The sequence below is a fragment of the Bradyrhizobium semiaridum genome (assembly GCF_020329505.1).
Classification (GTDB): Bacteria; Pseudomonadota; Alphaproteobacteria; order Rhizobiales; family Xanthobacteraceae; genus Bradyrhizobium; species Bradyrhizobium semiaridum.
In genome coordinates this window covers 114,750-228,984 of sequence record NZ_JAGKJJ010000006.1, presented here as the reverse complement: position 1 = coordinate 228,984, position 114,235 = coordinate 114,750, and the positions used below count along the sequence as shown (strand labels likewise).

At 63.5% G+C, this 114,235-nt stretch carries 107 protein-coding genes, 1 tRNA gene, 1 other RNA gene and 2 pseudogenes (2 of these 111 only partly in view); 79 read left to right on the top strand and 32 right to left on the bottom strand.

The annotated features are described in order from the left end of the window. Positions 1-910, top strand: partial view of a cytochrome P450 gene (locus J6500_RS09920; RefSeq protein WP_225712505.1) — the 3' portion only. It extends 323 nt beyond the left edge of the window; 910 of the gene's 1,233 nt are visible here — the last part of the coding sequence; its start codon lies off the left edge, out of view; the stop codon is at positions 908-910. A gap of 164 nt (positions 911-1,074) precedes the next feature. Beyond that, the gene (locus J6500_RS09915; protein WP_225712504.1) at positions 1,075-4,740 is read left to right on the top strand and encodes an AsmA family protein; all 3,666 of its coding nucleotides are present in this window, start codon (positions 1,075-1,077) and stop codon (positions 4,738-4,740) included. Positions 4,741-4,927: 187 nt separating this feature from the next. On the opposite strand, the gene J6500_RS09910 is transcribed toward J6500_RS09915, so the two are convergent. From J6500_RS09910 to ssrA, 5 genes are all read right to left on the bottom strand, one after another. Beyond that, the gene (locus J6500_RS09910; protein WP_225712503.1) at positions 4,928-5,203 is read right to left on the bottom strand and encodes a ribbon-helix-helix domain-containing protein; all 276 of its coding nucleotides are present in this window, start codon (positions 5,201-5,203) and stop codon (positions 4,928-4,930) included. Then, positions 5,200-5,388, bottom strand: a complete 189-nt coding sequence (locus J6500_RS09905; RefSeq protein WP_225712502.1) for a DUF4169 family protein — start codon at positions 5,386-5,388, stop codon at positions 5,200-5,202. The genes J6500_RS09910 and J6500_RS09905 overlap by 4 nt, the downstream gene beginning before the upstream one ends. 279 nt (positions 5,389-5,667) lie before the next feature. Continuing rightward, positions 5,668-7,083, bottom strand: coding sequence for a class II fumarate hydratase (gene fumC, locus J6500_RS09900; protein WP_225712501.1), 1,416 nt, complete (start codon positions 7,081-7,083; stop codon positions 5,668-5,670). 156 nt (positions 7,084-7,239) lie between these two features. Further along, positions 7,240-7,785, bottom strand: coding sequence for an SspB family protein (locus J6500_RS09895; RefSeq protein ID WP_225712633.1), 546 nt, complete (start codon positions 7,783-7,785; stop codon positions 7,240-7,242). 147 nt (positions 7,786-7,932) lie between these two features. Beyond that, positions 7,933-8,293, bottom strand: a transfer-messenger RNA (tmRNA) gene (ssrA, locus tag J6500_RS09890). Positions 8,294-8,380: 87 nt separating this feature from the next. On the opposite strand from ssrA, the gene J6500_RS09885 reads away from it, so the two are divergent. The 12 genes from J6500_RS09885 to J6500_RS09830 all read left to right on the top strand — a co-directional run bounded on the left by J6500_RS09885 (position 8,381) and on the right by J6500_RS09830 (position 18,838). Continuing rightward, entirely contained in the window at positions 8,381-8,992 is a 612-nt protein-coding gene (locus tag J6500_RS09885; RefSeq protein WP_225712500.1) for a chromate transporter, read from the top strand. Then, on the top strand, positions 8,989-9,522 hold the full coding sequence (locus J6500_RS09880; protein WP_225712499.1) for a chromate transporter: 534 nt from the start codon (positions 8,989-8,991) through the stop codon (positions 9,520-9,522). Before J6500_RS09885 ends, J6500_RS09880 begins: the two co-directional genes overlap by 4 nt. Before the next feature lie 91 nt (positions 9,523-9,613). Then, the gene (locus J6500_RS09875) at positions 9,614-10,114 is read left to right on the top strand and encodes a tripartite tricarboxylate transporter TctB family protein (protein ID WP_225712498.1); all 501 of its coding nucleotides are present in this window, start codon (positions 9,614-9,616) and stop codon (positions 10,112-10,114) included. A 7-nt stretch (positions 10,115-10,121) separates the two neighbouring features. After that, on the top strand, positions 10,122-11,636 hold the full coding sequence (locus tag J6500_RS09870; RefSeq protein ID WP_225712497.1) for a tripartite tricarboxylate transporter permease: 1,515 nt from the start codon (positions 10,122-10,124) through the stop codon (positions 11,634-11,636). Positions 11,637-11,735: 99 nt separating this feature from the next. Continuing rightward, positions 11,736-12,716, top strand: coding sequence for a tripartite tricarboxylate transporter substrate binding protein BugD (locus J6500_RS09865; RefSeq protein WP_225712496.1), 981 nt, complete (start codon positions 11,736-11,738; stop codon positions 12,714-12,716). Between the two features lie 174 nt (positions 12,717-12,890). Next, positions 12,891-13,685: a thymidylate synthase gene (locus J6500_RS09860; protein ID WP_225712495.1), complete on the top strand. Its 795-nt coding sequence runs from the start codon at positions 12,891-12,893 to the stop codon at positions 13,683-13,685. Positions 13,686-13,692: 7 nt separating this feature from the next. Continuing rightward, positions 13,693-14,178 carry a GNAT family N-acetyltransferase gene (locus J6500_RS09855; RefSeq protein WP_225712494.1) on the top strand — a complete coding sequence of 162 codons (486 nt, stop codon included), beginning with the start codon at positions 13,693-13,695 and terminating at the stop codon, positions 14,176-14,178. Next, positions 14,178-14,690 carry a dihydrofolate reductase gene (locus J6500_RS09850; protein ID WP_225712493.1) on the top strand — a complete coding sequence of 171 codons (513 nt, stop codon included), beginning with the start codon at positions 14,178-14,180 and terminating at the stop codon, positions 14,688-14,690. The genes J6500_RS09855 and J6500_RS09850 overlap by 1 nt, the downstream gene beginning before the upstream one ends. A gap of 148 nt (positions 14,691-14,838) precedes the next feature. Further along, complete coding sequence (gene hflK, locus J6500_RS09845; protein ID WP_225712492.1) at positions 14,839-15,984, top strand: FtsH protease activity modulator HflK; 1,146 nt, start codon at positions 14,839-14,841, stop codon at positions 15,982-15,984. Further along, positions 15,981-16,883, top strand: a complete 903-nt coding sequence (hflC, locus tag J6500_RS09840) for a protease modulator HflC (RefSeq protein WP_225712491.1) — start codon at positions 15,981-15,983, stop codon at positions 16,881-16,883. The genes hflK and hflC overlap by 4 nt, the downstream gene beginning before the upstream one ends. Positions 16,884-16,967: 84 nt before the next feature. After that, positions 16,968-17,168, top strand: a complete 201-nt coding sequence (locus J6500_RS09835; protein ID WP_225712490.1) for a DUF2065 domain-containing protein — start codon at positions 16,968-16,970, stop codon at positions 17,166-17,168. 161 nt (positions 17,169-17,329) lie between these two features. Next, positions 17,330-18,838 carry a Do family serine endopeptidase gene (locus J6500_RS09830; RefSeq protein ID WP_225712489.1) on the top strand — a complete coding sequence of 503 codons (1,509 nt, stop codon included), beginning with the start codon at positions 17,330-17,332 and terminating at the stop codon, positions 18,836-18,838. Between the two features lie 127 nt (positions 18,839-18,965). Here J6500_RS09830 and serB read toward each other — a convergent pair whose 3' ends face one another. Then, positions 18,966-19,871, bottom strand: a complete 906-nt coding sequence (gene serB, locus J6500_RS09825) for a phosphoserine phosphatase SerB (protein WP_225712488.1) — start codon at positions 19,869-19,871, stop codon at positions 18,966-18,968. Between serB and miaA the strand changes: the two genes are divergently transcribed. The 8 genes from miaA to ilvC all read left to right on the top strand — a co-directional run bounded on the left by miaA (position 19,849) and on the right by ilvC (position 27,974). After that, positions 19,849-20,799, top strand: a complete 951-nt coding sequence (gene miaA / locus J6500_RS09820) for a tRNA (adenosine(37)-N6)-dimethylallyltransferase MiaA (protein WP_225712487.1) — start codon at positions 19,849-19,851, stop codon at positions 20,797-20,799. The two genes, serB and miaA, sit on opposite strands and share 23 nt — an antisense overlap. Before the next feature lie 438 nt (positions 20,800-21,237). Next, positions 21,238-23,013, top strand: coding sequence for an acetolactate synthase 3 large subunit (locus J6500_RS09815; protein ID WP_225712486.1), 1,776 nt, complete (start codon positions 21,238-21,240; stop codon positions 23,011-23,013). A gap of 11 nt (positions 23,014-23,024) precedes the next feature. Further along, on the top strand, positions 23,025-24,011 hold the full coding sequence (locus J6500_RS09810) for a threonine dehydratase (protein ID WP_225712485.1): 987 nt from the start codon (positions 23,025-23,027) through the stop codon (positions 24,009-24,011). A gap of 21 nt (positions 24,012-24,032) precedes the next feature. Continuing rightward, positions 24,033-24,575 (top strand): acetolactate synthase small subunit, encoded by a 543-nt coding sequence (ilvN, locus tag J6500_RS09805; protein WP_225712484.1) that lies wholly within the window; start codon positions 24,033-24,035, stop codon positions 24,573-24,575. A 3-nt stretch (positions 24,576-24,578) separates the two neighbouring features. Then, positions 24,579-25,274, top strand: coding sequence for a class I SAM-dependent methyltransferase (locus J6500_RS09800; RefSeq protein WP_225712483.1), 696 nt, complete (start codon positions 24,579-24,581; stop codon positions 25,272-25,274). 34 nt (positions 25,275-25,308) lie between these two features. Then, positions 25,309-26,187, top strand: a complete 879-nt coding sequence (locus J6500_RS09795) for an EamA family transporter (protein ID WP_225712482.1) — start codon at positions 25,309-25,311, stop codon at positions 26,185-26,187. 7 nt (positions 26,188-26,194) lie between these two features. Next, positions 26,195-26,803 (top strand): LysE family translocator, encoded by a 609-nt coding sequence (locus tag J6500_RS09790; protein WP_225712481.1) that lies wholly within the window; start codon positions 26,195-26,197, stop codon positions 26,801-26,803. 151 nt (positions 26,804-26,954) lie between these two features. After that, positions 26,955-27,974 carry a ketol-acid reductoisomerase gene (gene ilvC / locus J6500_RS09785; protein ID WP_225712480.1) on the top strand — a complete coding sequence of 340 codons (1,020 nt, stop codon included), beginning with the start codon at positions 26,955-26,957 and terminating at the stop codon, positions 27,972-27,974. Positions 27,975-28,172: 198 nt separating this feature from the next. Here ilvC and J6500_RS09780 read toward each other — a convergent pair whose 3' ends face one another. After that, positions 28,173-29,279: a DUF2336 domain-containing protein gene (locus tag J6500_RS09780; RefSeq protein ID WP_225712479.1), complete on the bottom strand. Its 1,107-nt coding sequence runs from the start codon at positions 29,277-29,279 to the stop codon at positions 28,173-28,175. A 221-nt stretch (positions 29,280-29,500) separates the two neighbouring features. Here J6500_RS09780 and J6500_RS09775 point away from each other — a divergent pair, with 221 nt between their 5' ends. Continuing rightward, positions 29,501-29,734, top strand: coding sequence for a hypothetical protein (locus tag J6500_RS09775; protein ID WP_225712478.1), 234 nt, complete (start codon positions 29,501-29,503; stop codon positions 29,732-29,734). Positions 29,735-29,756: 22 nt separating this feature from the next. On the opposite strand, the gene J6500_RS09770 is transcribed toward J6500_RS09775, so the two are convergent. Beyond that, the gene (locus J6500_RS09770) at positions 29,757-30,377 is read right to left on the bottom strand and encodes a hypothetical protein (RefSeq protein WP_225712477.1); all 621 of its coding nucleotides are present in this window, start codon (positions 30,375-30,377) and stop codon (positions 29,757-29,759) included. Positions 30,378-30,485: 108 nt separating this feature from the next. Between J6500_RS09770 and J6500_RS09765 the strand changes: the two genes are divergently transcribed. Next, entirely contained in the window at positions 30,486-31,202 is a 717-nt protein-coding gene (locus J6500_RS09765) for a TetR/AcrR family transcriptional regulator (protein WP_225712476.1), read from the top strand. A 157-nt stretch (positions 31,203-31,359) separates the two neighbouring features. Then, on the top strand, positions 31,360-33,072 hold the full coding sequence (locus J6500_RS09760; protein WP_225712475.1) for a sulfatase-like hydrolase/transferase: 1,713 nt from the start codon (positions 31,360-31,362) through the stop codon (positions 33,070-33,072). Between the two features lie 141 nt (positions 33,073-33,213). Here J6500_RS09760 and J6500_RS09755 read toward each other — a convergent pair whose 3' ends face one another. From J6500_RS09755 to J6500_RS09745, 3 genes are all read right to left on the bottom strand, one after another. Further along, on the bottom strand, positions 33,214-34,773 hold the full coding sequence (locus J6500_RS09755) for an ABC transporter permease/substrate-binding protein (RefSeq protein ID WP_225712474.1): 1,560 nt from the start codon (positions 34,771-34,773) through the stop codon (positions 33,214-33,216). After that, positions 34,770-35,558, bottom strand: a complete 789-nt coding sequence (locus tag J6500_RS09750; RefSeq protein ID WP_225712473.1) for an ATP-binding cassette domain-containing protein — start codon at positions 35,556-35,558, stop codon at positions 34,770-34,772. The genes J6500_RS09755 and J6500_RS09750 overlap by 4 nt, the downstream gene beginning before the upstream one ends. Positions 35,559-35,722: 164 nt before the next feature. Next, on the bottom strand, positions 35,723-35,938 hold the full coding sequence (locus tag J6500_RS09745) for a hypothetical protein (protein WP_225712472.1): 216 nt from the start codon (positions 35,936-35,938) through the stop codon (positions 35,723-35,725). A gap of 255 nt (positions 35,939-36,193) precedes the next feature. On the opposite strand from J6500_RS09745, the gene J6500_RS09740 reads away from it, so the two are divergent. From J6500_RS09740 to J6500_RS09725, 4 genes are all read left to right on the top strand, one after another. Next, complete coding sequence (locus J6500_RS09740) at positions 36,194-37,030, top strand: metal-dependent phosphohydrolase (RefSeq protein WP_225712471.1); 837 nt, start codon at positions 36,194-36,196, stop codon at positions 37,028-37,030. 148 nt (positions 37,031-37,178) lie between these two features. Beyond that, positions 37,179-37,841, top strand: coding sequence for a hypothetical protein (locus J6500_RS09735; protein ID WP_225712470.1), 663 nt, complete (start codon positions 37,179-37,181; stop codon positions 37,839-37,841). A 29-nt stretch (positions 37,842-37,870) separates the two neighbouring features. Next, positions 37,871-38,140 (top strand): DUF3551 domain-containing protein, encoded by a 270-nt coding sequence (locus J6500_RS09730; RefSeq protein ID WP_225712469.1) that lies wholly within the window; start codon positions 37,871-37,873, stop codon positions 38,138-38,140. Positions 38,141-38,304: 164 nt separating this feature from the next. Continuing rightward, positions 38,305-41,070, top strand: coding sequence for a beta strand repeat-containing protein (locus tag J6500_RS09725; RefSeq protein WP_225712468.1), 2,766 nt, complete (start codon positions 38,305-38,307; stop codon positions 41,068-41,070). Positions 41,071-41,115: 45 nt separating this feature from the next. On the opposite strand, the gene J6500_RS09720 is transcribed toward J6500_RS09725, so the two are convergent. The 8 genes from J6500_RS09720 to J6500_RS09685 are packed head-to-tail and all read right to left on the bottom strand — an operon-like array spanning position 41,116 to position 46,998. After that, a complete protein-coding gene (locus tag J6500_RS09720; protein WP_225712632.1) occupies positions 41,116-41,409 on the bottom strand; it encodes an FAD-dependent oxidoreductase in 294 nt (97 codons plus the stop codon). After that, positions 41,292-42,314, bottom strand: a complete 1,023-nt coding sequence (locus J6500_RS09715) for an FAD-dependent monooxygenase (RefSeq protein ID WP_225712467.1) — start codon at positions 42,312-42,314, stop codon at positions 41,292-41,294. Before J6500_RS09715 ends, J6500_RS09720 begins: the two co-directional genes overlap by 118 nt. Positions 42,315-42,321: 7 nt before the next feature. Continuing rightward, positions 42,322-42,717: a hypothetical protein gene (locus J6500_RS09710; protein ID WP_225712466.1), complete on the bottom strand. Its 396-nt coding sequence runs from the start codon at positions 42,715-42,717 to the stop codon at positions 42,322-42,324. Positions 42,718-42,740: 23 nt separating this feature from the next. Further along, positions 42,741-42,935 carry a hypothetical protein gene (locus J6500_RS09705; RefSeq protein WP_225712465.1) on the bottom strand — a complete coding sequence of 65 codons (195 nt, stop codon included), beginning with the start codon at positions 42,933-42,935 and terminating at the stop codon, positions 42,741-42,743. 14 nt (positions 42,936-42,949) lie between these two features. After that, positions 42,950-43,543: a 3-phenylpropionate/cinnamic acid dioxygenase subunit beta gene (locus tag J6500_RS09700; protein ID WP_225712464.1), complete on the bottom strand. Its 594-nt coding sequence runs from the start codon at positions 43,541-43,543 to the stop codon at positions 42,950-42,952. A gap of 20 nt (positions 43,544-43,563) precedes the next feature. Further along, positions 43,564-44,370: an SDR family NAD(P)-dependent oxidoreductase gene (locus tag J6500_RS09695; RefSeq protein ID WP_225712463.1), complete on the bottom strand. Its 807-nt coding sequence runs from the start codon at positions 44,368-44,370 to the stop codon at positions 43,564-43,566. After that, positions 44,367-45,716, bottom strand: a complete 1,350-nt coding sequence (locus J6500_RS09690; RefSeq protein WP_225712462.1) for an aromatic ring-hydroxylating oxygenase subunit alpha — start codon at positions 45,714-45,716, stop codon at positions 44,367-44,369. The genes J6500_RS09695 and J6500_RS09690 overlap by 4 nt, the downstream gene beginning before the upstream one ends. Positions 45,717-45,762: 46 nt before the next feature. After that, complete coding sequence (locus tag J6500_RS09685; RefSeq protein ID WP_225712461.1) at positions 45,763-46,998, bottom strand: ABC transporter substrate-binding protein; 1,236 nt, start codon at positions 46,996-46,998, stop codon at positions 45,763-45,765. 136 nt (positions 46,999-47,134) lie between these two features. Between J6500_RS09685 and J6500_RS09680 the strand changes: the two genes are divergently transcribed. Further along, positions 47,135-47,962, top strand: a complete 828-nt coding sequence (locus J6500_RS09680) for an IclR family transcriptional regulator (RefSeq protein WP_225712460.1) — start codon at positions 47,135-47,137, stop codon at positions 47,960-47,962. Here the strand turns inward: J6500_RS09680 and J6500_RS09675 are convergent. Further along, on the bottom strand, positions 47,938-48,861 hold the full coding sequence (locus tag J6500_RS09675; protein ID WP_225712459.1) for a 2-dehydropantoate 2-reductase: 924 nt from the start codon (positions 48,859-48,861) through the stop codon (positions 47,938-47,940). The genes J6500_RS09680 and J6500_RS09675 overlap by 25 nt on opposite strands. Before the next feature lie 179 nt (positions 48,862-49,040). Here J6500_RS09675 and J6500_RS09670 point away from each other — a divergent pair, with 179 nt between their 5' ends. From J6500_RS09670 to J6500_RS09655, 4 genes are all read left to right on the top strand, one after another. Beyond that, positions 49,041-49,862 (top strand): ABC transporter ATP-binding protein, encoded by an 822-nt coding sequence (locus tag J6500_RS09670; protein WP_225712458.1) that lies wholly within the window; start codon positions 49,041-49,043, stop codon positions 49,860-49,862. Continuing rightward, on the top strand, positions 49,862-50,647 hold the full coding sequence (locus J6500_RS09665; RefSeq protein ID WP_225712457.1) for an ABC transporter permease: 786 nt from the start codon (positions 49,862-49,864) through the stop codon (positions 50,645-50,647). The genes J6500_RS09670 and J6500_RS09665 overlap by 1 nt, the downstream gene beginning before the upstream one ends. Positions 50,648-50,877: 230 nt before the next feature. Continuing rightward, positions 50,878-51,312 carry a hypothetical protein gene (locus tag J6500_RS09660; RefSeq protein ID WP_225712631.1) on the top strand — a complete coding sequence of 145 codons (435 nt, stop codon included), beginning with the start codon at positions 50,878-50,880 and terminating at the stop codon, positions 51,310-51,312. 35 nt (positions 51,313-51,347) lie between these two features. After that, complete coding sequence (locus J6500_RS09655; RefSeq protein ID WP_225712456.1) at positions 51,348-52,166, top strand: Crp/Fnr family transcriptional regulator; 819 nt, start codon at positions 51,348-51,350, stop codon at positions 52,164-52,166. A 47-nt stretch (positions 52,167-52,213) separates the two neighbouring features. On the opposite strand, the gene J6500_RS09650 is transcribed toward J6500_RS09655, so the two are convergent. Then, positions 52,214-53,047, bottom strand: coding sequence for a helix-turn-helix transcriptional regulator (locus J6500_RS09650; RefSeq protein WP_225712455.1), 834 nt, complete (start codon positions 53,045-53,047; stop codon positions 52,214-52,216). 90 nt (positions 53,048-53,137) lie between these two features. Here J6500_RS09650 and J6500_RS09645 point away from each other — a divergent pair, with 90 nt between their 5' ends. The 11 genes from J6500_RS09645 (at position 53,138) to J6500_RS09595 (ending at position 66,506) form a co-directional block, all read left to right on the top strand. Further along, positions 53,138-54,043, top strand: coding sequence for an SDR family oxidoreductase (locus J6500_RS09645; protein ID WP_225712454.1), 906 nt, complete (start codon positions 53,138-53,140; stop codon positions 54,041-54,043). 330 nt (positions 54,044-54,373) lie between these two features. Continuing rightward, entirely contained in the window at positions 54,374-55,402 is a 1,029-nt protein-coding gene (locus tag J6500_RS09640) for an ABC transporter substrate-binding protein (RefSeq protein ID WP_225712453.1), read from the top strand. Between the two features lie 67 nt (positions 55,403-55,469). Continuing rightward, positions 55,470-56,171, top strand: coding sequence for an NUDIX hydrolase (locus J6500_RS09635; RefSeq protein ID WP_225712452.1), 702 nt, complete (start codon positions 55,470-55,472; stop codon positions 56,169-56,171). 255 nt (positions 56,172-56,426) lie between these two features. Continuing rightward, on the top strand, positions 56,427-57,737 hold the full coding sequence (locus tag J6500_RS09630) for an ABC transporter substrate-binding protein (RefSeq protein WP_225712451.1): 1,311 nt from the start codon (positions 56,427-56,429) through the stop codon (positions 57,735-57,737). 235 nt (positions 57,738-57,972) lie between these two features. Further along, positions 57,973-58,746, top strand: coding sequence for an ABC transporter ATP-binding protein (locus J6500_RS09625; protein ID WP_225712450.1), 774 nt, complete (start codon positions 57,973-57,975; stop codon positions 58,744-58,746). 3 nt (positions 58,747-58,749) lie between these two features. Then, positions 58,750-59,454 (top strand): ABC transporter ATP-binding protein, encoded by a 705-nt coding sequence (locus J6500_RS09620; RefSeq protein ID WP_225712449.1) that lies wholly within the window; start codon positions 58,750-58,752, stop codon positions 59,452-59,454. 239 nt (positions 59,455-59,693) lie between these two features. After that, positions 59,694-60,575, top strand: coding sequence for a branched-chain amino acid ABC transporter permease (locus J6500_RS09615; protein WP_225712448.1), 882 nt, complete (start codon positions 59,694-59,696; stop codon positions 60,573-60,575). Next, the gene (locus tag J6500_RS09610) at positions 60,572-61,582 is read left to right on the top strand and encodes a branched-chain amino acid ABC transporter permease (RefSeq protein ID WP_225712447.1); all 1,011 of its coding nucleotides are present in this window, start codon (positions 60,572-60,574) and stop codon (positions 61,580-61,582) included. Before J6500_RS09615 ends, J6500_RS09610 begins: the two co-directional genes overlap by 4 nt. Further along, a complete protein-coding gene (locus J6500_RS09605) occupies positions 61,548-62,495 on the top strand; it encodes a polyphosphate kinase 2 family protein (RefSeq protein ID WP_225712446.1) in 948 nt (315 codons plus the stop codon). Before J6500_RS09610 ends, J6500_RS09605 begins: the two co-directional genes overlap by 35 nt. Positions 62,496-63,227: 732 nt before the next feature. Continuing rightward, the gene (locus J6500_RS09600; protein ID WP_225712445.1) at positions 63,228-64,790 is read left to right on the top strand and encodes a 2-isopropylmalate synthase; all 1,563 of its coding nucleotides are present in this window, start codon (positions 63,228-63,230) and stop codon (positions 64,788-64,790) included. A 735-nt stretch (positions 64,791-65,525) separates the two neighbouring features. Beyond that, entirely contained in the window at positions 65,526-66,506 is a 981-nt protein-coding gene (locus tag J6500_RS09595) for a LysR family transcriptional regulator (RefSeq protein ID WP_225712444.1), read from the top strand. Between the two features lie 55 nt (positions 66,507-66,561). Here the strand turns inward: J6500_RS09595 and J6500_RS09590 are convergent, their stop codons facing one another. Continuing rightward, complete coding sequence (locus J6500_RS09590) at positions 66,562-66,933, bottom strand: hypothetical protein (protein WP_225712443.1); 372 nt, start codon at positions 66,931-66,933, stop codon at positions 66,562-66,564. A 438-nt stretch (positions 66,934-67,371) separates the two neighbouring features. On the opposite strand from J6500_RS09590, the gene J6500_RS09585 reads away from it, so the two are divergent. The 5 genes from J6500_RS09585 (at position 67,372) to J6500_RS09565 (ending at position 71,333) form a co-directional block, all read left to right on the top strand. Further along, positions 67,372-68,376, top strand: coding sequence for a TRAP transporter substrate-binding protein (locus J6500_RS09585; protein ID WP_225712442.1), 1,005 nt, complete (start codon positions 67,372-67,374; stop codon positions 68,374-68,376). Positions 68,377-68,474: 98 nt separating this feature from the next. Beyond that, a complete protein-coding gene (locus tag J6500_RS09580) occupies positions 68,475-69,050 on the top strand; it encodes a TRAP transporter small permease (protein ID WP_225712441.1) in 576 nt (191 codons plus the stop codon). After that, entirely contained in the window at positions 69,047-70,372 is a 1,326-nt protein-coding gene (locus J6500_RS09575) for a TRAP transporter large permease (protein WP_225712440.1), read from the top strand. Before J6500_RS09580 ends, J6500_RS09575 begins: the two co-directional genes overlap by 4 nt. A gap of 122 nt (positions 70,373-70,494) precedes the next feature. Continuing rightward, positions 70,495-71,085 carry a Spy/CpxP family protein refolding chaperone gene (locus J6500_RS09570; RefSeq protein ID WP_225712439.1) on the top strand — a complete coding sequence of 197 codons (591 nt, stop codon included), beginning with the start codon at positions 70,495-70,497 and terminating at the stop codon, positions 71,083-71,085. A 172-nt stretch (positions 71,086-71,257) separates the two neighbouring features. Next, positions 71,258-71,333: transfer RNA gene (locus J6500_RS09565), tRNA-Lys, on the top strand. A 57-nt stretch (positions 71,334-71,390) separates the two neighbouring features. Here J6500_RS09565 and J6500_RS09560 read toward each other — a convergent pair. Beyond that, positions 71,391-72,662, bottom strand: a complete 1,272-nt coding sequence (locus J6500_RS09560) for a site-specific integrase (protein WP_225712438.1) — start codon at positions 72,660-72,662, stop codon at positions 71,391-71,393. A 1,171-nt stretch (positions 72,663-73,833) separates the two neighbouring features. Between J6500_RS09560 and J6500_RS09555 the strand changes: the two are divergent. The 4 genes and pseudogenes from J6500_RS09555 (at position 73,834) to J6500_RS09540 (ending at position 77,848) form a co-directional block, all read left to right on the top strand. After that, positions 73,834-75,833 (top strand): annotated as a pseudogene (locus J6500_RS09555) (ParB/RepB/Spo0J family partition protein). A gap of 721 nt (positions 75,834-76,554) precedes the next feature. Next, positions 76,555-76,866: a DUF736 domain-containing protein gene (locus J6500_RS09550; RefSeq protein ID WP_225712630.1), complete on the top strand. Its 312-nt coding sequence runs from the start codon at positions 76,555-76,557 to the stop codon at positions 76,864-76,866. A 78-nt stretch (positions 76,867-76,944) separates the two neighbouring features. Next, entirely contained in the window at positions 76,945-77,100 is a 156-nt protein-coding gene (locus J6500_RS09545; protein WP_225712437.1) for a hypothetical protein, read from the top strand. Between the two features lie 424 nt (positions 77,101-77,524). Continuing rightward, positions 77,525-77,848 carry a DUF736 domain-containing protein gene (locus J6500_RS09540; protein ID WP_225712436.1) on the top strand — a complete coding sequence of 108 codons (324 nt, stop codon included), beginning with the start codon at positions 77,525-77,527 and terminating at the stop codon, positions 77,846-77,848. A 1,168-nt stretch (positions 77,849-79,016) separates the two neighbouring features. On the opposite strand, the gene J6500_RS09535 is transcribed toward J6500_RS09540, so the two are convergent. Both J6500_RS09535 and J6500_RS09525 read right to left on the bottom strand, forming a co-directional pair. Beyond that, positions 79,017-80,027: a hypothetical protein gene (locus tag J6500_RS09535; RefSeq protein ID WP_225712435.1), complete on the bottom strand. Its 1,011-nt coding sequence runs from the start codon at positions 80,025-80,027 to the stop codon at positions 79,017-79,019. Positions 80,028-80,703: 676 nt separating this feature from the next. Further along, positions 80,704-81,132 (bottom strand): hypothetical protein, encoded by a 429-nt coding sequence (locus J6500_RS09525; protein WP_225712433.1) that lies wholly within the window; start codon positions 81,130-81,132, stop codon positions 80,704-80,706. Between the two features lie 124 nt (positions 81,133-81,256). Here J6500_RS09525 and J6500_RS09520 point away from each other — a divergent pair, with 124 nt between their 5' ends. After that, a complete protein-coding gene (locus J6500_RS09520; protein WP_225712432.1) occupies positions 81,257-81,508 on the top strand; it encodes a helix-turn-helix domain-containing protein in 252 nt (83 codons plus the stop codon). A 288-nt stretch (positions 81,509-81,796) separates the two neighbouring features. Here J6500_RS09520 and J6500_RS09515 read toward each other — a convergent pair whose 3' ends face one another. Next, positions 81,797-81,991 carry a nucleotide-binding protein gene (locus J6500_RS09515; RefSeq protein ID WP_376707785.1) on the bottom strand — a complete coding sequence of 65 codons (195 nt, stop codon included), beginning with the start codon at positions 81,989-81,991 and terminating at the stop codon, positions 81,797-81,799. A gap of 568 nt (positions 81,992-82,559) precedes the next feature. On the opposite strand from J6500_RS09515, the gene J6500_RS09505 reads away from it, so the two are divergent. The 3 genes from J6500_RS09505 to J6500_RS09495 all read left to right on the top strand — a co-directional run bounded on the left by J6500_RS09505 (position 82,560) and on the right by J6500_RS09495 (position 83,920). After that, positions 82,560-83,138, top strand: coding sequence for a hypothetical protein (locus J6500_RS09505; RefSeq protein WP_225712640.1), 579 nt, complete (start codon positions 82,560-82,562; stop codon positions 83,136-83,138). A gap of 69 nt (positions 83,139-83,207) precedes the next feature. Next, positions 83,208-83,612: a helix-turn-helix domain-containing protein gene (locus tag J6500_RS09500; protein WP_225712431.1), complete on the top strand. Its 405-nt coding sequence runs from the start codon at positions 83,208-83,210 to the stop codon at positions 83,610-83,612. Further along, the gene (locus J6500_RS09495) at positions 83,579-83,920 is read left to right on the top strand and encodes a WGR domain-containing protein (protein WP_225712430.1); all 342 of its coding nucleotides are present in this window, start codon (positions 83,579-83,581) and stop codon (positions 83,918-83,920) included. Before J6500_RS09500 ends, J6500_RS09495 begins: the two co-directional genes overlap by 34 nt. Here J6500_RS09495 and J6500_RS09490 read toward each other — a convergent pair. The 3 genes from J6500_RS09490 to J6500_RS09480 form a co-directional block, all read right to left on the bottom strand. Continuing rightward, positions 83,868-84,836, bottom strand: coding sequence for a caspase family protein (locus tag J6500_RS09490; protein WP_225712429.1), 969 nt, complete (start codon positions 84,834-84,836; stop codon positions 83,868-83,870). The genes J6500_RS09495 and J6500_RS09490 overlap by 53 nt on opposite strands. Then, positions 84,833-85,219, bottom strand: coding sequence for a TIR domain-containing protein (locus tag J6500_RS09485; RefSeq protein ID WP_225712428.1), 387 nt, complete (start codon positions 85,217-85,219; stop codon positions 84,833-84,835). Before J6500_RS09485 ends, J6500_RS09490 begins: the two co-directional genes overlap by 4 nt. A gap of 115 nt (positions 85,220-85,334) precedes the next feature. After that, positions 85,335-86,504 carry a Fic family protein gene (locus J6500_RS09480; protein ID WP_225712427.1) on the bottom strand — a complete coding sequence of 390 codons (1,170 nt, stop codon included), beginning with the start codon at positions 86,502-86,504 and terminating at the stop codon, positions 85,335-85,337. A 234-nt stretch (positions 86,505-86,738) separates the two neighbouring features. On the opposite strand from J6500_RS09480, the gene J6500_RS09475 reads away from it, so the two are divergent. The 8 genes from J6500_RS09475 (at position 86,739) to J6500_RS09440 (ending at position 95,945) form a co-directional block, all read left to right on the top strand. Further along, complete coding sequence (locus J6500_RS09475; RefSeq protein WP_225712426.1) at positions 86,739-87,221, top strand: toll/interleukin-1 receptor domain-containing protein; 483 nt, start codon at positions 86,739-86,741, stop codon at positions 87,219-87,221. 37 nt (positions 87,222-87,258) lie between these two features. After that, on the top strand, positions 87,259-87,630 hold the full coding sequence (locus J6500_RS09470) for a TIR domain-containing protein (protein ID WP_225712425.1): 372 nt from the start codon (positions 87,259-87,261) through the stop codon (positions 87,628-87,630). 6 nt (positions 87,631-87,636) lie between these two features. Next, positions 87,637-88,632 (top strand): caspase family protein, encoded by a 996-nt coding sequence (locus tag J6500_RS09465; protein ID WP_225712424.1) that lies wholly within the window; start codon positions 87,637-87,639, stop codon positions 88,630-88,632. A 12-nt stretch (positions 88,633-88,644) separates the two neighbouring features. Beyond that, positions 88,645-88,944, top strand: a complete 300-nt coding sequence (locus tag J6500_RS09460; protein WP_225712423.1) for a hypothetical protein — start codon at positions 88,645-88,647, stop codon at positions 88,942-88,944. Beyond that, on the top strand, positions 88,934-90,316 hold the full coding sequence (locus J6500_RS09455; RefSeq protein WP_225712422.1) for a metallophosphoesterase family protein: 1,383 nt from the start codon (positions 88,934-88,936) through the stop codon (positions 90,314-90,316). The genes J6500_RS09460 and J6500_RS09455 overlap by 11 nt, the downstream gene beginning before the upstream one ends. 184 nt (positions 90,317-90,500) lie before the next feature. After that, positions 90,501-91,754, top strand: coding sequence for a toll/interleukin-1 receptor domain-containing protein (locus J6500_RS09450; RefSeq protein WP_225712421.1), 1,254 nt, complete (start codon positions 90,501-90,503; stop codon positions 91,752-91,754). A 1,174-nt stretch (positions 91,755-92,928) separates the two neighbouring features. Next, positions 92,929-94,140 carry a toll/interleukin-1 receptor domain-containing protein gene (locus J6500_RS09445; RefSeq protein ID WP_225712420.1) on the top strand — a complete coding sequence of 404 codons (1,212 nt, stop codon included), beginning with the start codon at positions 92,929-92,931 and terminating at the stop codon, positions 94,138-94,140. 2 nt (positions 94,141-94,142) lie between these two features. Further along, positions 94,143-95,945 carry a hypothetical protein gene (locus tag J6500_RS09440; protein WP_225712419.1) on the top strand — a complete coding sequence of 601 codons (1,803 nt, stop codon included), beginning with the start codon at positions 94,143-94,145 and terminating at the stop codon, positions 95,943-95,945. Positions 95,946-96,004: 59 nt separating this feature from the next. Here the strand turns inward: J6500_RS09440 and J6500_RS31965 are convergent, their stop codons facing one another. Next, positions 96,005-96,139 carry a hypothetical protein gene (locus J6500_RS31965; RefSeq protein WP_283842902.1) on the bottom strand — a complete coding sequence of 45 codons (135 nt, stop codon included), beginning with the start codon at positions 96,137-96,139 and terminating at the stop codon, positions 96,005-96,007. 11 nt (positions 96,140-96,150) lie between these two features. Here J6500_RS31965 and J6500_RS09435 point away from each other — a divergent pair, with 11 nt between their 5' ends. The 13 genes and pseudogenes from J6500_RS09435 to J6500_RS09370 all read left to right on the top strand — a co-directional run bounded on the left by J6500_RS09435 (position 96,151) and on the right by J6500_RS09370 (position 112,675). Next, a complete protein-coding gene (locus tag J6500_RS09435) occupies positions 96,151-96,393 on the top strand; it encodes a hypothetical protein (protein ID WP_225712418.1) in 243 nt (80 codons plus the stop codon). 1,035 nt (positions 96,394-97,428) lie between these two features. After that, complete coding sequence (locus J6500_RS09430) at positions 97,429-98,469, top strand: 2-keto-3-deoxygluconate permease (protein ID WP_225712417.1); 1,041 nt, start codon at positions 97,429-97,431, stop codon at positions 98,467-98,469. Between the two features lie 29 nt (positions 98,470-98,498). Next, entirely contained in the window at positions 98,499-99,806 is a 1,308-nt protein-coding gene (locus tag J6500_RS09425; RefSeq protein WP_225712416.1) for a four-carbon acid sugar kinase family protein, read from the top strand. Next, positions 99,803-100,801: a 4-hydroxythreonine-4-phosphate dehydrogenase PdxA gene (gene pdxA / locus J6500_RS09420; protein ID WP_225712415.1), complete on the top strand. Its 999-nt coding sequence runs from the start codon at positions 99,803-99,805 to the stop codon at positions 100,799-100,801. The genes J6500_RS09425 and pdxA overlap by 4 nt, the downstream gene beginning before the upstream one ends. A 156-nt stretch (positions 100,802-100,957) precedes the next feature. Next, positions 100,958-101,719 carry a DeoR/GlpR family DNA-binding transcription regulator gene (locus J6500_RS09415; RefSeq protein ID WP_225712414.1) on the top strand — a complete coding sequence of 254 codons (762 nt, stop codon included), beginning with the start codon at positions 100,958-100,960 and terminating at the stop codon, positions 101,717-101,719. Between the two features lie 264 nt (positions 101,720-101,983). After that, positions 101,984-102,791, top strand: a pseudogene (locus J6500_RS32295) (ABC transporter permease). Positions 102,792-102,850: 59 nt separating this feature from the next. Continuing rightward, complete coding sequence (locus tag J6500_RS09400) at positions 102,851-103,873, top strand: sugar ABC transporter substrate-binding protein (protein ID WP_225712629.1); 1,023 nt, start codon at positions 102,851-102,853, stop codon at positions 103,871-103,873. Between the two features lie 115 nt (positions 103,874-103,988). Then, a complete protein-coding gene (locus J6500_RS09395; protein ID WP_225712413.1) occupies positions 103,989-106,100 on the top strand; it encodes an ABC transporter permease in 2,112 nt (703 codons plus the stop codon). 3 nt (positions 106,101-106,103) lie between these two features. Continuing rightward, positions 106,104-107,222 (top strand): SMP-30/gluconolactonase/LRE family protein, encoded by a 1,119-nt coding sequence (locus tag J6500_RS09390; RefSeq protein WP_225712412.1) that lies wholly within the window; start codon positions 106,104-106,106, stop codon positions 107,220-107,222. Continuing rightward, the gene (locus J6500_RS09385) at positions 107,219-108,760 is read left to right on the top strand and encodes a sugar ABC transporter ATP-binding protein (RefSeq protein ID WP_225712411.1); all 1,542 of its coding nucleotides are present in this window, start codon (positions 107,219-107,221) and stop codon (positions 108,758-108,760) included. The genes J6500_RS09390 and J6500_RS09385 overlap by 4 nt, the downstream gene beginning before the upstream one ends. Positions 108,761-108,775: 15 nt before the next feature. Further along, entirely contained in the window at positions 108,776-109,567 is a 792-nt protein-coding gene (locus J6500_RS09380; RefSeq protein ID WP_225712410.1) for a GntR family transcriptional regulator, read from the top strand. 117 nt (positions 109,568-109,684) lie between these two features. After that, positions 109,685-111,364 (top strand): AMP-binding protein, encoded by a 1,680-nt coding sequence (locus J6500_RS09375; protein WP_225712409.1) that lies wholly within the window; start codon positions 109,685-109,687, stop codon positions 111,362-111,364. A gap of 12 nt (positions 111,365-111,376) precedes the next feature. After that, positions 111,377-112,675 carry an acyl-CoA dehydrogenase family protein gene (locus tag J6500_RS09370; protein WP_225712408.1) on the top strand — a complete coding sequence of 433 codons (1,299 nt, stop codon included), beginning with the start codon at positions 111,377-111,379 and terminating at the stop codon, positions 112,673-112,675. Between the two features lie 169 nt (positions 112,676-112,844). Here the strand turns inward: J6500_RS09370 and J6500_RS09365 are convergent, their stop codons facing one another. Continuing rightward, positions 112,845-113,309 carry an AMP-binding enzyme gene (locus J6500_RS09365; RefSeq protein ID WP_376707784.1) on the bottom strand — a complete coding sequence of 155 codons (465 nt, stop codon included), beginning with the start codon at positions 113,307-113,309 and terminating at the stop codon, positions 112,845-112,847. Positions 113,310-113,326: 17 nt separating this feature from the next. Next, on the bottom strand, positions 113,327-114,235 hold the 3' portion of the coding sequence (locus tag J6500_RS09360; RefSeq protein WP_376707783.1) for a class I adenylate-forming enzyme family protein. The gene runs 63 nt beyond the window's last position; 909 of the gene's 972 nt are visible here — the last part of the coding sequence; its start codon lies beyond the right edge, outside the window; its stop codon occupies positions 113,327-113,329.

Sequence of the window (114,235 nt, the reverse complement as noted above, 5' to 3'; positions counted from 1 at the left end):
CAAGGCGTTCACCGCGCGCCGTGTCGAGGACATGCGCCCGCGCATCCAGCAGATCGTCGACGAGACGCTCGATCGCGTCACCCCGCAGGGGAAGATGGACCTGATCGAGGATTTCGCCTTCCGCCTGCCGGTGACCATTATCTGCGACATGCTCGGGATTCCCGAGGAGCATCGCGAGGCCTTCTACAACGGCTCGCGCGACGGCGGCCGTCTGCTCGATCCGGTGCCGCTGACGGCGGAGGAGATCAAGCAGGGCAACGCCGGCAACACGATGGCCGCGATGTATTTCCACCAGCTGTTCGAGCTGCGGCGCAAGCAGCCCGGCGACGACCTCACCACGCAGCTGGTGCAGGCCGAGGAGGACGGCCAGAAGCTCACCAACGAGGAACTGACCGCCAACATCATTCTTCTGTTCGGCGCCGGCCACGAGACAACCGTGAACTTGATCGGCAACGGCCTGCTGGCGCTGCACCGCAATCCGGACCAGCTCGCGCTGCTCAAGGCCAATCCCGGCCTGATCACCAATGCGATCGAGGAATTCCTGCGCTACGACTCGTCGGTGCAGCTCACCGGTCGCGTCGCGCTCGAGGATATCGAGGATCTCGGCGGCAAGCGAATCCCGAAGGGCGAGACCGTGCTGTGCCTGCTCGGCTCCGCCAATCACGACCCGGCGGTTTATCCCGACCACCCCGAAAGGCTCGACATCGAGCGGCCGAATGTGAAGCCGCTGTCGTTCGGCGGTGGCATCCATTTCTGCCTCGGAGCCCAGCTGGCGCGCATCGAGGCCGAGATCGCGATCTCGACCCTGCTGCGCCGGATCCCGGACCTGCGGCTCGATGACGCTGCCAATCCGGAGTGGCGGCCGACCTTCGTGCTGCGCGGCCTGAAGCGGCTCCCCGCGAGCTGGTGATCGCGGCCCGGCAGTGATTCCGGCGTGCGCCCGGGGAAACCACCCTTTGACCTGAAGTCACAGCGGCAAAGCGCTGTGACTTCGCCATACTTGTCTCTATATATGGGCTGCTCCGGCTTTCGGCGTGCGCAGGTCGCCGCGGAGCGGGCTCAAAGGGAGACACCGTGCAGACGACACTGCTCGGCCTGGCAATCGCCCTCATCCTTGCACTGGTCGCCGCGCTGGTCGGTCCGTTTTTCGTCGATTGGAACCAGTTCAGGCCGCAGTTCGAGGCAGAGGCGACGAGAATCATCGGTGCGCCGGTGCGTGTCGCCGGTAACCTCGACGCGCGCCTGCTGCCTGCGCCCTGGTTGCGGCTGAAGACCGTTACGATCGGCAGTGCCAATGACCTCGGCAAGGTCCGCGCCGCCAACCTCGACGTCGAGTTCAGCCTGGGCTCACTGATGCGCGGCGAGTGGCGCGCAACCGAACTGACGGTCAATGGCGTCTCGCTCGATCTCGGCTTCGATTCGAAGGGACGGGTCGACTGGCCGGTGTCGAGCGGGGCCCTCCGCCTGGCCTCGCTGGCGATCGACCGTCTCAACCTCACCGGCCGCATCGCGCTGCACGATGCGGCGAGCCGCAGCACGCTCGAGCTGAACGATATCGCGTTCAGCGGCGATGTCCGCTCCCTCGCCGGCGCGATCCGCGGCGACGGCAATTTCATGATGGGCGGCAATCGCTATCCGTTCCGGATTTCGTCGGGGCAGGGGCCCGACGGCAACGGCACCCGCGTGCATCTCAATATCGATCCCGGGCAGCGGCCGGTGTCGGCCGATCTCGACGGTGTGCTGACCTTCGAGGCCCGCGCGCCGCGCTTCGAGGGCGCCGTGACGCTGGCCGGCGCCCCCGGTCAGCGCGGCGGCGACGATCCGCCATGGAGGATCGCGGCCAAGGTGAAGGCCGACAATGCGGCGGCGCGCCTCGACCAGATCGAGGTCAGCTATGGCGCCGAGGATCGCGCGCTGAAGCTCGCGGGCAGCGGCGATGTCCGGTTCGGCGCAGCCCCGCTGCTGCGCGCTTCGCTGTCGGCGCGGCAGCTCGATGCCGACAAATTCGCTGCCAAGGATACTTCCAAGGATACTTCCAACGATCCTGGCAAGGGCGCCACCGACGGCAGTGCCGAGCCTGCGCGCGCGCTGCCGGCGTTGCGCGCAGTGCTGTCTGGGGTGCCACAAAGCCCGCTGCCGGCGCAGATCGAACTGGCCTCGGAGCAGATCATGCTCGGTGGCCGTCCGCTGCAGGACATCTCGGTGGAACTGCAGTCGGATGCGAAATCGTGGACGGTGCGCCGGCTGGAGTTTCGCGCGCCGGGATCGACGCGGGTATCGATGAGCGGCGCGAGCGCGCAGGGCGGAGCCGCGAACAGTTTCAAGACCGCGCTCAATATCGAGTCGACCGATCCCGATGCACTGATGAGCTGGCTGCAGGGACGCAGTGACGCCGCCTATCGCAGCCAGAAGCCGCTGCGGCTACGCGGTGACGTTACGGTCTCGCCGGCCGGCTTTGCGATCGACGGCATGCGAGCGGAGATCGAGAGCGGCACGGTGGATGGCCGCGTTGCGGTTGCGTACGGTGAAGCGGGCAAGGGATCGAAGGTCGACGCGCAGCTCAAGGCGGAGCGGCTCGATCTCGATGCCACCTCGGCGCTGATCCGTTCGCTGGCCGGCCCGCAGGCCGAATATCCCGACGAGGTGAAGTTGTCGCTCGATATCGCCCGCGCCGTTTCCGCGGGCCAAGAGCTGCGGCCGCTGCAGGCGAAGCTCGCCTACGGCCCAAAGGAGATCGTGCTCGAGCGCGTGAGGATCGGCCAGCCGGACAACGTCACGCTGGACGGCAGCGGCAATTTCGATCGCATCAATGCCACTGGCAGGCTGGCGATCGATGCGACGGCCACCTCGCTCGGACGGATCGTCGCGATCGTGCAGCCACTCGCGCCATCGCTTGCCGCGCGGCTCGGCGTTCTCAAGGCCGATGCCGGTCCGGTGCGCGCCAAGCTGGCGCTCGATCTCGGCAAGGGCAAGGCCGCCGACCGCGCTGCGGCGCAGGTAGTGTTCGATCTCGACGCGCCGCAGCTCAAGGGACGCACGATGCTGTCGGCCACGCCGCAGGTCGCGGCGATCCGCGCGCTCGATCTCGATGCGCTCAGCCGCAGCGATGTTGCCGCCGAGGCGAAATTCTCGTCCGGCGAGGGGACGGCCCTGCTGGCGCTGCTCGGGCTTGATCGCGTCATTGCGTCGGGTGCCGGACCGATCCAATTCGAGGCCAACCTGAATGGCGCATGGCGCGCTCCGTTGCGGGTGAAGGCCAGGCTCTGGGGCGCTGGCGTCGATGCCGACGCCGAAGGTATCGCGGAGCCTTGGGCGAAAGATGCCAAATCGAGCCTCAGTCTCCGCGTCCGCAGCGCCGACATCAGCCCGCTGGTGAACCTGAAACCATCCGATCCGGCGGCGAACATCCGCCTGTCGTCGCGCCTGACACTCGCAGGTGACAGGCTGAACTTCGACGATCTCGACAGCATCGTCGCCGGCTCGCGGCTGCGCGGACGGCTGGCGTTGACGCTTGCCGATCAGAAGAGCGTGGAGGGCGAGATCGGCATCGACCAAATCACGCTGGCGCCGGTCGTTGCAGCGGCGATCGGCGCGGCGGGTCCCGATCCGACGGCCCCGCTTGGCGCGGGGGTGACGTCGGGCTGGCGCGGCAAGGTGACGTTCGAGGCGCTGCACGGCCTGTTGCCGGGAGGCGCTGAGTTGCAGCCGGTCAGTGGGGCCGTCAAATCTGATGGGCAGTCGCTCACCCTGGATGGCATCAAGGGCAAGATCGGGGGCGGCGATGCGACTGCCACCATCGATGCGCGGCAGGGGCCCAACGGACTTGCAGTGAATGCGAATGTGCAGCTTGCGGGCGTCGATAGCTCGGCGCTGCGCTATCGCAGCCTCGCGCTGCCGAAGGGCCGCGTCTCGGTGCAGATGACGCTGCTGACGCAGGGCCGCAGCGCCTCGGCGCTGACCGCCGCGCTGTCCGGCAGCGGCACGGTGACGCTGGAAGGAATCAGTCTCTCGGGCCTCGACCCGCGCGCGTTCGACGTTGCGATCCGCGCCAGCGATTCCGGACAAGCCACCGACGACACGCGGCTGCGGCAGATCGTCGAGCCGGTGCTGGCTGGCGGCGCGCTGTCGATCCCGACGGCGCAGATCCCGTTCAACATCCGCGACGGCCGCCTCCGCGTCGGCGCCACCACGTTGACGGCTAACGGCGCCAACGTCGTCGTTTCTGGCGGCTACGACATTCCCGCCGACCAGGCCGACATCCGCGCCGCGCTGTCATCGACTTCCGTCGGCACTGCCAACAGCCGCCCGGAAATCCAGTTGCTTGCGGTGGGTACGCCGGACGGCATGAGCCGCAGCATCGACATCGCCTCGCTATCGTCGTGGCTTGCGGTGCGTGCGATCGATCGCGAGACCAGGCGGCTCGATGCGATCGAGCGCGGCGAGCGGCCGCCGGAGCCGACCCCTGCGGCCATTCCGCGACCCGCCGAGCCGGCCCCCGAAACGCCGGCGCCGGCGAAGCCGAAGGTGGTTGCGCCGCGTCCGCCGATCGTGCCGCCGGTCGCCACGGCACCGGTCGCACCGCCGCCGTCGGTCACGAGCCAGCCGCAGGTTGCGCCGTTGCCACCGCCGATCGAGGTCAAGCCGGCTCCCGGCGCGGCGGCCAAGCCGAAATTGCGACCGCCGCTGTCGCTGACGCCGCAGGTCGCCAATCCGCCGCCGCGGCCGGCCATTCAGAATTAAGAGTGTGCGCTGGTTTGTCGCGATCCGCGCAAAGCGGGCGCGCAGGTTCATGTCGCGAAACGCGTCAGGACCGGGATCCGCTGTTTCGGATCATATCTGGAGCAATCGTCCTTACACGGACATCCGCATGACAACGCGATCGCCCGCGCGATGTGCGGGCGATCGATTGCGACCATCGGAGCGCGGCTCAGGCCTGCTGACGTGTGTCGATCTGCTGCGGCCTGACGTCCGCCGGGACCGCAGGTGTGGCGCGTGAGCGGAAATAGTCCAGCACGAAGAGGCGGATCGCGGAGGACAGGTTGCCTTGCTGGCGATTGTTGTCGATCTCGCCCACCAGCTCCGACAGCGTCATGTTTCGCAGCCCGGAGATTTCCTTCATGCCATTCCAGAACGCTTCTTCGAGGCTGACGCTGGTCTTGTGACCGGCGACGACGATCGAACGTTTGACGACGGGAGATTTCATGATGCGTCTCCGCCGTCGATGCGATGTGCTTCGAGCAAGCGCGCACTCCGCTCGGCGACAAACCCGTCGCGTGCACGTTCGGATTTCGTGCGACCAAATAGCGCACGGTTGTTATCAGCTTGCTTGGCTGCTTGTTCGCGCTCAGTGCGCTTCTTGAATCGTTTCAAGTTGACTATATCGCCCATGCTAGTCCTCATCGCCCCCCAACCGGACTTGGTGATGCGGCGTGACGAAAGCAAGAGTGGCCGCGCGGCGCGCCTGGCTCGGTGTCCATCCGGAATCCCCGTTTGATGCTTCCGTGATAGCATCAAAGAACTGGTTTCGCTCTGCGAAAACGAGACCTCTGCCTGCTCTACCATGCGGCAGCGCAGAGCTGGTAGGTGACTTGCCTTAGCCTTTAGGCGTTATGATCGATAATTATATCACGCGCGTTGACCGTAATTGTCCGGACTTTCTTCGCGCGCTCAGCCGGGATGTGTCATTTTGTCCGGCTGCACCAGGCGATCGAATTCATCCGCAGATACAAAGCCAAGCCGCAGGGCTTCCTGCCTGAGCGTCGTTCCGTTCGCATGCGCGGCCTTTGCGACCTTGGCCGCGTTGTCATAACCGATCTTCGGCGCGAGCGCCGTCACCAGCATCAGCGAGCGCTGCATCAATTCGCCGATGCGCTTTTCATCTGCGCGTATGCCGACAACGCAATGCTCGGTAAATGAGCGGACGACGTCGGACATCAGCTCAATGGAATTAATCATACAATATGCCAAAGCCGGCTTGTACACGTTGAGCTCGAAATGGCCCTGGCTGCCCGCGACCGTGATCGCGGTCTGATTGCCGAACACTCGGCAGCAGACCATGGTCACGGCCTCGCACTGCGTCGGATTGACCTTGCCCGGCATGATCGAGGAGCCCGGCTCGTTTTCGGGCAGGATCAGTTCGCCGAGACCGGAGCGCGGGCCCGATCCGAGGAAGCGGATGTCGTTGGCGATCTTGAACAGCCCGGTCGCCACCGCGTTGATCGCGCCGTGCACCAGCACATAGGCATCGTTCGAGGCCAGCGCCTCGAACTTGTTCGGCGCGGTGACGAACGGCAGCCTGGTGATCTTCGCGACGTGCCTTGCGAAGGTCTTCGCGAATCTCGGCTTCGAGTTGAGGCCGGTGCCGACGGCGGTGCCGCCCTGTGCCAGCGGATACAGATCCTTCACCGCGACGCGCAGCCGCGCGATGCCGCTTTCGATCTGGGCCGCGTAGCCGGAGAACTCCTGGCCGAGGGTCATCGGCGTGGCGTCCTGGGTATGCGTGCGTCCGATCTTGACGATCTTCGCGAACGCCTTCTCCTTCTTGCGCAGCTCGCGATGCAGCTCGGTGAGCGCCGGGATCAGGTCGGCGACGATGCGGCTCGCCGCCGCGATATGCATCGCGGTGGGGAACGAGTCGTTCGACGACTGGCTCATGTTGACGTGGTCGTTCGGATGGATCGGCTTCTTGGCGCCCAGTTCGCCGCCGAGCATCTGGTTTGCGCGGTTGGCGATCACTTCGTTGACGTTCATGTTGGTCTGGGTGCCCGAGCCGGTCTGCCAGACCACCAGCGGGAAATGATCGTCGAGCTTGCCCTCGATCACTTCCTTGGCCGCCCGGACGATCGCGCCGGCGCGGCGCGCATCGAGCTGGCCGAGCTCTCGGTTGGTCTCGGCGGCCGCGAGCTTGACGATGCCGAGGGCGTGGATGATCGCGATCGGCATCCGGTCGTGGCCGATCTTGAAGTTCTGCCGCGAGCGTTCGGTCTGCGCACCCCAGTAGCGGTCGGCCGGCACGTCGATCGGGCCGAAGCTATCGGTCTCGCTGCGGGTGGTCGCCTTGGATGGTTTGGTTGCTCGGGCCATGAATGCTTTCCGTTGCTTCGTAGGAAGCGTGACCCGAGACGACGATGAACCGTCGGCGCAGACGCACGCTCATGCAGAACATAGTGCGGGATGACGATCCGTCATCCCGCACTATGTCCTGCATCCTACAGGGTGCAGCAGCGGTTCGTGCTTAGATTATTTCTTGCGGAAGCGATCCAGCCGCACCACCTCGGCGCCTTCGCCGGGCTTGGAGGGCTCGCTGTCGGCCTCGGCCGCCGCGGTCTCCGTTGCCTTGGTCTCGGCCGCGGTACGGGTCGGTGCGGCGGGCAGGGCGCCCGCGGGCGGTGACGCCGGGGCCTTGGCCGGAGCTGCTTCGGCCACCGCATCGGACGCGTCAAACTGCAGATCGAATGGCGCCGATGGATCGAGGAAGCGTGTCACGGCGGCGAACGGCACGGTGAGCCGCTCCGGAATGCCCCCGAACGACAGGCCGACCTCGAACCGCTCCTCCGTCACCACCAGATCCCAGAACTGGTGTTGCAGGATGATCGTCATCTCCTCGGGGTATTGCGCAAGCAGGCGCGGCGACAGCTTCACGCCTTCGCCGTTCGACAGAAACGTAATGTAGAAGTGATGCTCGCCCGGCAGGCCGTGTTCGGCGGCATCCGCGAGCACCCGGCGCAGCACCCCGCGCAGCGCATCCCGCGCCAGCACGTCATATCGGATGTGATCAGTCGCCATGGTGATCCTGTCGTTTGCAAAATGGTGACCGGGCGCCGCCGGATCCATCCGACTCGCCCTTTTGGGGACCATGCTATCCTGCCGGAAGCCGGAAATCAGCAGGGACGGCTGGGGTGTGGCGGAGGAAGTGCCCGGTCCGGAAAATGAAGTGGAGGCTTCTGTTGCCAGGTGCCTCCGAACCCCGCCTAGCGGAGCTTAACCCGCTAGGACTTTAAGATGGTCTTTCAAACTGCGTTACGCAGCCTGAGCAACCGGAGCAAAGTTGTCGTTGGCAACTATTGCAATGGCCCGATGTCGGCGGAACCATACCGAGAAAAAACGCGCCCTTTACGCCCTCGTCGATCCTATTTCGCCCCCGCCAAAAGCCACCCTGGGATGGCGATGGATTTTGGTGGAGGCGCCGGGTACCGCCCCCGGGTCCGAATGGTTTATTGCGACGGTCATTTATTTCCATAGCCGGCGAACCGGCACCGCTAATATAGGCGGCTGTCCCACAGAAAAACAGAGCCGATTCAGGGCTCTTCAGGCCTCTTTCGGGTGGGAAACACGGCTATTTGGGTTGGCCTACGCGATGCCGCCGTCTAGATTTCGCGTCATGCTCCCGGATTCTTCGCCGGTTGCCGCTCCGGCGCCGGATGCCCCCGCATCATCTCCGCCCAACCAGCCCGGCCTGCTCGAGCTGTTCCTCGCCTTTGCCAAGATGTCGCTGGCCGGCTTCGGCGGGGTCCTGGTCTGGGCCCGGCGTGGCATCGTCGAGCAGCACCGCTGGATGACCGCCGAGGAGTTCAACGAGACCTTCGCGCTGTGCCATTTCCTGCCGGGTCCGAACATCGTCAACCTCTCGGTCGTGTTCGGCTCGCGCTTTCGCGGCATCGCCGGCGGGTTTGCCGCCTTCGCCGGCCTGGTCGGGCCGCCGATGCTGATCGCCACCGCGCTGGCGGCGCTCTACGCGCATTACGGCGATATCGACGCGCTGCGCCGTACGCTCGCGGGTGTCGCCTGCGCCGCGGTCGGCCTTTTGATCGCGGTCGTCTTCAAGATGATGATGCCGCTGATCAAGCGGCGTGACGCCGCCGGTCTCGTCATTCTGGTTTCGGTGTTCGCCGCGATCGGACTGGTGCGATGGCCGCTCCAGATCGTGCTGCTGGTCGCGATTCCGCTCAGCCTCGCGATCACGATCCTGGCGCGCCGCAGGGTGAAGGCATGAGCACGAACTCCAACCCGATCGCGGAACTGGTCTGGACCTTCGGCCTGATGTCGCTGTTTGCGGTTGGCGGTGCCAATTCGGCGATTCCCGAGATGCACCGCGCCGCGGTCGAGGTGCATTACTGGATGACCGACAAGCAATTCGCGGACGTATTCGCGATCTCGCAGTTGTCGCCCGGACCGAATGTGCTGATCGTGACGCTGATCGGCTACTCGGTCGCCGGGATCACGGGCGCATTTGCGGCAACGGTCGCGATGTGCGGCCCGACCGCGCTGCTTGCCTATTATGTGAGCCGCTTCCTCGAACGTTCGCGCCATGCGCGCTGGCCCGCCATCGTGCAGGCGGCGCTGGTGCCGCTGTCGATCGGCCTGATGGCCGCCAGCGGGCTGATCCTGGCGCGGACATCAGACCAAAGTTGGATCGCGGCGCTGATCACCATCGGTGCAGCCGCGCTGGCCTTTGCGACACGCCTCAATCCGTTCTGGATGTTGCTTGCCGGCGGCATTTTGGGTTTTGCTGGCGTTGTCTGACGAAAATCGCTAGCAAGACGTTTCGGGGACCAGCACCACAAGTCAGTCCAAACAGAACGGGCGGGAAAACGCCGCCAGGGGGAGTGAAACCATGAGTGATACGCCGAGCGAGGCGCCGGTCAGGTCGATACTGCCAAAGTGGATACGTGGACCGCAGGATTTCATCGGCGGGCTGGCCATGATGGCGGTTGCCCTGTTCGCCTTGTGGGCGTCCAGCGATCTGCAGGGCATGCATGGATTTTCGTTCGGCGCCGGAACCGCGCCGCGCATGTTCGCCGTGCTGCTGTTCCTGCTCGGCGCCGGGGTCGCGGTGATGGGGATCCTGCAAGATGGTCCGCATCTGTCGCATTATTCCTGGCGCGGCCCGCTATTCGTGTCGGCGTCGATCGTGTTCTTCGCATTGGCGATCCGCCCGCTCGGCCTCGTGGTCTCGGCCTTCGCAAGCTTCCTTATCGCGGCCATGGGCTCGCATGAGACCAAATGGATGGAGGCCGTCATCGTCGGCGCCTGCCTGACGGCGGGCTGCGCCATCCTGTTTCCATACATTCTGGGACTTCCCATGCCGATGTTCCCGCGTTTCCTGATCCAGTGAGGGCGTGATGGATATCTTTGCCAATCTCGCCCACGGTTTCGCGGTCGCATTCTCGCCGATCAATCTCTTGATGTGCCTGATCGGTGCGCTTGTGGGCACGCTGGTCGGCGTGCTGCCGGGCATCGGCACCATCGCGACCGTCGCCATGCTGCTGCCGATCACCTTCGGCCTGCCACCGGTCGGCGCGCTGATCATGCTGGCCGGCATCTATTACGGCGCCCAGTATGGCGGCTCGACCACCTCGATCCTGGTCAATATTCCGGGTGAGGCGACCTCGGTGGTCACCGCGCTCGACGGCCACCAGATGGCCAAGCAGGGCCGCGCCGGTCCGGCGCTGGCGATCGCCGCGATCGGCTCGTTCTTCGCCGGCTGCGTCGCCACCGTGCTGATCGCCGTGCTCGGCGCGCCGCTGACCAAGCTCGCGCTGGCGTTCGGCCCCGCCGAATATTTCTCGCTGATGGTGCTCGGCCTGATCTTCGCGGTGGTGCTCGCCAAGGGCAGCGTGCTGAAGGCGATCGCGATGATCGTGTTCGGCCTGTTGCTGTCGATGGTCGGCTCCGACATCGAGACCGGCGCCTCGCGCATGGCCTTCAATATCCCCGAGCTTGCCGACGGTCTCGGCTTTGCCACGGTGGCGATGGGCGTGTTCGGCTTTGCGGAGATCATCCGCAACCTCGATCACGGCGCCGAACTGAATCGCGATCTGGTGCAGCAGAAGATCACCGGCCTGATGCCGACCAGGAAGGACCTGATCGATTCCGCGCCGGCGATCGGCCGCGGCACCGTGCTCGGATCGATCCTGGGCATCCTGCCGGGTGGCGGCGCGGTGATCGCCTCGTTCGCGGCCTATACGCTCGAGAAGAAGATCGCGAAGAATCCGTCGCGGTTCGGTCGCGGCGCGATCGAGGGCGTGGCGGCGCCGGAAAGCGCCAATAACGCCGCGGCGCAGACCTCGTTCATCCCGCTGCTCACGCTCGGCATCCCGCCGAACGCGGTGATGGCGCTGATGGTCGGCGCGATGACCATTCACGGCATCGTGCCGGGCCCGCAGGTGATGCAGAAGCAGCCCGACCTGGTCTGGGGCATGATCGCCTCGATGTGGATCGGCAATCTGATGCTGATCATCATCAACCTGCCGCTGGTCGGGATCTGGGTCCGCCTGCTGCGCGTGCCGTACCGGCTGATGTTCCCCTCGATCGTGATCTTCTGCGCGATCGGCATCTACTCGGTGAACAACGCGCCCGTCGACGTCATCCTGGCCGGCGTGTTCGGCCTGGTCGGCTACTGGCTGATCAAGCACGATTTCGAGCCGGCGCCGCTGCTGCTCGGCATGGTGCTGGGACCACTGATGGAGGAGAACCTGCGCCGTGCGCTGTTGATCTCGCGCGGCGACTGGAGCGTGTTCGTCTCGCGGCCGCTGTCGGCGGTGCTGCTGGCGATTGCGGCCGGGCTGCTGGTGCTCGCAGTGCTGCCGAGCCTGCGTGCCAAGCGCGATGAGGTGTTCACGGAATCGGAGAACTGAGGGCGCGCCGGTCCTGCGTCGGCGCGCCGCAGGCGGAAGTCGAGTAGACTTTAGTGACAGCCTCGTGAAACAACAAATGCCGGCCGGAGGGGATCTGAGATGACGTCCATTCGCTCGCTTGCGGGCGCATGCCTTGCTGCGCTCGCCTCACTGTGCGCGGTTGCCGCGCCGGCATCGGCGCAGAATTATCCGACGCGCAACGTCACCATGATCGTGCCGTTCGCGGCCGGCGGTCCGACCGACGTGATCTCGCGCATCGTCACCGCGCACATGGCGCAGACGCTCGGCCAGAGCATCATCATCGAAAACGTGGTCGGCGCCGGCGGCACCACCGGCTCGACGCGGGCCGCGCGCGCCGCCAGCGACGGCTATACGTTGATCACCGGGCATATGGGCACGCACGCCGCCTCGGTGCCGCTCTATCCGAAGCTCGCTTATCATCCGGAAAAGGATTTCGAGCCCGTCGCGCTTCTTGCCGGCACGCCGATCCTGATCCTCGCCCGCAAGGACTTTCCGCCGAAGGACCTCAAGGAATTCATCGCCTATGTGAAGGCCAACGCCGACAAGGTGAACGCCGCGCATGCCGGCATCGGCTCGGTGTCGCACGCCTCCTGCGAACTGCTGAACGCGATCCTCCAGGTCAAACCGGTCGGCGTACCCTTCAACGGCACCGGTCCTGCGATGAACGCGCTGGTCGCCGGTCAGGTCGACTACATGTGCGACCAGATCGTCAACGCCGTGCCGCAGATCAATGCCGGCACCATCAAGGCCTATGCGATCGCGACGCCCGAGCGCAATCCGTCGCTGCCCGACGTGCCGACCACCGCGGAAGCCGGCCTGCCGGCGTTCCAGGCCCAGGCCTGGAATGCGATCTTCGCGCCGAAGGGAACTTCGCCCGCCATCATCGCCACGCTGAACGCGGCGGCGGTCAAGGCGCTCGACGACCCCGCCGTCCGCAAACGCCTGCTCGAGCTCGGCAGCGTGATTCCGGCGGCCTCAGATCGCACGCCGGAGGCCCTGGCGACCCTCGTCAAGAATGAGATCGCGAAGTGGGCGCCGGTGCTCAAACCGGCAAGTTAAACCAGCGCTATCAAGCGGATACAGCAGGGGCGGGACGCGAGTTCCGCCCCTTGCCGTTTGGCCGAGGAATGTTCATTTTTCAGGGTATAATCGGTGTATTCAGCCGAATCAGCGTGTCGACGTGCGGCCCCGGCCGCTACATTCGCCGCTCCTTTGAAGCCCTGAAACGCACGCATGAACCAGTACCACGATCTGCTTGAACGCATCCTTGCCGACGGCGCCGAGAAGCACGACCGCACCGGCACCGGCACGCTGTCGATCTTCGGCCATCAGATGCGCTTCAATCTGTCGGCCGGCTTCCCGATGCTGACTACCAAGCGGCTGCCGCTAAAGGCGATCGTGCACGAGCTGCTCTGGTTTCTCGCTGGCGACACCAACATCAAATATCTCAACGACAACGGCGTCACGATCTGGAACGAATGGGCGGATGCCAACGGCGATCTCGGCCCGGTGTACGGTTCGCAATGGCGTTCGTGGCCGGCGCCCGACGGGCGCAGCATCGATCAGATCGCCAATGTGATCGAGATGATCAAGCGCAATCCGGACTCGCGGCGGCTGATCGTCAGCGCCTGGAATCCGGCCGAGGTCGACAAGATGGCGCTGCCGCCGTGCCACTGCCTGTTCCAGTTCTATGTCGCGAACGGCAAATTGTCGTGCCAGCTCTATCAGCGCTCCGGCGATGTCTTCCTCGGCGTGCCCTTCAACATCGCCTCCTATGCGCTGCTTACCCTGATGGTCGCTCAGGTCACCGGGCTCAAGCCCGGTGACTTCGTGCACTCGCTCGGCGATGCCCACCTCTACTCGAACCACCTCGAACAGGCGCGCCTGCAATTGACGCGGCCGACCCGGCCGCTGCCGACCATGAAGATCAATCCGGATGTGAAGGATATCTTCGCCTTCCGTTACGAGGACTTCAAACTCGAAGGCTACGACCCGCATCCGCACATCAAGGCTGAAGTCGCGGTGTGAGGGAGTGATGTCCCTCACCATCCGCCGCGCGCGGCCCGACGAGGCGGGACTGGTGTTCTCGCTGGTCCGCGAGCTCGCCGACTACGAGCAGTTGCTGCACGAGGTTCATGCCAGCGAGACCGATATCGCCGAAGCGCTGTTCGGTGCCAACCCTCGGCTCTACTGCGACATCGCGGAATGGAATGGCGAGCCTGCGGGCTTCGCAGTCTGGTTCGTCAACTTCTCCACCTTCGCCGGCCGCCACGGCATCTATCTTGAAGACCTGTTCGTGCGTCCGGCGCTTCGCGGCAACGGCATCGGCAAGGCGCTGCTGGTGCATCTTGCGAAGGAATGCCGCGCGCACGGCTGGTCGCGCCTGCAATGGGCGGTGCTCGACTGGAACGCGCCGTCGATCGCGTTCTACAAGTCGCTCGGCGCCGAGCTGATGGACGGATGGACGCTTTGCCGCGTCTCCGGCGAGGCGCTTGCGGCGCTGGCGGAAGGAGCAAGTTGATGGAGATCGTGCTTGTCGTCGCAGTCGCCGAGAACGGCGTGATCGGGCGCGACAACACCATTCCGTGGCGGCTGAAGTCCGACATGCAGCGCCTCAAGGCAATCACCATGAACAAGCCGGTGGTGATGGGACGCAAGACGTTCGAGTCGTTGCGCAGGCCGCTGCCAGGCCGCACCAACATCGTGATGACGCGCGATCCAACCTACCGGGCCGGCGGTGCCGTCGTCACGACGTCGTTCGAGAGTGCCCGCGCAATTGCGCTCGGCGACGCGCTGCGGCGTTTCGCCACTGAGATCGCCGTGATCGGCGGCGCGGAAATCTACGCGCAGTGGATGGGCGTCGCCGACCGCCTCGAGATCACCGAAGTCCATGCCCGGCCGGAAGGCGACACACGGTTCGATGCAATCGACACCGGCGACTGGGAAGAGGTCGCGCGCGTGCGGAATCCGGCGGGCGAGGTCGACAGCGTCGATTTCTCCTATGTGACATATCGTCGGCGCGGCCGCGGTTAACCAATGTTTGCATTGACAATTTTGCGCCGGCGCATAGCTCGTCCCGCCATGAAGCTTGCGTTGTAAGGGCCGGGGCGGTCCCCTATAACCGGGCCGGACATTCGAGCCCTTGACCGTTCCGGTCGTGGGCTTGCCGAGGAGAGATTGAATGCCGTGGAAAAATCAAGGCGGTGGCCCCTGGGGCTCGGGTCCGAAAGGACCCTGGGGCTCGGGTCCGCAATCGGTCGGGCCGAGGCCGCCGGACCTTGAGGACCTGCTGCGCCGCGGCCAGGACCGGCTGCAGCAGTGGCTGCCCGGCGGGCATTTCAGCGGCATGGGCATCGCGCTGGTGGTCGCCGCCGCGCTGGTGATCTGGTTCGCCACCGGCATCTTCCGCGTCCAGTCGGAAGAGCTCGGCGTCGTGCTGCGCTTCGGCAAGTATGTGCGCGACGCCCAGCCCGGCCTGCGCTATCACCTGCCGTATCCGATCGAGACCGTGCTGCTGCCGAAGGCGCTGCGCGTGAACACGATCTCGATCGGCATGACGCTAATCGACGATCCTGCCCGGCGCGGCCGCACCATGCGCGACGTGCCGGAGGAGAGCCTGATGCTGACCGGCGACGAGAACATCGTCGATGTCGACTTCACCGTGCTGTGGCGCATCAAGCCGGGCGGTGCCGGTGCGTTCCTGTTCAACATCCAGAATCCCGAAGGCACCGTGAAGGCTGTTGCCGAGAGCGCGATGCGTGAGGTGATCGGCCGCTCCCAGATCCAGCCGATCCTGACCGGCGCGCGCACCACCACCGAGCAGAACGTCCAGGAACTGATGCAGAAGACGCTCGACACCTACGGCGCCGGCATCCAGATCACCCAGGTGCAGATGCAGAAGGTCGATCCGCCGGCGCAAGTGATCGACGCCTTCCGCGACGTGCAGGCTGCGCGCGCCGACTTCGAACGGCTGCAGAACGAGGCGCAGACCTACGCCAACAGCGTGGTCCCGGACGCGCGCGGCCGTGCCGCGCAGATTCTCCAGGAAGCCGAGGGCTACAAGGAGCAGGCGGTCGCCGAGGCCAAGGGCCAGAGCGCGCGCTTCCTCAAGGTCTATGACGAGTACAAGAAGGCACCCGACGTGACGCGCGAGCGCATCTATCTGGAAACCATGGAACGCGTGCTCGGCGGCTCCGAAAAGCTGGTCTTTGACGGCGGCCAGGGCCAGAACATCGTGCCTTACCTTCCGCTGGGCGAGCTGACGCCGCGGCGTCCGCCGGCAGCGCCGGCCACCACCGGCCAGCAGCAGGGAGGAGCCACGCGATGAGGTCGCCTGCCGCGGGCATCGTCGCCCTCATCGTTCTCTTCGTCCTGGCCATCGTCGCATACAGCTCGATGTTCACCGTGCAGCAAACCGAACAGGCCCTCGTGGTCCGGTTCGGCAAGCCGGTCGACGTCGTCACCGAGCCGGGCCTGAACTTCAAGGTGCCGTTCACCGACAGCGTCATCTCGATCGACAAGCGCATCCTCGACCTGGAAAATCCGTCGCAGGAAGTGATCGCGTCGGACCAGAAGCGGCTCGTCGTCGACGCCTTCGCACGCTATCGCATCAAGGACGCGCTGCGCTTCTACACCAGCGTCGGATCGATCCAGGCCGCCAATTTGCAGCTGACCACGCTGCTGAACGCGTCGCTGCGCCGCGTGCTCGGCGAGGTCAACTTCATCGCCGTCGTCCGCGACGAGCGCGAGCGGCTGATGTCGCGGATCCGCGAGCAGCTCGACAAGGAAGCCGACGGGTACGGCATCCAGGTCGTCGACGTCAGGATCCGCCGCGCCGATCTGCCGGAGCAGAACAGCCAGGCGGTCTATGAGCGGATGAAGACCGAGCGTCAGCGCGAAGCTGCTGAATTCCGCGCCCAGGGCCGCCAGAAGGCGCAGGAGATCCGTTCCAAGGCCGATCGCGAATCGACGGTGATCATCGCCGACGCACGATCGACCGCCGAGCAGACCCGCGGCGCCGGCGATGCCGAGCGCAACCGCCTGTTCGCCGAAGCCTACAGCAAGGATCAGGACTTCTTCGCGTTCTATCGCTCGATGACGGCCTATGAGAATGGCCTGCGCTCCAGCGACACGCGCTTCCTGCTGCGGCCGGATTCGGAGTTCTTCAAATATTTCGGCAGTGCCAGCGGCAAGCCCGCCGCGGCGGCTGCTGCGCCGAAGCAGTAACATTGCACGGAGCGGCGGCGCTATCGGCGGCGCCGCTCCGGACAAGTAATAACCAAGAACCATGCAGCGGGAGGTTGCCGTTCGATGAGGTCAATAGCGTTCGGCGACTTCCTCATCGGACTGGGAATCCTGTTCGTGCTCGAAGGCATCCTGTTCGCGGCGAGCCCAGCTTGGATGCGCCGGGCGATGAAGAGCGCGCTGGAGACGCCCGACAACATCCTGCGTGTCGTCGGTATCGGCTCGGCCATCGCCGGGCTGATCCTGATCTGGTTTGTCCGGCGCTGATCATTCTTGTTCCCGGCGCAGGCGCGGCCGGAATGAACACAATCGTGAGCCTTTTGCAGCCGGTTTTCGCCGAAATGCCCGGTTGAGATGCTTGCGCCCTACGCCCGTTCGGGCGCACTCTGTCCAACGATTTTGACCCGTTTGCCTGGAGAGATTCCGAGATGACCGCTGCCAGACCAGTCCTGAGCCGTCGCCTCCGCCTGATGGGAGCCGCGATCTCGATCGGGGCTGCGAGCATGCTGAGTTCCGTGCCGGCGTTTGCCCGCGGCCCCGACGGCATCGCCGACATCGCCGAGAAGGTGATCGACGCCGTCGTCAACATCTCGACCTCGCAGACAATCGAGACCAACAAGGGCGGCGGCGCGATGCCCCAGCTGCCGCCGGGCTCGCCGTTCGAGGAGTTCTTCGACGACTTTTTCAAGAACCGCCGCGGCCCGGGCGGTGGTGGCAAGGGCGGCGACAAGAGCGGCGAGTTCCAGCCGCGCAAGACCAATTCGCTCGGCTCCGGCTTCATTATCGACACCGCGGGCATCGTGGTCACCAACAACCACGTCATCGCCGATGCCGACGAGATCAACGTCATCATGAACGACGGCACCAAGGTCAGGGCCGAGCTGGTCGGCGTCGACAAGAAGACCGACCTGGCGGTGCTGAAGTTCAAGCCGCCGAAGCCGCTTACCGCCGTCAAGTTCGGCGACAGCGACAAGATCCGTCTCGGCGAATGGGTGATCGCGATCGGCAACCCGTTCAGCCTCGGCGGCAGCGTCACCGCGGGCATCGTCTCGGCCAAGAACCGCGACATCAGCCAAGGGCCGTATGACAGCTACATCCAGACCGACGCCTCGATCAACCGAGGCAATTCCGGCGGTCCGCTGTTCAACCTCGATGGCGAGGTGATCGGCGTCAACACCCTGATCATCTCGCCGACCGGCGGCTCGATCGGCCTCGGCTTCGCCGTGCCGTCGAAGACGGTGGCCGGCGTGGTCGACCAGCTGCAGAAGTTCGGCGAGTTGCGCCGTGGCTGGCTCGGCGTGCGCATCCAGTCGGTCACCGATGAAATCGCGGACAGCCTCAACATCAAGCCGGCGCGCGGCGCGCTGGTGGCCGGCGTCGACGACAAGGGACCCGCCAAGCCGGCCGGCATCGAGCCCGGTGACGTCGTCGTGAAGTTCGACGGCAAGGACGTCAAGGACCCGAAGGACCTGTCGCGCATCGTTGCCGACACCGCCGTGGGCAAGGAGGTCGACGTCGTCGTCATTCGCAAGGGCAATGAGGAGACCCGGAAGGTCACGCTCGGCCGCCTCGAGGACAACGACAAGGTTCAGCTCGCCAACGCCAAGCCGAAGGACGACACCGCCGAGAAGCCGGTGACGCAGAAGGCGCTCGGCCTCGACCTGGCGTCGCTGAGCAAGGACCTGCGCACCAAGTACAAGATCAAGGACAGTGTGAAGGGCGTCATCGTCACCGGCGTCGACGGCAACTCCGATGCCGCCGAGAAGCGGCTGTCGGCCGGTGACGTCATCGTCGAGGTGGCGCAGGAGGCGGTGTCCAGCGCCGCCGACATCAAGAAGCGTGTCGACCAGCTCAAGAAGGACGGCAAGAAGTCCGTGCTGCTGCTGGTTTCCAACGGCGAGGGCGAGCTGCGGTTCGTCGCGCTGGGCGTGCAGTAAGCGCCGGGCGCACGGTAGAGAAGCACTTGTCATTGCCGGGCCTGACCCGGCAATCCATCATTGCAAAAGGCCTTTCGAAGGAGATGGATGCCCGGGTCAAGCCCGGGCATGACGGTCTCGCAACGGGCTAGCCTTCCACGAACTCGTCGCGCCGATAGCCCTGCGCATAGAGCAGCGCGGTGAGATCGCCGTGGTCGATCCGGCCGGCCGCGGCCGCCGCCACCGCCGGCTTGGCGTGATAGGCAACTCCGAGCCCGGCGGCCTCGATCATGCCGAGATCGTTGGCGCCGTCGCCGACCACCATCGTGTCGATGTCGTCGAGGTCGAAGGATTCGGTTAGCTCGATCAAGGTCGCAAGCTTGGTGGCGCGGCCGAGGATCGGCTCGACCACTTCGCCAGTCAGCTTGCCGTCCTCGACCTGCAACTGGTTGGCGCGGTTCTCCTGGAAGCCGGTCTTTTGCGCGACCACGTTGGTGAACAGCGTGAAGCCGCCCGAGATCAGGCAGGTATAGGCGCCGTGCGCGCGCATCGTCATGACCAGCGCGCGGCCGCCGGGCGTCGGCGTGATCCGCTTCTCCAGCACCTCGTCGACCACGCTGACCGGCAACCCCTTGAGCAGCGCGACGCGCTCGCGCAGCGCCGGCTCGAACGCGATCTCGCCGCGCATGGCGCGCTCGGTTATGGCTGCGACATGGGCTTTCAGGCCGGCGAAATCGGCGAGCTCGTCGATGCATTCCTGGCCGATCATGGTGGAATCCATGTCGGCCAGAAGAAGCTTCTTGCGCCGGGCGATCCGAGGCTGCACGACAATGTCGATCGGCAGATCGGCGCGCGCCTCGCGCAGGCGGGCTTCGATCGCCTTGATGTCGTCCCGGCCGGTTGCCTCGCTCTCGAAGGGAATGTCGACCGCGACGTTGTTGAACAGCCATTGCGCCGGGCCGGCCGACGGTAGCACGGCCCGCGCGCCGTCGACGATGGTGGAGTCGAGCGCGGGGCTCGCGGGATTGCAGATGAGCGTGGCGACGAGGGACATGCAGGCGGGTTCGGGATTGTTGGACAAGGCCGTGCTTATCGCAGGGCCCACCGCCAGCGGCAAGTCGGCGCTGGCGACGGCGCTCGCACAACGGACCGGCGGGGTCGTGATCAACACCGACTCCATGCAGGTCTATCGCGACCTGCGGATCATCACCGCGCGGCCGACCCCGTCTGAGGAGGCGCTGGTTCCGCACCGGCTCTACGGCCATGTCGATGCCGCCGTGAATTTTTCCGCCGGCGCCTGGGTCAGCGATGCTGCCGCGGTGCTCGCCGAGGCGCGCGCAGCGCGCCGGTTGCCGATCTTCATCGGCGGCTCCGGCCTCTATTTCAAGGCGCTGACGCGCGGGCTGTCGGCGGTGCCGCCGATCCCCCTCCACGCGCGCGAGGCCGTGCGTGCACGGCTGGAGCAACACGGCGTCGAGGCGCTGCACGCCGAGCTGGCGCGGCGCGACCCGGTCTCCGCGGAGCGCCTGAAGCCGCGCGACCGCACCCGCATCGCCCGCGCGCTCGAGGTGGTCGAGGCTACCGGGCGGGCGCTGCCGGACTGGCATCGCGAGGGCCTGCCGCCGCTGCTGCCGCCGGGCGAATTCTGCGCGGTCTTCCTCGCGCCGGAGCGGGACGCACTATACGCGCGGATCGATGCGCGGTTCGGCGCCATGCTCGAGACCGGTGCGCTCGACGAGGTCGCGGCGCTGGCCGCGCGCAAGCTCGATCCGCTGCTCCCGGCCATGAAGGCCCATGGCGTGCCGGCGCTCATCCGGCACCTCGCGGGGGAGATCAGCCGAGAGGAGGCGGCCGAGATCGGTCGGGCGGACACAAGGCACTATGCGAAACGGCAGTACACCTGGTTTCGGCACCAGCTCCCGGAATTCGACTGGGTGGCGCCGGAGGCGGCGGCGGAGTGGCTGAAGAGCCGGGTCCCGTAGCGCGGATGCAGCGAAGCGAAATCCGCGGCCGCTCTATCCGCAGATGGGTCCTGTCCCGGGATTGCGCGGCGCTCCATCCGGGCTACTAGGGGGCCCCGCCGCCGCCGTTCGCCCACCTGCCATGCGCGTGTGCCCGCGCGAAAACACTCGCCAAATGGGCCGGAACCCCGTTAGACTACGGAAATCGCGAAAGTCTCTGCCTTGCCTTGACATTCGGGCTTTGGCCGCTATGTTCGCGCAACCTTTGGGAAGACAGGTCGGCCCGTGCGCAACATTATTACCAAACTCCTTATCGTCGTCGTACCCAAGCACACCGCCGGGGATGGCTAGCGGCCATCCAAATTCAGGCGGTGTGCATGGGGCCTCTCGGGCCCTTTTTTATTTCCCGAAGCAGAACTGAAGAAAGCCGCGCAAAACCAAGCGCATCCGGAGCGAGCCATGACCGACAAGAGCCACGACCCCAATCAGATGACCGGCGCTGCGATGATCGTGCGCGCGCTCATCGACCACGGCGTCGAGCACCTGTTCGGCTATCCCGGCGGTGCGGTGCTTCCGATCTATGACGAGATTTTCCAGCAGAGCGAGGTCGAGCACATCCTGGTGCGCCACGAGCAGGGCGCCGGCCACGCCGCCGAAGGCTATGCGCGCTCGACCGGCAAACCCGGCGTGGTGCTGGTGACCTCGGGCCCCGGCGCCACGAACATGGTGACGCCGCTGACCGACGCGCTGATGGACTCGATCCCGCTGGTCTGCATCACCGGCCAGGTGCCGACCCACCTGATCGGCAACGATGCCTTCCAGGAATGCGACACCGTCGGCATCACGCGGCCCTGCACCAAGCACAACTGGCTGGTGCGCAGCGTCGACGACCTCGCCAAGGTGCTGCACGAGGCGTTCTACGTCGCGACCACCGGCCGGCCCGGCCCGGTCGTGGTCGACGTGCCGAAGGACGTGCAGTTCGCGACTGGCACCTATCATCCGCCGAACAAGTCGGATGTGCACGTCTCCTACACGCCGCGCGTGAAGGGCGACGAGAACCAGATCCGCAAGGCCGTGGCGATGCTGGCGCACGCCAAGCGTCCGGTGATCTACACCGGCGGCGGCGTGATCAATTCCGGCCCGGAAGCCTCGACGCTGCTGCGCAAGCTGGTGGAGGCGACCGGCTTCCCGATCACCTCGACATTGATGGGGCTCGGCGCCTATCCGGCCTCGGGGCCGAACTGGCTCGGCATGCTCGGCATGCACGGCACCTACGAGGCCAATATGGCGATGCATGATTGCGACGTCATGCTGTGCGTCGGTGCGCGTTTCGACGACCGCATCACCGGCCGCACCGATGCGTTCTCGCCGGGCTCGAAGAAGATCCACATCGACATCGATCCGTCCTCGATCAACAAGAACATCCGCGTCGACATCCCGATCATCGGCGACGCCGGCAATGTGCTGGGCGATCTCCTGCATATGTTTACGGCAGAGGCCAGGAAGCCCGACATCAAGCCGTGGTGGCAGCAGATCGCGCAATGGCGCGCGCGCAACTCGCTGTCCTACCGGAAGAACAACGATATCATCCTGCCGCAATACGCGATCCAGCGCCTGTTCGAGCTGACCCGCGGCAAGGACACCTACATCACGACCGAGGTCGGTCAGCACCAGATGTGGGCCGCGCAGTTCTACGGTTTCGAGGAGCCGCACCGCTGGATGACCTCGGGCGGTCTTGGCACCATGGGCTATGGCCTGCCCGCCGCGGTCGGCGTGCAGGTGGCACATCCCGACAGCCTGGTGATCGACATCGCCGGCGACGCCTCGGTGCAGATGACGATCCAGGAGATGTCGACGGCGGTGCAGTACGAGCTGCCGATCAAGATATTCATCCTGAATAACCAGTACATGGGCATGGTGCGGCAGTGGCAGCAGCTGTTGCACGGCAACCGCCTGTCGCACTCCTACACCGAGGCGCTGCCCGACTTCGTCAAGCTCGCCGAGGCCTATGGCTGCGTCGGCCTGCAGGCGCTCAAGCCCGCCGATCTCGACGGCGCGATCAAGGAGATGATCTCGATCAAGCGCCCGGTGCTGTTCGACTGCCGCGTCGCGGCGCTGGAAAATTGCTTCCCGATGATCCCATCGGGCAAGGCGCACAATGAGATGCTGCTGCCGGAAGAAGCGACCGATGCGGCAACCGCAAGCGCCTTCGCCGGCGGCAAGGCGCTGGTGTGAGGTGAACGCCAATGTTTGACCTCGACGAGCTCGAACGCGCGCAGGGCATCGTCCGCACCGCGGTGCCGCCGACGCCGGCGCATGCCTGGCCGCTGCTCGCCGAGCGGCTCGGTGCATCCGTCGTGGTCAAGCACGAGAACCACACCCCGACCGGCGCCTTCAAGGTGCGCGGCGGTCTCGTCTATCTCGAGCAGCTGAAGCGCGAGCGGCCTGACGTTCCCGGCATCATCTCGGCGACTCGCGGCAATCACGGCCAGAGTCTCGCTTTCGCCGCCGGCCGGCACGGCGTGCCTGCGGTGATCTATGTGCCGCGCGGCAACTCGGTGGAGAAGAACCGCGCGATGCGCGCATTCGGCGCCGAGCTGGTCGAGCATGGCGAGGACTTTCAGGCTGCGCGGGAAGAAGCCGAGCGCCGCGCCCAGTTCGCGGGCCTGCATATGGTGCCGTCGTTCCACCCGGACCTCGTGCTGGGTGTCGCGACCTACGCGCTCGAACTGTTTCGCAGCGCCCCTGACCTCGACATCCTCTACGTGCCGATCGGGCAGGGCTCCGGCATCTGCGGCTGCATCATGGCGCGCGATCTGCTCGGGCTGAAGACCGAGATCGTCGGCGTGCAGTCGACCGAGGCGCCGTCCTACGCGCTATCGTTCGCGGCCGGAACGATCGTGACCACTGCGACCAGTAACACCCGTGCCGACGGCATGGCGACGCGAATTCCGGATGCGGACGCGCTCGCGCTGATCCGCAAGGGTGCCTCCCGCATCGTGCAGGTCACCGACGACGAGGTCGCCTACGCGATCCGCGCCTACTGGACCGACACGCACAACCTCGCCGAAGGCGCCGGTGCCGCGTCGCTCGCAGCCGCGCTGCAGGAGAAGGGCAGGCTCGCCGGCAAGCGGGTCGGCCTGGTCCTGAGCGGCGGCAATATCGATTTCGATCTGTTCCGGTCCTGGGTCGGGGCGGATGAAGCGCCGGCCGCGCAGCGCGCGGTGGCGTGAGAAGACGACAAGGGGACGACAATGAACCAGCCCGCATCCGCCTACTTCCTCGAAGAGCGCCACGATCCCAACGAGACGCACACGCTGTCGGTGCTCGTGCAGAACGAGCCCGGCGTGCTCGCGCGCGTGATCGGCCTGTTCTCCGGCCGCGGCTACAACATCGACAGTCTCACGGTCTCAGAGACCGAGAGCCAGAAACATCTGTCGCGCATCACCATCGTCACCACGGGAACGCCGATGGTGATCCAGCAGATCAAGCATCAGCTCGACCGCATGATCCCGGTCTATCGCGTGGTCGACATGACATTGACCGGACAGGCGCTCGAGCGCGAGCTCGCGATGGTCAAGGTGCGCGGGACCGGCGACAACCGTGTCGAAGCCCTGCGGCTCGCCGATGCGTTCCGCGCCCGGGTGATCGACGCCACCACCGAGAGCTTTGTATTCGAGATCACAGGCAATTCGTCGAAAATCAATCAGTTCATCGACCTGATGCGGCCGCTGGGCCTGGTCGAGGTGTCGCGAACCGGGGTGGCCGCGATCACGCGCGGGCCGGAAGGGATGTGAGTCATGCTGGCGCGCGACTGGTACTACACGCAACGGCGGCGGGTCGGGCTCGATACCGCGGTCGCCTCAATCTACGACAATCGCGAGGACAATGACGCCCGCGCCCGCCAGGCGCTGACCATGCTCGGCGTCAAGCCGGGCTGGCGGATCGCCGACATCGGCTGCGGCAACGGCGTGCTGGCGACCGAGGCGGCACTGATGGGCGCCGATGTCGACGCCATCGACATCTCGCCGGCGATGCTCGGGCTTGCCGAGATCTACGCTCGCGACCGCAAGGCGCGGATCCGGACCCAGCCGGCCGGGCTGTTGTCCTTCGCCTACCAGCCGAACTCGTACGATCTGATCGTCAGCGAGTTCACGCTGCACCATCTGCCTGATTTCTGGAAGGCGGTGGCGCTGTCGCGGATATTCAATGCGCTGAAGCCGGGCGCCAATTTCTATCTGCGCGACATGGTGTTCGTCAGCATGCCTGACGGCGTCGATCGCGATGTCGAGGGCTGGGCGGACTTCTCGATCAAGAACCACGATTTCGAGCGCGAAAGCGTGATGAACCACATGCGCGACGAATACTCGACCTTCGGCTGGGTGATGGAGCGCATGCTGACCGAGACCGGCTTCACGCTGGTTGCGGCGGATTATCACGCGCCGCTGCACGGCACGTATCTGCTGCGCAAACCGAAGCCGGACGAACAGATTTAGCCAACGGACCAAACCAACCCAAAGAAGAACAACAATGAAGCCGGTCGATGTTGGCATCGCCGTCATGGTCGCGGTGATCTGGGGCCTTGCGTTCGTCGCAAGCCGGATCGCGCTCGATGAGCTGCCGCCGGAACTGATGACCGCGCTGCGCTTCGGCATCGCCGCGCTGCCGTGCCTGTTGCTGCGCAAGCCGAAGCAGGTGTCGTGGCCGCTGCTGATCGGCATCAGCTTCACGCTGTTCCTTGGCCAATTCCTGGCGCAGTCGATCGCGATCGCCCATGGCGTGCCGGTCGGCCTCACCAGCGTGATCGTGCAAAGCCAGGCGCTGTTCACCATCGGCTTCGCCGCGCTCGTGTTCGACGAACGGCCGTCGCGGATGCAGGTGGTCGGCATCGCGATAGCAGCGGCCGGCCTTGTGATGATCTGCGGCACTGTCGGCTATGATTTCAGCGTCACGGCCTTCGCCATCCTGATGATCTCGCCGATCTCGTTCGCGGTCGGAAACCTGTTGCTGCGGCCGGCACAGGGCGCGCGGATGTTCGACCTGTTCGCCTGGCTCTGCCTCTGCGCGGCGGTGCCGTTGTTTGCCTTGTCGTTCGTCACGCTCGGCACACAGCCGCTGTGGCACGCGCTGTCGCATCTGTCGCTGGCCGGCATCGTCTCGATGCTGTTCGTCGGCGCCATCTCGACCAGCATCGCCTACTGGCTATGGGGCCGGCTGCTGCGGGACTATCCGGCCGCGCAGGTGGTGCCGTTCGCGCTGCTGGTGCCGTTCGTCGGATCAGCCGCCTCCAGCATCGTGTTCGGCGAGAAATTCGGGCCGCTGCGACTCGCCGGCATGATCACGGTGATCGCCGGAATTGCGGTGATGCTGCTGTCGAAGCGGCCCAAAGCTCTGCCGAAAGTTGCATGAGGACGCCATGTCCGGTTCGTTGCTGTTCGCCTTTGTCGTGTTCTCCGTCGTGATGTTCTTCACGCCGGGCCCGAACAACATCATGCTGCTGTCGTCGGGGCTGACCTACGGCTTCCGCCGCACGCTGCCGCACATCGCCGGCATCACGGTCGGCTTTGCGTTCATGGTCGGCGCTGTCGGGGTCGGGCTGGGGGCCATCTTCATCGCCTATCCGGTGCTGCAGACCATCCTGAAATATGGCGGGGTCGTCTATTTGGTCTATCTCGCTGCCGTGATCGCCATGGCCGAGCCGCCCTCGGCGGACAAGGACGCCAAGAGTGGCCGCGGGCCGATGACGTTCTGGGGCGCCGCCATGTTCCAGTGGATCAATGCCAAGGGCTGGGTGATGGTGATCGGCACCATCACGGCGTATGCGGCGATCGCCGCCCTCCCGTGGAACATCGCGATCCAGGTCGGCCTCAGCCTGCTCCTCGGCACGGTCTCCTGCACCGTCTGGGCGCTGTTCGGCTCCGCGCTGCGGCCGGTCCTGACCTCGCCCCGCGCGATCCGGATATTCAACGTGGTGATGGCCGTCCTGCTGCTGGCCTCGCTCTACCCGGTGTTCATGGACGCATGATGCCGCACCGCGCCATGCAGGATGGGGGTTTCCCAGGACCACGAAAATGCTCTAGACAACGCCGGAAATTCGCGGGCGGCCGGCGGTTCTGTCCTTCCGAAAGCCTGATCCATCGGCCGATGTTCGGCCCCCTTCAAACGAGGAAACCACGATGCGAGTTTACTACGATCGCGATGCCGACCTGAACCTGATCAAGGGCAAGAAGGTCGCCATCGTCGGCTATGGCAGCCAGGGCCACGCCCATGCGCTCAACCTGAAAGACAGCGGCGTCAAGGACGTGGCGATCGCGCTGCGCAAGGGTTCGGCCTCGGCCAAGAAGGCCGAGAATGCCGGCTTCAAGGTGATGGAAGTCGCCGAGGCCGCCAAATGGGCCGACCTCGTGATGATGCTGACCCCGGACGAGCTGCAGGGCGACATCTATCGCGAGCACCTGCACGACAACATGAAGAAGGGCGCGGCGCTCGTCTTCGCCCACGGCCTCAACGTGCACTTCAACCTGCTCGATCCGCGCGCCGACCTCGACGTGCTGATGATCGCGCCGAAGGGCCCCGGCCACACCGTGCGCTCCGAATATCAGCGCGGCGGCGGCGTGCCCTGCCTGATCGCGATCGCCAAGGATTCCTCCGGCAACGCCCATGACCTCGGCCTCAGCTACGCCTCGGCGATCGGCGGCGGCCGCGCCGGCATCATCGAGACCACCTTCAAGGAAGAGTGCGAGACCGACCTGTTCGGCGAGCAGGTGGTGCTCTGCGGCGGCCTGGTCGAACTGATCAAGGGCGGCTACGAAACCCTGGTCGAGGCCGGCTACGCGCCGGAGATGGCCTATTTCGAGTGCCTGCACGAGGTGAAGCTGATCGTCGACCTGATCTATGAAGGCGGCATCGCCAACATGAACTACTCGATCTCCAACACCGCCGAATACGGCGAGTACGTCACCGGCCCGCGCATCGTCACCGACGAGACCAAGAAGGAGATGAAGCGCGTGCTGAACGACATCCAGTCCGGCAAGTTCGCCCGCGACTGGATGCTGGAGAACAAGGTCAACCAGACCTCGTTCAAGGCGACCCGCGCCAAGCTCGCCGCGCATCCGATCGAGCAGGTCGGCGAGAAGCTGCGCGACATGATGCCCTGGATCAAGAAGGGCGCGCTGGTCGACAAGTCGAAGAACTAAGGGCGCGCAGGGTGGGCAAAGCGCAAGCGTGCCCGCCCTCACGAGCACGACGCGGATGGTGGGCACGCTTCGCCTTGCCCACCGTGCCGTCCTCGTCATTGCGAGCGAAGCGAAGCAATCCATCGCGCGGCAAGCGGCGACATGGATTGCTTTGCAATTTTGTCGCGAGCTCCTCGCGGGATGTTCGGTGCTGGAGGGCTACCCCACCGCCGCCGGCTGCTTCTCGATCCGGTTGTGCAACTGCCAGAACCGCACCGTGCGCTGCGCGGTTTCCAGCGACAGGCGCCGGTAGTCGCGCTGCGCGAGCTCCAGTGTCGCCTCGTCGAGCGGACGCGGCAGCGAGCGTTTGCGCAAGATGGTTTCCACCGTCGGCCAGTTCAGCCGCGCCGAGCGGCACGGGATCAGCAGCAGGTCGGAGCGCAGGCCGAGCATCAGCCGTTCGATCAGCACGATGGGCACGTCGTTGAGCACGGCGAGCGCGACCGTGACCTCGTCGAACTTGCCGCTTTCCGCGAACTTGTACACCGCCGCGTCATCGAGCTCGTTCAACTGCTTCATCAGTTTCACGAGTTCTTCCGCGATCCCGTAGTTGCGGCGTGGGGTGACGGCTTCGAGCTCGGCGACGTGCTCGAGCACCTGCCGGATATCGTCACGCACCGCCGGAGGCGCGATCGCCAGCAGGCGGGCGCGCACCGCGGCCTTGGCGCGAAGAAGGAGGTCGTGCAACAGCCTCGCCGGAAGGTCGATGCGCAGCCCGAGGATCTCGACCAGCTCATCGTCGCGTTCGGCGCGGGCGACGATCCTGGAATAGCCGTCATCGGAGAATTGCGCGCTGGCGTTCTTGGCGAGACGCCGGATCACCCGGTCCTCGCCGCGGTCGATGATCACGTCGGTGACGCTCTCGGGCAGGTTCTCCCGCGCCGAGATCGCAAAGAGATGGTCCTGTCCCTTGGTGCTGGCGATCTCGCGCAGTGCCTCGGTGCTGAGCCGGTTCGACTGCGTCAGCACCTCGCCGGCGACGCCGATGTCGTCGTCCCAGGCCAGATACTGGATCACCTCGAACGGCGCGTAGTCGAGCGGCGCCAGCCGCTTCGACAGTTCGGCCCGCGCCCGCGTCTCGACGCGCGCGACCAGGAGGCACAGCACGTCGTCGAACACCTTGACCTGTTCGTCGTTGAGGCGGTCGCCGTCGTTCAGGAACAGGTCGGTAACCCGCCGCAGCGTCTGCACGCGCTTGGCGGAGGTCCCGTCCCGGACTGCATCTTCAAGTTCGGCAATGATCGATTGTGCCGGCTGTTGCGCCATGGCAGCCTGTTGGTTGTTGGAGAACACCTCACAGCACGATGCGGCAGCCGATCTTACGGCTGTGTTAAGCCGGAACCCGGTGCAAATACGGGGCGCACCGCATCGTTAACGGGGCGCGACCGCGCAGGATTCAATTCAGTTGGCAGGCTGCGGAATGCTCTTTAGGATTTCTTCACGATGACTCCATCGCCGGGCCACTTTTCACCTCCATCGTCTGCGTGATGACCGACGCAAAGAACCAGGACGAACTGGCCCGCCTCGCAGAGGACGCACTGCGTGCCCATCCCGGCTGCGAGACAGCGCGGGTGCCCGTAGTCACCGCGCTGCCCGATGCGCAGATCGGCCGAAACTGGGAGATTCCCCACGTCGTGCTCGGCGACAGCCTGATCAGCGATGTCGACCGCGCCGTGATGTCGGTGCATCGCCGGCTCGGCCGCAAGTTTCATCTCGTGTGAGACGATCGGGTCTCCTCGCGCGCTAGCCTGCCTGCGCCGGGCGGGACGCCGGGCGCGAGGCCATGCCGGTCATCCGCAGCACGAACACTGCGACGAGTGGGATGAGGAACAGCGCGTAGAGCGGCATCTCGGGAATCCGCTTGCCGAACGAGACCATGAACTGCACCAGCAGGTAATAGCCGCCGACAAGGTGCAGCGCGCGCCAGGCGCGCGGGCCCAGTATCGCAGCGGTGCGATCGAACGAGGTCGCCGTCAGGGCGACGATGAAGGCGTAGCCGATGCCGCCGAAGATGAAGGAGACGGCCGAGGTCGCTGCGGCGAAGCCGGCCGGATCGAGCGCAGCGAACGCGGCGATCGCGATCGCATGGATGGCGTGCGAGGCGGCGAAGCTGACGCCGAGATAGCGGCGGTTGCGCCGCTGCCAGCGCGTCCAGCCGTTCGGCCATAGCTGCGCCGCCGCCGCCGCGGAGAAGGCGAGGCAGAACAGCAGCAGCGAGGTGCGCGCGGTGAAGCGGATCACCATCCGCACGCCCTCAACCTCGAATTGCCGCATGGCGGCGATCCAGATCGAAAGCCCGATCAGGGTCAGCGTGAGCAAGGCGAACAGCCGCCAGCCCTCGAACCAGTTTCGCCGCATCGTCATGCCCAGCCTCCCACGTAATGTAATCACCAGTTACATAGCGGCGCGGCGCGCGGTCAATCCGTGTAATCGGTGCTTACATTCACAAGCGGGTGATGCTAGAGCAGCGTGATGCGCCGCCCCGCCAAGAGCCCGCCGCCAGGACGCCGACCCGCCAAGCCGCGTCCGGCTGCGGAGCGCGCGCCGGCGGCGAGGCCCTATCACCACGGCGACCTCCGCCGCGTCCTGATCGAGGCCGCGATGCAGCTGGTCGGCGAGGGCGGGCCGGAGGCGGTCAGCGTCCGCGAGGCCGCCCGCCGCGCCGGGGTCTCGCCGGGCGCGCCGTTCCGGCATTTCCCGAGCCGGGACGCCCTGATCAACGCGGTCGCGGAGGAGGCGCAGCGCCGCTTCCGCGCCGAGATCGAGGCGGCGCTGGCCGGCGCGCCCGCCGGCGATCCCCTGGGATGCTTCCGCAGCCTCGGCATCGCCTATCTGCGCTGGGCGATGCAGAACCCGACCCATTTCGAGATCATCTCCAGCCGCCGCTTCTTCGACCACGACCGCTCGGGTGAAGTCTCCAGCGACAATGCCGAACTGATCGACCTGACGGCGCGCACACTGGCCGACGCGTTTGCGGCCGGGCAGCTCGGGGCGGTCGACCTGAAGCAGGTGCAGATCGCCGGCCGCGCGCTGGTGTATGGTTTTGCCCGAATGCACATTGACGGCCACCTGCCGCGCTGGGGCATCACGGAGGCGGACGCCGAGGCGATGGCGGCGGGGATCGTCGACCTCTTCATCGCGGGGATCGCGCGGCCGAGACCTGCTGCGAAAGTTGAAGGCGCGCAGTGACGGCAGCAGGCATTGGCGCTTCGGCAAATCGATTGCCCATTCATGACGATTCAATTACGATTTTGTGACATGGCGCGGATACCGGCTGTGCCGTGTGCCTCCTGGCCGTTGCCAGCCCAGGCGAATGCATTGCGCCGGGTTGTATTGCGTCCCGCCCATGGCGCCCGCGCCCCAGCAAAACTCCTCCGTCGCCGCGCTGGCCGGCAGCCTGGTCGCGATCGGCATCTGGCGGTTGATGGCGGTCGCCGCACCGCATCTCGGCGCGCTGATCGTGATGCTGCGGACCGAGACCGATTTCGGCTCGCGGATCTGCTTCCTGCTGACCTGGGGCATCATGAACTTGCTGTTCATTGCCCTGTTGCGCCGCCCGGCGCTGTCGAGCGCGCTGTCGCTGACCCTGGTCGTGCTGGTGGTGCTGCTGTCGCGCTTCAAGCACGACGTGGTGCAGATGACCGCGAACTTCGTCGACCTGATGGTGATCGACCGCGACACCGCATCGTTCCTGCTCACGATCTTCCCAAATTTGCGCTGGTCGATTATCGGCGCCGGGCTCGTCACGCTGCCGCTGATGTATGCGCTGTGGTGGCTCGATCCGTTTCGCATTCGCCGCCTGCCGGCCGCCGCGGGCTGTCTCGCCTGTGCCGCGGCGCTGTCGGCCTATTCCTTCACCTGGCCGGACGAAGCCTGGCGCGGCTATTACGACGATGGGTACCTGTCGAAGTTCGCGCGCTCCGGCGTGACCGCGGTGTCGGATTTCGTCGCCTACGGTTTCATGGAATCGGATCGGAGCTCGAACGAGCAACTGAAGGTGCCGCTGGTCGACGCCTGCCACCCCGCCGGCCGGCGGCCGAACATCATCATGATCCATGATGAATCGAGCTTCGACATCCGCGCCGCCGCCGGGGTCAAGGTGCCGGCCGGCTATGGCAGCCAGTTCAAGTCCTATGACGGCGTCGCGCGCAAATTCGTCGCCGAGAGTAATGGCGGGCCGAGCTGGTTCACCGAATACAACGTGCTCGCCGGGCTGTCGTCGCGCTCGTTCGGCCGCTTCGCCCACTTCGTCACCCGCATCGCGTCGGGCCGCGTCGAGCGCGGCCTGCCGCTCGCGCTGCGCCGCTGCGGCTACGAGACGCTCTCGCTGTATCCGGCATTCGGCGGCTTCATGAGTGCGCGCAGCTTCCAGGCCACCGCCGGCATCCAGCAATTCTACGACGCGCACGACATGCATGCGAAGGACGTCGAGCCTGACAGCTTCTTCTACGACAAGGCGCTGAAATTGATGTCGGAGCAGAAGACGCCGGGCACGCCGCTGTTCGCCTTCGTCTATCTCGCCGCCAATCACTTTCCGTGGGAGACGAAATTCCGTCCCGACCTGCTGCCGTCGTGGAAGCGGCCGGGCAATCCGCCTGCGATCGACGAATATCTTCGCCGGCAGGCGATGAGCGCCAGCGACTATGCCGGCTTCGTCGCGGCCTTGAAGAAGAAGTTTCCGGCGCAGCCGTTCCTGATCGTACGCTACGGTGACCATCAGCCGGAATTCTCGCCGCAACTGCTCGATCCGCAACTCGACGAGGCCGGCATCGGCAAGAAGCTGATGGATTACGATCCGCGCTACTACGCGACGTACTACGCGATCGACGCCATCAACTTCGAGCCGGTGAAGAGCACCGCGGTGATGGACACGATCGATGCGGCCTATCTGCCGCTGGTGATCCAGGAGGCCGCCGGCATTCCGCTCGATCCGTCGTTCGAGGAGCAGAAGGCGATCATGCTCCGCTGCGGCGGCAAATTCTATTCCTGCAAGGACGGCGCCGAGGCGCGCCGCTTCAACCGCATGCTGATCGACGCGGGAATGATCAAGGGGCTTTGAGTTCGCTCCGAGACCCGCGCGCGGAAGCAGCGGACGCATGCGCATCTCTGTTCGCGTCGTTGCGAGTGATGGATTGCTTCGTCGCTTCAACAGAAAATTGCTCTGCAATTTTGTCGCGAAATCCTCACAATGATGATGGAACTACCGGCCGCCAATCTTCTCCCACAGCCATCTCGCCACCGCATCCGGCGACGACGAGGCATCATTGCCCGATGCGCGCAGGTTGGCCTCGCGCATGTCGGCGATGCCGATCTTGCCGAGCAGCGGCTGCAGTGCGGCCTTCAGCGTCTCGTCGTCTTTTCGTTTCGGTGACAGCAGCACGATCGCGTCATAGGGCGGGATCGCGTGCCTATTGTCCTCGAGCACGACGAGGTCGTATTTCGCGATCAGGCCGTCGCTGGTGTAGCCGGCGATGACCTCGACCTCGCCGGAGGCGACCGCGGCGTACATGAAGTCCGGCTGCATCTGCCGCTGGGCGCGGAACGATAGCGCATACGCCTTCTGGATGCCGGCCCATTCCGGCCGCGAGAAGAACTCATAGTCGCCGGCGATCGACATGGTCGGCGCCCGCGACGCGAGGTCGGCGATCGAACGGATGCCGAGTTGGTCGGCGCGCCTCCTCGGCATCACCAGCGCATAGGCATTCTCGAAGCCGAGCTCGCCGAGCAGCGTGATGTTCTGCTGCGCCAGCGTGGTCTTGAGCTCGCCGAGCAGTTCCGCGCGCGGCCGGATGTCGGTGCGGTGGAACTGGTTGGCCCATAACGTGCCGGAATAGTCGACGTAGACATCGATGTCGCCGGCAGTCAGAGCATCGAAGATCACGCTGGAGCCGAGGCCGGCGCGCGTTGTGGCCGACAGCCCGGCCGCTTGAAGACGCTGCGCCAGCAGCGCCGACAGCACGTATTGCTCGGTGAAGGTTTTTGCGCCGACGACATAGCGGGACTGCGAGCGACCGAGCGACGGGACTAGCGTGGCCGCGATCAGCGCCGCGATGCCGAGCCCGCCGAGCGCGGTGCGGAGACGGCTGCGGGTGCGCAGGCCGTTCTCGATCAGCGCCAGCAACTGGTCGACAACAAGCGCGAGCACCGCGGCGGCGATGCAGCCGAACAGCACGAACACCCAGTTCTGGGTCTGCAACCCTGCGAAGATGTAGTTGCCGAGGCTGGTCTGGCCGATCGGCGTCGACAGCGTCGCGGTGCCGATCACCCACACCGCCGCAGTGCGAATACCGGCCATCATCACCGGCAGCGCCAGCGGCAGCTCGATCATGGTGAGCGATTGCCGCGGCGTCATGCCGACGCCTTGCGCGGCCTCCAGCACCGCGGGATCGACGCCCGAAAGACCCGTGATGGTGTTGCGCAGCACCGGCAGCATCGAGTAGAGCGCGAGCGCCAGCACCGCCGGCAGGAAGCCGAAGGCGGAGAAGCTGACGCCGAACCACGCGGCAGTCAGCGCCGCGAGCGCCAGCAGCAGCGGATAGAACAGGGCGAGCAGGGCAAGGCCCGGCACGGTCTGCACGACGCTGGCCAGCCCAAGCAGCGCGCCGCGCAGCAGCGGCCGATTGCGGGCGATGATCGCCAGCGGCAGGCTGACCGCAAGCCCGAGCGCCAGCGCGGCGACGCTGACGCGCACATGGCTGCCGAGATAGTCGCCCAGATGTCCGAGCGCCTCACTCCAGCGCGGATCGGTGCCGAGGTTCATGCCGCGCCGTCCCGCGGCAGCAATGCGCCGAGCCGCTCGGCCTGGCGCCGCGGCGTGCGCAGGAGCTCGCCGACATAGGCGTCGGTGCCGGCGGAGAGCTCGGCTGGCGTGCCCAGCGCCAGCAGCCGGCCGGCGCGCATCACCGCGACACGGTCCGCGAGCAGCAGCGCCTCGGTCATGTCGTGGGTGATCATGATCGTGGTCAGGCCGAGGCTGCGATGCAGGCGGCGGTAGTCATCGCCGAGCGCATCGCGGGTGAGCGGGTCGAGCGCGCCGAACGGCTCGTCCATCAGCACGATGCGCGGCTTCGCAGCCAGCGCACGCGCCACACCGACGCGCTGGCGCTGGCCGCCGGAGAGCTCGTGCGGCAGGCGGTCGCGGTATTGCGCGCGGTCGAGCTGCACAAGGTCGAGCAGTTCGTCGATCCGTGCTGCGATCTCGGCCTGCGGCCAACCGAGCAGTCTCGGTGTGATGCCGATATTGCCCGTGACCGACAAATGCGGAAACAGTCCGCCGCTCTGGAAGACATAGCCGATGCGGCGACGCAGCAGGATCGGATCGAGCTGGCTGACATCCTCGCCTTCGATCGCGATCCGGCCGCGATCGGCTTCGATCAAGCGGTTGGCAAGCCGCAGCAGCGTGGTCTTGCCGGAGCCCGAGCCGCCGACGATCGCCACGAATTCGCCCTGGGTGACCTCGAGCGAAACGTCATCGACCGCCACCACGCGGCCGCCGTCAAAGCTCTTGCCGACATGCGCATAGGCGATCAGCGGCGTTACCGACATTTCCAGGCGACCTCAGGTCTCACTATCGCGAGCGACAGTGATAGCCCATAAAATGGACTTTGACTTGAGCCGCGGCGCCTAGGCCAACGGTTGGGGTCACCGGTTCCTTGATTCGAGCGACGGCTACCGCGAATCAAACCCCTTGCAGAAAGTCCGTGAGCGCATCACACTTCGTTCTTGGGCACGTATTTGCCCATGATGCACTTGTAGCTGCGCAAGCGCCAATCGTGATACGGCCCCTTGGCAAGCCAGTCGGCGATGCCGATTTGCGCATTCACTGCGCAGGCGCCCATGGTGATGCCGGATTGGTCACTGGTTGTGACGATCTTTTCCATGCAGAGTTGAGCATTGCAGAGGATGGCGACGAGCGTAACGAGCATGATGGCCCTTATCGGTGGAATAACGCGATCTGACGCGATGTCTGAACCGGCGACTTCTGAACCAATTCATGCAGGGTTCGTGCCACTATCGGCGTCGGCGGCGTCATGGCGGACAAGCCCGGGAAAGTACGGCCCGCTGCAAAGCCGCGCGGTACGCCGCGTAGCCGCCCGTTTGAGTGTGCGCTATACTCCGTACCCAACTAGGACGCGAGATCGAAGCCAGTGAGGGACGTTGCGCGGTCGGGGGCTGCATCGATGATGACGTTACCTGAGTTGGCGGCAGGAGCTCTGGAGAAGTTTCTCGCCACGTGGGTCAGCCGCACGTTCGGATCCTCGCAGGCCCGCTTCGGCGAGCTTCTTCCGGCCGCGGCACGCATCGCGCTGGAATGCATCGGCAACAGCGACGCGCTCTACCACAATGTCGAGCACACGATGCTGGTCACGCTCGCCGGTCACGACATCATCCGCGGCCGCGCATTGCACACCCACGTCACGGCCGAGGACTACACGCATACGATCATCGCCTGCCTGACCCACGACATCGGGTATGTGCGCGGGCTGCTCAAGGGCGACGGACCGGACGGCTATGTCGTCGATGCAACCGGCCGCAAAGTGGTGCTGCCGCGCGGCTCCTCCGATGCCGGCCTGATGCCGTACCATGTCGACCGCTCCAAGCTCTACGTACTCGACAGGCTCGAGGCGGTGCTTCCGATCGATCGCGAGCGCGTCGCGCGCAACATCGAGGGCACGCGGTTTCCGGCGCCGGAAGGCCAGGAATACGACGACGAGGCGGCGATCGTCCGGGCCGCGGATTTCATCGGGCAGCTCGGCGATCCCAACTACATCCGCAAGGCGAACGCGCTCTATCACGAGTTCGAGGAGGTCGGCATCAACCGCCAACTCGGCTATGAATCGCCGGCCGACATCGTGGATCGCTATCCGCAGTTCTACTGGAACATCGTTGCGCCGCACATCCAGGGCGCCATCAGCTGTCTCAACATGACGGCGAGCGGCCGGCAGTGGATCGCGAACCTCTACAGCAACGTCTTCCGCGCCGAACGCGAGGTGACGCTGTCCGGACCACAGACCTGACGACGACGCGTAGCCCTGGGAACGGCGTTCCCGGCCGGTCCGCAACGCGGCAATTTAGGCCCGTTTCGGCGATTGCACTGACGCCTCAAATCGGCGAGTTTGAGCCATGCATTGGGCTCTCAACCGAATCCGCAATCGACCCGGCGTTTTGTCGCGTCTCGCGCGGCTGCTTGCGGCCGCAATCGCCCTGTGGCCCGCGCTCGCCGTCGCCGGTCCGGTCTATGATGTCGACATGTATGCGCTGATGTCCGGCACCTGCCGCAACGTCAACGTCGCCGGTCGCAACTACACCTGCAAGGCGGTCGCTTACTTCCACACCCAGCGCGGCCGCTCCGAGTTCACTGTCGTGCTGGACGATCCCGCCGACAACAGCCACATCATCTCGTTCTCCGGCGAGAGCGTCGGCAAGACCCAGGACAATCTGTTCGAGCTAGCGGTCGACCGCATGCTGCTGAAATCGAAGGATCGCCCGCGGGTCGACGGGCTGCCGTCGCCGCAGGTCGAAATGTCGACGGGGTCGTGCCGACAGGTCGGCAGCTTTGTGACCCGGCAGGTATCGAGCATCAGCTGCAACGCCACCGACCAGAACGGCAGGAAGTACGAGCTGAACTTCGAATCCGACGGCTCGCCGATGACGCTGCGCAAGCTGCGGCAGGCCGCGCTGCCGACCGATCGGCAGCGCGCCCGCCAGATCGCGCAGCTCGAATGCCGCCTCAAGGCGCGCGCCGCGCAGATCCTGCCGCGCGATACGGCGGCCTTCGTGATCCGTTGCCTCGGCGAGGACGGCGGCAAGCCTGCGGGCGATCAATAACCGCGCGCCTCCAAGGAAGGGAGAATTCGATGCGCCCAGGACTCTACGCGATAGCCGCGCTCGGCGTGCTTGTCAGCGGGCCTGCCGCCGCCCAGGCCTATGACCCGAACTACCCCGTGTGCATGCAGGTCTATGGCGGCCGGATGACTGCCGATTACATCGATTGCAGCTTCACATCGATTCCGCAGTGCCAGGCGACGGCCTCGGGGCGGCCGGCGATGTGCTCGGTCAATCCATTCTATGCGGGTCCGAAGAAGCCGAAGAGCCGGGCCCACAAGCGGCGTCCCTACGTGGACTAGGGAGCCGGGCCCCATCGCGTCTTCTGCTGCTTCATCCCCGATCCCAACAAGGGCCGAAGCGCGGGGCGTCATTTCACCGTCATGCACTCCCGATACCGGTCGCGGCTGCATTGCAGATTCCGTGACGCGGTGCAGCGTCAAGTCCAGGCACATTGGGAGGCTTCATGTCGTCTTTTACCGTAGCAAGCGGCTCCATTGTCACGTCCGCGAAGACCGTCGGCGGCAATGACATTGGTACCATCGCGGCCGGCGGCACCCTCCAGGCTGCGACCACTGTCGTTTGGACGGGCGGCTCGAACAGCCCAGGCGTGGTGATCGACAATGCCGGTACCATCAGCGCCACCACGCGCGGCATCGACACCTCGGGCTCGTTCTCGACCGGCAGCCTCAGCCTGATCAACCGGGCCGGCGCCAAGCTGATTGCCGCGAACAACGACGCGTTCCGGATCAACACCAACATCACCGATGGCACGGTCTCGGTCGACAATTCCGTCATCATCGTTTCCGGCGCGCTCGACGCCAACAACAACATCGTCGCGCATGCCAGCGGCCAGGCGCTCGACTTCGCCACGATCACCTCGGCCAGCGCCGTCATCAACATCACCAACCGCACCGGCGCCGTGATCGGCGCCAGCGGCGACGACGCGATCCGGCCGGGCGCCGGCACGATCACGATCACCAATGACGGGCTGATCGACGCCACGGCGTCGGCGAGCCGCGCCATCAATCTCAACACCTCGAGCCTGGCCAACCTGACCTCCTTCACGCTGACCAACCAGCAGCACGGCGTGATCCAGTCGCAAGGCGATGCCGTCCGCCTCACGGCGAGTGCCCAGCCGCTCAATGCCGCCTATGTCGTGACAGTCGACAACGCCGGAACCATCCAGTCGACCGGAAACACCGGCTCGACCAACGGCCAGGCGATCGACTTCACCGATCTGGTGTCGGCCTCGGGCAGCATTCATCTCACCAACCAGGCGACCGGCTTGCTGCAGGCCGCCGATGCCGACGCGATTCGCGGCGGCGTCAACATGGTGATCGACAATTCCGGGCGCATCGTCAGCCACGCCTCGTCCGGCGACACCGGCAATGACGGCATCGATTTCCAGGGCAATACCGGCGGCGTCGTCAACAACCACGCCGGCGGCGTGATCGAGGGCGCGCGCCACGGCATCACCGGCGATCAGGTGGTGACGGTGACCAACGATCTCGGCGCCAGCATCATCGGCGACAATGGTGCAGGCATCAACCTCGACAGCGCGGCAACCACCACCGCGACCATCGCCAACAACGGCTTCATCACCGGCCATTCCAACGGCACGGACGATGGCGACGGCGTCGACGTCGACGGTTTGGTCGCGCTGACCAACAGTGGCACGATCACCGCAACCGGCCATACCGACGGCAACCTCGCCGAAGCCCTTGCGATCGGCGGCGGCAGCGTCGTCAATCACGGCACGATCGACGGGGCCGATCGCGGCATCACCGTCGACGACAGCAATCTCGGCAACGCCTTTGCCGCGATCACGATCTTCAACGACGGCCTGATCCGTGGCGGCAACGGCCAGGCGATCGCGATCACCGATACCTTCGCCGACACCATCACCAACAAGGGCACGATCGACGGCAGTATTGCCATGGGCGGCGGCGACGATACGCTGAACGACTATGCCGGCTCGACCTTCACCTCGACCATCGATGGCGGCGACGGCACCGATACGATCAACCTGCTCGGCGCCGGTGCAGGTACGCTGGCGCACGCCGTCAATTTCGAACTGCTTGACGTGCAGGGCGGCAACTGGCGGATCACCGACAGCGAAAGCTTCGCCTCCGGCATCGCGATCGCGGCTGGCGCGAGCCTGACCATCGCCGATGGCGGCGCGCTGGCCGGTGCCATCACCAATGACGGCATCCTCGGCGTCAGCCATTCTGACACCTTCGTCTTCAACGCGGCGATCTCGGGCGGCGGCGCCTTCGATCAGGCCGGAACCGGCACCACCGTGCTGGCCCGTTCGAACGCCTACAGCGGCGGCACGACGCTGCATGCCGGAACGCTCGAGCTGGCCGCGCTGGACGCAGCCGGAACCGGCGCCATCACCTTCGAGGCCGGCGCGCAGACGCTGCGCATCGATCAGGCTGCGCTGGATCACGGCCATCTCGGCAACACGATCGAGGGCTTTGCCACTGGCGACACCATCGATCTCGCCGGCATCGGCAAGGCCAAGCAGGCGACGCTGTCGGCCGACAATGTGCTCACCATCACCGGCGGCACGACAGGCGCGATTTCGCTGCAGCTGGATTCCCACGCCTATGCGTCGGGCCTCAACTTCCAGCTGACCTCCGACGGCCACGGCGGCACCAACATCACCGTGGTTTCCGACAATCCGGTCGAGGGCACCAACCGCGGCGACCTCTTGATCGCCAAGCTGTTCAGCCCGTTCGGCAGCTTCCTCGACGGCAAGGGCGGCAATGACGTGCTGATCGGCGGCCTGCATTCCGACGTGCTGAACGGCGGTGGCGGCAGCGACTTGCTGTACGGGGGCGTCGGCGCGGACCAGTTCCGCTTCAACGGCACCGATCAGGTCGCCGGCCAGCGCGCCACCGACACGGTGTTCGACCTCAACTTCAACAAGGGCGACGCGCTGGTGTTCTACGACTACGAGGCCGGCACCTTCGCCTCGCACGGCGACCATCCGGCGACCGTGCTCGATACCGGCGAAGGCGCGGGGTCCGGCGCGGTGGTCAATTCGATGGCGGCGCTGGTCGATCTGGTCAACGGCTCGGCCGATGTCACGGCGCAGCGCGGCGGCGGCAACGATCTCGTGCTCGACATCAACCAGGCCAACGGCAGCCACGAGACCATCGTGCTCGATCATCAGTGGCAGGCGTATGTGCAGGCGGCCGGCGGACATGGCCACTTCATGGTCTGAAGCGCCGCCAATGCCTTGGTGCGGCCGCGCAGGACGCGGCCGTACTCAGATCGGCGCGGTCAGCGCGTCATAGGTGAACAGCCAGTCATAGCGTTCGCGGACCCGGTCAGGCTGCCATTCGCGCGTGACATAGGCATCGGCGCCCTCGGCGTCGGCGAGCGCCGGATTGTGGAAGCGCCTGGCGTTCTCCGCCGACTTCATCACGATCGTATTGGTCCGCGTCAGCCGCGCCGCCTGATAGCGCTGCAGGGCCTCATCAGGTGGGAAGGTTTCGAGGCAGCGTGCCAGTACCATGCCGTCCTCGATCGCCATGTTGGCGCCTTGCGCGAGGAACGGCAGCGTCGGATGCGCAGCGTCGCCGAGCAGGCAGGCGCGCCCCGCAACGAAGTGATCGAGCGGATCGCGTCCGAGCAGCGCCCATTTGTAGGGCACATCGACGTTTTCGATGATGGTGTGGATTGCCGGATTCCACCCGGCGAACGCTGCGCTGCAGGCTCGCGCGTGCCGCGCTCGGTCCAGGATTCCACCGACCAGCTCTGGCCTTCGAAGATGCCGACGAAGTTCAACAGCTCGCCGCGGCGCACGGGATAGGTGATGACATGGCCGCCGGGGCCGATCCAATTGGTGCCGACGTCGCGCTGCAGCGGTACCGGCAGACGTGCCATCGGCACCAGGCCGCGCCACGCCGCCACGCCGGTGAAGTACGGCTTCATGTCGCCGCCGATCTGGCGGCGAATTTCCGAATGCACGCCGTCGGCGCCGACCACGGCGTCGCCGTGGAGCCGCTCCCCATCGCCAAGCCGCAGCCAAATGCCGCCGCGATCCTCGTCGAATCCCGTGCAGCGGCTGCCGAGATGCAGCTTGCCCGGCGCCCGAGCGTTAAAGGCGTCGACCAGCACGCGGTGGAAGTCGCCGCGATGCACCATCCAGTAGGGCGCGCCGTAGATCTCGCGCGAGGAGGCGCCGAGGTCGAACAGCTTCCATGTCCGCCCGGTGCTGTAGAGCCGGATTTCCTTGCCCGAGGGCTCGCAGGCGATCGCCTGCATCTCGGCTTCGAGGCCGAGCGCGATCAGCACGCGCGTGCCGTTGGAGCTGAGCTGCACGCCGGCGCCGAGCTCGCGCAGCTCCGAGGCCTGCTCGAAAATCTCGACCTCGATGTCCCGCTGCAGCAGCGACAATCCGGCAACCAGTCCGCCGATCCCAGCGCCTGCAATCAGGACCCTTGGCTTGCACTGTGCGCTCATTCTGCCGCTACCTTCGCGTGATCAGGAAGTCGTCGGTGAATTCGCCGCGCGACACCTTGACAGGGATTTCGCCCTCGCTGCCGATCTCGACGATCTCCGACCCGGACTTGTTGTCCTCAGGCGTCAACAGCTCGATGCGCTCGGCGATCTTCTCGGCCTGCCATCCCGTCAGCTTCCAGGCAAAGCGGCCGCCGAGATCGCGCATGCCGAACTCGCCGTCAGCCGGCGTCAGTACCAGCACGTCGCGCGAGGTGGCGCCCGGAATGCGCTCCGCTACCGCGATGTCCTGCGGATCATCGGCGAAGCGCCGCAACAGGCGCGCCAGCGCCGCGAGATCGGGACCTTCGCCGAGGAACAGGAACAGCGGATGGAAATCGCTCGGCATGTATTCAAATCGCAGCATGGTCGCCTGTCCGTCGGCCGCAGTTACTCGCCGAGCACCCTGATGATGTCCTGGGCGTGGCACAGCTCGACGCTGCCGACATCGTCGGGCCGGGCAGGGACCTCGAGATATCGGACCTGCAGCCACTGACCATCATCCATGTTCTCCACCACTTCGGCGGTGACGCCTTGCTGCAACCGCAAGCGCGTCCCCACCTTGATCGCCATCACGTCAATCATGCTGTCGGCCTTGCTCAGAAGAACGTGGTCAGATTCTTGGCCAGCAGGATGTTCTGTTCAAGCAATATCTCGCGCCGCGCGATCTTCCAGCCGGTATCGGTCAAGCGCAGCGTGTCGTTGCGGCGGCCGACGAAGATGTAGGTCTCGTATTCGACACGATTCTGGTAGACGAGGAAGCGGCTGGTGGCATCCAGCTCACGCGCTGCGCCGACCTCCGGCCGCGCGCCCTTGATCTGCACATTGCTGACCATGTGCGTGATCCGCGACAGCGGCTCCTCGGCGTAGTGCACGCCGGTCAGGATCTGCTCGACGCGCTTGGTCAGCGTCCACTTGTCCTCGTCGAACCAGCTGATGCCTTCGCCGCGTTTGGTGTTCTCGCGTGCCGCCTGCTGGCCGAACTTCACGTTGCGCCGGATCGGCATGAAGTAGCTGATGTCCTCGGTCAATAGATCGAGCCAGTCGCGAAACCGGCGGTCATCGAGCAGGTCGGCCTCGTGGTAGTAGAAATCCTCGACATCGGCCTTCAGCCGGTAATAGGCCGCGGAGCGCTCAATCGCGGCGTCAGCAGCCGGCGCCTTGCTGTCCTGGTCCTGAATGGTCGTCGTCATGGGCTTTCTCCTCAGGAATGTCAGAGCGCCGGCTTGGGCGGGATCGGCCCGCCCTGCTGGGCGAAGCAGCCGACATCGATCACCGTGCCGGACAGTGTCTCGGCCTCCGGCGACAGCAGGAACGCCACGACATTGGCGATGTCGTTGCCTTCAGCGACGCGGCCCGCGGCGGTGCCCGGCGCGCCCTTGCCGAACCGCGATGCGTCGCCGCCGACGCGGCCGAGGCTCATGCCGCTGACGATACCGCCCCCGCCGGGGATCACGGTGTTGACGCGGATGCGCTGGTGGAAGAAGTCGTAGGCCATCGCCGCGCTCAGCGCGACCACGCCGCCCTTGCTGGCGCTGTAGACCGCCATGTTCGGCTTGCCCCAGCCGGCACCGGAGCCGATGTTGACGATCGAGCCGCCGCCCTGCGCGATCATGTGGGGGATCGCGGCGCGGCTGGTCAGATATGGGCCCTTCAAATTGACGGCGACGATCCGGTCGAACAGCGCCTCGTCGGTGTCGAGCACGGTGCCGAGCGGGCCGATCGCGGCATTGTTGACCACGCCGTCGATGCGGCCGAAACGCGCCAGCGCTCGCTCGACGACGCGAGCGACGTCGGTCGCCTGCGAGACATCCGCCTCCATCAGCTCGGCTGAGAGCCCCTCGCGATCTAGTTCCTCCCGCAGCGCCGGAATGGCGTTCTGCGCGGTGCTCGAGACCTGCGGCGCTTCGAGTCCGAACGCCAGCACCGAGTGGCCGCGCCTGGCAAGACCGAGCGTAATGGCGCGGCCAATCCCAAAGGTGCCGCCGCTGACGAGGACGGTTTTTCCCGGCGTGCTCATTCTGCGGCCTGCCGGTTGCCCGCGGGCGCACCGAGCAGCTCGTGCCAGTCGCCGCCCTGCATGTAGCTGGTCCAGCGCCGGTAGAAGCCGCGCGCGATCTGCTCGGTGATCTGGGTCGAAACCTCGCCGCCGAGCGGATGGTCGGTCACATACGCGCCCATCGATTGCTGATAGTTGAAGGGATAGCGCCGCGCGATCGTGCCGGTACTCGCCGCGGTCGCATAGAGCCAGTTCTCCATGTCGTCCTGCTCGGTCATGCCGGCCGGTCCGGAATAGCGCATGTAGTAGCGGCGCAGATATTCCTTGGCTTCCTTCGGCGCGTCCTTGTCGACCAGGAAGAAGCGCCAGCCTTCGGTCGAGGTCGGACTGTGCGGATGCCAGGCGCACAATCCACGCGGCTGCCGCCCGTGATAGGAGGTGTTGGGGAAGATGGTGCCGACGAACGGCAACAGCCGCGCCTGCTCGCCGAGCCGCCGCTTGCGCTCCTCGAAGCAATGCCGGAAGTATTTCTCCAGAATCGGATTGTCGAGGAAGGACTCGATGTAATCGTTGGCCTCCGGCTGGATCGCGCTGTGCACGCCGTGGCCTTCCGGAAAGCTGATCCAGACGTGCTGCGCCTTCTCCAGCTCGTCGTCGCGGCGGCCTTTCTTGCCGGCGGCGGCGCTCGGCCCGATGCCGATCAGGTCGACCGAGCGATGGCTCGGATTGTGATAGGTATCGCCGAGGAAATTCTCGGCGGCGAACTTCCAGTTGGCGGGGAACACCCATTTGTGGACACCGATCACCTCGGAGCCGCCCTCGCGGCCGTCGCGGCAGTCGAGCGCCTGGTCGAGATGGATCCTGGCGTCGCCGAGATAGGTGATGAAGTCGGGCGCATCCTTGTCCCAGGTCGCCCAGATTGAGCCTTTGTAGTTGCAGAGCTTGGCCACCGAGACCAGCGAGTTGGCCTCGCGGTCCAGCACGCCGTCATACAGCGTCCGGTGCAGCGGCACGCCCTGCAGCTTGCCATCCGTCGTATAGGTCCAGCTGTGATAGGGGCAGGTGAACAGCGAGGTGTTGCCCTGCTCATAGCGGCACACTTTCATGCCGCGGTGCCGGCACGAATTGAGGAAGACGTGGATCTCGCCCTTCTTGTCGCGGCACAGGATGACGGACTCTTCGCCCATCCGCGAGGTGTAGAAGTCGCCAGGGTTCGGCACCAGGCTCTCGTGCCCGACGAGGAGCCAGGCCCGGGTGAAGACCTTGTCGAGCTCCTGCCGGTAGATATCGGCGTCGACAAAAATCTCGCGGCTGATGAAGCCACCTTTGACGTCAACAAGCTGATCGAAATCGTTGCGAAGCGGCATCGGCTCCTCCTTGTCTATTGCAGGCGCGACGGACGGTGCGGGTTTGCTAGTTGATGAACTTGCAGCCGCCCGCATTCTCGGGACGGAAGGCCTTGTCGCCCGAGATCACCGCGATCTTCTGATAGTAGTCCCAGGGATATTTGCTCTCGTTCGGTGCCTTCACGCGGTAGAGCGACAGGTCGTAGACGACGCGACCATCCTTGCGGATGTGCGCGGGGCGGCCGAAGAAATCGACCGGCAGCTTGCGCATCTCGGCGTTGACCGCCTTGGCTTCATCGCTGCCGCCGGCCTCGATCGCCTTCAGGTAATGCCGCACGGCCGCATAGGTCGCCGCCTGCAATTTGGTCGGCTCGCGCTTCTCGATCTCGAAGAAGCGTTTTGCGAAGGCGCGGCTGCCGTCATCATCATCCCAATAGTACTGCGAGGCGATGTACATGCCCTGCGCGTCCTTCAGCCCGATCGAATGCACGTCGGCAATGAAGGTCAGCATGCCGACGATGGTCTGGCCGCCCTGCTGCAGGCCGAATTCGTGGGTCTGCTTCACCGCATTGACGGTGTCGGCGCCGGTGCCGGCCAGCGCCACTACCTTGGCGCCGGAGCTTTGCGCGGCAAGCAGGAAGGATGAGAAGTCGGTGGTGTTGAAGGGATAGCGCACCGCGCCGAGCACCTTGCCGCCGGCGTCGGTGACGGCGCGCGAGGCATCCTTCACCATCGCGGTGCCGAACGAATAATCGACCGCGACAAAGAACCATTCCTTGCCGACGCGCTTGCCGAGCTCGCCGACGAGGCCGGCCGACAGCGCGTAGGTGTCATCCGCCCAGTGCGTGATGACGGGCGAGCATTTGTCGCCTGTGAGGTCCGAGGTCGCTGCGCCCGAGACCAGCGCGGTTCGGTTGCTCTGGGTCGCGAGGCCGGCGACGGCGAGGCCGACCGAGCTCACCGCGAGGTCGGTCACCGCGTCGACATGGTCGATGTCGAACCATTGCCGCGCGATTCCGACTGCGACGTCCGGCTTGTTCTGGTGGTCCGCCGAGATGATCTCGACCGGCTTGCCCAGCACCTCGTTGTGAAAATCCGCAGCGGCAAGCTTGGCTGCGGTTACCGAGCCGGGGCCGCCGAGATCGCGGCCGCTGCCGTAGTCGCCGAGAACCGCGATGCGCACCACGCCGTCCGAGATGCCGGAGCCGTCGGGCGCGGCGAACGCGAGCGACGTCGAAACCAGCAGCGTCGCGATCGCCGAAGCCGCCGTGTGCCATCTCCGCGGACCACCAGTCTGAAGCAATTTGAACCTCCCGATCGCATTTTGCTATGTCCATCTAGTGGACAGTGTTCTCATAATCTGCGATAGTAACTGGGCGGACCGATCGGTCAAGCGCGCTCGGCGCAGTGCGCCCTGCCGGAATCGCTGAGGTGGACGGATGGCGAAGAAGCCCAAAGAGAGCCGGGAGAAAGAGAGTCGGGAGACTGAGGCCGAAACGGAGACCGAGCAGGGGGCGTCAGGCGTCCGCGCGGTGGATCGCGCCATCGCCATCCTGCAATGCTTCACGCCCGATCAGCCGGCGATGAGCGTGATCGAGATCCAGAAGCGCGTCGGATTGAGCCGGCCGACACTCTATCGTCTGCTGCAGACATTGGCGCAGCGCGATCTCATTCAGTCCGAGGGCGAGCCGCAGCGCTTTCGTCTGTCGCATGGCGTGATGAAGCTGTCGCATGTCTGGCTGAAGGGGCTCGATATCGTGACGACAGCGCGGCCGATCCTCGAAGGCTTGCGCGAGGAGACCGGCGAGACCGCCGCGCTGTTCCGCCTGCAGGAGGATCGCGGCATCTGCATTCTCGAATGCGAGAGCCGTCACGTGCTGTCGATCAGCCGCGGCGTCGGCGACAGCCTGCGCTTGACACAGGGTTCGAGCGGCAAAGCCATGCTGGCTTTCATGGACCCGGCGCGGCAGGCCGAGCTTCTCGCCACGATCCCGGAGAAGGCCGATCGCGCGCGGCTCGAGGACGCCCTGACATCGGCGAGACGCAACGGCTACGCGACGAGCCATGGCGAGATCTTCACCGGAACGGTCGCGGTCTCCGCGCCGTACTTCGATCATCGCGGCAGCGTCGCCGGCTCGGTCGGCCTCTACGGGCCAAGTGCGCGGATCGACCAGCAGAAGCTGCTGGAATTCTCAAAGCTGGTGTGCGACGCCGGCCGGCGAATTTCGCGGCTGCTGGGATCTCAGGACGGCGCGCCCATCGCATAGGGCTTCAGCACCGCATATAGCATGTCGTGCGTCGGCGTCGGCACGCCGAGCTTGCGGCCGAGCGCGACCACCTTGCCGTTGAGCCAGGGCAGTTCGAGCCGGTTGCCGCGTTCGAGGTCGAGCGCCATCGACGCCTTCATCGCCGGCGGCGCGTGCCCGATGAAGTCGAGCACCTTGGTCAGCGCATCGTCCGGCAGCTTGATGCCGCTGGCCTTGGCGACCGCGATGGTCTCCTCGCAGGCCGCGACGAACAGAGGCCGCAGATCGGGATCGTCGCGCAGCTTGCCGATCGGCTGCCGGGTGACCGCGGTCATGCCGGCATTGGTGGCGAGCAGCACGAACTTCATCCACAGCTCGGTCGTGATCTGCTCGCTCAGCGTGGCGTCGAAGCCGGCCTTCAGGCACAGCGCATGCAGCGCCTTGCCGCGCGGCGTGATGCTGCCGTCGAGCTCGCCGAAAATCATCCGCATGAAGGTACCGACTTGGTTGATCACCCCCGGCCTGATGATCGAGGCGCTGATCTGGGCAACGCCGCCCATCACCGCCTTGGGTCCGAGAATCGGGAGCAGCCGCTCCGGCGCATCGATGCCGTTCTGCAGCGGGATGACGGCGGTGTCCGCGCCGACCATCGGCTTGATGTGCGCGCCCGCGCTTTCGACATCCCACAGCTTGACGCAGAACAGCACGACATCGACCGGCCCGACGCTGGCCGGATCGTCGGTCGCCTTGGTCGGCACCAGATGGGTTTCGCCGCGGCCACCTTGGACCCTCAGCCCTTCGCTGCGCATCGCCGCGAGATGTGCGCCGCGCGCGATGAAGGTCACGTCCGCGCCGGCATGCGCAAGCGCCGCGCCAAACCCGCCGCCGACGCCACCGGCGCCTACCACTGAAATCCGCATGATCCGTCTCCTCGCGTCCGTCGTCCTTGGCTGCACCCTCGACAATATCGGCGCTTTTCTCAACCCGCTTGCCGTGAAAGCCGCGCGACCGTACGCCCGCTGGCAGCCCGTGCCATCTTCCTGCGTTGAACTTGCCCGCTTGAACCGCTAAGCCATTCCACCAACGTGGGAGACGGCGGGTGGAAAAGACAGGGCCGACGGCGGTCGCGCTTGACGACGCGACGGTGGCGTTTCGGTTGGCGGACGGACGCGTCTATACCGCGGTCGAGAAGGCAAGCCTGGCAGTGGCCCATGGCGAGTTCGTCGCCATCGTCGGCCCGACCGGCTGCGGCAAATCGACGTTGCTGAACGTTGCGGCCGGGTTACTGCGGCCGGCGGGCGGCGCCGTGCGCATTTTCGACCAGCCGCTGGCCGGCCTCAACCGCGACGCCGGTTACCTGTTCCAGGCCGACGCGCTGTTCCCGTGGAAGACCGCGATCGACAATGTCGCGATCGGGCTCGAAATCACGGGCACGCCGCGTGTCGAGGCACTGGCCCGTGCGCAGAAATGGCTGGGCTCGGTCGGGCTCGGCGCCTTCGCGGGTCGCTATCCGCACATGCTCTCCGGCGGCCAGCGCAAGCGCGTCGCGCTGGCGCAAGTCCTGATCCGCGATCCCAAGATATTGCTGATGGACGAGCCGTTCGGCCCGCTCGATGCGCAGACCCGGCAGATCATGGGCAACCTGCTCCTGGAATTGTGGAGTGCCGACCGCAAGGCGGTGCTGTTCGTTACCCACGACCTCGAGGAGGCGATCGCGCTCGCTGACCGCGTCGTCATCATGTCGGCCGGCCCGTCCGCGCGCATCATCGGCGACTGGCGCATCGCGCTGCCGCGGCCGCGCGACATTTCGGAAGTTCGCATGGAAAAGGATTTTCACGCCCTGCACCGCGAGATCTGGAGCGTGCTGAAGGACGAAGTGATGAAGGGCTATGTGCAGTCGACCCAGGCGGGGGCCGCCTGATGTCGCGCATCACGCTGCTCTATCTGCAGGTCCTGGTTGCCGTCGTCGCGCTGGTGCTGTGGCAGTTCTTCACCACGGTGCCGCTGTTCGGCAGGATCCTGCTGCCGCCGTTCTTCTTCTCCAATCCGGTCGACGTGTTCAGCCAGATCGTCAAGTGGTTCTCGACCGGCGTGATTTGGAAGCATCTTGCGATCACGCTGTGGGAATCGATCCTCGCCTTCGTGATCGGCTCGGCCGGCGGCATCCTGGTCGGCTTCTGGTTCGCGCGGCAGCCGCGGGTCGCCGCGGTGTTCGATCCCTATGTGAAGATGGTCAACGCGCTGCCGCGCGTGGTGCTGGCGCCGATCTTCGCGCTGTGGTTCGGGCTCGGCGTCTGGTCAAAGGTCGCGCTCGGTGTGACCCTCGTGTTCTTTATCGTGTTTTTCAACGTCTATCAGGGCGTCAAGGAAGTCCCGACCACGGTGCTCGACAACGGCCGCATGCTCGGCATGAACGAGCGGCAATTGATGCGCCACGTCTACTGGCCGTCGGCGCTGTCCTGGATGTTCTCCTCGCTGCACACCTCGGTCGGCTTCGCGGTGGTCGGCGCCGTGGTCGGCGAATATCTCGGCGCCGCGGCCGGGCTTGGTTATCTGATCCAGCAGGCCGAAGGCGTGTTCGACGTTGCCGGCGTGTTCGCCGGCATGTTCGTGCTGTCCGCCTTCGTCCTGCTGATCGACATGGTGGTGACGCTGGTCGAGAAGCGGCTTTTGGTGTGGCGCCCGACCGCGGTGCGCCAGGATTAGGGTCGGGGACAATGCCCCTCGGCTGCACGTTGTATGGATGTTTTTTCGAGACGGCTGTTACGGCGACGTTACAGGAAAGGTGTAGGCGTGGGCGCTCATGCGTGAGCTATGCGGGAAACGGACGCTACGCGGTACTTGACGCCGGCTTCGATAGCTCGCACACCTAGACGTACCGTTCAGCGAACGTCATGAAATGCCGCGCTTTTGCATGGCAAGTCGATCAGATAATGATGGCCTCACGCCCGAGCATCAGGATCGCCCGAAAGGCCCACTTCAAAGCTGAGGCGGACTTTGCCACTTGGCTCATGATGGCGAAGCTCGGGAGCTTCGACGACCTGCCTCCGAATGCGCAGGCGGTCTTGCTCGATTATAGAGCGAGGCTTGAGGCGATGAGCGAGGCCGACTCGAAAGCAGCGGCAGTTCGCGAGGTCTACACCGGTTACTATCGCGAGATGGGCGGCCTTGGCACGGCGCCGGAGCTGGATGCCGTTGCAATGTCGGCGGCCAAAGGGGCCGCACGGTCTCAGACACCGCGTAAGCCTCCGCCGGCCCGGCTGGCCGCGGCCGCGCCCGACAGACCCGCCGGCCGGAAATCCGTGCCGGCCCTGCTGATCTTCGCTGCCATGGTGGCCCTGATCGTCGCCTACACGTTTCTCATGAATTGAACCGTCTTCAATCTGCTTCGCGAAGAGAAGATCCAATGGAGCTCAACAGCGCAGATCTTTCGACGATACTCAATCGTATCCTCGATACCGCCGCGGACAATCTCAGGGTCGCAAAGATACTGGTGCAATTGGGGCTCGATCCCAACAACATCACCTACGATGCGCTGTTCAACCGGCTGCTCGAAATCGGCTTGGCCAACATAACGCTTGCCAACATGTTTGCATTGATTGGCGCGATCTTCTTTGTCGCGACCTTGCTGATGCAGACCATGGTGCCGCTGCGCGTCGCCAATATGGCAGGCTGTACATTCTTCGCGACCTTTGGTGCGCTGACGGGAAACGTCAGCACTTTTCTGCTTTATCTGTTGTTGCTGCCGATCAATGCCGTTCGCCTCCGTCAGATGCTCAGGCTGGTGAAGAAGGCGCGGACTGCGACACAGGGTGACATGTCGATGGAATGGCTCAGGCCTTTCATGACCGAGCGCCGCTACAAACGGGGCGACAGACTGTTCAAGAAAGGTGACGTTGCGACGGAAATGTTTCTGACCGTCACCGGAAGATTCCTGGTCAAGGAAATCGACGTCGAGCTTCCGCCAGGGCGTCTCATGGGAGAACTAGGCTTCCTTACGCCGAATAACCGACGAACCGGGACGGTCGAATGCATAGAGGACGGACAGGTTCTCACCATCACCTATGACAGGCTGCTTGAGCTCTATTTTCAAAGTCCGCAATTCGGCTACTATTTCCTCGTCCTGACCAGCCAGCGCCTGCTGGAAAACATCGCGCGGCTGGAAAAAACCATCGCGCAACAAAGTGCCGGATCGCAGACGGTGGCTGCCAGTGACCCGCCTTGAGCTTGGCGGTCGATGTGATGCGCGATATCGCGGCGACCTGATCCGCGCTAACGCGCCGCATCGATCAGTTCGCGGATCTTCGCGACGACCCCGGCGTCCACGGGATTGTAGACCACCATGCTGAGATCCGGCCGGCCATCGACTGCGAATACGGAGTACTCGAATGCGATCGGGCCGAGGATCGGGTGCCGCAGATGCTTGACGCCGTCGCCATGGCTGCGAACGTCATTGTCGCGCCACAGCGCCGCGAATTCGGGGCTGAGCCGGCACAGTTCGTCGACGAACGGCTGCACCGCCGTCGCGGCGCCGGCGCGGGCCGCATCGACCCTGAACGCGCCGACCACGAAGCGCGCCACGCTCGCCCAGTCGTATTGTGCGGCGCGGACCCGCGGATCGAGGAAGATGAAGCGCAGGATGTTGCGCTGGTGCGGCGGCAGCGCGCCGTAGTCCGTCAGCACGACGGTCGCCGCCTTGTTCCAGGCGACCACGTCCCATGTCGCGGTCCTGATCACCGCCGGGCTCGGCGACAGCGCCTCGAGCACGCGTTGCAGCCGCGGCGTCACACCTTCGCTGCGCTGGTAGCGCACCTCGGGTGCGCGGCCGAGCCCGAGCAGGAACAGGTGCTCGCGCTCGACATCAGTCAGCATCAGCGCCCGCGCTATGCGGTCGAGCACGTCGGCTGACGGCGCGCCGCCGCGGCCCTGTTCGAGCCAGGTGTACCAGGTCGGGCTGATATTGGCGCGCTGCGCCACCTCCTCGCGGCGCAGTCCCGGCGTGCGCCTTCGTTCCGCGGGAAAGCCCAACGCGGCCGGATCGAGCTTGCTGCGGCGGTCCTTCAGATAGGCGCCGAGCAGGTTCTCGTGAGCGAGCGGCTCGCTCATCCTGTTATCTAGTATACCATGATATAGTCACTACTTTACCAGAATAGCGTGAGCCGCGAAATTTGTCGCCAGCTAAACTGGAGACTTTGCATGCGCGTGTTTGTCACTGGAGCCACCGGCTGGGTCGGTTCGGCCGTCACCAGGGAATTGATTGCCGCCGGCCATCAGGTGCTGGGCATGACCCGGTGGGACAAAGGCGCGGAGGCGCTCGCCGCCGCCGGTGCCGAGGTTCACTACGGAACGCTCCAAGATCTCGACAGCCTCAGAAGCGGGGCGGCTCAGGCGGACGCGGTGATCCATTGCGCCTTCAACCACGACTTTTCGAGATTCGCGCAGAACTGCGCCGATGACCGCCGCGCCATCGAGACGCTCGGCGCGGTGCTGGAAGGCTCCAGGCGTCCGCTGATCACGACGTCGGGTGTCGCGCGCGTGGCTCAGGGCCGCGTCGCGACGGAAGAGGATCCGCCGATCCCGGTCTCCGATTCCTATCCGCGTGCGTCGGAGGCGACGACGACGGCGGTAGCCGCGCGCGGCGTGCGCGCTGCCGTGGTGCGGCTACCGCCCTCGGTGCACGGCCATGGCGATCACGGCTTCGTGCCGCGCCTCATCGCGATCGCGCGCGAGCAGGGCGCCTCGGCCTATATTGGAGACGGGCAAAACCGCTGGCCCGGCGTGCACCGGCTTGATGCGGCGCGCGTCTATCGCCTGGCGCTGGAGCGCGGCGTCGAGGGTGGGCCATTCCATGCGGTGGCCGACGAGGGCGTGCCGTTCAAGGCGATCGCCGAGGTGATCGCGCGCCGGCTCGATGTTCCGCTGGTCTCGAAATCACCCGCCGAGGCGGCCCTGCATTTCGGCTGGTTCGCAAGGTTCGCGGCCTTCGACGTGCCGACCTCGAGCGCACGCACCCGCGCGGCACTCGGCTGGCAGCCGCAGCAGCCGGGCCTGCTCGCGGATATCGATCATGAGGCGTATTTCGCGGTAGGACGTAGAGCGTAGGGTGGCACGACGCTCCGTGCCTCTGCCAGCCTTACACAGCGACGTATTCTGCCGTCATCGCGAGGAGCGACGCAACGAAGCAATCCAGCGGCCCGCATATGCTGATGGGATGGACTGCTTCGCCGAGCCTGTCATCGGGCGCGCATCCGCGCGACCCGTTGGCTCGCAATGACGATCGAGAGCTTTGAACCAATCCAGCAGCTTCGTATCGTCAGGCGCCTGCGGCGGAATGCTATGTCGCCGCGGCGAGGTTGACCAGCTATCGGAAAGCCGCCTTCTCAAGCCTGCCGCACTGCATTATGTTGCCGCCAAATTCGAGTGGAGGACGTCATGAGGACGATATTTGGCAGGCTGGCCGGCGCAGTGCTGGCGCTCGTGGTCAGCACGGGTCTTGCCGCAGCGCAAAGCAAGGTCACGATCGCCATCGGCGGCGGCGCCTGTCTGTGTTATCTGCCGACTGTGCTGGCCAAGCAACTCGGCGAATACGACAAGGCCGGGCTCGCGGTCGAACTGGTCGACCTCAAGGGCGGCTCGGACGCGCTCAAAGCCGTGCTCGGCGGCAGCGCCGACGTCGTTTCCGGCTATTTCGACCATTGCGTCAATCTCGCCGCCAAGAAGCAGGAGCTGCAGGCCTTCGTGGTCTATGACCGCTATCCCGGCCTCGTGCTGGTGGTCTCGCCGAAGCACACCGGCGAGATCAATGCGATCAAGGATCTGGCCGGCAAGAAGGTCGGCGTCAGCGCGCCAGGCTCCTCGACCGATTTCTTTCTGAAGTATCTGTTGAAGAAGAACGGCATCGATCCGATGAACACCGCGGTGATCGGCGTCGGCCTCGGCGCCACCGCGGTCGCCGCGATGGAGCAGGGCCAGATCGATGCCGCCGTGATGCTCGATCCCGCCGTCACCGTGCTGCAGGGGACTCACAAGGACCTCAAGATCCTCAGCGACACCCGCACCCAGCACGATACGCTCGAGGTGTTCGGCGGCGAATATCCGGGCGGTGCGCTCTACTCGACCACGGCCTGGGTCAATGGCCACGAGAAGGAAGCACAGGGCTTGACCGACGCCATCATGGCGACCCTCAACTGGATCCATTCGCATTCAGCGGAAGAGATCATGGCCAAGATGCCGGACGAGATCGTCGGTAAGGACAAGGCGCAGTATCTCGCCGCGCTCAAGAATACGATTCCGATGTATTCGCAGACCGGCAAGATGGACCCGAAGGGGGCCGAGGCCGTGCTCGCGGTGTTCAGCACCGGCTCGCCCGAGGTGGCGAAGGCCGGCATCGACGTCACCAAGACCTACACCAACAAATTTGTCGACCAGGTCAAGAAAACGACCGGATCGAACGCGAAGTAGACATGATGCGATCCGGCGGGGCCGCGTCGGAACAATGCTCGGGCTAGGAAGTGACGCGGTGAATGGCATGCAGGTTCCGGTCATTCAGCGCGTCACCACGCTTGACCTGACATTGCAGCAGCGCCCGTGGCCGTTCGCGGATCAGCGCCGCGCCGAGATCGATGCGCACTTCGCTGTGCAGCAGCGCGCCAAGCCGAGCCTGTGGAACGGCCGCGTGCTGCTCGGCCGCGATCTGGTGTTTGCGGACGACCGGCTCAGCGCCAATTATTTCGAAACCGATTTTGCCAGCTTCCTCGCCTGGCGCGACTGGGGCTTTCCCGATCCGGAGATCTTCAACGGTTTCGGGATGGGCGCGCTGCTCGCCAGCGACGGCGCCTTCGTGCTCGGCGAGATGGGCGAGCACACCGCCAATCCCGGCCGCATCTACTTTCCGTCCGGAACGCCCGATCTCGACGACATCAGGGGCGACACCGTCGATATCGCCGGCAGCGTGCTGCGCGAGCTCGAGGAGGAGACCGGCCTGTCACCGGCCGATTGCCGCGCGGATACGGACTGGCACTGCATCTACACCGGGCCCGCGCTCGCGATGATGCGGATCCTCCGCGCCGACGCGCCGGGCGAGGAGTTGCGCGCGCGGATCGAGGCCAACCTCGCGCGGCAGGACGATCCGGAACTGGCCGCCATCCACCTGGTGCGCAGCCGCGCCGATCTCACCGGCGCGATGCCGCGTTTCGTCACCGCGTTTATCGAAACGCAGCTGTCGGCGTAGCCGTGCATTGTCGCCTTTCTCACGGTGAAGCGCCGATCGCCAGGATCGGCCGTCGCTGATGGCCCTTGACCGAAAGCAGACTGTGCAGCGGGACGCCTGAGACTCTCCTGGATTTGCAACCAGGTGCTGAAGCTTTGATCAGCCCTGCGCCGTGCGGACGCAGCCATTGCGCTTGACATCCTCGGTCGCTGCCTCTGTGATAGGGCAGCACGACAACCATAAAAATGCAGTGCACAATCTCTGGGGAGGGATTTCATGCCGGTCATGAAGGGTGCCCGCTGGCTTGCGGGTCTGTCCGTCGCGATTGCGGCATTGTGCGTCACGGTGAACGCCCATGCGCAGGACAAGAAGATCAAGATCGGCGTGATCTTCGACCTCACCGGTCCGCTCGCTGGCGGCGGTTCTGAGCTGAACTATACCGGCGTCAAGATCATGCTCGACCATTACGCCAAGACCGGCGTCGAAGGCTACAAGGTCGAGGCGGTCTATGCCGATGCCCAGAGCAAGCCCGACATTGCCATCAACGAAGCCGTCCGCCTGCTCGAGCAGGAAAAGGTCGACATGGTAATGGGCTTCTTCTCCTCGGCGCAATGCGTGCCGGTGGCTGCCCGGGTCGAGCAGCTGAAGAAGTTCATGTGGATGACCACCTGCATTTCCTCGTCGGTGTTCGATGGCAAGAAATACAAATACGTGTTCCGCCCGCAGGCGAGTGGAGACCAGTTCGGCTTGATGACGATGGATTTCATCGCCAACCAGGCGCAATCCAAGTTCGGCAAGGAGCCGAGGGACCTGCGGGTCGCGATCATCCATGAGGACGGCGCCTATGGCGTCGACGTCGCCAAGGGCAATGAAGCCGGGGCCAAGAAGGCCGGCTTCAACATCGTGCTGAAGGAGGGCTATTCAGCGACCGCGCCCGACCTCTCGGCGCTGGTGACCAAGCTGAAGCGCGCACGGCCCGACGTGATTTTCCACACCGGCTACAATCCGGACATTACGCTTCTGTTCCGCCAGGCGCGCGAGCAGGGGCTGAAGTTCGGCGCCATCGTCGGCCATGGGGCGGGCTATGGCGTCTACGAGAAGCTGAAGGAAGGGCTCGGCGGCGACGCCAATTATCTCTTCAATACAGACCCGATCTCGATCTGGCTCGCCAACCAGACCAGCATGGACAAGAAGCTGCCGCCGGTGATCAAGATGATCGGCGAGGCGTTCGACAAGCTGAAGCCCGGCGTGCCGATCCGCTCCGCCCATGTCGGCATCGGCGCCTCCAACGCCTATGTATTCATGGACGACGTGCTGCCGCGCGCGATCAAGAAATATGGCGGCGTCGATCCCGACGCGCTGCGCAAGGCCGCGCTCGACACCGACATTCCCGAGGGTGGGACCATGCTTGGCTTCGGCGTCAAGTTCTACGGCGAGGGCGAGCAGTTTGCCGGGCAGAATTCACGCTCGTTTCCGGTGGTGCTGCAATATATCGACGACAAATCCTACGTGGTGTGGCCGAAGAGCCAGATGCAGCGCGAGACCGTGCTGCCGCTGCCCGCCGGCACCACCTACAGCTACAAGTAACAGCGCACAATGAGATTAGGTAGAACGGCAGCCGCGAAGAAACTGCGCTCCCTCTCCCGCTTGCGGGGGAGCGCCGGGGTGGGAGCTCTCTCCACGAGCCACGTCGTGGAAAGAGCCCCCACCCGCATCGCGATGCGATGCGACCTCCCCCGCAAGCGGGAGAGGTGCAGTGAGCCAGCGGCCGGGCTGATTGAACCTAACCTCATCGTGCTCTAGCGTTTCGGAAGGAATCGCCGTGCTCGCGGTCGAAGGCCTGGTCAAGCGGTTTGGCGGCTTTCGCGCCGTCAACAACGTCTCGTTCCGCGTCGAGCAGGGCGAGATCCTCGGCCTGATCGGCCCGAACGGTTCCGGCAAGAGCACGATCTTCAACATGCTCTCCGGCACGCTGTCGCCGACCTCCGGCTCGATCCTGTTCGACGGCCGCGAGATCGCGGGCCTCGCGCCGCACCGGATCATCAATAGCGGCATCGGCCGCACCTTCCAGATTCCGCGGCCGTTCCATCGCCTCAGCATCTTCGACAACGTCTCGCTCGCCGGCTTCTACGGCCAGGGCCGCCACAGCCGCGCCAAGGCGGAGGAGGCGGCGGAGCGCGCGCTGGCGATGGTCGGCCTGCCGACCGATCGCCATGCCAGCGTCGAGGGGTTGGGAGCTGCAGGCTTGAAGAAGCTCGAACTGGCCAAGGCGATCGCGACCGGGCCGAAACTGCTGCTGGCCGACGAAAGCCTCGGCGGGCTCGACGAGCACGAGATGGACCAGGCCGCCGACATGCTGCGCCGGATCCGCGACGAGCTCGGCATCACCATCATCTGGGTCGAGCACATCATGGGCGTTTTGATGCGGGTGGTCGACCGCGTCATGGTGCTCGATCACGGCGAGAAGATCGCCGAAGGCTTGCCCGCCGATGTTGCCGGCGACCGCCGCGTCATCGAGGTCTATCTCGGCACCGATGCGGACGCCTCGCTCGCGGCCGCCGCGGCGGCGCAGGCGCGCCGCCGGATCGGGGCGTGACGCATGCTGGAATTGAAATCGATCGACGCAGGTTACGGCAGCTTCCAGGCGCTGTTCGACGTCAGCCTCGACGTCAAGGCGGGCGAGGCGGTCGGCGTGATCGGCCCGAACGGCGCCGGCAAGACCACGTTGATGCGGGTGATCTCCGGCCTGATCCGTCCGATCAAGGGCCGCATCGCGATGGAGGGCACCGACGTCGCGGCGACACCCGCGCACCGCATCGTCAGCCTCGGCATCGCCCATGTGCCGGAGAACCGCCGGCTGTTTCCGCGGCTCACGGTCGCGGACAATCTGAAGATGGGCGCCTACATGCCGGGCGCGCGCGCCAAATATGCCGAGCGGCTCGATTTCGTGTTCGACCTGTTCCCGCGCATGAAGGAGCGCCGTAACCAGATGGCCGGCACCATGTCCGGCGGCGAGCAGCAGATGTGCGCGATCGGCCGCGCGTTGATGTCGAACCCCAAACTGCTGCTGCTCGACGAACCCTCGGCGGGGCTGGCGCCGGTCGTGGTGCAGCAGGTGTTCGAGCTGGTCAAGCGCATCCGCGCCAGCGGCCTCACCGTGCTGATCGTCGAGCAGAACGTGCAGCAGGTGCTGCGCGTGGTCGACCGCGCCTACCTCCTGGAAGCCGGCAGCATCCGCGCCGCCGGTACCGCCGAAGAGCTCGCGGCCAGCGACACCATCAGACAGGCATATCTGGGGGTGTAGAGGATGATGAAAGTAGATTGGGCAGGCGTGCTCACGCAGTTTCCCCGTCATCCTGAGGTGCGAGCCCTGCGGCGCGCTTGCGCCGCGGGGCGAGCCTCGAAGGAGGAATCGGCCACCAGCCGGGCCGTGCATCCTTCGAGGCTCGCCCAGCAGCGCAGTTGCGCTGCAAGGCTCGCGCCTCAGGATGACGGTTGTGCCAGTTCAATGGAAGACGTCGCGGTCTAAGGCAGTGTGAGAGCATGCAATCCTTCCTCGACATCTTCGACATCTACCTCTTAGAGGCCGTGATCAACGGCATCCTGCTCGGCGGCGTGCTGGCGCTGCTCGCGCTCGGGCTCAACCTGATCTTCGGCGTCATCGACGTCACCTGGATCTGCTATGCCGAGCTGGTGATGATCGGCATGTACGGCATGTACTATCTCGTGCAGGTCTACCACTTGCCCTATTGGGCGGCCGCGCCGCTGGTCATCCTGCTGGTGGCGCTGCTCGGAGCGGCGCTGCATTACCTCGTCATCGCGCCGCTGCTCACCGCGCCGCCGATCAACCAGCTGCTCGCCACCGGCGGCGTGCTGTTCATCCTGCAGAGCTTTGCCACCGTCGCCTTCGGCATCGACTTCCGCAATCTCGGCATCCGCCTGCCGGTGCTGGCGCTCGGCGAGATGAATTTTTCCTACGCACGGCTGCTGTCATTCGTGGCGGCGCTGCTCGGCATGATCGGCGTCTATCTGTTCCTGACCCGCACCTTCACCGGCACCGCGATCCGCGCCATCGCGCAGGACCGCCAGATCATGCCGCTGATGGGCGTTGATACCAAGCGCATCTACCTGATCACCTCGGCGGTCGGCGGCGGGCTTGCCGGCCTCGCCGCATGCCTCCTGGTGCTGCAATACGACGTGCATCCGTTCGTCGGCCTGTCGTTCGGCCCGATCACCTTCCTGATCTGCGTGCTCGGCGGGCTCGGCAATTTCATCGGCGGCTTCATCGCCGCCTTCGTGTTCGCCGAGATCATCTCGCTCGGCGGCCTGTTCTCCGACCTTGAATGGGGCTACGTGCTGGCGTTCGCCTTCTTCATCGTCATGATGTTCATCCGGCCCGCGGGCCTTCTGGCGAGGCGCTCGTGAACAGGCAGCTCGCAGGCTGGATCATCGCGCTGATCGTGCTCGTCGCGGTGCCGTTCGTGCACCGCGATCCCTATCACCTGCACATCCTGGTGCTGATCCTGATCTGGTCGTTCGCCTACACATCGTGGTCGATCATGGGCCGCTTCGGCCTGGTCTCGCTCGGCCATGGCGGCTTCATGGGCATCGGTGCCTATGTCACGGCGCTGCTCTGGAACCACCTCGGCATCACGCCGTGGATCGGCATTCCCTTGAGCATGGCGACCGCCGGCGTGCTGGCGCTGATCGTCGCCTATCCCTGCTTCCGCTTCCGCATCACCGGGCACTACTTCGTGCTGGTGACCTTGGCGCTGTCGGGCATCGTGCTGCAGGTCATCACTGCGACGCGCGACTATACCGGCGGCTCGCTCGGCTACACGCCGCAGCGCGCCCCGAGCGGCAAGGGACTCATCGCGCTGCAATTCGACGACAAGACCACCTGGTATCTGATCGCGTTGACGGTCTGGGTGGTTGGCCTCGCGGTCTGGCGCGCCATCGACCGCAGCATGAGCCGCCATGCCATGGAGGCGATCTCGGAGGACGAGGACGCCGCCGCCGCCGCCGGCGTCAACGTCACCGCCGAGAAGCTCAAGATCACGCTGATCTCGGCGCTGATGACCGCACTGGCCGGCGCGCTCTACTGCCAGTACCAGATGTTCATCTCGCCCGACACGGTCAGCGGCATCGCGGTCTCGCTGCAGATGGTGTTCGCGGCGATCGTGGGCGGCGTCTATGTCGCGCTCGGGCCGACGGTCGGCGCCATCATCACCATCCTGCTCGCGGAGGTGCTGCGCATCTCGTTCGGCACCAAGGCGGTCGGCTGGGACAATCTGGTCTATGGCGTGCTGCTGGTGCTGTTCATCATCTTCCTGCCCAAGGGCATTCTTGGTAGCGTGATCGACCTGGTCAAATCGCCACGCAAGCCGCCGAGAGGTCATGAGCAACAAACCGTCCCCATCGCTCGCCGATGAACTAAAACCCTTTGTCGCGCCGTTCCGTTACGACGGCGCGAGCGAATTCCACCTCAAATCGTTCCGGACCGCCGAGAAGGGCGGCATCGACAAGGATGCGGGAAGCAAGATCATCGAAGCGAACCGCAAGCGGCTCAACGATTTCCAGGAAAGGCTCTACGCCCAGGACCGCTGGTCGCTGCTCTTGATCTTCCAGGGCATGGACGCCGCCGGCAAGGATTCTGCGATCAAGAGCGTGTTCGAGGGCGTCAACCCGCAGGGCTGCGAGGTGTGGTCGTTCAAGCAGCCGTCGAGCCGCGAGCTCGATCACGATTTCATGTGGCGCGCGATGGTCGCGCTGCCGGAACGCGGCCGCATCGGCATCTTCAACCGCTCTTATTACGAGGAATGCCTCGTGGTGCGCGTGCATCCGGAGGTGCTGGAGAGGCAGAAGATCCCGAAGAAGCTGGTGACGAAAAACATCTGGCGCGAGCGCTTCGAGGACATCTCGGCGATCGAGCGCTATTTGTCGCGCAACGGCACCGTGATCCTGAAGTTCTTCCTGCATGTCTCCAAGGAGGAGCAGCGCCAGCGCTTCCTCGCCCGGCTGGAGGAGCCGGCGAAGAACTGGAAGTTCTCGATGGCTGATGTTGCCGAGCGCAAGCTGTGGGCGAAATACCAGACCGCCTACCAGGACATGATCCACCACACCTCGACCAGGGAGGCGCCGTGGCACATCGTCCCCGCCGACCACAAATGGTTCGCCCGCGTCGTGATCGGCTCGACCATCGTCGACGCCCTCGACAGGCTCGACCTGAAATTCCCCGAAGTCGACAAGGCGGACCTCAGCGAATTCAAGCGCGTCCGCGACGCGCTGCTGGCGGAGGGGAAGGGCGGCGCGGAAGGGAACGGAAAGAAGGCGAAGAAGAAGTAGCGCCGTCAGGTGAGCACCTGCTCAGACTCCCTCTCCCCTTGTGGGAGAGGGTTGGGGGTGACGGGTGGACCCGGGCGAAATGATCGACATGGGTGCCGCGCCCTCGCAATCTCGACCGCGCGCGTCGAAGCGCACGATCGAAGGAGCACGTCGTGTGGGATCCCTCTCCGTAACCCTCTCCCGCAAGGGGAGAGGGAACCGTTCGGCCGATACGTCCCTTACCGCAACGTCAAATCTCGAAAAACAACCCCATGCAAAGGAGCTGGCGGGTGCATTCGGCGCCGGCCTTGACACGTCGGGCAACTCATCGGTACTATTCTATTGTTCCGAAATGGCGCCGGGCCTATCGTCCGTTGCATTAGGTCAGCTCTGCTGTCTCTCTTTCCCCATTGCGGCGGCTTGCCATAATCGTCTAGAACGACCGCACCATGCGCCCCGGCAACCAACCGTCAACGGTTTTGCCCGAGGATCTGGGCGCTCAAAGGGTCTGGCAATGCTGATTCGCGGCCAAATCGATGGGATTCTCGGGGAGGTGGCCTTGGCTACCGCCACGATCCCGGCCGCAGCGCGCACCCTCCTTCTTGGCGGCCTGCTTCTTACCTGCCCCTGAGGGCCGGCTGGGCAATTGCGCCTGGGCACTCAGGGGTTTGACGAGATCACCAGACCCTGACATCGCCCCAAGGAACCCAGAAGCAACCGGACGGGCGCAAAGCTTTTAGAGGAATTCGAGACATGGCCACCGTGAACAAGTCCGAAAAGGACCGCGTCATCATTTTCGACACCACCTTGCGCGACGGCGAGCAGTGCCCCGGCGCCACCATGACCTTCGAGGAGAAGCTGGAGGTCGCCGAGCTCCTGGACGACATGGGCGTCGACGTGATCGAGGCCGGTTTCCCGATCACCTCGGAGGGCGACTTCCAGGCGGTCAGCGAGATCGCCCGCCGCTCCAAGAACTCGGTGATCGCCGGTCTCTCCCGCGCCCATCCGGCCGACATCGACCGCTGCGCCGAAGCGGTGAAGTTCGCACGGCGCGGCCGCGTCCACACCGTGATCGCGACCTCGCCGCTGCACATGCGGGTCAAGCTGAACAAGACCCCGGAGGAAGTGATCGAGACTTCGGTCGCGATGGTCGCTCGCGCCCGCAACCAGATCGACGACGTCGAATGGTCGGCCGAGGACGGCACCCGCAGCGAGATGGACTATCTGTGCCGGATCGTCGAAGCCGTCATCAAGGCCGGCGCCACCACGGTGAACATCCCCGACACCGTCGGCTACACGGTGCCGGAGGAATACACCCACTTCATGCGGACGCTGATCGAGCGGGTGCCGAACTCCGACAAGGCGATCTTCTCGGTGCACTGCCATAACGACCTCGGCATGGCGGTGGCGAACTCGCTGGCCGGCATCATGGGCGGCGCGCGCCAGGTCGAGTGCACCATCAACGGCATCGGCGAGCGCGCCGGCAACGCCGCGCTGGAAGAGATCGTGATGGCGATCAACGTGCGCAATGACCGCTTTCCGTACTGGAACAAGATCGACACAACGCAGCTCACCCGCGCCTCGAAGGTGGTATCGGCCGCGACCTCCTTCCCGGTGCAGTACAACAAGGCGATCGTCGGCCGTAACGCCTTCGCCCATGAGAGCGGCATCCATCAGGACGGCGTGCTGAAGGACGCCTCGACCTACGAGATCATGAAGCCCGAGATGGTCGGGTTGAAGCAGTCCTCGCTGGTGCTCGGCAAGCATTCCGGCCGCCATGCCTTCATCCACAAGCTGGAGGAGATGGGCTACAAGCTCGGCGCCAACCAGCTGGAGGATGCGTTCACGCGGATGAAGGCGCTGGCCGACCGCAAGAAGGACATCTACGACGAGGATATCGAGGCGCTGGTCGACCAGGAGATGGCCGCTGCGCACGACCGCATCAAGCTGGCCTCTCTGACCGTGATCGCCGGCACCCATGGCCCGCAGCGCGCCACCATGAAGCTCGACGTCGACGGCCAGATCAGGATCGAGGAGGCCGAGGGCAACGGCCCGGTCGACGCGGTCTTCAACTGCATCAAGCGCCTGGTGCCGCACGAGGCCAAGCTCGAACTGTATCAGGTGCACGCGGTAACCGAAGGCACCGACGCGCAGGCCGAAGTCTCGGTCCGCCTCGCCCATGAGGGCCGCTCGATGACCGCCCGCGCCGCCGACCCGGACACGCTGGTCGCCTCCGCAAAGGCCTATCTCGGCGCCCTGAACAAGATCGTGATGAAGCGGCAGCGCGACGTCCCGGCCGCGAAGGTCGCGGGCTGACGGACGGTTAGAGGCAATACGAAACGCGGCGCTTCGGCGCCGCGTTTTGTTTGGGCGTCCGCCTTTCAAACCAGTCATCCCCGCGCAAAGGCTTCGCCTTTGTCGCTGGAGCGGCCGCGAAGCGGTGTCTCGACGGATGCACGGCCCCACTGCTTCAACGCGTCACAATCACCTCGAGGAAAGCCCGGGCCGCCGCCCCTTCGAGACGGCCGCTGCGCGCCCCCCAGGTAACCGGTTGGTTAGTTCAACTTGCTCGCTGTCGTCCCCCGGCTTGACCGGGCGATCCAGTACGCCGCGGCCTATCGGCTCAATAGCGACTGTCTCTGGAATACTGGATCGCCCGGTCCATGTGGGCAATTGCGCGCAGGCCGGGCGATGACAGCGATGGGTGAGGACAAGGCTCCACACTCACTCAGGATGGCGGCAATAAAGTTGTAGCGAGCAGCCTCCCCACTTCGTCGTCCTGGCGAAAGCCAGGACCCATAACCACCGAATTCGATTGAGAGCGGAATTAGCGGCCCAGCGTCGCGCTACGACAAGCGGCTGGGGCAATGGGTCCTGGCGTTCGCCAGGACGACGCCGGACATGAACACCCGTATTGGAATCTGTTGCCGATTTTGAGGCAAGTACTGGAATCCGTTTCCACGCCGCGGCCCGGCCGCCGTCGCAATTGGGATTTTTTGCACCCCGGCCGGCGCTAACCTTGGCGCGTCCATCCCCGCCGGGACACTACCCATGTCGCTTGCCTCCATCGCCGTCGACCTTCCGCAGCGCAGCCCGACGGCTGCGGAAGCCGCGCTGACGCGCCGCGTCGATCTCACCACGCTGCGTCTTTTCATCGCGGTCTGCGACGAGCAGAACCTGACCCGCGCCGCGCAGCGCGAGGGGATCGCGGCCTCGGCGGTGTCGAAGCGGATGAACGATTTCGAGCTCGCTTTCGGCGTCACGCTGTTCAAGCGGCTGGCAAAGGGCATGGCGCTGACGCCGGCCGGCGAGGCGCTGCTGCATCACGCCCGCGTCACGCTGCTCAATGTCGAGAAGATCGCGGTCGAGCTGTCGGAATATTCGCAAGGCGTGCGCGGCCATGTCCGCATGCTCGCCAACCTCTCGGCGATCGTGCAGTATTTGCCGGAGGATCTATCCGCCTTCTTCGCCGCGCATGAGCTGCTGCGCGTCGATTTGCAGGAGCGGCCGAGCGGGCAGGTGGTGCGCGGCATCGAGGAGGGCGCGGCCGAGATCGGCATCTGCTCGGCCGAGGCCGACAGCCGCGCGCTCGAGGCCTTTCACTATCGCTACGACAATCTGGTCGTGGTGATGCGGCCGGATCATCCGCTAGCCGGTCGTGACAGCCTGCTGTTCACCGAAACGCTCGATTACGATCACATCGGCCTGCACACCGCGAGCTCGATCTATCTGCGCTCGCAATATGCGGCGACGCAGGCGGGCAAGACGATGCGGCTGCGCATCAACGTGCCCGGCTTCGATGCGGTATGCCGCATGGTGCAGGCCAATATGGGCCTCGGCCTGATCCCCGACCGCGCCTTCGCGGTGGTCGGCGCCGGCATGGGGCTGCGTGCGATCCCGCTGCGCGACGCCTGGGGGCGGCGCGAATTGAAGCTGGTGGTCCGCGATGCCGCGCACCTGTCCGTGACCAGCCGCCTGATGCTGGATTATCTGCGCGCCCCGGAGACTGCGCGAGCGGGACAGGCAGGATAGATCAAGGCGTACCAGCGCAAGCAAAGCGCCGTCGCCTGTGGCGGCAACGCCGCCGTCAATTCGGACAGGGTTGCCCCGCCGCGCCCCACTGCGCCATGTCCTTGACGTGATCCTCGAAGGTCCCCGGCGGCGTGCTGCGGCCGGCGCCGGGCGCCCAGCCGCGCGGGATGAAGCCGCCGAGCGATGCATCGTGCCGCAGATGTTCGAGCAGACCGACGGCGTCGCGGCCGCCATTGCGCTTGGGATCCCTCAGTTGCGCGCAGATCTCGGCGCCGCTCTTGCCGAACCAGTCGAACTCAACCGGCGCGAGCTGCCAGTCGATGCCGGCGCGCAGCGGTGCCGGCGCCGGATCGTTCGGTAAAGTGGAGGTCATGTGACAGGTCGAGCAGGCGATCGTCTCTGCGCCGATCCGGCTCTTCATCGCCATGGATGTTCATGCCAAAGGCCGTTCGGTCGCTCGCCCCGGTCCATGAAAGGTTCACGGAGGGCTTTGCCACGCCGGATCTCGTTGCCGCCGCGCGCTTGCTGCAACGAATGCGGGACCGCGAGTAAGCTGTCCGACTATCCGTTCGAAAGCGCACACCTGGACGGGACACCGCCACCAGCATTCGCGGCTCGCGAATTCGCCCTTTCCGAACCTCGCATTGACCTCGCCGCCACGGCGGGGCACAGCGTGCAGCGGTGTTATCGAACGGTCGCAACGGCCGCGGTCGATACCGCTGTCGCAGTGTGTATTGTGCATCGCAGCAATATGCAAATCAGACCCTGCTAAAGGGGCAATGGCATTCGCGTTCGCTTCTCTGTAAAGGTGCGGCGGAATGGCTCGGGGCCGATGGTTCGTGCTCCGCAATACGCGGGAGGAAACATGCGTAGATTCATTTTGGCTGCGGCTTCGATCGCGGCGCTGACTGTTGCCGGACCGGCGTTCGCGCAGTCGCCGATCATTCTCAAATTCAGCCACGTGGTGGCGACCAATACGCCGAAGGGGCAGGCGGCCGAGAAGTTCAAGGAGCTCGCCGAGAAATACACCGCCGGCAAGGTGAAGGTCGAAGTCTACCCGAACTCGCAGCTCTACAAGGACAAGGAAGAGCTCGAGGCGCTGCAGCTCGGCGCGGTGCAGATGCTGGCGCCGTCGAACTCGAAGTTCGGGCCGATCGGGGTCAAGGAATTCGAGGTGTTCGACCTGCCCTACATCCTTCCGGACCTCAAGACGCTGCGCAAGGTCACCGACGGTCCACTCGGCGCCAAGCTGCTCAAGCTGCTCGATGCCAAGGGAATGACCGGTCTTGCCTATTGGGACAATGGCTTCAAGCAGATGAGCGCCAACAAGAAGCTGGTCGCGCCCGCCGACTACAAGGGCCTCAAGTTCCGCATCCAGTCGTCGAAGGTGCTGGAAGCCCAATTCCGATCGCTCGGCGCGATTCCGCAGGTGATGGCGTTCTCGGAAGTCTACCAGGCGCTGCAGACCGGCGTCGTCGACGGCCAGGAGAACACCTGGTCGAACATCTACACCCAGAAGATGCACGAGGTGCAGAAGTACATCACCGAGACCAACCACGGCTATATCGGCTACGTCGTGGTCGTGAATAAGAAGTTCTGGGATGGCCTGCCGGCCGATGTTCGCGAGCAGCTCGACAAGGCGATGAAGGAAGCCACCGCCTACGGCAACAGCCAGTCCGCCAAGGAAAACGAGGACGCACTCGCCGAGATCAAGAAGAGCGGCAAGAGCGAGATCGTCAAGCTGACGCCGGAGCAGGACGAGGCGATGCGCAAGGCGATGATGCCGGTCTACAAGGACGTCGCCTCTCGCGTCGGTCAGCCCTTGATCGACGAGTTCCTGAAGGAAACGGGCCGCAGCCCGATGAACTGAGCGGACGTCGGAAACCGCGATTGAGATGGCGGCGGTCGGAGCGGCCGCGGCGGAGGGCACGGCGCGGCGCATCCGTCCGGCCGTGAGGGGGAGCTTTGATGCTACTGCGTATTCTGGACCGGCTTGAAGAGATCCTGATCGCGACGTTGATGGCGGCGGCGACGCTGCTGATCTTCGTCGCGGTCATGCATCGCTACCTGATCGGTATCCCTTTCCTCTATCCGATCCTGTTTCCGATCAACCTGTCCTGGGCGCAGGAGCTCTGCATCTACATGTTCGTCTGGGTTGCCAAGTTCGGCGCCGCCTACGGCGTGCGCACCGGCATCCATGTCGGCGTCGACGTCGTGGTCAATCAGCTCAAATCGCCCTGGAAGAATGCGATCGTGCTGTTCGGGCTGCTCTGCGGCGCCTTCTTCACCGCAGTGATCGGCACCATGGGCGCCAAGTTCGTCTGGGGCCTGATGCACACCGACCAGGTCTCGCCCGATCTCGAGATCCCGAGCTGGCTCGTCTATCTCTGCATTCCGCTCGGCTCCTATCTGATGTGCTTCCGCTTCCTGCAGGTCGCCTACGCCTATGTCCGCACCGGCGAGCTGCCGCATCATGATCACGCTCATGTCGAGGGCGTCGATATCGAAGCGCCCGGCGCCGGCGCCGCGGAGGTGACGCGATGACCAGCCTCATCATCTTCGGCCTGCTGATCGCGCTGATGCTGACCGGCATGCCGATCTCGATCGCGCTCGGCCTCACCGTGCTCACCTTCATCTACACGATGACCAACGTGCCGACCGAGTCGGTGGCGCTGAAGCTGTTCACCGGCATCGACAATTTCGAGATCATGGCGATCCCGTTCTTCATCCTCGCCGGCAATTTCCTGACCCATGGCGGGGTGGCGAGACGAATGATCAACTTCGCCACTTCGATGGTCGGACACTGGTATGGCGGGCTCGGGCTCGCCGGCGTGATGGCCTGCGCGCTGTTCGCCGCGGTGTCGGGATCCTCGCCCGCGACAGTGATCGCGATCGGCTCGATCATGATGCCGGCGATGGTGAAGCAGGGCTTTCCCAGGCGTTTCGGCGCCGGCGTCATCACCACGTCGGGCGCGCTCGGCATCCTGATTCCACCGTCGATCGTGATGGTGATCTATTGCGTCGCCACCGGCGGCAGCATCGCGCTCGATCCCGCCGGTCACCGGGTGTCGTCGGCATCGGTCGGGCAGATGTTCATCGCCGGCGTGATCCCCGGATTGATGCTGGCGACCCTGCTCGGGCTGACCACCTTCTATCGCGCCTGGCGCAACGACTATCCGCGGCTGCCGAAGGCGAGCTGGAGCGAGCGGTTCACCGCATTCCGCAAATGCATGTGGGGCCTGCTGCTGATCCTGATCGTGCTCGGCGGCATCTACACCGGCATGTTCACCCCGACCGAGGCGGCCGCGGTCAGCGCGGTCTATGCCTTCGTCATCGCCGTGTTCGTCTATCGCGACATGTCGCTGAAGGATGTGCCGAAGGTGCTGCTCGGCTCCGCCAACATGAGCGCGATGATCCTCTACATCATCACCAATGCGGTGCTGTTCTCCTTCCTGATGGCGAACGAGAACATCCCGCAGCAGATCGCGACCTGGATCACCTCCGTCGGCGTCGACTGGATCATCTTCCTCCTGATCGTCAACGTGCTGCTGCTGATCGCCGGCAACGTGATGGAGGCGTCCTCGATCGTGCTGATCATGGCGCCGATCCTGTTCCCGGTGGCGGTCAAGCTCGGCATCCATCCGGTGCATCTCGGCATCCTGATGGTGGTGAACATGGAGGTCGGCATGTGCCATCCCCCGGTCGGCCTCAACCTCTATGTCGCATCGGGCATTGCCAAGATGGGCATCACCGAGCTGACGATCGCGGTGTGGCCGTGGTTGCTGACGATGCTGATCTTCCTCGGCGTCGTCACCTACGTGCCCGAAATCTCGCTGTGGCTGCCGCGAATGTTGGGAATGATTTAGGAGAGGTTTCTGGGCGTTAACCGGGAATTACATCTTGGTAACAGAGGCCTGTCTGTCCAATCGGTAAGTTGCAGGCAGGCGCGGGGCGCATCATCTTCGAGCAACCTTCAAAGGAGGTTCGCATGAAGAGAGTTCTGCTCGCCGGTGTCGCGGCGCTGACGCTCGCCGGCTCGACCGTGGTCTATGCCCAGCATCGCCCCTGGTTCCATGGTCCGATGCGGATGAGCCCCGAGGACCGCGCCGCCTTCCTCGACGCCCGCATCGCTGCGGTCCATGCCGGGCTGAAGCTGACCGCGGATCAGGAGAAGCTGTGGCCGCCAGTCGAGGCCGCGGTGCGCGATTTCGCCAAGCAGCGGATGGATCGCGCCAACGCGCGGATGGCCGCCGGGAAGGATGACGGCGACAAGGCGCAGAAGGTCGATGATCCGGTCGCCCGCCTGCGCGAACGCGCCGACGGCATGGCGGCGACGGCGGCGTCGCTGAAGAAGATCGCCGATGCCGCTGACCCGCTCTACAAGACGCTCGACGACAGCCAGAAGCGGCGGCTCTCGATGCTGACCCACCTGGAGGGCCGCGGTTTCGGCGCCGAGGGCTGGCGCCGACACCGTTTCGAGCGCGGATTCGACCGCTGGGAACGCGGCGGCCGCGGCTACGACCGCGATCGCTACGACCACGATCGCGATGGCGACCAGGAGCGCTCCGGACGGCTTTGAGCCTCGGCCGGAGCGGCTTCGCAAGTGACTGAAAGGCCGCCGGAATCCGGCGGCCTTTGGCGCGTTCGAAGAGTTGGTAAAAGTCAGGAAAAATCGTCCAGCTTGCTGGACATCGAGGAATCGCCCTGCTAAACGACGGCCCTCTTGCGAGGGCCACTTCCGGACAAGTTCCGGGCGCATAGCTCAGTTGGTAGAGCAGCTGACTCTTAATCAGCGGGTCCCAGGTTCGAGCCCTGGTGCGCCCACCAAGCTTTTCAATAGCTTAGGTTAGCCCTCGTAGCGGTCATTCCGACAAACAGCCGTGTCTATTCCGACAAACCGGCTGCTTTTGTTCGCTCCTCGCGCCGTTTCCGGGTCCCCGAGATCAGCTGCTTGCGTGTCCGTTTCGCATAGGTCGGCAATTGTCGCGCTGACCGGTGGCGGCCGGCTGCCCGCAATTCCGCGTCGGTGAGGTCACTGTCGGCACCCTCGGTGAAACCGCCGTGGCGGAAAGAGGTGAATGAAAGTTCGGATCGAATGCCGGCCGCGACGACGATGTCCTTTACGACGCGGCGCAGGTAGCGAAGATCCTGGCGCTCAGTGATCCACGGTAGCGGGGTAGGCGACTTGCGGTGCGCATGATCGCGCCTGAAAACCAGGCCCGAGACCGTGACCCGCTTGATGGCATCGAGCTCGGCCATCAGTTCGGGAAAGAGTGCTTCGCCCCGATCATCGAAGAGCGGCCACCAGGCTTCCTCGCCGTTCTTCGGATGCACGATCTTCACGCTATTGGGCCGCTCCTTGGGGCGGTAGTGCGAAATCTCAAAGGCGCCGAAGACATGCTCCTCGCGCTGCAACCACTCCCAGGTCACCAACGCGGCGGTCGCGATTGACGCGTAGCCAAGCCTCATCGCCGCCTTCCTGAATGCAACAAGATCATCCCAGGTCGCGGTCGGCGTCTCCCGCACGGGCATACCCGGCGATCGTGCCTTGAGTCCCATCCGCGAGAACGGGTTGATCGCCGGCACTAGCTTTTCCTGGGCGCGCTGACCGACGAACCAGGCGCGCCGGCAGGCGGTCATTGAAGCATTCGCGAAACGGCGGCGTTCGCGTTCGACAATCTTGCCGTCCGCGTCCTTCTCCTCCACCACGAGAAGCTTTGCATAGATCATATCGACAAAGCCTTTGGTGAACTGGGAGATCTGCTTCGACCCTGCGCGGGTGCCGTCCTTGAGCTTGTAATTGGCGAAGAGGGACAGGCCCTGTTCGTAGAGCCGCTGGGTCTTATGGTCGATCTCCTTCCACTTTTGATGGCTCTTGAACACGCCGACTAGCCAGTCGAACGACCCGGGAACGAGGCCGATCGGAACCAGGTCCGTCAGCCCGCGAGACCGCCAGCTGTCGAAAGCCGGCAGCAGAACGTACTCGGCGCGCTCAACGGCAGTACGATAATCCTCGCCGAGCGCCTCCGCCTTGACGTGACATCCTTGCGCGCGCGCCCATGTTGGAGGCTCGAAGAAGTAGGCCCATCGGCCGTTCCGCAGCGGCTTTCGCCTGCAATAGCGAGGCAATCTCAGAGCAGTCTTGGGAGGTTTCATACCAGCGCTGCCAGGTCGGATGTCGGCCGATTCTGCCTGACCGCACCGGCGCCCGCAACATGCTCATCGACGATGATTCTTGCCCAGATTGCTTCCCGTGATCGGCCGCTACCTCGACAGCTCGTAGGTGACGGTGCATCGCCTCGAGACACAGCAAGCACGAGTTCGCGCACACTTCTGAAGTCGAGATATGCAGCGAGCATATCAATCCGCATCTCCGCCGGCCATGCGCCGTTTTCCGGATAGCGCGGTGACAAGGCGTTGTATCGCGCAAAAGCGTAGCGCTGTCTGCTGACACCGCTCGGTTTGCTTGCAGGGCGATCGATTGCCATTCGAAGCAGCCAACATGATTGGCTCCGATCATTCAACGCCAGGCCGAAGAAATTTGCCGCATCCCGCGCCAGAGTCGGGATGTTTACGTCATTTCGGTACGAGAGGTGGCCGCTTGGTCAAGTCGATCATCTTCGCGTTATCGCATCCCTCGCTGTTGTAGATAAAGATTCGCAACGAGTTCCGGATTCCTGAAACTTGGTCATCGTTTTCTTCTGCATGGCGCGTGCGGCAGTTGCTGCACCGGGTTCTTGTCAACCGAGCCGCGTTGCGTCTCGGCCATCCGGCTGCGAGCCCTCGCGCAAGCGAAGACAGATATAATGTGTCGCTCGCCGGAGGCACTCGCCCGCGGGCCCCGCCGTCATTGCATGCCGGCGTCGCTATCACTGTCCCGCGTTCGGGTGCCTTGTTGACCGGTCTTGCGACTGCAGTCGCCTCGGTGCCCGCGGGCATTGCATGCCCGCGTCGCTATCACTGCCCAGTCGGCGGCTGCGTTCTTGATCTTGTCACCTGCGGCTTGATTTCAATTCTTCCGGGTTGCCAGCGTTCTCACCGTTGAGGGCTAATGGGCGCCGCCCCTCGCGCGCGCCAGGGTAAAGCGCCGGCTGAGCCGGCGCCGACCGAGCGGTCTCCCCGGTCTTCCGCGCTCTGCTCATTTGCCGGCCTTGGACAATGTTGGATGCGCTTGTGCAGACCCGCTTCTATCGAGCGGCCCTCATCGGGCGGGTGATCCCCCTCCACCCGGGTCGCCCTGGCACTTGCTATCCCCGGTCTCGCCGACGGGCAGGGGCGCAGGCGCGGAGTGCGCCCTGCACCCATGAAGCCAGGAAGGAGATCGATCATGTCGGCCAAGTCAATTGGAATACCCAGTGGAACGGAGGTTCGCATTCCGCTCAGCAAGCTCAAGAAGTCACCGAAGAATGCCCGCAAGACGCCGCACAGCGCGGCGGCGATCGAGGCCTTGGCGGCGAGCATCGCCGCCAAGGGCATCCTGCAGAATCTGGTCGTCGAGCCGGAGGTCGATGGCGAGGGGGCGGCGACGGGGTTCTTCTGCGTGACCATCGGCGAGGGCAGGCGGCTGGCCCAGCTCCTGCGGGTGCAGCGCAAGGAGATCAAAAAGAGCGAGGCGATCCGCTGCATCGTCGATACCGCGAACGATCCCCACGAGATCAGCCTGGACGAGAACGTCAGCCGAGAAAGCATGCATCCGGCCGACGAGTTCGAGGCGTTCCGGAAGCTCGCGGACGAGCGCGGGTTCGGCGCGGAGGAGATCGCGGCCCGCTTCGGCGTCACCGCGCATATGGTGCGGCAGCGCCTGCGGCTCGGGGCGGTTTCGCCCAAATTGATGCAGCTCTATCGGGACGGCGAGCTGACGCTTGAGCAGCTGATGGCGTTCGCCATCACGGACGATCATGCCCGGCAGGAAGCTCTCTATGAGCGCCTGCCGTTCGATCCGGATGCCTCGACCATCCGCCGTCTGCTCACCGAAAGCCATGTCGCGGCCACGGACCGCCGCGCCCGGTTCGTCGGGCTCGAGGCCTATACCGAGGCGGGCGGCACCATCCTGCGCGACCTCTTCACCGAGTATCGCGGCGGCTATCTGGAGGACGTCGCGCTGCTCGATCTTTTGGTGACGGCAAGGCTCGGCCGCGAGGCCGATAGCCTGCGGGCGGCCGAGGGATGGAAGTGGACGGAGGCCCATCTCGACTTCCCGCATGCCCACGGCATGCGCCGGGTCTATCCGCATCCGGTCGAGCTGTCGGCGGAGGATCAGGCCGCTCTCGAAGCCGCCCAAGCTGAGTTTGACCGGCTCACCGAGCAGCACCAGACCGCCGAGGAACTGCCTGACGACGTGGATGCGCGGTTCGGTGAGCTGGAGGCCGAGATCGAGCGGCTGGAGGCAAAAAGGCAGGCCTATGACGCGGCCGACGTCGCGCGCGGCGGCGCTTTCGTGGTCCTCAATCACGACGGCACGGTGCGGGTCGAGCGGGGCTTTGTTCGTCCCGAGGATGAGAAACCGGAAGCCGAAGTCGGGCCAGAAGGCGAAGCCGAGGGGCGGGATGAGGACGACCGAGACGGCGGGGACGGCGCGGCGGATGGCGAAGACGACAAGGGCGCGAGCGACGAGGAGGACGAGGACCAGAAGCTGTCCGACGCTCTCGTTCGTGACCTGACCGCGCACCGCACCTTGGGGCTGCGTCTCAATTTGAGCGAGCAGCCTGATGTTGCCATCTGGCGGTCACCCATGCGCTTGCCGCCCAAATCTTCTATCTCGGGGCTAATGCGCATGTGGTCGGCATCCAGCCGGTGAGGTGCGATCTGGCCGCGCACGGGATCGAGGATACGCCGGCCGGCAAAATGTGGTCGGACCGGCACGCCAATTGGGCACGGCAGATGCCCAGAGACGTCGGCGCATTGTGGGAGTTCGTGGCCGAGCTTGACCACGACAGCCGCATGGCGTTGTTCGCGCATTGCGTCGCACTCACGGTCAATGCGGTCAAATTGCCGTTTGACCGCAGGCCGCGGGCGCTGGCCGCGGGGCGCCGTCTGGCCGAGGCCGTGGCCCTCGACATGACCGCCTACTGGCGTCCGACGGTGCGGAGTTATCTCGGGCGCGTCACCAAGGCGAACATACTGGAGGCGGTCCGCGAAGCCGTCGGCGGGGAGGCAGCCGGGCGTCTGTCGGAGATGAAGAAGGTCGACATGGCGCAGGCTGCCGAACAGCTGTTGGCCTCAACCGGCTGGCTGCCGTCGCTGCTGCGGACGGCTATGCCGCAGGAGCAAGCCGGTGGCCAAACCGAGGCGCAGGGCAGCGAACCCCGAGCGGAAGCTGCGGAGTGAAACCAGCGCCGGGGGCCGCGCGCGGGGCCCCGGCGCGCTGCAAAATTGCGGCCGCGCACGAAATGGTGCGCGGCCGATTTCTGGATGGAAAGCGGCAGTTGCCTGCGCAAGTGTCCCTCCGATCCGGGGACGATTCGGCAGATCAACGGCTGCTTGCGGTCGCCAGGACGGTTGAATCGAGGCTCCTTCGATCCTGACCAGCGGGGCGTAGATCAGGGCGGGGAAGCTCGAATCTTGCTCTTAATCGCGCCCGTCGAGACGCGTTTCGGGACGGACAATTCCAGCGGTGCGATCAGTTCCGTGCATGCAAATGTGGGCGGGTTCGCTTGTGTTGATCCGGCTGCGTCGTCACTCCGATTGATGCGCGGAGATCGGCTTCTCTTCGACCGATCCCGCCGTCGTCTGATGCTGAACGTGCCGATGGTCGCCATGATGATCTCCGTCAATTCGGTCATCGGCTCGCGTCCAATGCAGCCACGATTGGGCTGATCAAGCCCGGGGACGGCAAGGGCCTCGATCGCCTTCCCGCAACGGCTCACGCCTGCTTTTTTCCCCTGCCGCGGAGCGGCGGCATTCCTCGCGGGAAGACAAAAAAGCAGGCTTGTCGCCGTCCTGCGCTGGCGCTGCGGGCCATACGGCTGCGGGCCGATCGCTCCCCGGGCAAGGGATCGCCATCGAGGCTGCGATGGACGCGGCCCGAGCAAAACAGACGGAGATCATCATGGCGACCATCGGCACGTTCACCGCTTCCGAAGCCGGCTACATCGGCTCGATCAAGACGCTGACGCTCAACATCAAGGCCAAGCTCGTCGCAGCCGAGAAGGACAACGACAAGGCTCCCGACTACCGCATCTTTGCGGGCGCGACCGAGTTCGGCGCCGCCTGGAAGAAGACCGCCCGCGACAGCGAGCGCGAATATCTCTCGGTCAAGCTCGACGATCCGGGCTTCGCGGCCCCGATCTACGCCTCGCTGGTCAAGGTCGAAGGCGAGGAAGGTTTCAGCCTGATCTGGTCGCGCCGCAACGGCGACTGATCGGCCGGAACCAGCGGCCCCGCCTCCTCGGAGGCGGGGCTCTTTTGCGTTTCTTGTGCCGCTTTTGGAGGAAAGCAGATGAGCATTTTCGCGCTCAGAAGAGAGGCGCACGGCCATGGATTCGCGGTGCAGCTACGGCGGTTCGGCGCGCTGGCTCGAGACGGAATCGAGCTTTTCGGGGCCGCTTTCGCCGAGCGCTTCGAGGGCTCAATTGTCGTTCATGCAACCGACTGACCGCATCGGAACGAGCCGATAGCAGGCACCAGCGCCACGCCCCGATCTGAAGGCGAGCCGCCGGCGAGACGAAATACTCTGCCGGGATCGCGAGAAACGTGAGGTCAGGAACACGTTGAATCGCTGTCCCTGCCTGGTTGTCGCAGCGTGTATCCGCTCTGCGGCAAGGCATGCCTCCTTCGTCCGAAGAGGACGATTCCCTGCTTGAGGCGCTACGACCTACGGCAGCCGCCCCGCCCTCCGAAACCCTCGCGCGCTTCTTTTTTCCCCGCCGGCAAGCCGGCTCCTCGCGGCCGCTTCGCTGCAAAAAAGGAGCGGCTCGGGTGCGCCGCTGCGCTTCGCCCAAGCGGTTCGGATGCAGGCCGGCCGCCATGACGGTCTGGCCATCGCAGTATCGCCCCTGCGGCCACGAAGGAGACAGACCATGACCGCGATCGGATTCGTTACCCGCACAATTCACGGCGGCTTCAGGGGCCAGCTCAAATTGCTGCCCGTCTGCGCCGACATCGACATCGTTTCGAACCGCGAAAAGTCAGGCGATATCTCGCCAGACTTCCGCATCTTCACCCAAGGGGTCGAGGTCGGATCCGGTCGGATTTTACATGGCGAGAGCCGCGGAACGGACTATGTCAGCCTGTCACTCGCAGCACCCAGCCTGGGTGGCCGTAGGCTCTGCGCCAACCTTGGTCGAACGGTTGGCCTCGGCGGTGACGGTGGCTTCTTCCTGGTCTGGAATCCTGTCGACTAGGCAAAAATGTCGGGCTCCCGCGCATGGCGCGGGCGCCCTTTCTTGTCTCTGGAATACCAGGTTTTGGATATGACTGACGAGCGCAGCAGAGCCCTGGACTGCGTTCACATGGCGAAGCGTGCGTAGCCAAGCAGCCCTGCAAAACGCGACGTTTCGATCGAAAAGTTCGCTCGCCCGGAGCGCGATTTGGCGTCGAGCCTGCAGGTTGCTCGACCGTACTTCTACTCATTCCGAGGTGGAAGATCGCTCCATCGCCATCGGAATTTGAGCCAATCCTTGGACAGCGGAGAGCCTGGAATGGATAGCTTGGACACGTGCCGAGTGGCCGTTTTTTGCGCGGGCCTCGTGTATCAGCAGATGCGGTTGCGGCAGGATGAGGAAGGGTTAGCGAGCAGCAACGAGCGGGGGGAGTGAGTGCAAGATAAAAGCACTGCCGCCGAAGGGCGACTAAGTGATTGTCTGCACATCCAAGAGTTGGAGATAGCGCTGGGCGCGATGTCGCTACAAATTGCTAAACGCTTTGTCTCCCTGAAGAATAACGTCTGCATCGGATCGCGGTAGATTCTAAGCGTTGCGAGCGCATTGGAGGGAGCGGCGAGATCTTGCCGAGGAATTTTGTGCTGCTCGGAGGCGTCGGCGCCGGAACAAAGCAGACTATGGTTTCCTATCGGATGCGTTGATGTCCGGAAACCCAAGCAAACCTGCTCCGCCCATCGTCGAACCGCTCGTTTGGCCGAGAGAACTCGCACGGCGTCATGTCGCACGATGGCGCGCCAGTATGAATCTCCCGAGCCTCCGACACGGTGGGGCATGCATCGCCGAGGCCATGGCGGAAGCCCACGCTATCGACCGATCGTGGTCATATCGTTGGTGCAGAGACCATACCCCGTGTCACCGAGGCGGAACTTTAATAAATGCTGTGGCGCCTTGACCACGGGAGTACCTGCACGGTTTATCCGAACCGAGGGCCTTGCAGTTGTTTGAAGGAGAGAACTCGGCCGGCTCCCGTTCCTTGCCCCAGAGCTTGCCGCCCGCGCGCCGTGGATTGCCCTTGAAGTGAGCATTGCGTTGGTAAAAGTATCGGTCGATAGCCGCTTTAGCCTCGCAATCGATCCAGAGTTGCTGTTGTGAATGATGGCCCGAGCCATGCCGCTGAAGACCGACTCGATCACATTGAGAAACGGCGCGCGGGCGGGGAGCGGTGCCGTGTCAATCTGTGGGCCTTTGCTCCCAATAGTAGCGTTATGAGCATCGATATGTTCGAATAGCCTTTTAGATACGTGCCAGGAGGCGGCATCCTAAGAAGATACAGCTTGGTGCGATCGCGGTATTCGGCAACGAGAATCTCTAGCATGCGGATCATCTCTTCGGTGTTCTTCTTCAGGCTGTAGAAATGGGTGACCTGGTTGGATGACAACTCGATGGCAGCGGTGACGATGATCGAGCCCTTCGATTGCTGCCATTGTGCTACAAAATGTTGCTCGCCGGGACCGATCAGCATGCGTCCAGGTTGTGCCTTGACCGCAGAAGGTCCGAATTCGTCGATCGAGAAGAAGGCTTCACCGGCCTTGAGGTCGGTGAGAATGCAACGGATTCGTTGGAGTTTCTGCGAGAAGTCGGGATCGTTGGAGGTTAGAACGATCCGTGCCTTGCGCCAGCGGTAGCCGGCACCTTTCACGATCGCGCGGATTACAGCTTCGCAGGCTGGCTGCCGTTTCTCGTGCATCGCCCGCACCAGATCAGCTATTTTCCAGGTTGTACGGTTGATGCCGAAATTGGCTGGCGGCTGGTGCAGGATGCTGAACAAGGCCTCTTTGATCTGCTCGCTGTCGAACTTGCGATGGGGGTTAATGCGATGGGCGAACAGGCGTTCGGCTCCGCTCTCCTCGAACAGACGAACCGAACGGGCGTAGCTTGATCGGCTCTGCTTGAGAATGCGGCAAGCCAAGCTTGTGCGCAGCCCACTTCGTGACGCGACTATTGCGGGTGCGCGGCGCCGCTCAACTGGGCGGCCATTTTCGAGCCTATCGAGTAGGATATTGAGGTCGGGATGACCTTCAAGAGAAGCCGGCAGATCTCGTTCACTTTGAGGATTGTGCAACTGCCTGCCTGGGTCGGCAGGGCGTCTCAATTGGTTATGGCGCGCCAAGATCGCTGTGATGGTTGATGCCGCCGGCACTCCGGCGCAACCCACTGATCGCAGATGGAAAGCTATTTTTCGCCCGCCCTAGGTTGGGTAGTCGGCGCGCACGGCTAGAACGGCCGGGACAGCGATGTGGCGTGTGGTGTGGCCGACGTGACTGGCTCTCAAGGCCTCTCGCGCCGGCTATTCGATCTCGTTCCAGCGTTCGATAGCCCGTCTGCCGGCTGATATTGAAGCGCCGACAGAGGCTCTGAATGTTGGCATTCGGGGCGAGCGTCAGTCGTATGAATTCGCTACGCGTCTCAAGAACCGTATTCGACTTCCAAGGCATGTCTTGGGCCTCTCTGTTCAGAACCACGGTCACGTGGGTGTGTACGCCACGGACGAACCCGGCTCGCGACCGTCTTGGTCTTGCGCTGCTGCCGGGCCCGCCACCGCTGTTCCGGCTGCCGCCGCTGCTCTCCAACGAGCAGTAGGACGGTCGCAAATACGACGACCGTAGCTGCTGTAGCGGCGGCCACATCGGCGGTGGCGTGCAGGGCAGGCCGCTGCAGCGCTCTCTGGCGATCGCTTCGACTGGCGCTGTGCATCTAACCATGTGGCCGGTGATATACTGGGTACCATCGCCGCTCTCAGGCGCTGGCACAAAGCGACTTCATCCCCCGGGGCTGTGGCTCGGCTTCCGCCATTTCTCGGGCATTCGGTCTATGACTTAATCCGACCGATGCTTAATGACCTCGTGCAGGAGAGCTACGGAACGCTCAAGCCGTTCTAACAGCGAACCCAAATCCGCCACGCTAATCCCCTCCAGCCTCAGATTTTCGACTGAAAATGCCTGGGCAATGAGTTGGTCTATTGGCTCGGCTTTACACGTGAGATCCGCGACGCCGCTAAGGGTACATCGAATGTATCCGTCCGGCGTAATCGTGGTCGCAAGCGCGAGATTGGCCATGATCGCCGCCTCAGCGATTGCCGCAGGAAATTCCACATTGCAAAGAATGCTTCCCGTTGTGCGGACGCGGTAGCCCGCGCGGTAAGACGTGGGGCCCAAGGGCCCCACCTCGCCGGACTCCCAAAACGCTTCCATGGTATCAGTGGTTGGACACTCGTCACGGTGGATCGCAATATCGCAGGTGGACAAGTTTCTATCCCTCGGAACGTACATTTCGACAACGCTATCTATGTAGACGATAGTCAACATTTGCGGCCAAAAATGGGACTCAAAGTCCGTGGATCGATAGTCTGCTGCGACGTTCTTTGGGCCGATGACGGCCGGGAAGAACGATTTAGGAATAATTGGGGTGGTGGCCGACAACGTCAGGGCGCTTAGGAAGGCGGCTGAGCTCTCGCAGGAGGAGTTAGCCCATGAGGCGGGGCTGGATCGGACCTACATTAGCCAGGTCGAACGCCGCCAAAGAAACGTAACAATCGTGGTCCTGGCGAAAATCGCAAAAGCTCTGAACGTGACGCCGGATAAGCTACTATTGGTGTCCTCATCTCGGAGGAAGGGCCCCTGAGCGTGGTGGCGGGAATTGTGGCTCCACTGATCATGCGACCTGACTAGAGCGATCAATGTCTCGGACGGCCGCCTCCCGCCGATAATGGGGATTTTCCGCGCCATCGCAACTATTCCTGCTGCCTGCAGTTTCGCAGTCACCTGACGATTGCTGCGCCGTTTGTTTATTGCGGAAGTTGGTGGGGGACCCCGTGATCGCTTCCGCATTTGCTCGTCAGCCTCACGACCTGAAGGTCCTAGGTTCATATCCCGGCCCATGAGGCTTTGCGCGAGATCGTTGAGAAAATCGTCATCCACCGGTCTCCGGGTCTTTGATAAAGCTCTGCCGGTTCCAGACGATGCGGCCTGCCGACCAGGCCAATGCGCTGCCTTGCGGGTCGGCATCGACGAACAGCACGCGTTGTCCGGCCTTGGCATAAGCGGCTGCTAGGTTGATAGCGATGGTGGTCTTGCCGACTCCGTCTTTCTGATTAAAGAACTCCAATAATCATTGCACCTCGCCTTTACGATTCATCGCAATTGCGATTGCACGTTCGATAGAAATGACAACGAGTCTGCCGAAGTGCTACCGGTCCTGTGTGCTCTATACGTCGCACAATCGCATTTGCGATTTTGCAGAAGCGGTTAGCGGCGGGGAGATGTCAGCGATAGATTTCAGTTGTCGAATAGCAGGAGCCTGGAATGAGATTTCTGGGTGGTGCGGCCGTCCAGTCTGAGCTTTCAAGGCTCGTGGCGATCTCGCAAACGGTGCGTATAGCTGTTGCCTTCTGGGGGCAACCTGCGCCGGAAATGTTGGGGCTGCTCCGGGCCAGTTGCTCGCTAGAAGTCATCTGCAACCTCAAAATGGGCGGCAGTAACCCGGAAGCTATCAAAGCGCTTCTGGAGGCGGGGATCAACGTGCTGCAGTCGGATCATCTGCACGGAAAAGTCTACCTATTCGACAACGAAGCGATTCTAGGTTCGTCGAATGCATCAGCAAACGGACTGTCATTTCAGGATGGTGAGGTCAGGGGATGGCACGAGGCGAACGTTCTCATTGAGAGCGAGCCATTTTGGATGAATTATCCATCTGGATCGATGACCTTCCCAAGCGAGAGATCAAGCCTGCCGATTTGGAAGCGGCGGAGGAAGCCTGGTCACGTCGACGGCGCATTGGTGCGATCGGCAAACCAGGTTCTAAAGCCACATTATTCGACGATCTTCGCGCCCAACCCTCCACGTTCGAAGGACGACGAACCTTCATCTGCGTGTATTCGGAAGGATTGTCGGAGGGAGGGGAGAAGGCGCTCGAATTCTACCGGAACCTTTCGGGCCTGGGTGATCAGTTGAGTGCGTTCGAGTGGGACAAAGTGCCTGACTTCGCAGATCTCATCTGCTTTTTGCGTGATGAAGAAGGGCGGTTTCACCACGACGGCTTGTTTCACATGCCGGAAATTCGCCAGGAGGTTAGGAAGTTCAGGACGAAGATTCAAATTTGTCAAACCATCAGGGCAACGGCAGGCTATCCTGAGTCTCGATTGGGATCGGCGGCTAAGTGGGCGCCGGCCCTCAAGTCGCTCTTGGAGGACTCTGACGACCCAACCGGAGACGTGCTGGAACTCGGCGCCTTTGCTGGGCGATACTTGCTCTGACGAGCCACAGAATGCGCTGCTGGGAACACCGGAAAGCTACCAGGAAGTCTCAACATCATAGCCACTAGCTTGCCGGCCGCCTTCGAGCGTCGCAGTGCGGCTCAGCAATTCCAGCTGCAATCCATTGGCTTTGACCCACTGCTTGAGAGCTTCGGCACTCTCAGTATCGCGCAGGTCAACACCATCAGGCATCGAGATGCGGAGCGCACGGTGTCCCTTTTTGGGCCGCCTCGTGAACCACCTTCCGGACCTTGTCAGTACGCATCACCGGACCAGGTTGAGCAGGTCAGGATAAAGGTGACGGGCGGCGCCAAGAAGGCTGCGCTCGCGCGTGAGTTCAACGTCAGTCGCGAGACTGTGCATCGCTACCTGCGAGCCACCGCTGCTACCAACGCATTATCCATGAAACAAGAAGAGGAGGAAACCGCACGACCGCCATCATGCTTACGCGCATCGAAGAACGCCACAACGTGAAGCGCTTCTACAAGCTAGACGTTCAGCCAACGCTGTTCGATGAATGGTCGTTGGTACGCGAGTGGGACCGTATCGGCCGCGCCGGCAGTTCGGGTCGAAACCCATCGGACGCGCGGCGATGCCGACATTGCGCTGGCCTTGAACTGGACAAGGAAGCTCAAGCGCGGCTATCGCTAGTCGTAAAATCGCATTTGCGATCCTGCGATTGCGCGTGCTTTCGGTGCTCGATCTGTACCTATCCGCCATCGCGAAACGCTAAAGTCGGCCCATCTGCACAAGCTGCAGATAGAACTTCCCAAGATCGGTAAGTAAAACAAAACCGGACTGCTCGGCGCTCCAATACAGATCGGTACCAACCTTTGGCTTTACCAAGCCTGCTATTTGGTACTGCTTCAGGGTCTTGAAGATCGCCACGTTCTCAGGCTTTGCGGTCTTGCCGTTTGTTTCCTCAAATGTCGGATCGAGCTGAAACTCGTGGTCCGCTGTCGGAAAATAGGTGGCGAGCCCGTGTAGCGTCTTGTCGTCGACCTTGGGATCACAAAGTCGTACGGGCTCAAGATGTGCAGCATGAGATTTGTACGGCGGGCGCTGATCCCAAGCTCCTAATGCCGCCTCTGCGTAAGCGTAAATCGACGCGGCGGAGACGCGGCCGCGAACATCTGCGGCGCCACCGCGCAGCGCTCCTAGGACCAAGTTCGTGAAAACGCCGTGCCCGTCGACTTCCATGGACGGCTCATCAGAGCGGGAAGCAGCAAGAATCGTTACTCCCTCGCGTAGCAGCGCTTTTTCCATTCCGCCGTTCTGGAACGGGTTGAGGTTGCCGGTTGAGCCACTGAAACAGCAATCAATGATAAGCAGAACGGTGCTGGCGCTGGACTGGTTCGCGAGGTTGACGAGGTCATCCATCGCGAGCCCGGGATCGCCGGTCGTTCCCTCTTGCGTAACGAGGTAAGCCCCCGTCGACGTTATCGCGCCGTGCCCCGAAAAATAGAACAGAACGTCGCCTTTGAAGCCAGCAAAGAGATCGTCCCACGCTGTCCTCAGGGTCGCCCGGGTCACAGGTTTCGTGCCCGGGCTTAAAAGCAGGCGTGTGTCGAAGTTCCTGGACCGGTTGGCATGAAAGCTGATGAGCTCATCCATCGCCTTGGCGTCCGCAATGCAGGCGCCGAGTGACGGCACGTGGTCATACTGATTGATCCCAACCAGCAGGGCGCGCTTGCTCACAGGGTATCCAGGAAGGCTTTGATGTTGGCCCAGGTCCAGCCAACGACCGAAATGCCGGTGAGTTCGGCTGGCACGGAAGTGGGTCGATCATCAGTGGTGGTATAGATGCCGCGCACGCTCACCCCCTCCTCCTTGGAGGTTTTGATCTCCCACAGCTGCCCCGCAGCGTTCTTGGTGTTCTTGCTGACTAAGGCGATGGTGCCGTCGCAGCTTTTAATTCGCGAACGGCATTTTGTTTTCCATTGTTCGTCCCAAGGCTCCTTTACGGACATATCAACGAACTCAAATGGGCTTTTCTCGTTTTTAGCCTGGCCTACCAGGTAGTCGCGCGCCCACTTGTCCTCGACCGCAAACGCGATGAAAATTCTATTCTTGCTTGCCATGTCAAAATTCTCCATCGCAGTGATTGTGGAAGAAATCGGACGAAACGTCAAATTGTAAGGGGAATCCTTGTGGAAACCCGGACGGCGCCGCCTTTCACCATTCGCAATTGCGGTCTTAGGCGGTGGGCTGATACAGCCTTGGAAACCAGCGATCGACGACGGCGGTCGGAAATCCAAGCTTTACTGGGGAGCGCGTCGTCGGTGAAACCAGGTAGCCCTTATCAACGAGCGCGTTGAGCACCGTGCGCGCCTGGCGCTCCTCATAGCCGGTGAGGCTTGGCGCGCTGCCGCGCGTATACTCGCCGGCCATGACCGCTTCGCGCAGCAGCGGCCATGCGCCCTTCGGCAGCCGTTTTGCGCGGGTTTCCTCCTCGGTCCAGATCTCCATTCGCCTCAGGAGTTCTTCCGGCTCTAAAAGCCCGGCCATGAAGTCGACCTGGTCGACGCAGGTGGTCAGGAAGAATTTGCAGAAATCGATCAGCCCGGCCATCGTGAGGTTGCCTCGACCATCGAGGTCACCGCGGCGCGGTTCGTCAGCAGCCTGCAGGTAGGCTTTGTAGTCGGCAACTCGCCGCGCAAGTCCGCGAGAGACAGCCCAAAGCTCCGAGCCAACATCCAACTCACGCAAGAGGGCGTGCGAGAACAGGCGCGTCACGCGGCCATTGCCGTCAAGAAACGGGTGTATCCAGGCTAGCCGATGATGTGAGCCGGCGACACCGATGATCTTGCGCAGCTTCGAAAGGTGCGGGGATGAATATCCTTCGGCGAAGCGTTTCAGAAACGCTGGAAGGTCCGCCGGATCGGGCGGAATATGTCTTCCCACCCGCACGTGCTCCTTCCGAAGCTCACCCGGAACGATTTTGATCTGCTCTTTGGTCGTGGGGTGCTCGACGACCAGCAACCCTTCGGGTAGGCGCTCGCAAAAGTTTTTGTGCGTCCAGGTAATGAATTCAACGGACAGCGCGGGCGAGGGGGCGTCGCCGCGATCGATCATCTGCTGAACTTCAATATGAGCGCGCGCCTCCAATTGCAGGTTGCGGCGCTCCGGCTCCTTAGCGAGGTCATTGTGCAGCGCCCGATCGATATCGATAGGCAGCGTGTTGTGGCCTTCGATGAGGTTCGAGTAGTAACAATTCATCGAGCGCACGAGGTCGCCGACCGACGCCCGCATAACCGGGTGCAGACGCCCCGCTAGCGTGTTGGATTTGGCAACCAGGTCGGTGGCCAAATCCTCAAGTTCCTGCCGATCTTCCGGCAGGAGGGGCTCCATAGCTGATACATTCATTTTTGCCGCTTTCCTTGCCGCTAGAATATATAGCAATAACAATAGCTATATGAAGAATTCGCCGCCGGTTTTGCCGCTTTTATTGCCGCTTCAAGCAGCAGTAATCGATCGGGAACCCAACGGGCGAGTTCCAAAGTACAGCTGCTGATTGTGGACAATTGGAGCGGGGAGGCACGCAGGGGTTGCGCCCAGAGCGTTGTTCTGTAAATGTTCCTGTCGGGCGAGGAGCCGAAAATGCCAGTCAAAGTCTTTATTTCACACAAGAAGGAAGATGCCGAGCAGGCAAAGCTTATCTCGGCGCACCTCGTTGCCAATGGCCTTACCGTCTATTTGGACGTTATCGATGCGCAACTCGGCAAAAGTGGCCCCGATCTAGCCGACTATATTCGCGGCCAGATGGAAAAATGCACCCAGCTGCTTGCGGTGATTAGCGCGCAAACCCAGGCTTCATGGTGGGTGCCCTGGGAGATTGGCGTCGCTACCGAGAAGGAGCGCTTCCTTGCTTCGTTTGTTTCCGGCAACGCTACCGTGCCCGATTATTTGGCGAAGTGGCCTTATCTGCGAACGAAGGCAGACTTGGACATCTATGTCCGCGAGTCAAAACGGGCTGAGTTGCTTGTCGAAGATCGGGTTCAAAAGGGCTACCGCACCACCGCGCGGGGGCAAGGTTTCCGATCGTTTCATACCTCGATGAAGGCTTCTCTCGGACAGCCTTAGCCATTAACCCAAACCAGAACACCAGGAGAAGCCGGTCGTGGCCGACAAGAAAGTTGTTTTCATTGCATTTGCGATCGAGGACGAGACGCAGCGCGATTTCCTGAAGGGCCAATCCCTTCATCCTCGCGCCCCTTACGAATTCGTCGACATGTCTGTGAAGGAAGCTTACGACAGCGGCTGGAAGGAAAAAGTGCGGACACGCATTCGCCGGTCGGACGGCGTCATTGTTCTGGTGAGCAAGAATTCCACCACGTCCTCCGGCCAGAAATGGGAAATTGCTTGCGCCAAGGAAGAGCGCAAGAAACTGCGCGGCATTTGGGCCTACAGCAATGACCGCACCGAGATCCAGGGCGTCACGACCTATACCTGGAGTGATGCCAACATCAGCAATTTCATCGATTCGTTGTAATCAAACATGCGCAAAGCTCTGATCGTCGGCATTGACTACTACCATGACCTCAAACCGTTGAGCGGCTGCGTTACCGATGCGGATGCTGTGGCTGGTGTCCTTGGCCGAAACGCTGATGGTACAACGAATTTTACAACGCCCAAGGTGCTGACCGCCACCAGCGTCAGTAATATTGTCACGCGTCGCGCGCTGCGCGATTCTATCGAGGCCCTCTTCAAGGATGATTCCGAGATTGCGCTCCTCTATTTCGCCGGCCACGGCTATGTAGATGCGACAGGCGGCTTTCTATGCGCAAGTGACTGCCGTGATGGCGATGACGGTTTGGCTCTAACCGAAGTCATGGCGTTTGCGAAAGAATCTAAAGCCAAGAACAAGATCATTATCCTCGACAGCTGCCACGGAGGCATCGCCGGCAATAAGGCCGCCAAGGGAGGTCTGGCCGAGATCAGTGACGGAATGACCCTTCTGACCGCCTCGACCGCAGACCAATATTCCTTTGAGGGTGGCAATGGGGCGCCAGGCGTATTCACCAACCTCCTCGTGGACGCTCTCAACGGCGCTGCGGCTAATCTGGTCGGTGATGTGACGCCGGGCAGCGTCTATGCCCATATTGATCAATCCCTTGGTCCCTGGGGTGGGCAGCGCCCCGTGTTCAAGACCAACGTCAAGTCGTTCGTATCGTTGCGCAAGGCCGCTCCGCCGATAGCGCTTCAGGAACTCCTGCAGTTGGCCACGTTGTTTCCCGAACCGGGCTTCAACTTCGCACTCGACCCGTCGTATGAGCCGGAACGCTCGCAGGAACAGCTAAACGACCCTAGCATCCCGCCGCCCGACCCCGCCAAGAACGCCATCTTCAAAGTGCTGCAGAATTTTGTGAAGGTGAATTTAGTTCGTCCGGTCGGCGCCCCTCACATGTGGCACGCAGCGATATATAGCAAATCGTGTGAGCTCACAGTCTTGGGCGAGCATTACCGGCGATTGGTGGCGGACAAACTGATCTAACGCGAGGTGAGAATGTCCAAAGCGCAGCACAGCGAATCCTTCGCTTCCCTGCTAGAGGAGCTTGCCGCACTTGAGCATCAGCGTTGGTCGCATTGGCAAAAGTACGTTCACGAGAAAGCCCAGCGGCAGCCTGATGGCTCACTCGTATTGCCGGCAGACCTCGTCGCACGCTGGGAGCGGCAATTTAGAACTGTGTACGCGGACTTGACCGAAGATGAAAAGAACAGCGACCGCGAGCAGGTGCAGAACTATCTTCCCATTCTTGAGCGTTGGTTGAGTCAAGTCTGCAGCGAAAGCGAAGATGATGTCTGAGTCGTTCAAAACGTTCCGTGATCCGCTACTTTCTCTGTATCAGTCGGCAGTCACGGACGTTGCAAAGCGAATTGACGGCGCGAACGGGATCCGCGCGATGGGCCGGGCGGGGCTGGAACGCTCTATGCTGAGCATCCTTCCGGATGTCGCGGCCGACATTGCGCAGCGGGAATACGATAATTCAGCCGGAATGACCACGCCGTCATCTCGCTCGTCCGCCACTCCGCGAGAATTGACGAAAACTGGCGCAGTTCAAGTTTGCGCAGAATGGGCATGGCGCTATTTGAAAGCCCAAGCCTCACACGATGTGCAGGCCATCGCGCAGGTGAAAAGTGAGTTTTCCAAGGGGACCTGCGATCCCGCCTGGTTCACATGCCTGCAAGAATACGACAGCTATTTTGAAAACGGGAAGCGCAAAGCAATACCATACATACGCGCTGCCAGCGTCGGGCCGAAGACCATCGAGATCAAAGCTGATGCCCGCGTCGCCCTGATGGGTGATTGGGGCACCGGGGCGCAGCCTGCAATCGAGATACTGCAACGCATTGCGGAAGAAAAGCCCGACGTGGTGATCCATCTCGGGGATATTTATTATTCCGGGACGGCCGCGGAGTGCGCGACCAACTTCCTTGAGCCGGTGAACACAATATTGCGCAAGGAGAAGCCGCTGCCCGTGTACTCACTGTCGGGCAACCACGACATGTATTGTGGAGGCGAAGGCTACTATGGCCTGATCAGCAATCTCAATCCCGCACCCATGACGCAACCGGCGAGCTTCTTCTGCCTGCGGTCAGCTGATGAGAAATGGCAGATTCTTGCGATGGATACGGGATTGCACGATGACAACCCGATGACGGTTACCGGCGCCGTCACTTACCTTGAAGACGACGAACTGGCCTGGCACTGCGACCGCATCAGAGAGTTCACCGGGCGAACAATTCTGCTCTCTCACCATCAATTGTTTTCAGCATTTTCGCCGATCGGCGCCGCGGATTCCGCCGGTAAGCGGTCGGCCGTGAATCCGTCGCTGCATAAAGCGTTTCAGAGAATGACCGGGACAAAGCAGGTCGCAGCTTGGTTCTGGGGACATGAGCATACCCTCAGTATTTATGCGCCTTTCGCTGGATTGGAGCGCGGCCGCTGTCTCGGTCACGGCGCCGTGCCCGTCTCGGTCATCGACGAGATCTACAAGCCGCTTGTGGATCTCGGCGAAACGCCAGCCACGATTGATCAATCAAAGCTGGCAACGCGGGGAGGGGTCTATAATCACGGTTATGCCATTTTAAGTTTTGATGCAGATTCATGTAACGCCGAATACTATCAGGCGACGGCGAAAGGCCGTGCACTGATGTATCGTGAAACCATCAGCTAAGTCTCTGGTCGCGAAAATGCCCTGGTAAGAGTGGGGAGGGTCCAAGAAGCGATGCCGGCTGTGAAATGGTTCACATGCCTTTCCGCAACAGTGCGTCATCTTCGTCCGCGCTTCTAACTGAACAAGTGATCAGATAGGTAAAACTCAAGGCGCCTTGTACGCATTTTAGGGGAGTGCATCCAGTATGTCGGATGACCATGTGCCGAAGCCCTCCCGCTTACGGCGATTATCCGATGACACTCCTTGGCTGCAAAAACGGCTGTCCTTGCTGGACACATGGCTAACATCGAAAGAAATCGAGCCGTTCGATGCCACGGTGATGGCTGAATGGCTGAGACGGCAGTCCAAGACGTTTACGCTCGGTAATGAGCCATCCAATCCACCCCTGCCAACGATGGCCGACATGACGGACCTCTGGGTTGAGCCAGGAATGGCGGAGATATTAAAGTCTCAAGCTGATGGCCCGTGGGAAGTTTACTTCGCTCAAGCCCAAGGTGCGAAAAGTTTTCACTCATCCGGAGCTAGCCTCGAAGATCTCCATAGGAGCGCGGCCGACATGAGCGATGAAATAGAATCCAGGGAAGTGGGGGCAGCAAACCCGCAGCACCAAACCTATCGGTATGATGTGGCAATATCATGCGCCGGTGCCGACCGCTCATTCGTCCAGAAAGTCGTCCAAATACTTCAACGCTCCGGCATTCGGACGTACTACGACGACAATGAAAGCAATCACGTTGATATGCTTGGCCGCGATCTGTCTGCCGAAATCGTCAAAATCTATGAAAGCGAGGCTGCAAGCTGCGTTGTCTTTCTCTCACAGGCTTATGCTGCCGGGAGGTGGACTCAGGCAGAGCTGCGCGCTGTTATGAAGAGAGCGACTGCATCGCCAGGCTATGTCAAACCAATAAGACTCGACGATACTGATTTCCAAGATATACCGAAGAGCCTTGTTTTCCTGGATGCGAGGCCCGGGAGGCCGCTGTCAGACCCGACTTACCTGGCCGAAATTCTCCTGCGAGCTTTGCGCAAGCAGAGCGGAGCGAACAATATCGTGGGCCTTGCCGGCTCAGAGGCAGACATTGAGCAGATCCATCAATATTTTGAAACCGTCCTGCCCAGCATGCTTCGCCGTTACAAAGAGAAAGCGGCAGCCATCTCCGCAACGCTGCAGTATTCGATAACGGCTCCGATGAACGAAGATTGGCTTGTTACCCTTGGGCCTCCAGACCCGAATGTCACGAAATTGAACCTATTGGAGAACTCAGATGTTCGTGTTTCGCCCAGGCACATGCGGATCCAGATCACAGCGCGGGAGATGATCAAGATGCTGACGAAGGGCTTCGACGCTCGTGAGGCATTAATAGCCGGCAATGTTCAGCTAACCGGCGATACTTCCTTGTTAAAGGAGATCGGGGCTTTTTTTCAGAACCCACAATGATTCCAGTCGCGAATATCGGGTTCGCTTATATCGCATTGCTGTATTTGCAGATGCACGATGCCACGATGATACGATTGCACAACGTATTTGCGTAAGGCAGCCGCAATCGTCAGGTCACCTTTGTCACGCCGAGGCGCATCGATAGTTCGTCGTGCGCTGCCTGTCCTTCTCCCGTGTCTTAGCGCCACGTAGCCGGCAATGGTCAGGTGAATAAGCCCGCAGCGCGTGCCGGCAAGGGCATCCACCCGTATCCAACGCGCGAAGAGCGCGCCGGAGCTTCGTGCGAAGCCTCCATGTGCCTGCGCGCTCAGCTCTGCAGGCCGTGAATTCTCCCGACCGGCCGCGATGGCGCAGCCGATAACCAACGGGAGGACCCCAAATGCTCAACAACACGAACACCGCCAATCCGCGACCTTAACCAGTGCCGTCCTGCCGGCGCGCTTGTCGAGCACCGGAAAACATGGCATCGATCCATGTTTCCGATACGCTGTTGCGGCGGTACGACAACCAGCGGGATATTGCCTTGCGTGCAATTGGTGCCCACGGGCGGCCATCGCAACTCGGCTAATCGGATACACGCCCTGTCGGGATCGTCGCTGTCGTTGACGTGGCATGGAACGGGGCGGCGGGCACAGGTCGCGAACCGACGGCGACGTCCAGCGCCGCTAGTGCGACGGCCGGCGCCACCATGAAGCCGGATCCTCGGCTGCCCAGAGCATCGGCCCCGCCCGGGATCCTTTCGACGGCGCGGCCGAACCACTCATCGAGAAGCATCCGGGCAATCTCGCAGACACAATATCGCCTTGGCACAAAAGGAATTAGCCGCCATAGTACGGTTGAGTGTACAGGTCCACGCAACCCCGGCAACCGCCGCAACTCCGTTGGCGATCGCGAAGAATGGTATCAATGCCGCGCGGAATCTCTTTAGACCGTTTCGGTCATCGGCGCCGCGACCGCAGTGATCTAAGACCGAAGCGCTCCGTAGGCCGCAGGTCTCGCTCGACCATTTTTCGATCTGCGATTATGAACGTCGGGTCCTGCGCCGCTGTTTTCGGCCAACGTGCGTCGTTCGCGACCAGGGTGCAGGGTCCGCGAGCGAGCCTGACGACTTTCCCCGGACTGGCGGCCCGGTCCTCCGCCTTGAGCCGGACCACGGTCTGGACAGGAGAGAAATATGCCGACTAGCCGCTGCGTTTTCGTCAGTCACGCCGACGAGGACAAGGAAGTCGCATTGGTCCTGAAATCGCTGATCCTGAAGGCGGCCGGAAAGCCGATACGGGTCTTCGTTTCCTCCGACCTGAAGGACAAGAGGCACGGCACAGACTGGATGAAACGGATTGGCTCCGAATTGGCGGACACATCCGCCTTCGTCTTCCTCGCTTCTCCCGGTTCGTTGAGGGCCAGTTGGACGAACATCGAGATCGGCGGTGCACTGTTCAGTAAGCCGCAACCCCGGATTTTTCCGATCTGCATCGCGGGACTGACCATTCCCCAACTTCCCAGTCCCTCGAACCGATTCGACGCTTCGAATCCGGGATCGGCGGACGAACTTCGGGACGTCGTCGGATCGATTGTGCGCGCCTGCAAAGTCCCGTTTTCCGAAGCATCAACGGTCGATTGGGAAGCCGCTTATCTCGCGTTCTGCGAAGCCCAGGAGGAATGGCTGACGATTGACCACGAGGTGTTCTCGGCCTGCTCTTCCGAAACTTTGCGATATCTCGAACCCATTCTGAACGTGGCACGCAGTGGTCAGGATGCCGCCGGACTCTACAGCGACCTGATAGGCCATGTCCTGCAGACGATGACCTTCCACGGCAGCCCCATAGACGATCGGTTCTGGGTTGCTCACGGCAATGACATCAGGGGAAAGCAGGAGTGGCCGCCGCAGAAGAAGCTTGCCTATCTCGTGCTGGCGGCGAGGCAACGCAAGATCGTGACCGGCCGCAAGGATTCGTACGGCGTCATGGACGTGCTGCGAAGGCAGGTCTCCGAGTATCGCGCCACAGCCACGGACGACGAGCTCGCGCGTCCAGAATCGCAGGACTTCCTCTTCTCGACCGCGTCCCCGAAGGTGCTCAGACTATTCATCCTCCGCAAGGGCAAAGACGCGTTGGCCGACTTCACGAAGCAGCAACTTGAGTCGTTGGACGGGCAGATGGCGGACAACGTCGAAATCCGTTTTCTGCGATGGACCAGACCCGCACCGCCTCCGAATTTCGGAATCTACGGCGACGTCGCCGTCGGCCGCCTTTCGCCGAGCGGCATCAACGAAATCGAATTCGACACTGAGACGGTCAAGAATGTGAAGCGTCAGTTCGACGAACTTTGGGATAGCGGCAAGAGAGTCGAGCGTTCGGACATCGAGACATTGTGTCAGGACCGTTGAACATGCGCCTATTCAGCCTCTCCGACGCGGCAGTCGATTTCGTTGGAAAATCATTTCCCGGAAACGTCGAAAGGGTCGGATTGTCCGATCTTTCGAAGTACCTGTGCTCCGAACGCGATCCTGCGATGGTCATCGCCGACATCGTGTCGATCGACAACCGTCTTGCTGACGGCATTCATGCCGCAGCGTCAGCTGGCGTTCGCGTCGGCATTGTGCCCTATGACCCTCATCATAGCGCCGCCGTGGACCGGCTCATGAAACCCAACAGGCCTGCGGAAAGGAATACGGCCTCCATCGGTCTTTACTCCAGCCGCGGCCTCGACTTCGACTTTCGGACTCCAGCAGAAGACCCATTGTCGGCGAATATCGTGAGGTTGCAGAAGAGGTCTATGGCGGAGGGCACGGAGACGAGCCCCGACGACGCTTCGCGCCAGGTCTTGCATCATGACTTAAACGCACTCGCGGTCGTCACCGAAGGCAGGCAGACCTATTGTCTCTTCGGAATGGGGTGTCTTCATCCGACGATCAGCGATCCGCCGACGGGCCGACTGTCGCCCCGGGACATCAGGGCGCGCCACTGGCTCCTGCAATCGTGCCACAGCCCGTTCGTCTGGCCGGAACTCGGGTCGTACCTTAGCTTGCCGCTGTCGATCGCGCTGACAAGCAACGCCGAAACAGTGATTTGCAGTACGCATGTCCAAACCTACATCCCGGACATCCTGAACATCTACTTTGAGATGATCTCCGCCGGACTACCGTTGGGGGAGGTGGTGCATGCGCTCAACGAGCACGCATCGGCGGAAGGCGTCGACTATCGTCCGTTTGTGCTTTTCGGCAACCCGGAAGCGAAGGCTATTGCCTGCGACCAAGGGCCTGCCGGCAAAATTGAGGTTTCGAAGCGGACGTCGTCGGCACAGACCGCGAGCACCATAAGATTGGTGCGCCGTCTGATCGCTAACGTGGAATTCGCTTTCGATCCCACCAACTTTGGCTTCGACGCGAAGCACAATGCGCCCTGGTCGGCTTTCGGCAGGGACATGAGTTGGCTGCCGCGGACCGAAATACGCGGGCTCGCTCGGTACGCTGACAGTGCCTCCGACATCGGAAGACTACTCGCGAGCATGAAGCCGTCCCATCTGGCCTCGACACCAGGAGAGGCGACCAGACAACTGAGCGGAGCATGGGAAGAGCAGGGCGGCTTCTATGCGCTCGGAGAAAAGCTAGACGAAAACTATCGCGCGACCGGCGCGACGCATACCGATCGTCGATGCCTTGTCTGCAAAGAGCGGCTCATCGAAAGGCTGCTTAGCTATTTCGGACAGAGCCGCTCGGAGGAGTACTCGGAGAGGTCGCAGAAGATCTGCCCGAGATGCCTCGTGGTCGAGCACGTCAGTCCGATGCACCGCGCCTCGACCGAGCTTACGGCCGACCGGACGGCGGACGGGCTCACGATCGGGTTGACCTATACGAACTGTTCCTCCGATCCGCAATGGGTGCACGCGTTCGCTTTTCCGGCCGACCCGAACAACGTCTCCAAGTCGACAGCGCGAAGGGTCTATCGCGAAATGCTGCAACCGGTTGGTCGCAGAACGGAACTTGGTCCCGTATCCCTCGCGCCCGGCGAAACTTTCCGCTTTGGCCATACCACGGGCCCAATACCGGAGGATTTCTGGTATCTGCTCGTCGAAGTGAACCTCATGATCGACTTCTGCTGGAATTGGTTTTCTTTCACCCATCGAGCGCGCAAGATCGAAAAGTGGCTTGCCGGACAACCGTATCTTAGGACGTTGCCTAGGACGAGGTGACCGGACGGCGCCGAGCCGCGGTTGCGCGGTTTTCCTTAGCGTTCGAGTTGATCGCATCACTAGTCGGCTTCTGCAGCGCGCACGATCCCTGCCGCGCGGGCCATCAGCACCAGTTCTAGCAGATCATTTGCCAATCGGGAGGCCAGTTCCTTTTGACCCTTGGCCTTCGCCTCGGCGATGAAGCCGTGCAGCATCGCTGCCCGGGATGAGCGAATTGATAAACGCGATCAAGGCCAGATTGGCAGGGGCAAACATGTCAGACCCGCAGAACAAGCCAACGAAAAGAGGCCGCCCCAAAACAGGAGCGGCCGCACGCGGCGCTGACCGATCGCAAGTACAAATGGGCGCCAAGCAGCTTGCCGTAGTTCTTTCTGAAATCGCCATTCGAGCGATCTTCGATAGCTCGGACGTATCAATTTCATTCGACATGGGCTGGCTTCCCGGTTGAGCCAGCACTTCATGAACCACTGTTTTTGCCCGACGGCACAAGCGAGATTTCGGTAGATCACAAGACTTTGGGGAATGCGAGCCCAGTCGCGACCTCTAATATTTCAATACGTGTTCCGGCAAAAATTCACTGGGCAAGATGAGGCAATCACCACTATCGAAACAGCGATCGCCAATTGTGGAAACGACCTTCCTCCTGGCCAGTTCCGCCGTCTTCGGCTGGCCAACAGCTGACGTTAATCCGGACCTTCGAAGAACTGCGCTGTCGCGGCTACGTCGGCGGTTACGATGCCGTGCGGCGTACGCCAGGCGCGTGGAGTGATAGACAGACCGGTTCGTTCGGGACGCAGGGCTGCGGTCGGCAACGGGAGCTGACAAGCTCCTTTGAGGTTGATAGGGACCTTTTGATCCTCATCGTTGGGATAAGCGGCTGAAATCGCAGCAAGTGCGAACGCCCTCCGAGCGCACCATAAACCCAAAGCGGAGATACATTGTCGTAGTGCGTTCCGAGATGGGCGAGCAACAGGCTCGTGGCGCAGGGAAAAGACTGAATGCTCAGCTTTCTTGCGATGGTCCGTGAGGCTGCAGAGTCGTTTTCACTGATCAGGATTTTTTCAGTGTTCGCTAACCGTAGAACTTCTTCGCGCGGCAGAACAGGTAAGCCTGCGCGAGCGCGAGGGCTTGCAGGCCACGTTCCGCTGGCCTAGGCGGAGTTCCGCCTGCAGGCGAGGGCCGGCCGGGCGCCCTTACGGTTGAAGCATGCGACGGTCGGGGCTTCGGTGGGTGTTGCTCCAGGTTAGCATTTTCGAGCATCTGCACGATGAGCACCATGCCCAAACTCTCATGACCCAATTCCTTGGCATTCTACCGCGAGCAAAATCAGCCGCATCTGACGGAGCGAACTGATCAGTTTTGCGCAAAATGCGCAATATGTCTTGAATACTGCGTGATATGAGCATATATGGCCGGCGTTTGCTCGTTTTTAGCAAAACGCGCAAAATGATCGGAAGTGCGCGGTGTGCGGAGGACAACAGAAATGCAGGTTCCAATTAAGCGGGCCATCGAGAGCGTGCCTGGCGGGATGATGGTGGTCCCTCTGTTGGTCGGGGCGCTTATTGCCACCTTCTTTCCCGATACCCCGAAGTTTTTTGGCTCCTTCACCGGCGCACTGTTCTCTGGCGCGCTGACAATTCTCGCCGTGTTTTACGTTTGCATGGGCGCGAGCATCGACTTCCGCGCGACCCCCTACATTGTGAAGAAGGGCGGCACCCTGCTGATCGTGAAGGTTGGCGTGGCCGTTGTCCTTGGCCTGATCTTCGGCCGCATTTTGGGAGAGACGCCGGTCGCAGCTGGCATGTTCGCGGGTGTCTCGACGCTCGCGATCGTCGCCGCCATGAATGACACCAATGGCGGTCTCTATATGGCGTTGATGGGCCAATATGGTCGTCCGCGTGACGTCGGCGCCTATACCGTCATGTCGCTGGAGAGCGGTCCTTTCCTCACCATGATCACTTTGGGCGTCGCCGGCCTCTCGGCATTTCCATGGCAGACCCTCGTGGGCGCTATCCTGCCTCTGGTGGTGGGTATGATCATCGGCAATCTCGACAGAGAGATGCGCGACTTCCTGGGCCGCGCGGTGCCTGTGATGATCCCGTTCTTCGCCTTCGCGCTCGGCGCCGGCCTCGATCTGTCGAAGGTTTGGCAGGCCGGCGTGCTCGGCCTCGGCATGGGAGTGGCCGTGGTGGTTGTGACCGGCATCCCGCTGTTCCTCGCCGATCGCATCACTGGCGGGAATGGTGTCGCGGGTGTTGCGGCGGCCTCGACGGCCGGTAATGCGGCGGCCGTCCCGGCGATTGTCGCCGCGGCGAATCCAGCCTATGCGGACGCGGCGCGGCCGGCGACTATCCTCGTCGCGGCCTGCGTCGTGGTTACCGCAATCCTCGTGCCGATCGTCACCGCCTGGACAGCCCGCGTCGTTGGTCGCGACGTCAAGAAGCCTGCAGAAGAGAACAACGTGGCTTCTGCCGGCAAGATGCCCCTCGCGGCGCGCTCGGTTGTCACTGAGGCAAGCCACTGAGGCAAAGTCACTGAAGGAGGTCGCTGAAGATGGCCCCTAAAGCGTTTTCGAGCGAAGTGGATACCGGTTCGCGTCAAGAAAACGCGTCAAGCCAAAGCTGGCTGATCGTCGCTGACGATCTCACCGGTGCCGCGGACTGTGCGATCGCCTTCGGCAGAAGGGGGCGTGCGGCCGCGGTGACGTGGGGTGAGGTGACCGACGCGTCGGGCTGCCAGCTGCCCGTCCTGGCCTACGATGCCGCGAGTCGAGGCCTTTCGGCCGGGGCCGCTGCAGCCCGCCATGCCGATGTGCTGGCGCGCCTTTGCGAAGGCCGACGTATTCTTTTCAAGAAGATCGACTCGACGCTGCGGGGGCAACCTGCAGCGGAGACTGCCGCCGCGCTTGCGCATCTCAAGTCACGGTCGGGTCCGGCCTTCGGCGTGTTCGCGCCGGCCTTTCCGGCCACAAGCCGCACCACTATCGACGGGCGTATCCTGGTCAAAGGCCGTCCCCTCGAGGAGGCCGAGGTCTGGCGTCGCGACCATACCTACCCAAATGCCGATCTTATCGACGTTCTCGCAACCGCGGGCATCCGCGGTGAGAAGGTCAAGCTCGCCGCCGTGCGCGGTGGCGATCTCAAAGCCACCTTCGCGAGGCTCGCCTCGGAGGGCGACGTGGTCGCGGCCTGCGACGCCGAGACAGAACACGATCTGCGTTTGATCGCGGAGGCGAGCCTGCATGCCTCGCCCTCGACGCTCTTCATCGGCAGCGCCGGCCTCGCGCATGCGCTGGCCGGCCTCGAAGTCAGCCGTGCCGTCGAGCCGCTGCGCATTCCGGCGAGCGCATCCGGCACCCTGATCGTGGTGGGCTCGCTCGCTGGCGCATCTCGCGCCGCCGCGCGCGAGCTGGAGGCGACCGGCACAGTGGCGCATTTCCCGGTCGCGCCGGACACGCTGCTCAGCGATGGTGCCGGCCGGGCGACGCTCGCCGCGGACGTGATGAGACGACTTGCCGGCGGCGGCGATACACTGGTTGAGATCATGATGGATGATCACCCCGACATGTCGCTCGGCCCGCAACTCGCCAAGGGACTCGCCGACGCTCTTGAGGCCGTCGCTCCTGCGATCGGCGCCTTCGCTGCGACCGGCGGCGACACCGCCGCGGCCATGCTGTCGCGCTTTTGCGTCAACGGCATCCGTCTTGCCGACGAAATCGAGCCGGGCGTGTCGCTCGGCCTTACCCTTGGCCGATTATCTGTTCCGATCGCCACCAAAGCGGGCGCGTTCGGTGACGAGAACAGCCTCATCCGCATCAGCGAGCGGCTTCGCGCCGTCCGAACCAGAGGAAGTTTCATATGACTCGTCCGACCATTGCGATCACCATGGGAGATCCGGCCGGTATCGGGCCCGAGGTGATCATGAAGGCGCTAGGGCAGCCGCAGGTGCAGGCGATCTGCAATGCGCTGGTGATCGGCGACGCCAACCGTCTGCGTAAGGCCGGACAGATCGTCGGCGTGCCGCTTGAGGTCGATGCGTTGAGCGATGCGAAGGAGGCGAATTTTTCGTCGAAGGCCGTGCAGTGCGTCGACCTGAAGCTGGTGCCGGACGATCTGCCGTTCGGCAAGGTGTCGGCGACGGCAGGTGAGGCGGCCTATCGTTATATCGAGAAAGCCGTGCAGGTGGTGCAGGCGGGGCTCGCCCAGGGCATCTGCACTGCGCCGCTTTCCAAGGAAGCGCTGCATGCGGCCGGCCACAAATATCCCGGCCATACTGAGCTCCTGGCGCATCTGACCGGCACGCCGGAAGTATCGATGATGCTGGTGTCGCCGAAACTCCGCGTCATTCACGTGACCACGCATATCGGCCTGCTCGATGCGATCGAGAAGATCGAGCCCGGCCTCGTCGAGCGTGTCATCGCACGCGGACATGACGTACTGGTGCGCGCCGGCATCGCCAATCCGAAGATCGGCGTCTGCGCCATCAATCCGCATGCCGGCGAGAACGGGTTGTTCGGTCGCGGCGAGGAAGCCGCGAAGATCACGCCGGCCGTGGAAGCCTGCCAGCGCAAGGGCTGGGACGTGCGCGGCCCCCTGCCTGCCGACACGCTGTTCTTCCTGGCCGGCCGCGGCGACTACGACATGGTGGTCGCGATGTATCACGATCAGGGCCATGGACCCATCAAGGTGCTGGGGCTGGAAGCCGGTGTGAACATCACTGTTGGTCTGCCGGTGATCCGCACCTCGGTCGATCACGGGACCGCCTTCGACATCGCAGGCAAAGGCATCGCCGACGAGCGCAGTCTGATCGAGGCGCTGCGGCAGGCGGTCGATCTCGCGCCGAGGGAGTCGGTTTGAGGGGGCTGCGCGGGCTCCTCAGGATGAGGAGCGAGATGCACGTTAAGCGCGGACATTGCGGGACCGATGCATCGTGGTATCCATCGGCCGTGCCGCGAAGCCGATACGTCGAGTTCGGCTGACGGCAATGAATCCGGGGGCTGAGGTTCGATGTCGATGCGCAGCAAGGAGCGTCACGCTCGTCTGTTGGAGGCACTGAACGCGGGAGAGGTCGATGTCGACGATCTCGCGCGGCGCTTCGACGTCTCCGCTTCCACCGTGCGGCGCGACCTGCAGCATCTTTCCAAGAACAACGCCGTGCGCCGCACCTATGGCGGCGCGATTCTCACCACCCATGCGAACGAGACGACGCTCGAGCAGCGCCTTGTGATCCAGGGCAAACAGAAGCAGGCGATCGCGCGTGCGGCGCTCGATTTGATCGAGGATGGCGACACGCTGATTCTCGACGCCGGCTCGACGGTCGCAGCCTTCGGCCGACTCCTGCAGCAGCGGCGGCTGCGCATCATCACCAACAATCTTGCGCTGCTGCCCTTCCTCGTCAAGGCTCCGACCCTGGAGCTCGTGGTGCTGGGCGGCACGCTGCGCACCACCAGCATGAGCACCATGGGGCCGCTAGCCAATGAGGCGCTGCGGCGCATGACCGCAGACCGCGCCGTCATGAGCGCCGACGGCGTGGTGAATGGCCGTGGCCTGTGCGAAGCGGATCTCGAACAGGTCGCACTGAAGTCGCTGATGATGCAGCAGTCGAAAGAAGTCATCGTTCTCGCCGACGCCGGCAAGCTCGGCCGCGCCGAACAGATGGCCTGGGCGCCGCTGCCCCCGCGTTGGACTCTGGTGACCGATATCGGCGCACCTGAGGAGCAGTGCAGGCATCTTGCCGATGCGGGAGCGCGCGTGATCGTTGCTGACGATCGCTGAGCCGAAGTCGCGACCACCACTTGTATCCAATACTTATATTTTGGCTCCGTATTCCCGAAGGCGGCCCAAAAAACAAACTGCTGGTTCCACGCCGATTTCTGTAAGTGACTAATAGTATTATAATATTTCAGATATGGACTCGGCTTGTTGGGCGAGTTTGGGCGAGCCCTGCCGATAACCGTTGTGATCTGGATACCAGCATTGACTTTTGGATACATTTTGTCCAGCTTTCGCTCAGAGAAAAGCCAACCTCGGGGGGACCCAGTGACCGACAGTTCGGGAGCGCGAGGGCCGAAATTGACGCAGACCACGGCCGTGCTCGCGATGTGCGCGGTCTTGATCGTCGTTTTCTCGGTTTTCCTGAAGGGCTTCCTGACGCTCGGCAATCTATTCGCGCTGGCGCGTAACATTTCGATGCTCGGCATTCTCGCGCTTGGCATGGCGGTTGTTGTGATCGGGCGTGGACTCGATCTGTCACAAGTTGCCTCCTTCGCCGCCTCCACCGCGATCGCGATCATTCTGATGAACTCGGGCTATGCGACGCCGGTGGCACTGCTGATCGGATTCGTGACGGCAATTGCCATCGGCATCCTGAACGGGTTTCTTATCTCAGTGGTCGAGATGCCGCCGCTGCTGACGACGCTCGCATCGAGCCTCGCTGTTTTGGGGATTGTACGTACCACTGCCGTCCAGCACTATGTCGTATACCTTTCGAAGGGGCACGACGAGTTCCTGCGGCTGGGTGGAAACATCTGGGGCGGTGTCCCGATGCGGCGTCGTGATGGTCGCGCAGACGGCGCTGATGCATCTCCAGGTCGCGGAATCGACCATCATTTTCGATGTCATCATGGTTGTGGTGCTCGGTGGCGTCAGCCTCGTCGGTGGCCGCGGCAACGTGATGAGCGTGATTGCCGGAACGCTGCTGATCGGCGTGCTGCTGAACGGCATGACCATCATGGATATGGACGTGCAGACCCAGAACATCGTCAAGGGAGTTGTGCTGCTGATCGCGATCCTGCTCGATTCCCGGCTGCATCCGCGCGACGAGGAGACGTCGAAGCAGGGCGATTGAAGCTCCGCATCCATCAACCGGCCGAAACAATCGGCCGAAATACAAGGGGAGGAAGAAATATGACCAAAGCCGTACACAGGAAGGCACTTGCCACCATCGGGCTGGTGGCGATGGTGGCAATCACCGCGCTTGTGTCTGCGCCGTCGCAGGCGGCCGGCCCGCGCGACCAGTTGCGTGAAAAATTCGACAAGGCGCTGAAGGGCAAGACGGTGGCCTGGTCGCCGGTCTGGATGGGTGTTCTGGAATCCGAATGGACGCGTGTGATGAAAGATCGTTTCGACGATTACGGCATCAAACTTGTCACGCGCGACGCCAACATGAAGTCCGACATCCAGCTGCAGACCGTCAGCGACTATATCAATGAAAAGCCCGACGTGCTCGTTGTCCAAAATCCGAACGTCACGCTGCTCGCCAAGGAGCTCAAGCGTGCGATGGACGCCGGCATCTATGTCGTGCAGGTCAACATGGCGTCGAATACCCTGAGCGATGCCTATGTCGGGGTCGATGCCAAGGATCTTGGCACCAAGATCGCTCGCGAGGTGATCAACCAGTGCGGCGGCGGCAAGGGTTCGGGGGAGATCGCGATCCTCGAGGGGGAGGCCACCGCGGCCTATTCGCTCGATATGAAGAACGGCGCCATGGAAGTATTCAAGACCGATCCGTCGATCAAGGTCGTGTCTTCGCAGCCGACAAGCTGGGATGCCAACAAGGCCGGTGATATCACGACCACTGTGTTGCAGCAGCACCCCAAGCTGTGCGGGATCCTCAGCGTCTGGGGACCGCAAACCGCCGGCGCAGCCCAGGCGATCAAGGCGGCCAACATGGGCGACAAGGTGAAGGTGTTCGTTGCCAGCGACGGACAGCCGGCCGATTGCGATCTGCTGGAGCAGGGCGCGTTCTCCGCGAACCTGTCGTATCGCGCCGACGTGCAGGGGCAGACCATCGCCGACGCAGTGATCGCGCTTCTGCAGAGCGGCGACAAGCCGGGCTCGAAGAACGTCGCCTATTACACGACCCCCGCCTGGGTGAAGTCGAAGGACGATCGGATGTACTGCTTCAGCATTCCGAAGGGCGTCAAGTAAGCGTTCCGGCCGCCCGCGCCCCTGCGGCGCGGGCAGGCCCGGAGTTGAGATCCCCATTCCCCAGTGTCGTCCCGCCGTTCGGCCGTGACCGTGCCGAGCCCGCCGGAGTCTATTGATGAAAAGCCTGCAACGAGCCTGGCACCGCCATTCGCCCCAATTGTTCCTGGGCGAGCTTCTCGAGAAACGCTGGATGGAGCCGATCATTCCATTCACACTCACGATCGCGGTATTCCTGGCTTTCGCGGTGATGATCCCGCGGTACCTGACGGCGGGCAGCCTTCAGGAGCTGATGCGAAATTTCGCAGAGCAGGGGATGGTCGCCGTCGCGATGGCATTTTCTGTGCTGTCCGGCGGCATCGATCTGTCGGTCGGCGCAGTGTTCGCGATGTCGAACTTCCTCGCGCTCTATTTGTATCTCATCGTCGGGCTGCCGTTGCCCGTGACGATCCCGCTTATCGTCCTGTTTGGCGCGGCGATGGGCGCCATCAACGGCGGGCTGATTGCTTACGGCAAGACCCGGCCATTCCTGACGACGCTGGTCGTCCTCATTATCGTTCGCGCCGCCTATAACAAGGTGACGGTGGCGTTCACGAACGAGCTTGCAAGCATCGACAGCGGCTCCAGCGCATGGGATTTCATCGGATCGGGCAGAGTTCTCGGTATTCCCTTCAACATGCTGGTGTTGATCCTGCTTGCCATCGGAACGCACTTTTTTCTCACCCGCGTCAAGCCCGGCGTCCACATCATGGCGGTCGGATCGAGCCGCAAGGCGGCGCGGCATGCCGGCGTCAACGTCAAGCGCGTGCTGTTTTCGGCGTATGTGATGTCAGGGGCGATCGCGGCACTGGCGGGAATCCTTTATGCGGCGCGGCAAAGCAGCTCGGGCACCGACACGGGCGTCGGCTGGGAGATCAACGCGCTCGCCGCGGTGGTCCTCGGCGGTATCAGCCTCGCCGGCGGCCGCGGCACCATCGCGCGCGCCGTCATGGGTGCAGCGATCATTTTCATGCTCACCAGCGGCATGGTGCGGCTCGGGATTTCCGGCAACCTGACGACGGCCATCATCGGCATCATCCTGCTGCTCGCGGTCGGCTTCAACGTGAAGTGGGTCAAGAACAAGGGCAAGGTGCTGCAAAAGGTCTATGTCACGCCAAGCTGGGTTGATTTCGAGCCGCCGCCGTCGGTCGAGCGCGGCAGCGGTACGCCGTTCGCGGAGAACGATCGCCTGAAGAACGCGGAAGCAATCGCGCTCAACATGATCGAAGGTCCCGAGGACATCATCCTCGATCGCAAGGACAATCTCTACACCGTCAACCGCAACGGTTCGATCATTCGCTTTCTCGCGCCGGATTACACGGTCCGCGAAGAGTTCGCGCGGATCGGCGGCCGGCCGCTCGGGTTGGCATTCGATCGGGATCAGAACCTCCTCGTCTGCATCGCCGGCATGGGTGTGTACGGCGTCAAGCCTGATCGATCAGTTTTCAAGGTCACCGACCGCACGACGCGCACGCGTACCCGCCTCAAGGACGATTCGCGGCTCTACCTCGCTGACGATCTCGACGTCGCGCCCGATGGCAAGATCTATTTCAGCGAAGCCTCGACGCGCTATGAGCTGACCGATTGGGCGCTCGATGGCTTCGAGGGGCGCGGCAACGGCCGGCTGATCTGCCACGATCCGAAAACCGGCATCACCAAGACTGTTCTTAGGAACCTGACGTTCCCCAATGGCATCTGCATCTCGCATGACGGCCGGTCGGTACTGTGGGCGAGTACGTGGCTGTGCCAGATCAACCGCTACTGGATCGCCGGCCCGAAGGCCGGCACCAGCGAGATCCTGATTGATAATCTTCCGGGCTATTGCGACAACATCAACCGCGCCTCTGACGGCAGATACTGGCTCGCCTTCGTCGGCCTGCGCACGCCGGTCTATGACCTTGCGATGCGCAATCCCGTTTTCCGCACCCGCATGGTCAAGCAAATCCCGCCGGACGAATGGCTGTGCCCGGGGATCAATTACGGCTGCGTGGTCAAGTTCGACGACAACGGCGTCGTGACCGAATCGCTCTGGGACCCAGGCGGGCTTTCGCATCCGACCATCACCTCGGTCCGCGAACACAAAGGCTACCTCTATATCGGGGGTCTCGAGAACAACCGGATCGGGCGTATCCGCCTGCCGGACGCTGATCCGACCTGGGAGGCGCACAAGTCCTATTGGGGAGGGGCCTGAGCCATGTCTCTGCTTGGCGATATCGTCGATCGCGTGCTGTTTCCGAACCGGGAGCTTCACGGCATTCCGGTGCTCGACGGCGCTTTCTCCCCGAACCAGCGGCTCGACGGCGCCCGCCAGCTCGGCGCGGAGATCGAGCGACCGGACGACATCGCGCTCGGGCGGGACGGTGCGCTCTATGTCTCGACCGGCAACGCTGTCTTGCGCTGCACCGGGGACGATTTCGACAAGCGCGCCGTGTTCGCGACCCTTGACGGTCCCGTCGGCGGACTCGCCTCCACGCCGGATGGCAGGTTACTCGCTTGCGTGTCCGGCGTCGGGTTGGTGGCGCTTTCGCCAGTCGGCAAGATCGTTGCGACGCTGGAGAGCGTCGGCGGTGAAAAGGTTGCCTGTCCCTTGTCGGTGACGGTCGCCCCGGACGGGGCGATCTACCTGACCGACGGCTCGCGCAACAACCGGCCCGATCTCTGGCTCACCGACCTGATGCAAAACCGGGCCCCGTCCGGCAGACTGATCGTTTGTGATGCCTCGCTCGGTGGGGCGAGCGTGCGCGCCGATGATCTCGCGTGGCCGCTTGGGGTTCTCGTTTCCAGTGATGGCAATGAGGTGTGGGTCGCCGAGTCCTGGGCTCATCGCCTGACCGCCTTTTCGCGGGCGGGCGGCGACAAGCGCGTGATCGTCAAGAACTATACCGGGTACCCGGCGCGTCTCGGCCGGGGGGCGGATGGTGAGGCCTGGATGGCCTTCCTCGCACTTCGCACGCAGCTGACCGAGTTCGTCCTACGCGAACGGGCGTTCTGCGAAGAAATGATGCGGACAGTACCATCTGAGCTTTGGATCGGTCCCGCACTGGATGGTCGCCTCAATCCGCGCGAACCGACCCAGATCGGCCGCATCAAGAAGCTTGGCATCCAGAAGCCGTGGGCACCGCCGCGATCGTACGGCCTCGTTGCGCGGCTGGATGCCAATGGCATGGCCACGGAGACATTGCATAGCCGAGTCGATGGTCGGGTCCATGGCATAACCGCCGTCCGCCCGATTGGCTCTCGCGTGCTGGCGGTGTCCAAGGGACGCGATTGCCTGGTTGAACTGCCGCGTGGTCGCGGCGCGCAGGAAGGATGAGCGTCATGCCGGCGGAACAACAGGCGGGTACCCCGCTGCTGCAAGTCGTCAATGGCAGTAAGGTCTATGGCGGCCTGCATGCGATCGACGGTGTCAACTTCGATCTGCGGCCGGGCGAAATCCACGCCCTGCTGGGAGAGAATGGCGCGGGGAAGTCGACGCTCTGCAAGGCGATTGCAGGCGCAATCGTCCTGACCTCGGGCGACTACTTGATCGGCGGACGCAAGGTCTCGTTTGCCTCACCAAAAGAGGCGCTCGAAGGCGGTGTGGCGATGGTCTACCAAGAGTCCAGTCTGGTGCCGTCGATGACTGTTGCACAGAATCTCGAACTCGGCATGGAGAAGTGGATTACCGTTTATAGCAAGATCAATATTGCGGCGACGCAGTCGCTGCAATCGATGAACTTCAATGTCGATCCGCTGGTGCTGGTCGAGAATCTCGGAACGGCCAAACGGCAGATGGTCGAGATCGTACGTGCCGTGCGCCACAACGCCCAGGTCTTCATCTTCGATGAACCGACCGCGTCGCTTACGCCCGAAGAGACGCAGCATCTGTTTCATCTTCTCAATACCCTGAAAGAGAAGGGTGCCGGGATCATCTTCATCTCGCACGCGTTGGAAGAGGCACTTAACATCGCCGATCGCATCACCGTGCTCCGCGATGGCAAGCTCGTCGCCACGGTGCCCGCCAAGGACGTCACTCGTGACTCCCTCGTGCGGATGATGGTTGGCCGCGAGGAAACGGCAGCGCAGTACGCAACCCATGGCGCCGATCCGGATGCGCCAAAGCCCGATGCGCGGCGTGGCGAGAAGGTGCTTTCGGTCGAGAACGTGACGATGGGCAGCATCGTGAAAAACATGTCCTTCTCCGTGTTCAACGGGGAAGTCGTCGGCATTTTCGGACTGGTCGGGGCAGGGCGGTCCGAGATCGCACAGATCGTCAGCGGCGCACGCAAGCGCAATTTCCTGCGCGGCGGGATGATCTATCTGCGGGACAAGCCGATTCGCTACCGGGTGCCGCGGCAGGCGGTGCGAGACGGAATCGCCTATATTACTGAGGATCGGAAGGTCGACGGTTTCTTCGAAACGATGACGGTCGATCAGAATATCTATCTCGGCTACCTGTCGTCACCGCGCATCAGGCGATTCTTCTACTCCGCGCGCGAGATGAAGCGCATTGCCGATCGATGGATCTCGGCGCTCTCCATCTCGGCGCTGAAGCGAACCCTGAAGATTGTGGAATATTCCGGCGGCAATCAGCAGAAGGTCGTGGTGGCGAAGTCTCTGGCGCAGGAACCGACAGTGGTCATCTTCGACGAGCCGACGCGAGGCGTCGACGTCAGCGCCATTCCGCAGATCCACCAGGCAATTCGCAGGCTGGCGGGCGAGAACAAGGCGGTCGTCGTGATCTCTTCCTATTTGCCGGAGATCCTGGCGATCTCGGATCGGATACTGGTCGCGCGCGGCGGGCGTATCGTCGAGGAAATGACGCGGGCCGATGCGACCGAAGACAAGATCATGTACGCGGCCATTCATTGACAAGGAGGGCCTTTCATGAGTGCCTATCAGCGGACTCCCCATTGGAGCGACGCGACGCGCGACGCCAATGACGACGATCCGGATGGCGGTCGGCTGATGAGCGAGCGGATCGCAAGCGAGATCCGTAGTGCGGTGTTGAGCGGGGAGATGCGGCCGGGCACCCGGATCCGGCAGGAACTTCTCGCGGCGCATTTCGGAGCGAGCCGCATTCCCGTGCGCGAGGCGCTGAAGCAACTCGAGAACGAGGGGCTGGTCGTGATGGCGCCGAACCGTGGCGCCTGGATTGCCGACGTCAATTCAGAGGAGTCGATCGAGATCTACAAGATCCGCGAGGCTGTCGAGCCGCTTGCCATCGGCGAAAGCGTACCAAACCTGACCGACGAGGACATCGAGGCGCTTGACCGCATCGTGCGCGAACTCGAGCAGGTCACGACGCTCGAGGAATACATCCAGCTCGATCGGGAGTTTCACCTGCGCACCTATTCGCGCGCGCGGATGCCGCAGCTGCTGGCGATGGTCGAGCGCTTCTGGAACAGCACGCAGCATTTCCGGCGGCAATTCGTCAGCGAAACCTATGCCAAGGACGGGTTTCCGTTCTCCGATCCCCAGCACGTCCTGATCATGGATGCGATCCGGGCGCGCGACGTCGACGCCGCGCAGGTGCTGGTGCGCCTCCACATCCGGCGCACCCGCGTTGTCATTCAGGCGAAGGAGAGCGGGATGGCTCAAGCGCCCCTTGCGAACCGCGCCGTGTCGCCGAACGTGCGTCTCGGCTCGGTCTACCGAGGAAAGAGGTCCAATGACTAGCTTCCGGAGCACCGAACCAGTCCGCGACAGGATGATGATGGCGGCCGGCTGCCGGAACGGGACGGCCAGGCGCGGCAGCCGGCGCCGTCGCGATCGCACCGGCAACGGGCGGCGAGAATGATTGCCGATTCCGATTCCGCCTCGCGCGCCCGCGCCTATGAGGAAGCCGCAGGCCGGCTGCGGGCACAGCTCGGGGCTATGCCTGTCGTTCCTCCCAATCACATGAGGCTGACGGCGCTCGATCTGTTTCGTGCCGCGCCGCGCGAGGCGCCGGCACTATTCTATTTCGATGCGACTCAAGACTATGGCGATATTGACCGGTACAGCGACCGGCTCGCCGGCGCGTTTGCGCGCAAGGGAGTTGGGCGGGGTGACCGGGTTGCCGTCATTCTTCAGAATGTGCCGCAATTCGTCATCGCCAGCGTGGCGGCCTGGAAGGTCGGGGCCATCGTCGTCAGCCTCAACCCGATGTACCGGACGCTGGAGCTTCAGAAGCTGTTCAAGGACTGCGAACCCAAGGCGGTCATTTGTCACGATGATCAATGGGACAATGTCGTCCCGGCGGCCAGCTTGGTCGATCCCGAACTGCTGCTCTGGACCGCCGCCCGTGAATTCCAGACGCGAAACGATGGCCGCGTGCTGCCCAAGGCGGGCCAGGCGCCGCAGGCTCATGCGCTGCACACGATCCTTGCCGGGGATGCTCCGGCCCCTCCGCCGCCGGTTCTGGCCTCCGACGACATTGGTCTGCTGCTCTACACGTCGGGAACCACGGGCGTTCCCAAGGGCGCGATGCTCACGCATCGCAATCTGGTGGCGACGGCGCTGATCTGCCGTGATCATTTCGAGCTGAACGGCGCGTCGCGGATCTTCGGCGTCGCGCCCCTGTTCCATATCACCGGCTTCGAGATCCAGATGGTTGCGGCCTTCGCCGCACATGCCGCGATGGTGCTGACCTATCGTTTTCAGCCGCGGGTGGCGCTCGATGCCTTCCTTGAATGGCGGCCGACATTCATTGTCGGGGCCATCACCGCGTTCATCGCGCTGATGAACCAGGCGGAGGCGACCAGCCGCCATTTCGAGAGCTTTGTGCATCTTTATTCCGGCGGCGCGCCGATTGCTCCCTCGGTCATTGATGCGTTCGCGAAGCGGTTTGGACGGGCGATCCGCAGTTCCTATGGAATGACCGAACTGACGTCAGCAAGCCATCTTGCGCCCAACGAAGGTCGAATTCCCGTCGATCCCGAGTCAGGTGCGCTGTCGATCGGTAGGCCGACGCCGGGCGTCGACGCGATTGTCGTTGACGACGAGCGCCGCCCACTCGGGCCGGGCGAGCATGGTGAGGTGGTTGTGCGCGGTCCGGGCGTGATGGCTGGCTACTGGAGAAAGCCCGCGGAAACCGACGAGGTGCTGACCAATGGCTGGTTGCACAGCGGCGACGTCGGCTTTTTTGACGAGAGCGGCTGGTTCTACCTCGTGGATCGCAAGAAGGACATGATCTCCGCTTCCGGCTTCAAGGTCTGGCCGCGCGAGGTGGAAGACGTGATCTACGGCTTTCCGGGCGTCCGTGAGGCGGCCGTCGTCGGCGCCGCCGATCCCTATCGCGGCGAGACGGTGGTGGCGTTCATCTCCGCTCAACCCGGCGCCGTCATCGATATCGCCGCGCTCTCGCGCTTTTGCCGCGAGCGATTGGCGGCATACAAATGCCCCGTCGAGATTCGCGTGCTGGACGATCTGCCCAAGACGGAGTCCGGAAAGATCACCCGAAACACGCTCAGGGACGGACTGCGCGGCCAGTAAGGAGAATCCCAGATGGATATCACGCAAAGCGAACGGAGCAGGGAACTGGCCGAGCGTATCCAGCGCTTCATGACGGAGCACATCTACCCGAACGAGCGCCGATACTATCAGGAGGCGGAGCGGCTCGGGCCCTGGGCCGTGCATCCGATTGTCGAGGAGTTGAAGCCGCTCGCACGACAAGCCGGCTTGTGGAACCTGTTTCTGCCCGCTCACGAGGATGGGCTGACGAATCTCGAATATGCACCGCTGTGCGAGATCATGGGACGTTCGCATCTCGCGCCCGAGGTGTTCAATTGCAGTGCGCCGGACACCGGCAATATGGAGACGATCCTGCGCTATGGTACGGAGGCGCAGAAGGAGCGCTGGCTGAAGCCGTTGCTTGCGGGCGAGATCCGTTCCTCGTTTGCGATGACCGAGCCCGATGTAGCCTCCTCCGACGCGACCAATGTCGCCAGCTTGATCGTGCGAGACGGCGACCACTACGTAATCAACGGCCGCAAGTGGTATACGACCGGTGCCACCGATCCGCGATGCAAGATTATCATCTTCATGGGGCAGACTGATCCTGACAATCCGGATCGCCATAAGCGTCAGTCGATGATCCTGGTACCGAAGGATACGCCTGGGGTGCATGTCGTCCGCTCGCTGCCGGTTTTCGGGTTCTATGGCGTGCCTGATCGCGCATCCGAAGTGACCTTCGCCAATGTGCGCGTACCGGCCGACAACATGCTGCTGGGCGAGGGACGCGGGTTCGAGATCGCGCAGGGACGGCTTGGACCCGGGCGCATCCATCATTGCATGCGGTTGATCGGCCTCTCCGAACGCGTGCTTGAGCGAATGTGCCGGCGAGCGTTGAAACGCGTCGCGTTCGGCAAGCCTCTCTCCGAGCAAGCGGTGACGCTCGAACGGCTCGCCGAAGCGCGCATGAAGATCGAGCAGGCGCGGCTACTGACTCTCAAGGCGGCCTATATGATGGACACGGTCGGCAACAAGGCCGCGCGGCAGGAAATCGCGATGATCAAGGTCGTCGCGCCAAACATGGCGCAGAAGATCGTTGACTGGGCGATACAGGTTTTCGGCGGAGGTGGAACCAATAACGACCATTTCCTCGCGGCAGCGTTCGCGACGACACGCTTGCTGCGACTAGCCGACGGCCCCGACGAGGTCCATCGCAACCAGATCGGCAAGCTCGAGTTGCGACGTTGGCTAATTTCCGATCCTGCACGGACCGGCGGCGGCGCCGATCCCTTGTCGCCCGACGAATCGGAGGCCTCGTCCGAGGGCGGGTTGTGGCCACGCCCGAACAGCTGACGTAGATGCCGCGACCAATGTCCGGCGCGCGTGCGATATTCGAAGCCACGAACTTCAGTATTTCGACGCGTCCATAAACACTGGGGCTTGTCTGAAGACAGAGCGCAGCTGCTGAACTTGTTGAAGGTCTTGTCTGCTTTCAGATAGGTTGTTTGTCTCTCGTGCTGAGCTAGGAGCGCTTTTCGAGCCGCGGCCGGGGCCCTTCGGTGATGCGGAACCGGGACAGCACGTCGGTGCGAATGGTGCCGCGGAGGATCTTGCCGATTCCGTTGCGCGGCAATTCGTCGAGAGCAATCAGCAGGCGCGGGCGCTTGTAGTCGGTCATGCTCGATACCACGCGATTGACGCGCTCCTCCCAGCCTGGTGCGGGATTCTCGATCGCGGCCAGAATGACCTCGCCCCAATAATCTGATGGAATGCCGACGACTGCGACCTCCGATGGCTGCAGCGCTGGCGCGAGCAACCGCTCGACCTCTTCCGGCGCCACCTTGTAGCCGCCGGACTTGATGACGTCGGCGCTACGGCCGGTGAGGTGCAGCCGCCCTCCGGCATCAATGTAGCCGAGATCGCCGGTTTCATGGAATTCATTCGGCGCGAGCGCGCTGAAGCCGTCGGCGGTGCGATACCCGGTCATCAGGTGTTGTGCATGAATCAGAACCTCGCCGTCGTTGCCCGCCGCGGCCGGCCGTCCTCGCCGCGGATGACGATCTCAACACCAGGAGCGGGCCAGCCGACGCAGGCATCGTCGCCTCCGGATGCATACCAGGCCTCGGTCTCTTCGGCATCGAGCACCGTGATCGGATTGAACACCTCGCTCTTGCCGTAGGTGACCCGCACCACGGGGCCGAACATCTCCCTGACGCGCGCGTAGAGCGTGGGCTTCAGCACCGCCGTGCCGCAGAAGATCGTGCGCAGTGACGAGAACTGGCGCGTGCCCGCGGCAGCCACGATCTTTGCCAGCACGGTCGGCGGCGCAAACATGGCATCGCATGTGCCGCGCGCGAGGATATCAAGCACGCGCGGTGGGTCGACGCCGTCGAGCAGGGTCACGGCCGCACCTGACGAAAGATAGGCATGCGTCATCAAAGAAGAGCCGTGGGAGAATGGCGTCATCAGCAGGACATTGCTGCCGGCAGTCGGGCGGAACGGCAGGTTTGCGCGCAGCAATATGTTGGCCGTCCAGCGGCCAATCTGGCTGTGAACCGCACCTTTCGGGCGTCCGGTAGTGCCGGAGGTGAAGACGATACGCGCCGGCGCGCCGCCGTCGACCCGCGGAAAGCCGGCCGGATCCAACACGGTCTGCTCGACGCTTTCGACCTCCACGAGGTCAGGACCGCCGGCAGGGGTTTCGGTCGCGAAGGCCGCGCTGGTGACTAACAGGCGAACGTTGGCTACCGCGAGGCAGTAAGCGCGTTCGTCGCTGCTCAGCGCAGGGTTGATCGGTACTTCGACCGCGCCCGCCAGCATGACGCCGAACGTGGCCGCAACAGCGTCGGCGCTGTTGCGGAACAAAGTCGCCACGGCATCTGTCGGACCGATCCCGGCCTGCATCAAGGCATC

Coding starts and splice junctions, on each gene's coding strand:
- J6500_RS09830 (WP_225712489.1), top strand. CDS start 17,330: ATGACCGCTGCCAGACCAGTCCTGAGCCGTCGCCTCCGCCTGATGGGA.
- J6500_RS09695 (WP_225712463.1), bottom strand. CDS start 44,370: ATGAGCACGCCGGGAAAAACCGTCCTCGTCAGCGGCGGCACCTTTGGG.
- J6500_RS09740 (WP_225712471.1), top strand. CDS start 36,194: ATGATGACGTTACCTGAGTTGGCGGCAGGAGCTCTGGAGAAGTTTCTC.
- J6500_RS09815 (WP_225712486.1), top strand. CDS start 21,238: ATGACCGACAAGAGCCACGACCCCAATCAGATGACCGGCGCTGCGATG.
- J6500_RS09700 (WP_225712464.1), bottom strand. CDS start 43,543: ATGACGACGACCATTCAGGACCAGGACAGCAAGGCGCCGGCTGCTGAC.
- ilvN (WP_225712484.1), top strand. CDS start 24,033: ATGAACCAGCCCGCATCCGCCTACTTCCTCGAAGAGCGCCACGATCCC.
- J6500_RS09635 (WP_225712452.1), top strand. CDS start 55,470: ATGCAGGTTCCGGTCATTCAGCGCGTCACCACGCTTGACCTGACATTG.
- J6500_RS09375 (WP_225712409.1), top strand. CDS start 109,685: ATGATTGCCGATTCCGATTCCGCCTCGCGCGCCCGCGCCTATGAGGAA.
- J6500_RS09440 (WP_225712419.1), top strand. CDS start 94,143: ATGCGCCTATTCAGCCTCTCCGACGCGGCAGTCGATTTCGTTGGAAAA.
- J6500_RS09680 (WP_225712460.1), top strand. CDS start 47,135: ATGGCGAAGAAGCCCAAAGAGAGCCGGGAGAAAGAGAGTCGGGAGACT.
- J6500_RS09485 (WP_225712428.1), bottom strand. CDS start 85,219: ATGGCAAGCAAGAATAGAATTTTCATCGCGTTTGCGGTCGAGGACAAG.
- J6500_RS09730 (WP_225712469.1), top strand. CDS start 37,871: ATGCGCCCAGGACTCTACGCGATAGCCGCGCTCGGCGTGCTTGTCAGC.
- J6500_RS09885 (WP_225712500.1), top strand. CDS start 8,381: ATGCTCCCGGATTCTTCGCCGGTTGCCGCTCCGGCGCCGGATGCCCCC.
- J6500_RS09600 (WP_225712445.1), top strand. CDS start 63,228: ATGGCCACCGTGAACAAGTCCGAAAAGGACCGCGTCATCATTTTCGAC.
- J6500_RS09430 (WP_225712417.1), top strand. CDS start 97,429: ATGCAGGTTCCAATTAAGCGGGCCATCGAGAGCGTGCCTGGCGGGATG.
- J6500_RS09585 (WP_225712442.1), top strand. CDS start 67,372: ATGCGTAGATTCATTTTGGCTGCGGCTTCGATCGCGGCGCTGACTGTT.
- J6500_RS09590 (WP_225712443.1), bottom strand. CDS start 66,933: ATGGCGATGAAGAGCCGGATCGGCGCAGAGACGATCGCCTGCTCGACC.
- J6500_RS09790 (WP_225712481.1), top strand. CDS start 26,195: ATGTCCGGTTCGTTGCTGTTCGCCTTTGTCGTGTTCTCCGTCGTGATG.
- J6500_RS09880 (WP_225712499.1), top strand. CDS start 8,989: ATGAGCACGAACTCCAACCCGATCGCGGAACTGGTCTGGACCTTCGGC.
- J6500_RS09580 (WP_225712441.1), top strand. CDS start 68,475: ATGCTACTGCGTATTCTGGACCGGCTTGAAGAGATCCTGATCGCGACG.
- J6500_RS09775 (WP_225712478.1), top strand. CDS start 29,501: ATGACCGACGCAAAGAACCAGGACGAACTGGCCCGCCTCGCAGAGGAC.
- J6500_RS09605 (WP_225712446.1), top strand. CDS start 61,548: ATGAGCAACAAACCGTCCCCATCGCTCGCCGATGAACTAAAACCCTTT.
- J6500_RS09595 (WP_225712444.1), top strand. CDS start 65,526: ATGTCGCTTGCCTCCATCGCCGTCGACCTTCCGCAGCGCAGCCCGACG.
- J6500_RS09765 (WP_225712476.1), top strand. CDS start 30,486: ATGCGCCGCCCCGCCAAGAGCCCGCCGCCAGGACGCCGACCCGCCAAG.
- ilvC (WP_225712480.1), top strand. CDS start 26,955: ATGCGAGTTTACTACGATCGCGATGCCGACCTGAACCTGATCAAGGGC.
- J6500_RS09475 (WP_225712426.1), top strand. CDS start 86,739: ATGCCAGTCAAAGTCTTTATTTCACACAAGAAGGAAGATGCCGAGCAG.
- J6500_RS09495 (WP_225712430.1), top strand. CDS start 83,579: ATGCTTACGCGCATCGAAGAACGCCACAACGTGAAGCGCTTCTACAAG.
- J6500_RS09615 (WP_225712448.1), top strand. CDS start 59,694: ATGCAATCCTTCCTCGACATCTTCGACATCTACCTCTTAGAGGCCGTG.
- J6500_RS09465 (WP_225712424.1), top strand. CDS start 87,637: ATGCGCAAAGCTCTGATCGTCGGCATTGACTACTACCATGACCTCAAA.
- pdxA (WP_225712415.1), top strand. CDS start 99,803: ATGACTCGTCCGACCATTGCGATCACCATGGGAGATCCGGCCGGTATC.
- J6500_RS09910 (WP_225712503.1), bottom strand. CDS start 5,203: ATGAAATCTCCCGTCGTCAAACGTTCGATCGTCGTCGCCGGTCACAAG.
- J6500_RS09445 (WP_225712420.1), top strand. CDS start 92,929: ATGCCGACTAGCCGCTGCGTTTTCGTCAGTCACGCCGACGAGGACAAG.
- J6500_RS09690 (WP_225712462.1), bottom strand. CDS start 45,716: ATGCCGCTTCGCAACGATTTCGATCAGCTTGTTGACGTCAAAGGTGGC.
- J6500_RS09630 (WP_225712451.1), top strand. CDS start 56,427: ATGCCGGTCATGAAGGGTGCCCGCTGGCTTGCGGGTCTGTCCGTCGCG.
- J6500_RS09425 (WP_225712416.1), top strand. CDS start 98,499: ATGGCCCCTAAAGCGTTTTCGAGCGAAGTGGATACCGGTTCGCGTCAA.
- J6500_RS09390 (WP_225712412.1), top strand. CDS start 106,104: ATGTCTCTGCTTGGCGATATCGTCGATCGCGTGCTGTTTCCGAACCGG.
- J6500_RS09780 (WP_225712479.1), bottom strand. CDS start 29,279: ATGGCGCAACAGCCGGCACAATCGATCATTGCCGAACTTGAAGATGCA.
- J6500_RS09575 (WP_225712440.1), top strand. CDS start 69,047: ATGACCAGCCTCATCATCTTCGGCCTGCTGATCGCGCTGATGCTGACC.
- J6500_RS09385 (WP_225712411.1), top strand. CDS start 107,219: ATGAGCGTCATGCCGGCGGAACAACAGGCGGGTACCCCGCTGCTGCAA.
- J6500_RS09725 (WP_225712468.1), top strand. CDS start 38,305: ATGTCGTCTTTTACCGTAGCAAGCGGCTCCATTGTCACGTCCGCGAAG.
- J6500_RS09855 (WP_225712494.1), top strand. CDS start 13,693: ATGTCCCTCACCATCCGCCGCGCGCGGCCCGACGAGGCGGGACTGGTG.
- J6500_RS09460 (WP_225712423.1), top strand. CDS start 88,645: ATGTCCAAAGCGCAGCACAGCGAATCCTTCGCTTCCCTGCTAGAGGAG.
- J6500_RS09755 (WP_225712474.1), bottom strand. CDS start 34,773: ATGAACCTCGGCACCGATCCGCGCTGGAGTGAGGCGCTCGGACATCTG.
- J6500_RS09645 (WP_225712454.1), top strand. CDS start 53,138: ATGCGCGTGTTTGTCACTGGAGCCACCGGCTGGGTCGGTTCGGCCGTC.
- J6500_RS09640 (WP_225712453.1), top strand. CDS start 54,374: ATGAGGACGATATTTGGCAGGCTGGCCGGCGCAGTGCTGGCGCTCGTG.
- J6500_RS09800 (WP_225712483.1), top strand. CDS start 24,579: ATGCTGGCGCGCGACTGGTACTACACGCAACGGCGGCGGGTCGGGCTC.
- J6500_RS09400 (WP_225712629.1), top strand. CDS start 102,851: ATGACCAAAGCCGTACACAGGAAGGCACTTGCCACCATCGGGCTGGTG.
- J6500_RS09455 (WP_225712422.1), top strand. CDS start 88,934: ATGATGTCTGAGTCGTTCAAAACGTTCCGTGATCCGCTACTTTCTCTG.
- J6500_RS09520 (WP_225712432.1), top strand. CDS start 81,257: ATGACGGCCGGGAAGAACGATTTAGGAATAATTGGGGTGGTGGCCGAC.
- J6500_RS09650 (WP_225712455.1), bottom strand. CDS start 53,047: ATGAGCGAGCCGCTCGCTCACGAGAACCTGCTCGGCGCCTATCTGAAG.
- J6500_RS09450 (WP_225712421.1), top strand. CDS start 90,501: ATGTCGGATGACCATGTGCCGAAGCCCTCCCGCTTACGGCGATTATCC.
- J6500_RS09415 (WP_225712414.1), top strand. CDS start 100,958: ATGCGCAGCAAGGAGCGTCACGCTCGTCTGTTGGAGGCACTGAACGCG.
- J6500_RS09875 (WP_225712498.1), top strand. CDS start 9,614: ATGAGTGATACGCCGAGCGAGGCGCCGGTCAGGTCGATACTGCCAAAG.
- J6500_RS09870 (WP_225712497.1), top strand. CDS start 10,122: ATGGATATCTTTGCCAATCTCGCCCACGGTTTCGCGGTCGCATTCTCG.
- J6500_RS09395 (WP_225712413.1), top strand. CDS start 103,989: ATGAAAAGCCTGCAACGAGCCTGGCACCGCCATTCGCCCCAATTGTTC.
- J6500_RS09835 (WP_225712490.1), top strand. CDS start 16,968: ATGAGGTCAATAGCGTTCGGCGACTTCCTCATCGGACTGGGAATCCTG.
- J6500_RS09710 (WP_225712466.1), bottom strand. CDS start 42,717: ATGCTGCGATTTGAATACATGCCGAGCGATTTCCATCCGCTGTTCCTG.
- J6500_RS09715 (WP_225712467.1), bottom strand. CDS start 42,314: ATGAGCGCACAGTGCAAGCCAAGGGTCCTGATTGCAGGCGCTGGGATC.
- J6500_RS09860 (WP_225712495.1), top strand. CDS start 12,891: ATGAACCAGTACCACGATCTGCTTGAACGCATCCTTGCCGACGGCGCC.
- J6500_RS31965 (WP_283842902.1), bottom strand. CDS start 96,139: ATGCTGCACGGCTTCATCGCCGAGGCGAAGGCCAAGGGTCAAAAGGAA.
- J6500_RS09550 (WP_225712630.1), top strand. CDS start 76,555: ATGGCGACCATCGGCACGTTCACCGCTTCCGAAGCCGGCTACATCGGC.
- serB (WP_225712488.1), bottom strand. CDS start 19,871: ATGTCCCTCGTCGCCACGCTCATCTGCAATCCCGCGAGCCCCGCGCTC.
- J6500_RS09750 (WP_225712473.1), bottom strand. CDS start 35,558: ATGTCGGTAACGCCGCTGATCGCCTATGCGCATGTCGGCAAGAGCTTT.
- J6500_RS09675 (WP_225712459.1), bottom strand. CDS start 48,861: ATGCGGATTTCAGTGGTAGGCGCCGGTGGCGTCGGCGGCGGGTTTGGC.
- hflK (WP_225712492.1), top strand. CDS start 14,839: ATGCCGTGGAAAAATCAAGGCGGTGGCCCCTGGGGCTCGGGTCCGAAA.
- fumC (WP_225712501.1), bottom strand. CDS start 7,083: ATGGCCCGAGCAACCAAACCATCCAAGGCGACCACCCGCAGCGAGACC.
- J6500_RS09660 (WP_225712631.1), top strand. CDS start 50,878: ATGGCCTCACGCCCGAGCATCAGGATCGCCCGAAAGGCCCACTTCAAA.
- J6500_RS09760 (WP_225712475.1), top strand. CDS start 31,360: ATGGCGCCCGCGCCCCAGCAAAACTCCTCCGTCGCCGCGCTGGCCGGC.
- J6500_RS09665 (WP_225712457.1), top strand. CDS start 49,862: ATGTCGCGCATCACGCTGCTCTATCTGCAGGTCCTGGTTGCCGTCGTC.
- J6500_RS09380 (WP_225712410.1), top strand. CDS start 108,776: ATGAGTGCCTATCAGCGGACTCCCCATTGGAGCGACGCGACGCGCGAC.
- J6500_RS09560 (WP_225712438.1), bottom strand. CDS start 72,662: ATGAAACCTCCCAAGACTGCTCTGAGATTGCCTCGCTATTGCAGGCGA.
- hflC (WP_225712491.1), top strand. CDS start 15,981: ATGAGGTCGCCTGCCGCGGGCATCGTCGCCCTCATCGTTCTCTTCGTC.
- J6500_RS09705 (WP_225712465.1), bottom strand. CDS start 42,935: ATGATTGACGTGATGGCGATCAAGGTGGGGACGCGCTTGCGGTTGCAG.
- J6500_RS09905 (WP_225712502.1), bottom strand. CDS start 5,388: ATGGGCGATATAGTCAACTTGAAACGATTCAAGAAGCGCACTGAGCGC.
- J6500_RS09795 (WP_225712482.1), top strand. CDS start 25,309: ATGAAGCCGGTCGATGTTGGCATCGCCGTCATGGTCGCGGTGATCTGG.
- J6500_RS09545 (WP_225712437.1), top strand. CDS start 76,945: ATGAGCATTTTCGCGCTCAGAAGAGAGGCGCACGGCCATGGATTCGCG.
- J6500_RS09655 (WP_225712456.1), top strand. CDS start 51,348: ATGGAGCTCAACAGCGCAGATCTTTCGACGATACTCAATCGTATCCTC.
- J6500_RS09480 (WP_225712427.1), bottom strand. CDS start 86,504: ATGAATGTATCAGCTATGGAGCCCCTCCTGCCGGAAGATCGGCAGGAA.
- J6500_RS09620 (WP_225712449.1), top strand. CDS start 58,750: ATGCTGGAATTGAAATCGATCGACGCAGGTTACGGCAGCTTCCAGGCG.
- J6500_RS09770 (WP_225712477.1), bottom strand. CDS start 30,377: ATGACGATGCGGCGAAACTGGTTCGAGGGCTGGCGGCTGTTCGCCTTG.
- J6500_RS09570 (WP_225712439.1), top strand. CDS start 70,495: ATGAAGAGAGTTCTGCTCGCCGGTGTCGCGGCGCTGACGCTCGCCGGC.
- J6500_RS09865 (WP_225712496.1), top strand. CDS start 11,736: ATGACGTCCATTCGCTCGCTTGCGGGCGCATGCCTTGCTGCGCTCGCC.
- J6500_RS09540 (WP_225712436.1), top strand. CDS start 77,525: ATGACCGCGATCGGATTCGTTACCCGCACAATTCACGGCGGCTTCAGG.
- J6500_RS09810 (WP_225712485.1), top strand. CDS start 23,025: ATGTTTGACCTCGACGAGCTCGAACGCGCGCAGGGCATCGTCCGCACC.
- J6500_RS09370 (WP_225712408.1), top strand. CDS start 111,377: ATGGATATCACGCAAAGCGAACGGAGCAGGGAACTGGCCGAGCGTATC.
- J6500_RS09435 (WP_225712418.1), top strand. CDS start 96,151: ATGAGCGAATTGATAAACGCGATCAAGGCCAGATTGGCAGGGGCAAAC.
- J6500_RS09365 (WP_376707784.1), bottom strand. CDS start 113,309: ATGACCGGGTATCGCACCGCCGACGGCTTCAGCGCGCTCGCGCCGAAT.
- J6500_RS09745 (WP_225712472.1), bottom strand. CDS start 35,938: ATGCTCGTTACGCTCGTCGCCATCCTCTGCAATGCTCAACTCTGCATG.
- J6500_RS09895 (WP_225712633.1), bottom strand. CDS start 7,785: ATGGCGACTGATCACATCCGATATGACGTGCTGGCGCGGGATGCGCTG.
- J6500_RS09850 (WP_225712493.1), top strand. CDS start 14,178: ATGGAGATCGTGCTTGTCGTCGCAGTCGCCGAGAACGGCGTGATCGGG.
- miaA (WP_225712487.1), top strand. CDS start 19,849: ATGAGCGTGGCGACGAGGGACATGCAGGCGGGTTCGGGATTGTTGGAC.